The following is a 115,343-nucleotide window of genomic DNA, read 5'->3' as shown; positions in this document are numbered from 1 at the left end:
GGAAGGCATGGACGGCCCCGCTCCCGCCCACGCCATCGACTGGCAGGGCAATGACTGGACCCCGGACTGCGGCCGCAAGTGCGCTCACCCGAACGCCCGCTTCACCGCTCCCGCCGCCCAGTGCCCGACGATCGACCCCGAATGGCAGAACCCGGAAGGCGTTTCCCTCTCCGCGATCCTGTTCGGCGGCCGCCGCGCCACCACCATGCCCCTCGTCTTCCAGTCCCGCGACTGGACGCACGGCGTTTACGTCGGCGCTACGATGGGTTCCGAAATGACCGCCGCCGCATTCGGCAACATCGGCCAGGTCCGCCGCGACCCGATGGCCATGCTTCCCTTCATCGGTTACAACGTAGGCGACTACTGGCAGCACTGGCTGGACATGGGCAAGACCGTTGCCAATCCTCCGCTGATCTTCAACGTGAACTGGTTCCGCAAGGACAAGGACGGCAACTTCATCTGGCCGGGCTTCGGCGACAACATGCGCGTCCTCGACTGGATCCTCCGCCGCGCCAAGGGCAAGGCTGAAGGCCAGAAGACCGTGCTGGGCGTCTCCCCGACCTACGACGAACTGGACAAGACCGGCATCGACTACAGCGAAGAACAGTTCAACGCCAACATGGCTCTCAACCCGAGCGAATGGAAGGCTGAACTGGAAAGCCAGACCGAACTGTTCGACAAGGTGGGCAAAAAGCTCCCGGCCGAACTGGAAGAACAGCGCCAGATCCTCATCAAGAGCTTCTCCTAAGCGGAACTCCTGACTGAGCGTCAACTCAACAGCAGAGGCTGTCCCATCCGCGGGACAGCCTCTTTTTTATTCCCCCGCATCTTCTCCAAACACGCTCATGGAGCGCCGCGCGCCCTTGCGGCAACCGAATAGTCACTCTTGCGGCATGGTCAAAAATCTCCAACAGCCATCGGATACCGATTAAAAGGTCGTGGAAATCCGTGTCCTTTCCATGTTATGGGTACGTGGAAAATGAAGGGCTTAAAGAGCTGTAATGATACTGCATGAATAGAAAAACAAAAATCGTTTTCTTCCTGAGTAAAATATTCAGCAATCTTGTGGGTTGCAGCTTTATTTTTACTTGAGCCGCTATTTTTATTCCGGGTTCTTCTGAAAGAAAGAAATCGAAAAACGGGTATAGTAAGAATATGTCCAACCGTGTGTTTTGATGGAATTTTATGGCCGCGGCATGTGTTGCTGGGTCATTCCCGGCATGATGCCGCGGCCACTTATCCCTCCGCATTCATCCGGGACGGCTTGCATAGTACCCGGTTCAATAGGGTCATGATATAAGGAAACGGCATTTCAAGGATGTTAAAGAGATGAAATTAAGCTTCATTATACTGAGCCTGGTCAGCGGACTGGCACTCTCCGCCCCTCCCCGCGAACTTTCCTTTTATGCCGTCAGCCCAGTTGAGGGAAAAGCGCCGGTGGTCGACGGCTGCCTGAACGAGGCAGCCTGGGAAAAAGCGGCCGTATTCCGTCATTATTATGTTTACAATTGCGCGGAGCCGACTCCGGGAAAACTCAAGACGGAATTCCGTATGCTGTATGATGAAAAAGGAATCTACCTGGGCATCATCAATTTCGAGGAGCATCCGGAAAAATTGAGGAAGATCATTACCGACTTTGACAACGCCGCCATTTGGACCGACGACTGCGCCGAAATCTTTTTCGATGCCAGGGCCAATGGAATAAGCTACCATTGTTTCAAGGTCAATTGCATCGGAACGCGCGCCGATTTCCGCCGCCGGGACGCCGCCGTTTATCAGAATGACTGGAGCGGCACCGACTGGACCGCCCGGACCTCCATCGGCAAGGACCGCTGGACGATTGAAGCGTTTTTCCCCTGGAGCGACCTGCCCGCCAAAGCGGAAACGTCCGATATCTGGATGTTCTGCCACGTCCGTTATGCCTACTCCGGCGGAAATTTTGCCGGAGCCGCCAGTTCGATATTGGGCGGATATTCAAGCCCGCGCAATTTCGGCTATATTTACTTCAAGGGAGCAAATGACACTGTTTCGCCGGAAAAGATATCCACCCTGCTGTCGCGTTCCGCGGAAGAGCCATGGTGCGCCATGGCTGGCGACACCCTGATCCTGCGAGATAAAGGTAAAAGTGTCCTTACGGAACCCGGCCAGGTGAAGAACAATGAATTCGCGGAAATTGAAAAGCTATCAGCCGAACTGGCACGGGCCTGCGGGAAATCCGCTTTTAAAAAGTACCGGGAAGAACTGGATGCGATCAACCGTGAATGCCGTGTTCTGGAGAAAGAAAAAACCACGGTCAGCGGATTAAGGCGCCTTTACGTCCTGAAAGAGCGCTGCCGGGCGCTCAAATGGAAAATTGCCCTGGAAGAAAGCCTGAATTAACTCAAAAAAGAAAGACCATCCATTGATGAAACCATTCCCACTGTTGCTCTGCATCCTGCTGGCGGGCCTTGTTGCTCCCGTATTCGGCAAACTGGACGGCACTTACATGAATGAGGCCGGAATGACCCTGAAAACGCCCCATGCCGCATGGGATGAAAAAGGAGAGCTTCCCCATAAGAAAATACTTTTTATCATGCAGCAAACGGCCTCGCGAGAGATCATTGAGCTGGTCCAGCGCTTCCCGGGCTTTGAATATGAAGTGGTTCTCACAGCCAATGAACATAGCATCGGAGCGGATGATATTTACAGCAATCCGATCGCGGGGCTGAGCACCGCCGACAAACTTCAGGAACTGGATGCCAAACTGGCAAAGGATTATGATCTGGTGGTCATGGCAAACGTCGATTTTGCGGTCCTGCCGGATGAACAGAAATTCCGCCTGATGTCGATGGTGCGGAACGGAACCGGCCTGGTCCGGATTCAATCCGGCGAACCCTGGTCCGAACTTAAGAAACTGCCTTATAAAAAACCGTACGCCCAGCCGTTGCCCCGGCCGGAATGGGTTGCCGGAAGCAACAGCCTTCCCGGAACCAGGCCTAAAAACTTTGAATCGCGTATTTTCAACGCCTGGCAATTCGGCAATGGCCGGATCGTCGAAGTCGATTACGGCGCGGGCTACCGGCCAGGAGTGGGGCTGACGCCGTATTTCAACTACACCACGGACTGGTTCTTCCTCTATGAAACGTCCCAGGCTTTTCTGGCCCAGGTGCTCTATTACGCCAGCGGAATAGAACTGCCGGCATTCTCAGTACGGCAGGACAACGGCCAATTTGCCGTGACCTCTCCGGAAAAAACCGTTGCCGAGGGCCGTATCCGGCAGCCGGATAATTCCGTCATCCGGAACAGCCTTGATTTCACGAACCTTCCGGCGGGCAGATATGCCGCAGACGTATTGGTCCGCCGGGATGGCGCGCTGGTCAACTTCGGCGCCTTTCCCTTTACGGTGGAATCCTCTTTCGGGGCCGTATCAGTGGAAACGCCCAGGCTGGTGCAGGACCGCGGCCCCTTCTCCGTCACGTTGAAACTGGCTTCGCCCGCGCAGGACGGTTATTCCGCCAAAGTGGAGCTGATGGACGCACCCTACCGCAATGTATGGTTCAGCAAGACCCTTCCTTTGGAAGCCGGAAAAAAAGAGCTTTCATTCGGCCTTGAAAATTACCGGATGCCGACCATCGGCGGTTATCTGCGCTGTACCGTTTACGATGCCCGGGGACACGCGGCCCATGCGGAAAACCCGGTGATTTTCCCGGATTATTCCCTGGAAGATTATCTCCAGCTTACCTGGGGCCAGGTTGGCTGCACCTTCAACCCGGCCTTCGGGGAGCGGATCATCGACCGCCTCGGCTGGAACGTATCGCTGCAATTTTTCAGCAAGGGAGATATTGAAAACGCCCTGCGGAACGAAAAACTGTGCCCGTATATCTGCCGGATCGGGATGGAAGCCGGGCCGAACAATGAAACCAGAATATTGCGCAAGCTGTGGTCCGAACAGAAAGAAAATATGGAGCGGCTGGGTACGTTGAACGGCGACGAATCGTTCTACCACCCATTGGTCCGGAAGCTTTGGAGCGACGATCTGCGACGCCAGGCAGAGTACCTGAAAGACCTGAGCCCTGTGCTGTACAACCTGGGCGACGAAAATTTTTACACCTACGATGCCGGGTTCGGAGAGTCGGATAAACAGCCGTTCGCCGATTTCCTGCGGCAGAAGTACCAGACCATGGAAAACCTGAACCTTGAATACGGCGCCTCCTATGCCGGATTCGGTGAAGTGCCCCACCTCCGGCTGGACGCGGCCAAAAAAACGGGAAATCTGGTCGCTTACAATGACCACCGGGAATATATTGAAAAAATGTACGTGGACATGCATCATTTCCTGGCGGCGGAAATCAAAAAGGTTCATCCCGGAGCCCGGGTAGGCGCGGAAGGCTCCCCTCCCGGCAACCTTGAAGAAATGATTAAGGGGCTGGACTTCTGGGGCCCTTACAGCGGCATGCAGGAGAACGAGGCGCTGCGCGCATTCGGCGCGGACCGGGTCCGGACCATCTGGTGGGGCGGCTATTGCTCGGAGCGTTCATCCTATCCGTACAAACTTTGGGAACACCTGCTGCAGGGAGCGATCAACGGCCACGCCTGGTTCCTGATCAACCCCGCCCTGGGAGAAACCAGCCATTCCGGCGATCTCTCCGAGGCGGAATACCTGCGCCAGTACATGCCCTATCTTGATGACTTGAACTACGGCCTCGCACAGCTGCTGATCAAAACCCCGTTTCCGGATACCGGCATCCTCTTCTACTACAGCCACACCTCCAATTCCGCCGCCCAGGCGGACAGCCGCTGCGTCAAGCCGGACGCCAGCATGAATCCGCTGCTCCGGTATTGCTACCAGCGCGGGCTGGGCTTCAATTTCGTCTCGCCAAATACCCTGGAACGCCTGAAAAACGCACGGCTCCTCTTCCTCTGCGGAGCTTCCTCCCTGAGCGACAAAGAGTGCGCGGCCATTCTGGATTTCGTCAAATCCGGGGGCACCGTACTGGCTGACGCCAATATCGCGCTCCTGAATGAAAACCTGAAAAAACGTCCCCGGAACCCCTTGAGCGAACTTTTCGGGAACCTGACGTTCGACCAGGCGAAAGAGCTCGAAATCCAGCCTTATGAAAGCACAAGCGGAGCCCTGGCCCTGGCGGGAGAAAAGGCGCATGCGGTCCACGGCAATCCGGGCCTGCAACTCCGCAAGGCCGGCAAAGGAAACGCCATCCTGCTGAATGCCTCCCTCTCCGTTCTGGAAAATAATTCCCTGCCCGGCTCCTCCCTGAACACGTTCCTTGACCAGGTGGTGAAAAACGCCGGTATCCGTCCTCTGGCCGTCATCCCCGATTTCAGCGACACCCTGATGATCCGTCCGCGGCAGGCCGGAGAATTCGAACTGCTGGGCGCCCTCGGCCAGGAAAAGGACCTCGGCAAATCATTCACCGCCAAATTGCCGGAAGAAAAATACATCTATGAGTGCCGCAAAGGACTGGTGGGGAAATCAGACAAGCTTGTCTTTAAATTCTCCAATGCGCCGTTCCGCTGCTTTGCCCTGTTTGACCGGGAGCAGCAGCCGCCCGTGGTAACCGCTCCGGCCCAGGTGGCCAAAGGCGCCCGGGCCCTGCTTAAGATTTCCGGACCGGCCAATCCCCGGGAACGCGCGTACCGGATTACGGTAACGGCCCCGGACGGCAGGGAAATTCTGCACCGCAGCAAAACCATTTACGGCAAGACGGAATACCCGCTGGATTTCGCCTTTAACGATCTTCCCGGCGCATACCGCATCACCATTGAAGACGCGGCTACAGGCTTGAATACCCAACACGAAATAGAGGTAAAATAATCATGCAGAAACTCACCCTGACCGTACTGCCCGGATTGTGCACCACACTGCTGTACGCCGCCCCTTCCATTGAAAAGAAAGAAGAGAAATTTGACCGCAAGGGAACTCCCGTCCTTGTGACCCGCCATACCGTCAACCTTGGCAACGGAAAAATCAATTACCACACCGTTACCAATCCCAATGACAACAAGCCGGTTCAGCAGGAATGGGGGGATTTCAGATTCGGCATCGAATATTGGAGGAACCCCAATACTCCCGGAAGCTGGAGCCCCGTCAATTTCCTTGCCGTGATCGGCAAGGACGGCAAAACACTGCTGGACCGGAAAGTCGCGGAAAAAATTGACACCGTAGAAAACGGCAAGATGGAAATGGCCGTATTCACGTTCCGCCCGGAAAACAGTGTTCTGGACGTCAGGATAGCGCAGTTCAAGGATCGCCCGGACTGGCTGTTCGTCAAGGTCAGTTATCCCGGACAACTGTATGAAGTCTGGGCGTCGCCGGTTCACGGTTACGGGAAGCCGGAACTGAAGTCGCAATTCGCCCTGAAAGAAGGGGACGGGGAAAAACCATGCGGAAAGCCGGACTGGGTTCTGACGAAAACAACCGGAGGAAACGGGGTAATGAACTTCAACCGCTATGCTTACAAGGAGTTCGGCACTTTCATCGTTTTTGAGAAAGAATCCCTCCGCCAGATCCGGATTCATGGAGATGATATCAAATTTGAGCTGAAGCCGGAGTCGGACAGCTTCAGTTTCGCCATAAGTTATTTCAAAGACCGGAACCCGGAGGAGGTGCGCCCGGAATTCTTCAACGTGACGGTTCCGGAAGTGGAAAGCTTCCTGAAGTCCATTGATTGGAACCCGGTCCCCGACCGGAAGACGTTTTCAGAGCTTGCGGATGAAACCCGGAAAAATATCTCCATCCTGAAAAGGGACGACGGCCATGCGGCGGACTATGAAAAGAAAGTAAAAGAACTGGAAACCGATTTTTCCGAAGCGCCGAGTTTTGAAACTCTGGCCGCCCTCCGCGAACTGAATAGGGAAGTCATCAAGAAGAACCTTGAAAACCTGTAGGAACACGGTATTCATCGACGCCGCTGGCAAGGCATCCTGTAGAAATTTCCTGGGCTCAGGACCCGGTATGTTCCAGCCGGCTTTGGTTCAGGGAAAACGGTCCCGGGAGCGGCCAAGGCTTGCGGCGTTCCTGGCGCATCAGGAAAATTCGGGGACTTCGGCAACGGCGATGACGGCGGCGGCGGCGCTCAGGCGGGAATGGGTCATGGTCAGGAACCAGCCCGTGACGCCCTGCTCCCGGGCCGTCACTCCGGCAGTGCCGTGCAGCAGGATGGAGGGAGCGCCCGCATCATTGCGCACCACCTCCACATCCGTAAAAGCGCATTTTTCCCCTATTCCCGTTCCCAGGGCCTTCGCCACGGCCTCCTTGGCCGCAAAACGGGCCGCCAGACGCGGCACGGGGTCCGCATGCTTCCGGCAGTAGGCCCATTCATCCGGGGTGCAGATGCGCAGGGCAAACGCCTCCCCGTTTTTCTGGAGGGCCTGGCGCACGCGGTCCAGGTCGATCAAATCCATTCCCAATCCTGCAATGCGGCTCATGTTCCTGCAACCGGGGGTTAAAGTTGAAACGGGAATATCAGCTCAGGCGGTCAATCGCCTGGCGCATTTCCCTCACGGCCTGCTCCATCCCCACAAAGAGGGCGCGGGCTACGATCGTATGGCCTATGTTCAGCTCATGCAGGTAAGGCACGCCGTCCATCAGCTGTTCCAGATTCTGGTAGTTGATGCCATGGCCTGCATTCACCTGGATGCCCAGGGAGTGGGCCAGCTCCGCGGCGCGTTTCAAACGGGCCAGCTCCGCCGTGCGTTCCTTCCCTGCGTGGTTGGCAAAGCATCCGGTATGAAGCTCCACCATGGGCGCTCCCAGACGGGCGGCGGCGTCCACCTGAGCCAGCTCCGGATCAATGAACAGGCTCACCTGAATGCCGTTGTCAGCCATTCTTGCCATGGTGGGGGCCAGTTCCTTTTCATGAAAGACGGCGTCCAGGCCGCCTTCCGTAGTAATTTCCTCACGCTTTTCCGGGACCATGCAGACATAGTCCGGTTTCAGCCGAAGGGCAAAGTCCACCATCTCCGGGGTATTCCCCATTTCCAGGTTCAGGGGAAGGGCCACGCTCTCACGGACGCTCAGGGCGTCCGCATCCTGCATGTGGCGGCGGTCCCCCCGGACATGGAGGGTGATGGAATCCGCCCCGCCCCTTTGCGCCGCATAAGCGGCGTCCAAAACACTCGGCTCCACGTTGAAGGAATCAAGCATGGTCGCATAGCGGGCCTGCCTCAGCGTGGCGATGTGGTCTATATTTACACCTAGCAACATATCGGTTTTAAGACAAGGGGACGGGGCCGATCATTCAAATTAATGGAGGAAATGGCGGTGGCCCGTGAACACCATGGCGATGCCCGCGGCGTCCGCGGCGGCGATCACTTCCTCGTCCCGGATGGAACCGCCGGGCTGGATGCAGGCGGTGGCTCCGGCGTCAATGGCTACCTGGAGGCCGTCCGCGAACGGGAACATGGCGTCTGACGCCACCACGCTGCCCTTCAGGTCCAGGCCGGCCTGTCCGGCCTTCCAGACGGCAATGCGGGCGGAATCCACCCGGCTCATCTGCCCGGCGCCGATGCCGAGCGTGCGGTCCGTGCCGCCGAAGACGATGGCGTTGGAGTGCACCTGCTTCACGACGCGCCAGTTGAAGCGCATGGCGGTCAGTTCTTCCTCGGTCGGGGGGCGCTTGGTCACCACCTTGGCTTCCAGATTGTCCAGGCCCATCACGTCCGTATCCCGCTTCATGGTCATGAAGCCGCCGGGAGCGGAGCGGATGATGGGTTCGCGGCGCGCCTTCATCCAGGCTTCCGTGTTCATGCGGATGATGCGGCAGTTTTTCTTCTTCTGGAGAAGGGCGCGGGCTTCCGCATCGTATTCCGGGGCGATGATGACGTCCGTGAAAATGGCGCTCAGCACGCGGGCCAGGCCTTCCGTCATCGGACGGTTGACCACGATCACGCCGCCGAAGGGGGCCTGCGTGTCCGTTTCAAAGGCTTTCTGCCAGGCGTTGCGCAGGTCTTCGTCATCCTGGCCCACGCCGCAGGGGTTCGTGTGCTTCAGGATGCCCACCGTCGGGCGGCGGAACTGGGTGATCAGCTCGGCGGCGCCTTCGATGTCCAGCACGTTCGTGTAGGAAAGCTCCTTGCCCTGGAGCTGGTTGAAAATGTCCCCGAAGCTGCCGTACAGGCTGGCTTCCTGGTGGGGGTTGTCCCCGTAGCGCAGTTCCTGGTACAGGGGCGCGCAGATGCAGAAGCTGCCCTTGGTGCTTTCCGCGCTCTGGTGGCCCAGGTAGTTGGTGATGGCGTTGTCGTAATTGGAGGTGCGCATGAACACCTTCACTGCCAGGTTTTCGCGGGTTTTCAGGGTCGTGTCTCCCTTGTGGGTCTGCATTTCATCCAGAATGCGCGCGTAGTCCGCGGGATCGGACACGACGGTGACGGAGGCGTAGTTCTTGGCGGCGGAACGGAGCATGGACGGGCCGCCGATGTCGATCTTTTCAATCGCTTCCTCCAGCGTGACGTCCGGCTTGGCGACGGTTTCCTCAAAGGGGTACAGGTTCACGCAGACCAGGTCAATGGGCTTGATGCCGTTTTCCTTCGCCTGGCGCACATGCTCTTCATTGTCGCGGCGGTGCAGCAGGCCCCCGTGCACCATGGGGTGAAGCGTCTTCAGGCGTCCTTCAAACAATTCCGGTTCCCCGGTATAGTCGGAAATTTCAATCACCGGAAGGCCCAGGCCTTTCAGGAAAGCGGCGGTGCCGCCGGTGGAAATAAGCTCTACTCCAAACTCGTGCAGGCCCTTGGCAAACTCCTCCAGGCCGGTCTTGTCGGAAACGGATATCAATGCGCGCTGAATAGCCATAAGATCAAATATCTGTAATGTACCCGCGGGCGAACCCTCCTCTCCGGGAGCGAACGCGACAAATGCGGTTCCTTTCCCTACATACTACCGCCCCGTGAAGCAAGCGCAATGTCACCTATCATGACAGCCGGGGGGATTTTTTCCTCCCAAAACATAAAAAAACGCCCTTTTTATCGCTCTTGTCTTGACATTCGGGCGAATACTTACTACTTCAACCGCTCACAAATAACCATTTCTTTTTAGCCATGGCAACGATGGAAGTAATTCTCGCAACAAAAATTGAAGGACTCGGCGCGGAAGCCGACCTGGTGACCGTTAAGGCTGGCTATGGCCGCAACTACCTCATCCCCCAAGGTCTCGCCCACGAAGCAACGGCCTCCAACCGCCGTTTCATCGCCAATCTTCAGGCCGCCCGCGCCAAGCGTGAAGCGGAAGAACTCAGCGCCGCCCAGGAAGTGGCCGCCAAAATCAACGGATTGACCGTAGACCTTACCCTTGAAGTGGGTCAGGGCGGCAAGGCGTTCGGCGCCATCACCAACCAGAACATTCACGATGCCCTGACCGCTCAGGGAGTGGAAGTGGACCGCCGCGCGATTGAGCTTGAAAAGCCGATCAAGAGCGAAGGCGAACACGAAGTCGCCATCAAGGTGCATCCCCAGGTGGAAGCCACGCTCAAGGTGGTCGTCAAGGAAAACGCCTAAGCGGCGCGCATCCCTTTCTTTTTTCCGGCAGGCCCGGTTCCCACCTTGGGAACCGGGCCTCTTTTTGTCACCCTTTTTACTTCCCTTCCCTGTACAAACAAGGCATCATGCCCGCGTTGGGTGTCACTCGACATCATGCACGGCATCGTTCCATCCCCCCACCGAAATCAACGGCATGATTCGACTCTATCGTCAAACCCCGGAAGGCATTGAGCGCACCACCCAGGTGGATGCGGCTGAACAGAACTTGGACTCCGTCTTCTGGATTGACCTCCTTACCCCTGAACCGGCGGAAATCAAGTTTGTGGAACGCCTCTGCGGGCTGGAGATGCCCACCTACGACGAGATGAGGGAAATTGAGGCCACCAGCCGCCTGTACACGGAAGACGGCGCCCGCTTCATGACCACCACGGTCCTCAGCCGCGTGGATACGGAATCCCCCTCCCTGTCGGAAATCACCTTCGTCCTCATGGGGGCCAAGATCATCACCATCCGCCATTCGGACTCCTATTCCTTCCGCGTCTTCTCCCACCAGCTCCTGCGCCAGAAGCAGATCAGCCGGGACCAGGTTTTCACCGGACTGCTGGAAACCATCGTGGACCGCCAGGCGGACGTCCTGGAACGCTTCGGCGCGGAACTGGACCGCCTTTCCAAAAACATCTTCCGCAGGGACGAGCCGGAAGGCAAGGCCAGCAAGCGCGTGCCCGTCTCCAGCGCCCTGCGCCTCACGCTCCAGGACCTGGGCCGCGTGGGGGACCTGCTCACCCGCCAGCGGGACTGCCTGGTCAACCTTCTGCGCCTGCTCACGTACGCCAGCAATGAAGAGGCCCTGGACGACACCAACTCCACCCTGTACATCAAGCTGCGCCCCCTGAGCCGCGACGTCACGTCCCTCTCGGAATACGCCAACTTTCTTTCCAGCAACGTGAACTTCATGCTGGACGCCGTTCTGGGCCTCATCAACATCGAGCAGAACGAAATCGTCAAAATCTTCACCGTGGCGGCCGTGGTCTTCATGCCCCCCACCCTCATCGCCAGCATCTACGGAATGAACTTCTCCCACATGCCCGGCCTGGAAAACGAATACGGCTATTACATCTCCCTGGTCGTCATGCTCGTTTCCATCATTCTTCCCCTGGTTTATTTCAGGAGCAGGCGCCTGCTTTGAACGGCCCCTGCCACGGACTCCCTCCCTCTCTTTTTGTCAACCACTCCTACCGTTTCATGATTGATATGGACTCCAAAATCACCCGCCTGATTGAACAGGCCTCCGTCATTGTCGGCGCCCTCCCCTACCTCCAGGCCTACCGGGACAAGACATTCCTCATCAAATTCGGCGGCAGCGCCATGGACGACGCCCGCCTGGTCAAGAAGCTCATGCGCGACATCGTTCTGCTGGAAGTCCTGGGCTTCAACCCCGTGATCGTCCACGGCGGCGGCAAGGCCATCTCCAAGGCCATGGCGGAAGCCGGGCTGGAGGCCCGCTTCATCAACGGTCTGCGCGTCACGACGCCGGAAGCCATTTCCATCGTGGAACGCACCCTCTCCGGAACCATCAATCCCGGCCTCGTCCAGATGTTCCGCGACTACGGAGGCAAGGGCGTAGGCATTCCCGGCACGGAAATCTTCGTGGGGGAACGCATCCAGGAGAAGGACGAACAGGGCAACCCCGTGGACATCGGGGAAGTGGGCAACGTCATCGGCTGCCTGACGGACCGCATCACGGAAGCGCTGGAACTCCAGATCACCCCCATCGTCTCCCCCCTGGCGAAAGAGCTGGGCACCCACAAGCCGCTCAACGTGAACGCGGACTTGGCGGCGGCGGCCCTTGCCAAGGAGCTCAAGCCGGTCAAGCTTATCTACATTTCCGACGTTCCCGGCATCATGAAGGACCCCGCGGACCCGTCCACCCTCATCAAATCCGTCACGCGCACGGAAGCCCTGGACCTCATTGAAGACGGCACCGTTTCCGGCGGCATGATTCCCAAAATCCACTCCGCCATTGACGCCCTGAACGCGGGCGTGCGCAAGGTGCACTTCATTGACGGACGCCTGCCCCACACCCTGCTGCTGGAAATCTTCACTCCGGACGGCATCGGTACGGAAGTCATCAGGGAACAGCGCTGACCACCCGCCGCCATGCGCCTTTTCCTCCTTCTTCCGGCCCTCTCACTGGCGGCGGCCTCCTGCTCCATGCAGCCCACTCCGTCCAGCCTTTCCGGCTCCTGGACCCAGCCCGTCCCCGGACAGCCGGGGCACGTGCAGGGAATGCAGCTCCTGCCGGACGGCAGGGCGAGATCCATCAACATGCGCACGCTTCTCTACCGGAGCTGGCAACTGGACGGCAAGCGCCTGACCCTGACGGGGAAAAGCATAGGCAACGGGAACTCCTCCCTCTTCACCACAACCTCCACCATTGACAGACTCAGCAGAACTACGCTGATTCTAAACAGGGACGGAAACCGGGAGGCCTACACCCGCACGCCGGTCGCGGCCGGAAGGTAAGCATCCCGCCGCCTTCCGCTATTCATCCTCCAGAAGGGACTTGTTGGCCGCTTTCGCCAGCTCGCAATTCGGGCATTTGTCAATCAGGCGGTCCATCAGGGCCTCAATGCGGGCGTCCTTCGCCATCAACTGCTCATCCTTCTTCTTGAGCAGGTTCAGCGTATAATTCACGGCAATCGTCAGAACGCCCAGGCCGCCGATGGCTCCAGCGGAAGATACGGCCGTATCTGCGGAAATATTGCCCAGGATCGTCGTGCACCCGCCTATGGAAAACAAGCACTTAGCTATGGAAAAATTCATCATGGGTTCCGTCTAGCAAACCGCTTCCCCGTCTGCATCACGCCCAATCCGTCCACATCCGCCGCGCGGCACGCCTGGGCGGCACGGCGCGGCAGCCAAATTCCCGCCGAATACACTCGGAGAAAACGCGCTCCCCCTCCCCCGGAAAGGCGCTATTGCCGGGGAACACGGTCCACCGGACCCGCGCAGGGAGCAAGGCCGCGCGGCGCGGGAAAAATACTTATACCCGTTGCCGCATTTCCTTCTTCGGCTTTGCGGTGTTTGTGCTAAAGTGGCGCCAATCTGCCCGGTCCGGGGCTCTTACCAATACTTCACTTCATCCAATAGAAAGACACAAACATCATGCATATGGCGGACGGCTTCATTTCACCGGCGGTAGGCTGCACCATGTGGGCGGCTTCCGCCGCGATCACGGCGCTCTGCGCGCGCAAGGTCAGGCAGGAAAAGGAAGTGCGGCTCGTCCCGCTCATGGGCGTTCTGGGAGCCTTCATCTTCGCCTGCCAGATGCTGAACTTCACCATTCCGGGCACCGGGTCCAGCGGCCATCTGGGCGGCGGCCTCATCCTGGCGGTCCTGCTGGGGCCGTATGCGGGCTTCCTGGTCATGGCGGCCATCCTGGCGGTGCAGGCGCTTTTCTTTGCGGACGGAGGGCTGCTGGCCCTGGGCTGCAACATCTTCAACATGGGCTTCTTCTCCTGCCTGGTAGCCTACCCCTTCATTTACAGGCCCCTGGCCGGGAAAAACCCCGGCACGGGCCGAATCACGCTGGCCAGCATCACCGCCGCCGTCATCGGGCTCCAGCTGGGGGCCTTCTCCGTCGTGCTGGAAACGACGGCCTCCGGCATCTCCGCGCTGCCCTTCGCCCAGTTCGTGGAACTGATGCTTCCCATCCATCTGGCCATCGGCGTGGTGGAAGGACTCGCCACGGCGGCCATCGTCATCTTTATCAGTCGGGCCCAGCCCTCCCTGCTGCGCCCGGCTGATCTGGAAACCGGCCCCGTCAAAAAAGCCTCCTTCACCGTTCTGGGCATCTTTGCGGTAACGGCCCTGCTCTGCGGGGCGGCCCTTTCCTGGTTCGCCTCCGCCTACCCGGACGGCCTGGAATGGTCCGTGGCCGGCGTCACCGGGTCGGAAGAAACCAGCCTGGCGGAGCCTTCCTCCCTCCACCGCAGCCTGGAATCCGTACAGGCATCCACCGCCATCATGCCGGACTACGCCCTCCCCGCCGCGGAGGAAACAGCCTCCTCCGGAGAGACGGAGGGAGCCTCCTCCATCGTCAACCCTGAAACCAGCCTGGCCGGCGTGCTGGGGAGCGTCATCATTGCCGCCCTGGTCTTTGCGGCCGGCTACCTGTTCGGCAGAAAACCGCACAGCCACTGCCCCCGCTGACCCCCCATGCCCCTGTTCACGGACGCCGCGCGGCAATTCCGCCAGATGGACCGGTTTTCCTGCGGAAACACCGGATTCCACCGTCTGGACGCCCGTATTAAAATAGGGGCCTTCCTCGTCTTTCAAATCTGCGTGCTCTCCTGGCCGCCGCAGGAAATCACGGGGCTGCTGCCCTTCTTCCTGTTCCCGGTCTGCGTCATCCGCATGGCGGGGCTCCCCCTGGGCTACCTGCTGAAGCGCACCCTGTGGCTGCTGCCCGTCGCCGTCATGATCGGCATCTTCAATCCGCTGGTGGACAGGACGCCGGCGGGAGAATGGTTCGGCATTCCCGTCACACAGGGCATCATCTCCTTCATCTCCATCATCCTGCGGTGCATGCTCACCATCCTGGGAGCCTTCACGCTGCTGGCCTCCACGGGCTTCGCTCCGCTCTGCCGGGGCCTGAGGCAGCTCGGCGCGCCGCGCATCCTGATCACGCTCCTGGCCTTCCTGTACCGGTACGCCTTCATCCTGATGGATGAATTCCAGAACATGCTGATGGCGTTCCGCTCCCGGCGGGGAGGCTCCGGGTCCGTCCCCCTTTCCACCTGGGGGGCCATGACCGGCCAGCTCCTGCTGCGCACCTTCGGGCGCGCGGAACGCATTTACCAGGCCGTCCTGTGCCGGGGAGGGGAAGACCCTGAATTCGTCAGCGCCCCCGGCGTCATCACCATGCGCGGCGTGGCGGGCGGCATTCTCTTCTGCGCCCTCGTCATCCTGTTCCGCTGCTTTAACGTCACCATGCTGGCGGGCCAGTGCGCCCGCAGCCTCCTCTCATGAGCCACCACCTTGTAGAAACCATCGACCTGTGCTTCAGCTACCCGGATTCTCCTCCGGCGCTGAACCGCGTCTCCCTGCGCATCACCCACGGGGAATCCGTTGCCGTCGTGGGCGGGAACGGAGCGGGAAAATCCACCCTGCTCCTGCACCTCAACGGCCTGCTGGAGCCCTCCTCCGGACAGGTGCGGGTAGGGGACATCCCCGTCACGCCCAAAACCGTCGCCCGCGTCCGGGAAAGCGTGGGAATGGTATTCCAGCAGGCGGACGACCAGCTTTTCATGCCTACTGTCCGGGAGGACGTGGCCTTCGGCCCGCTCAACATGGGCCTCCCTCCGGAAGAAGTCAGCCGCCGCGTGCGGCAGGCTCTGCGGGACGTCCATGCGGAAACCCTGGCGGACAAGATGACCCACCACCTTTCCGGCGGGGAAAAACGCGCCGTCTCCATCGCCACTGTCCTCTCCATGACCCCGGACATCCTGGTTCTGGACGAACCCAGCGCGAACCTGGACCCGGCCTCCCGCCGCACCCTCATCAGCCTCCTGCTCCAATTCTCCCATACCAAAATCATCGCCACCCATGACCTGGACATGGTCATGGACCTGTGCACCCGCTGCATCGTGATGAAGGATGGCTCCATTCTGGCGGACGCGCCCGTTCCGGACATTTTCGCCGACTGCGCTTTGCTGGAAGAAGCGCGCCTGGAACAACCCCTCAGCTACCGCCTGATGCAGTACGGCAGGGAGAGGGAGAACTCCGGCCAATTTTAAGGAGGAAAAACTCCTTACACAAACTCCAGACGGGCATCCGGCAGGGACTTGATGAACCGCGCCCCGTACCTCTTGGTGGCTACGCGGGGGTCCAGAATCACCACCATGCCGGAATCGCTCCTGGTGCGGATCAGCCGCCCCACCCCCTGCCGCAGCTTCAGAATGGCTACGGGCACGGAATACTCGTAAAACGGGTTTCCCCCGCGCGCCCTGATGCTCTCAAAGCGGGACTCCACCAGCGGGTGGTCCGGCACCTCAAACGGCAGGCGCGTCACGATCACGTTGGAAAGGGCCTCCCCGGGCACGTCCACCCCGGTCCAGAAACTGTCCGTGCCGAAGAGCACGCTGTTCACATCCTTCCGGAACGCCTCCAGCATGGCATGCCGCTGCATGTCCTGCCCCTGCACGTACAAGGTCCATCCCTGTTCCTCACAGAACGGGCGCACCTTTTCCGCCACCTGCACCATCAGCCGGTAGCTGGTGAACAGCACGAAGGCCCTGCCGCGGGATTCCGCCAGATACCTTTTAATCCACTCCGGCAGCACTTCCGCATACTCCGGCTGGTCCGGCTCCGGCATGGAGCGGGCCACGATCAGCCTCATCTGCTCCCGGTAATTGAACGGACTGCCTATCTGGAGCTTCCGGACGCTTTCCGCACCCACGCGCCCCGCAAAGTAGCCCATGTCCGCATCCCCCGTCCCCAGCGTAGCGGAGGTCAGAATGGCGGAACGCCCGGCGGAAAACAGGCGCTCCCTCAGGATATCGCCCACCTCCACGGGGGCGGAGCACACGCTCATGTTCCTTCCCTCCGGACCGGACCGCTCCGCCCAGTACACGTGCCCCTCCTCCGTCATGTCCATCAGCACCTTCAGGGAGGCCTGCGCCTCCTCCATGCGGGCGGCCATGTCCGCCAGCTCGTCCTTCACGGCCACGTTTTCCTCCTGCTTCGCGCCCTCCCTCTTCAATTCTCCGATCAATTCCGCCAGAGGCAGGGAAAGAATGTCCTGGGACCATTCCGGCTGGAAAATGCGGACAATCTTGCCGGAGCCCGCAAATCCCAGGTCATCCCGCGCATTCTGGAAAAACAGGCCTGAAGCGTCAATCACGTCCTGCACCCGCTGGAACAGGGCCGGATTGTTCAGCGGTTTCAGCAGGCCCTTGTGCGTGCGCGGATTGAACATCCGCAGCAGTTCATAATTGAGATGCGGTTCCGAGAGCTGCACGCCCAGCTGCCGGGCGGCGATGTTCTCAATCATGTGGGCCTCGTCCAGAACCACGAAATCCCCGGGAAAAACGAACCCCGCCTCCTCGGAATCCTCCGCCTGGGCCATCAGGCCGAAAAACAGGGTATGGTTCAGCACCACCACCTTGGCCTCCAGCACCCTCTTGCGGGCCACTTGGTACGGACAGGAGGGGCCGCAATGGCGCATGCTGCACGCATGCGGTTCACTGCACACCATGGCCCATACCTTGGGAGACGGACGGAACGCCATGTCGCTCAGGGTGCCGTCCTGCGTTCTCAGCGCCCAGTCCTGAATCCGCGTCAGCTCCGCGGCTTCCCCCTGCGTAAACAGGGAATCCATCTGGGCCAGCGCGCGCCGCAGGCGGGTATGGCACAGGTAATTCTGCCTGCCTTTCAGCAGGGCGGCGGAAAAATCAATCCCCAGGGCGGCGCGCAGCAGCGGAATATCCTTGTTGAACAACTGCTCCTGCAAATTGATGGTATGCGTGGAAATGACCGCTTTCCGGTCAAAATCCAGAGCAAACTTCACGGCCGGCAGCAGATAGCCCAGGGACTTGCCTACGCCCGTTCCGGCCTCCACCAGCAGCGGGGCGTCCACCTGGAGAGCCCTCGCTACGGCCAGGGCCATATTCTGCTGCTCCGCCCGGTATTCAAAATCCCTGGCGCGGGAGAACAACCCGTCCGGGGCAAATGCCCGGTGGACATAAGCCTCAAAGGCGCTAACGCCTTCCACGTCATCTGCCCCGGCGCCATTCATACGGGAACGCTCCCCTACTGGCCCACGGGAAGCTGGCGGGAGGAAACCGGCGGCAGATTCACCTTTTCCGGCAGGTCATAGAACATGGAGCGCAGGGCATTCGCATTCATCTTGGAAGCATCAATGAACGTCCAGGGCCCCTTGTCCTTCAAATCCTTCACCAGCACCAGAACGCCTGTATTCTCTATCTTTACAGGCATCCCGTCCGGACGCTTCATGGAAATGACCATCCGCGTGGGGAGCACCACCAGCACCTCGTCTCCATTCTTCACCAGATGTTCCGCCGTAGGCTGGCCTATTTCATACGTCTCCACCACCATGCCGCGCTCTTTCATCACGGCGGCGGCTCCCTGCATCTTTTCCCTCATGGTCTTCATGAAGGCGGCCTCCCCTCCCGGGAAGGAAGAAACAAGCTGCTTCTTCATGGGAGCGTACATCTTCTCAATCATCCACATCATGTCCCCCGTTTTCACCGCTCCGGAAAGCTCCCGGGCGGCCTGGACGGCGCTGTCTCCGTATTCACCGGCCTGGACGGCGCACACAGCCGCCACCATCACACCTGCAAACAAACTTTTAATCATGGACGGAGTGTAACGGCATGCATCCCCCGCCGTCAAGGCAAGGCCTCCTGCACAACCATGTTTTTACCGGGCGCCCTCCCGCATCACAAGCCCGGACCACATCCACAGCGTGGGGTCCAGTTCCCGCGCGGCGTCCTCCATCAACTTGCGGGCCGCTTCTTCATCCTCCGCCACGGCGAACATGGTGGAGCCGGAGCCGGACATCATGGCGCCGCGCACGCCGGGCCTCTCCAGCAGCCATCGCTTCATCTCCGCCAGGAACAAATGCTTCTCAAACACGGGCCTTTCCAGATCGTTGACCAGCACATGGCCGTCCACCCGCTGCTCCCCGTACGGTATGCCCGGCAATTCCCCTGAACCGGACCAGCGGCGGTAGGCGTCCGGCGTGGAAACGCCGAACGACGGCTTCAGCAGAACGATCCGGGGGCGCCATTCCCTCCATTCCGGCAGGGGCTCCACCTTTTCCCCGCGTCCGGTGCAGCGGCACGCCATTCCATAAATGAAAAATCCCACATCGGAACCGATCTCCCCGGCCAGCTCCGCCAGACGCCTCCGGGACAGGCCGCCGTGTTCCAGCTCATTCAGGGCGGACAGCACGCACGCGGCGTCGCTGCTGCCGCCGCCCAGCCCCGCGCCATGGGGCACGTTCTTGACCAGGCGCACATGCCACGGCATGGGCCGTCCCAGCTCCCGCTCCATCAGCCGGCCCGCCTTCATGACCAGGTTGCTTTCATCCAGCGGAACTCCCGGGGCGTCGCAGCTCATTTCCAGGCCGTCCGCCGGGAAAAACTCCAGCACGTCGCACAATTCCAGGGGAACCATCACGGTATCCACTTCATGGAAACCGTCCGCCCTCTTACCCAGAACGCGGAGGGAAACGTTCACTTTGCACGGAGCCTTGCAACTGATCATACGCCATGGATTCCACCAAGGGACGGCCTCCGGGTCAAGCCCCCATTGGGCGCAAATGGACGGGCACGCATTTTTTCTTCGCAAATTCCGGGGGCTCCGCTATAATAGGCGTGACCCCGCTGCACATGGCCTACGACGAAAACAGCATTAAAACCCTGGACTGGAGGGAGCATATCCGCATGCGTCCGGGGATGTACATCGGCAAACTGGGCGACGGAACCTCTCCGGATGACGGCATTTACGTCCTGCTGAAGGAAGTCATTGACAACTCGATTGACGAATTCGTCATGGGCTTCGGCAAAAAAATCACCATTGACGTGACTCCGGACGGCCTGTGCGAGGTGCGCGACTTCGGACGCGGCATTCCGCTGGGCAAACTGCTGGACTGCGCCGCGAAAATCAATACCGGAGCCAAGTACGACAGCGACGCCTTCAAGAAATCCGTAGGGCTTAACGGCGTAGGCATCAAGGCGGTGAACGCCCTTTCCGACTTTTTTGAAATCCAGGCCTACCGCGACGGGGAAACGCGCTCCTACCAGTTCTGCCGCGGGAAGGAACTCCCCAAAGGACGGAAGGACGGCGCCACGGAGGAGCCCAACGGCACCCGCACGGCGTTCCACGCAGACCCGGACATTTTCCCCGTAACCACGCAGTTCCGTCCGGAATACATTGAAAAAATGTGCCGGTACTACTCCTACCTCAACAAGGGGCTGGCCCTGCACTTCAACGGACGCCGCTACGTCTCCAAAAACGGCCTGCTGGACCTGCTTACGGAGGCAATGAGCGAGGAACCGCTATACCCCATCATCCATCTGGAAGGGCACGACATCGAGGTGGCCTTCACCCATGGCGGCCAGTATGGGGAGGAGCACTACTCCTTCGTCAACGGGCAGCACACCACGCAGGGGGGCACCCACCAGGCGGCCTTCCGGGAGGCCATCGTCAAAACCCTGAGGGACTTTTTCAAGAAAAACTATGAGGCTGGGGACATCCGTTCCTCCCTCGTGGCCGCCATCTCCATCAAGGTAAAGGAACCCGTCTTCGAATCCCAGACCAAGACCAAGCTGGGATCCAATACCATCAGCCCGGAAGGGGAAACCATCCGCACCTTCGTAGGCAACTTCATCGCCAGGGAGCTGGACAACTACCTGCACAAAAACCCGGAGACGGCCAAAGCCCTGGAAGCCAAGATCAAAGACTCCGAGCGGGACCGCAAGGAACTCTCCGGCATCCAGAAGCTGGCGAAGGAAAACGCCCGCAAGGCCAAAATCCACAACAAGAACCTCCGGGACTGCCGCGTGCACTACAACTCCAAGCACGCCCGCGCGGGGGAAACCACCCTGTTCATCACGGAAGGCATCTCCGCCTCCGGCTCCATCACCACGGCGCGGGATGCGGAAATCCAGGCGGTCTTCTCCCTGCGCGGCAAGCCGCTGAACTCCTTCGGCATGAGCCGCAAGGTCGTCTATGAAAACGAAGAATTCAACTTCCTCCAGCACGCCCTGAACATTGAAAACGGGCTGGAAGACCTGCGCTACGACAAGGTGGTCATCGCCACGGACGCCGATGATGACGGCATGCACATCCGCATCCTGCTGATGACCTTCTTCATCCAGTTCTTCCCGGAGCTGATCCGGGAGGGCCACCTCTTCATCCTCCAAACTCCCCTCTTCCGCGTGCGCAACAAGCAGCAGACCATTTACTGCTACTCGGACGCGGAGCGGGAAGCGGCCATCGCCCTGCTGGGCAAAAACCCGGAAATAACGCGGTTCAAGGGCCTGGGCGAAATCTCCCCCCAGGAATTCAAGGCCTTCATCGGGGAAGGAATGCGCCTGGACCGCGTTCGCCTGGAAGACTCACACAAGGTGAAGGACCTGCTCTCCTTCTACATGGGCAAAAACACGAGGGAAAGACAGGAATACATCCTGAAAAACTTGCGTGTTGAACTGGACCCGGTCATGGACTAGAGTAGCGGAGCCACATCTATCTATGCTTACCATTCCCAAGGAAAAACTGCCGGTTCATATTGCCTGCATCATGGACGGCAACGGCCGCTGGGCGCACAGCCGCCATCTGCCGCGCCAGGCCGGCCACCGGGCGGGAGCGGATACGGTGGAGCGCTGTGTGGACTTCTGCATTGACCATGATATTCCCTGGCTCACGCTTTACGCCTTCTCCTCGGAAAACTGGAACCGCCCCAAGACGGAGGTGCACGCGCTGATGCTGCTGCTGCACGAATTCCTGAAAAAACGCCTCAGCCAGATGCAGGAAAAAGGCGTGCGCCTTCACGCCATAGGCGACCTTTCACGCCTTCCCAAGCGAACCCAGAAACTGCTGCAATCCAGCCTGGAAGCCACGGCGGGAAATACCAGGCTCAACCTGGTTCTGGCCCTCTCCTACGGCAGCAGGGCGGAAATTGCCGCCGCCGCCAGAAAAATCGCGGAGAAAGCCTCCCGCGGGGAACTCCACCCGGACGCCGTCACGGAAGACCTCTTCAACCAGCATCTGGACACTGCCGGCATGCCGGAACCGGACCTGCTCATCCGCACCTCCGGGGAAATGCGCGTCTCCAACTTCCTGCTGTGGCAGATCAGCTATGCGGAACTCTATGTAACGGAAACGCTGTGGCCGGACTTCAGCAACCGTGACATGGAAGCGGCGCTGCTGGACTACTCCCGCAGAAAACGCCGCTTCGGCGCACTTTGACCCCTTTTTTAAACCACATTCCTACGGAATCGCCATGAACCAATACGCTCTCATTCTGGCCGGCGGCAGCGGCACCCGTTTCTGGCCCCTCTCCCGCGACCACCGTCCCAAGCAGCTCCTGAACATGTTCGGGGAAGGCACCCTCCTCCGCCAGGCCATCGACAGGCTGGACGGCCTGGTGCCCCGGCAGAACATCTTCATCCTGACCAACCACCTGCAGGAGGCGGAAGTGCGCCGCCAGGCCCACGACATCCCCGTGGACAACATCATCTCCGAACCCGTGCGCCGGGACACGGCGCCCGCCATCGCCCTGGGCATAGGCCTCATCAAGGCGGCGGACCCGCACGGGGTCATGCTTGTCATCCCTTCCGACCAGCTCATCCAGGACCAGGCGTCCTTCCGCTCCCTGATGAAAGCCGCCATGGACACGGCGGCGCGGGAAAAGGCGCTCGTCACCGTGGGCATCAAGCCCACCTGGCCCTGCCCCTCCTACGGCTACATTGAACGCGGGAAGGAAATCGCCTCCGCACCGGGCTGCTCCTGCCGCGAAGTCATCCAATTCCGCGAAAAGCCTGACACGGCCACGGCCGCCGCCTACCTGAGCCAGGGCAACTTCTGCTGGAACGCTGGCATGTTCGTCTGGAGCATTCCAACCGTGTGCGAACAGCTTGACAAGCACTGCCCGGAGCTGGCCTCCTTCGTGGAGCACATCGCGGAATCCCCGGACCCGCAGGAAACCATCCGGGAGGAATTCCCGGCGCTCACGCCCATCTCCATCGACTTCGCGCTGATGGAAAACGCGGACCGGGTGCTGAACATTGAAGCCACCTTTGACTGGGACGACGTAGGCTCCTGGATATCCGTAGCCAACTATCTGGAAACCCACAACAAAAACACCACCAATACGGACATCACCGTGCAGGACGCCTCCGGCAACATCGTCTTCTCCCAGCGGGGGGACAAGCACGTGGCCCTGCTGGGCGTGGAAAACCTGATCGTGGTGGAAACGGCGGACGCCATCCTGATTGCGGATAAAAACAAGGCGGACGAAATTAAAAAAATCGTCAACCAGCTTCCGGACGAACTCAGATGACCAGCCAGCATCCGGCCCTGGGCATTGACTACGGAGAAGCCCGAATCGGCATCGCCGCCACGGACCCCGTGGGCATCATGGCGCACCCTGTGGAAACCATCCACAGGCACAAAACGGACGGCGTCACCCGCATCGTCCAGCTCGTCCAGGAGCGGGGGATACGCACCCTGGTGCTGGGCATCCCTGTCCGCATGGACGGCACGGAAGGAACCGCCGCCGCCAGGGTGCGCGCGTTCGGCAGGGAACTGGCCGCCGCCCTTCCCGGCCTTCCCATGGTATTCATGGATGAATGCCTCACCACCGTCATCGCCCAGGAAAAACTGCACGCCGCCGGCAAAAAGGAGAAAAGCTTCCGCCCCATCATCGACCAGGTGGCCGCCGTGGAAATCCTCAACACGTGGCTTGATTCCACGCTGGGCTGAAACGGCAAACGGCGCCGTGCCGCGGCGCAATCCCTGCTTTACGCGCCTACGGAACTCCGCACTTCCCTCTTCCTCAGCAGGACCGTTCCGCCGGCAAGCAGAAACGCCATCAGCCACAGGGCCCGGCGCGTTTCCGGCCACCAGATGAAGCTATCCGCCACACGGGCGTCTTCCGGGCGTTCCGGCGGGTAGCAGACCGTCACCCGGTCCCCCCTGGAATAGGAAGACCAGAAAAGAAAAGCGGGGGACTGGAATACCACTTCCCCCTCCCCGGTCTGCGGCAGGAACCGCACTTCCGGCGCCCAGACGTCCAGAGAGGGACCGGACGTCCCCATGACCCGCGAACGGCTCCACAACTTCACCGTATCCTCCGTGATGTTCCGCACCGTCCCTTCCGTACACAGGCCCTCCCGGGCAAAACGGCTCTTTTCCAGAAAAAAATCACCGGCCTGCCATATGGAATAAAGGCTCAGCCCCGCCATCACCCAGGCCAGCAGCCAATACCAACCGAACCACGGAACGCTGAAAAAATCCCTCCAGCGCTCCGCAGCCCGGGAAAACGAAAACTCTCTCCCCCCATGCATCAGGCACGCTCCATGCTCAGCACCACCTTGCCGCTGCGGAACTCTTCCTGGGCCTTCTCCACGGCCCGGCGCACGTCGCTCAACGGATAAACGGTATCCACGGCCTGCTTCAGCCTGCCGTCCGCCATCAGGCGCGCCAGCTTGTCATAAGCGGCCTCAATCTCCGGAACGGGGGCATTCTTGAGCCACTGCGTCACCCACAGGCCTTCCAATTTAATGCCCTTGAAAATCAGGAAACCGTTCGGCACCTTGATGCTCTTCCTGCTCATGGCGCCGTACGTCACCATGCTTCCGCCGGGAGCCAGCATGTCCATCAGGCGCAGGGCGCTTTCCCCGCCCACGGCGTTGGAGGCCAGCACGGGCCTCTTTCCGTCCAGCCGGGCCAGGGTATTCTTCACCACATCCTCGTCATCCTCTCCCACTACCAGGTCGGCGCCCAGCGCGGTCAATTCATCCCTCAATTCATCCGGCCTTCTTACAAAATTCACCGTCTTCACGCCCATCTCCCGGGCCAGTTGAATAATGCACCTTCCCACGCCGGAATTGGAGGCGTTCTGCACCACCCAGTCCCCCGGAGTCAGGGAAACGAACCCTTCCAGCATGCGCAGGGCGGTCAGGGGGTTCACCTTCAGCATGGCCGCCTGCACGGGATCCACCTTCACGGGGAGCTTCATCACGTTCACGGCAGGAACCGCCACATACTCGCTCCAGGAACCCACGCCGCGCAGCAGAATCACTTCATCGTCCTTGCGGAAGCCTTCTGCGCGGGACTCCTGCACCACGCCGCAGCCTTCCAGTCCGGCGCGTGAATGGGGCAGCACGGGCTTCACGCCGTAAACGCCCTGCACAAAATTGATGTCCGCCGGATTGATCGGGGCCGCCTTCATCCGGATCAGCACCTCCCCCTCCTCCGGAACCGGCATGGGACCGGAAACATACTCCAGCACGTCCTGGGGTTTCATGCTGCATTCGGAAAACTCTGCATAATGATTCTCACTCATGCTTTCAATCTCTCACGCCGCCTCCCTCCGTGCAAGCGCCGGATACGTTTTACACGGGCAAACAAGCCATCCGGCCGCGCGCGCCTTTCCCCGGCGCCTGCCCCCCGGCCATGAACGGAGGGAACCAGACCGCAGGAAAGCCCGGCAGCGCTGCCGCCGGGCCGGCACAAATTCCGAGTCTTTTGTTCGGTTGTTCTTGACCTTAGGCGAAAATACGCTAGACTATCTCTCTCGCATTAACAAATAACTTCGATTGCCATGTCCCGAATTTGCATCATCAGAGGTACCATGCCTCACAAAGGTCGTCGTATCCATCGCTCCGGTCTTGCCAAGAAAAAGGGCGGTATTGGTCGTCACGTCACTAAGACTGTCAATCGTACCGTTTTCCCCAACCTTCAGGAAAAGCGCATCTGGGTTCCCGAACTCGGTCAATTCGTGAAAATGAAGATTTCCGCCAAGGCCCTGCGTACGATCAACAAGAACGGTGCTTACAACACTCTTAAAAAGGTAGGTCTCCTGTAAAAAAGATTCTTTTTTTTGAACGTTGTTACACCACTTGAACTCTAAGGCTTCAACGAGGTGAGCAACTGGCAGAAAAAGATGTCCAAAAAGACAAGGGATCATCTGCTTAAGTGAGGCGCCTCCAAGTTGAAGGTTTTATTGAAACATTAATATACCAACGGACGTAAATAAGACGTCCCCTACTGGAAAAAGATCACACAGATGAAAGCCCAAACCAAAATCGCTCTTAGAATTAATGATGACAACCCCAACCATCACCTGTGGAACAACAGGGGAGTTTGGTGGTGCCACGTCACGGTTCACAAGCCTGACTCCACGGCGGAACGCCTGAGATTCTCTCTGAAGACCCGTGACATCGAAAAAGCCCGCGCCCGCCGCGACAAGATTTTCGCCTCCATCCAGCAGCACTTCGGCATCGCCGCTTAAGGAAGCTGTACGGAGAGATTAAGGCAAGTCACATCAATCTCTTTATAAGAACCGTTCCGGTTAACCGGAACGGTTCTTTTTTATGGAAAAAATAAAGACTTTCACTCGGAAAGGGCGGCAGCGGATTTGCCGCAACACAAGCCCCCTGCAAACAAGGCTGAAACAGCCCGTTTCTTAAAGCCGCCGCCCCGCCAGGCTATTCTTGCAAAGCCGGCTATCCATTTCACCCTTTATTCCTATAATAATGGACAGGCGGTGAAACGCGGCATTCACGGACCCGCTGGCCGGCAAAAAAAGATGCCGTCCTTGAAAGCATCCATTCCTGCCCCTGCCGTCAATTCTTTTTGCTGAACCGGAACATGGCCGCTCCATGGCTGTTCAACTCCACGGCCATATCTCCCTTCACCGTTCCCTGGTCGGCGCGTTTCCAGAGGTCCCTGGCTTCATACGCGCCGGAGAGCCCCAGCTCCCTCAGGTTCACCTTCACTACGCCCTTCTCTTTCCCGGTATTGAAAAACCCCGCCGCTACGGAACCGTCGGACAGCTCCTTCGTCCAGACCTGGAAATCCCCCCGGTGCCACGCCTTGCGGGCGGGACGGGCGGCAGGGTCCTGGTCCACGGCAATCACCTCGTCGTTGGTCAGGAGCCCCATCGTGAATGAATCGATATGCTCCAGGTCACAGGAAATGATGAGCGGGGCGGACAGGAGGCACCACAAGGTCACATGGGTGTACTGTTCATCCGGCGTCAGCTGCGTCTGGACAAACGTGGTATTGGGCTGGTTGGGCTTGCCCAGCTTCCCGATCTGGAGAATGTCCGGATCATTCCAGTGGCCCGGGCGCATGTGCTTCTGCCAGCGTTCCTGGGAAAAGCCGATGCCGCTGACGCTGCCCCAGTGGTCCTGGATATCCCCCGTCGTCCTCCACAAATTGGCCAGCTTCCCCAGCTCTTCCACCTGTTTATACGGGGCGGCATTGGATATGCTGAGCACAATATCCCGCCCGGAATCGTCCAGAGCCTGGCGGATGCGTTCCGTCGTCGGCACGTCATTGGGGTTCCAGTCCACCTTCACGTAATCGAACCCCCAGTCCGCCCATTGCCTGGCGTCACGGTCAAACAGCCAGACGGCGCCTACACGGTCCGCCTTCCTGCGATGCACGCCGGGGTAACTCCCGAAAATTTGATTCTTCTGCTTGCGGTCCTTCTCCGGAATGGCCATTTCCCCGTAATCCGCCTTCGCATTGGGCGAGCTTCCTCCGATGAACCCGGCATACGTCCCCATCCAGGGCGTGGAATAAATGCCCGCCTTCATCCCCATGGCATGAATGGAATCGCACATGGCCTTCATGTCCGGAAAGCGCTTGTTAGGCTGGATGGAGAAATTCCGTCCGCCTCGCTCGCCCTGCCAGCAATCGTCAATATTGATATAGGTCCAGCCATGGTTGACAAGCCCCCGCTCCACAAAAAGCCGGGCCGTCTTCAGCACATTCTCCTGCCCCACGGCCTCACTGTAGGAATACCAGCTGCTCCAACCCATGGGCGGGGTCAGGCACAACTCATCCCCCACCTTCAGAATCCACTCCTTCGCATCTTTTCCATGCCTGTTGGAAGCCTGGATCTTCACCTTGTATTCCCCCTTCTTCGCCGGGGCGGTACCCGTCACCAGCCCGCGCGAATCCATCCTCAGGCCGGAGGGAAGCCCAGCCGCCTGAATCTTCATGGGACGCTCCCCGGAAACGGGAACCTGGAACAGCACCCGCGCGCCGGGAGTGGCGCCAACAATGCGGGCGCCGTTGACGGAGGGGGAAAGCGGGGTTTCAGGAGTCAGGCGCACGCCGGGAGGGGGAGCCGGATAAGGATTCGGGAACTCCGTGCCAAATGATGAGGATACGGCGGCGCCAAGCACGGCAGGCAGGAAAAAACGGTACAATTTCATAAATGGTCTATGGAGGTGTACCTTAAAAAACGCGTCCGCTCCCCCGTTTCTTTCATCATGCTGTCTATCTCGGCCTCCGTGCGCCATCCTGTTCCTGCGTTCCTTCCGCAAAACGTGAGGAACTCCGGAAAAAAGCCGGGACGGACACTCCCGGCAACCGTGCCGCCAGGGAGCGGAAATCCTCTTCACGCATCACGTTCCCCGCCGTCGCCAGGGCATCCGCCAGCGCCGCGGAAGGCGCCTGCACGCTCACCTGCCTGCCCTCCGTCATGCCCAGCCCCGTGCGGGGGTCCAGCACATGGGAATACTCCGCACCGCCGATCTTCGCCATCTGGCGGGCGCTCCCGGAGGTGGAGACGGCGGCATGGCTCAACAGCAGCACCGTATTCTTCCCATTACCTTCATCCACCAGCAGCCGCCATCCCCGCTCCCCCGGTGGGGGGGCGCCGGCCATAACGTCGCTGGTGCTGTCAATAAAGAAGGAACGGATTCCTCTTTTTCTCAAAATCTCCGCCATCCGGTCCACGGCAAACCCCTTGCCCATGCCTCCCAGGTCCACCCTCATTCCGGGAACCGTTTTGACCGCGGCCCCCTTGCCAACGTACAGCTTTTCCCATCCGGACGCCCGGCGCGCACGTTCCAGTTCCCCGCCGGACGGGAGAACGCCGTGGCGGCGGCTCTTCTTCCACAGGCGGATACAGGGACCGAGCGTGGGGTCAAAGGCGCCCTTTGTCAGCCGGGCATAATCCAGGGCCAGCAGAAGAGCCTTTTCCAGCTCCAGGGAAACGGGGACGGAAACGCCGTTTTCCGCGGCATTCAACCGGGCCAGACCGCTCCCCGCATCCATGGCGGACATCACCTTCTCCCAGCGGACGGCGCAGGCAAGAGACTCCATGCAGGCCTTCTCCGTCTGCGCCGCATCCATCCCGTGCCCGGGATAGGCGCGCACCGTAAACACCGTTCCCATGGCCGTACCCCGCACCGTTACCCTTCCATCCGGAGCATGAACGCAGGAAAGCGGCTCCGGCGGGGCGGAAGCCGTTTCCCTCTCCTGCCCCCGGCTTGTCCCCGCAGCAGCCAGCAGGCAGGAACAGCACGCAGAAACAACGGCCAGCCGGAAAAAAGAACTCATGCGCACCTGCGGGATCATGTTCCAAAACCTACTCCGCACAAACAAACAGGAGCAAGGACCGAGTGCGCCATGGAGACGCCGTCATCCCATCCGCTGACAAAACCGGGATGACGTTATTTCATTTGAAGCTGGCGCACGCCCCCCTTTTCATGATAAATGGAACGGTTCCACGTTCTTGCAAATTTTCCCCTCTTCATCGTCATGACCAGATTCCTGCTCTCCCTGTGGCTTCTTTTAACGCTTCCCGTTTCCGCCAGCTGGTACGGTGACGAAGTAAAAGCCGGTTCCGACATCATCATGGTGGACCTGCTCTACCCCTACTGGCCGGAATCCACCTACTTTTCCTGCTGGAACCTGGACATGTTCCCCAAGGGCGGCTACTTCTATGCCGGCGTGGCGGCCAACGCCAACGACAACACGAACCTGGAAACCTACCGCCCCTCCACCGTATGGTCCTTCTGGCCCGCTCCCGTTTACGAAGGGCGGCAGGTGCGCAACGTGTACGTCAATCCGCACGTCTACGCCCAGCAATACGTGGGTGAAGGAGCTTCCGGAAAGGCCGGGGGGCGCGACGTCCCGTGGATCAAGACCAAGCAGTGGTACACCATGCTCATGCGGACCTGGGGCGCGGACGAAGCCAGGAAGGAATGCTACGCCGGCTGGTGGATGAAAGACCAGGCCGGCAACCGGTGGCACCACATCGCCACCTTCCGCATTCCCTATGCGGCCACCGGCTTCAAGGGGAACGGCGGCTTTCTGGAGGACTTCGGGCACGGGGGCCGCAAGCAGAGGGAACTGTGGCGCGGCAAGGGCTTCTACAGGCACAACGGCGCGTGGGAAAAATGTGATACCGTTTCCATCAACGTTCCCAAGGAAGGAGGCATGAAATACAGCGGCTGGACGGTCCACCAGACGGAAAACGACTCCATCCTGACCATGTCCTATACGGAAAACAGGCAATTTCCCAGAAACCTGGAGCCGGGCCGCAAGCACACGTTCAAGCTGAACCAGCCGGACAAGCCCGTGATGGACGCCATCGCGGCGGAAGGCAACGCGCGCCACGACGGCAGCCAGGTGATCGTGGACTGGACGCTGGCGGAAACGTCCTCCCCGCAGTTCGGGTACAAGATAGAGGTCTTTGACAATCCGCAATACTCCGGAACTCCCATTTACACGGTGGAGGAACAAATCCCGCACGTACGCACCAAAGCTGTCGCGCTCCCCCGGGACATCCCCCAATGCTTCGTCAGGCTCACCATCACGGACATCTTTGACCAGCAGAAAACCCTGAAACTCGCCAAGGCCGCTGCGGAAACTCCCCTCAAAAGGCTGCCCGGCAAAAAAGACCTGTCCAGCGGACTGGAATACAAATACCTGGAAAACAAGGACGGATGGTCCAAACTGGCGGAACTGGACTTCTCCAAGCCGTTGCGGACCGGCGTCTCCCATGGATTTGACACGGCCCTGCGCGGAGCCAGGGAAGGACGATTCGCCTTTGAATATGAAGGCTTCCTGGTCGTCCCCCAGACGGGGGCCTACACCTTCGCCCTCCAAACCTGTGACGGAAGCCGCCTGGACGTCGGCGGAAAAACCGTTATTGACAACGACGGACTGCACAGCACGTCGGAAAGGCGCGCCTCCGTCTTTCTGGAAAAAGGCGTCACTCCCATCAAGCTGACCTACTTCAAGAAAAAGCCGGAACACGAATTCACCGTGGCGTGGGTGGGCTGGCAGTATGGCAACCGCCCCATGGAGGAAATACCGCTCGCCAGCCTCATGCGCCCCAAACGGGCGGACATACCGGAAGCCAGGCTGGAAGTGGGCGGCAAGGGACCGGAACGCGTGCTGAAAACAGCCATCTCCTCCGGACGGGTGAACAAGGTGGAATACTACAACGGCGCCAAGCTGGCCGCCGCCGCGGACGCAGCCCCCTTCACCGCTCCCCTCATGCTCTTTGACGGAGAAAACAAACTGTGGGCGCGCGTCTTCTACAACGGTTCCCATACGGTGGACACCCCCGTCGTCCCCGTCCATTCCCAGAGCCGCATCACCCCCGGCTGGGAAGCCATGCTGCGCGGGGAACCGGGGCTGCCCCACTCCATCAGCGGCGCGGGAAACGCCTTTCGCTTCGTGGGGGAAGGGGAATACCTGGTCAGCAAAAAAATCAAGGGTGACTTCATGCTGACGGCCCACATCAGCTCCATCAGCGACAAGGCGCTGGACACCGGGGACGACTGCTGGGCCGGCATCATGGTGCGCAAGGACACGGGAGCCACCAACTACGACGATGAAATCGCCGTCTTCCGGACTGTGGGCCGCGGCCTCCGGTGCAGCGCGGACTTCAGCGACTACGGAACGGGGCGCCAATCCACCTTCACCCTGAACAAGGACCACTCCTGGGTGCGCATCATGCGGCGCGGCAATGAATTCACCTGCTTCACCTCCCCGGACATGAAAAAATGGGAAATGGGCATGCAGCGCATCATCCCGATGAAGGAGGAAGCCATCGCCGGCATCACGTTCAGGACCATTCCGGGCAAGGGCAAGGGCATCTTCTCCGCCGCCATGGACGGAATCTCCATCAAACCCGTCAAACTCCAGCCGCACAAGATAACCGCCGCCATGCCTGCCGGAAAAATCATCGGCTACTCCCTGCTCTCCCCGGATCTGGCGGTGGTGCGCTACCGTTCCGGAGCGGACCTGCTGGAACGCAAAAACGGAACCTACGCCCGCAAGCCCCTCACACTGCCCAGGGGCGTCAAAACCGTCCGTTCCATGGCGCTTGCCGGGGACAAAATGTTCCTGCTGGCCCCCACCTCCCAGGGAGGAGCCCTGTTCAGCAGCAAGGATATGGGTAAAACGTGGACCGTCGCCAACCCGGATGTAAAAGTGGACCCGTCCCCCATCTCCTTCATTGCCGGGGAGCTCATCTCCGTCAATCCCCGGAATCCGCGGGAAATCATCGTCGGTTCGGACCGCGCCGGACTCTTCATGAGCACGGACGGCGGAGACACCTGGAACAACGTGGGCCTGGTGGGGGAACCCGTCACCAACGTCGGCTTCCATACGACCGCCCAGGCCAGGATTGGAGCCGTGACGGCGGACCGCAAGGCCAACACCAGCAAAATCTTCATCTCCACCAACAACGGGAAGAAATGGAACCAGAAAAACGAAGTGCAGGGAGCGGGATTCCTGAGACTGGTGTACGACACCCGCGCCGCAGACCAGCTCTACGTCTTCTCCACCCAGGGCGTTTACACCTCCTTCAATGACTGCCGCACCATGAACCGTGTGCTCCAGGGGCTGCCCGTCACACAGCCCACGCTGGCGATCGACAGGCGCCGCCTGGACGATACCTTCATGCTCGCCGTCCCGCTGGACGGCAAGGGCGTGTACTCCAGCGAACGCAACGCCAGAAACTGGCAGAAGCGTTCCGACAAGGAAGACTGGGGAGCCGCCTTCAACCTGCTGATTGACACCGCGAACAACAGGCACATTACCCTGTACGCGGAAAAAGGCATCTATGAAAGCACGGACGAAGGCAAAACCTGGAAACAGGTCTATCCGGGCCATTGAACCAGAATGCTCTCCTTCTTCTCCCATGAACACAGGCACTCCGGCGCGGGGCGTTCCCTGCAACGCCAGAGGAGCTCATGCAGTTCTCTCATTTTCTCCGCCCTGGCGAGCGTTTCCGCCGACCTTAACAAGCTCCGCTTCCGGGCGCCGGGCGGCTTTCCTCTGAAACCGGACGGATTACGCCATCCTAGGCAGGAACAGCCTCCATGCGGCTTTCCCCATCACAATCATGCGCGCAGCCGCAGTGCTTCCCGCACTGCGGCCTGACAAAATCTGCCCGGGAACGCCTCCTTATCTGGCAAACAGGGCATGGATGCGGCGGCAGACCTCATCCACGTTCTCCCGTGAATTGAATGCGGAAATGCGGAAGAACCCTTCCCCCCTGGAACCAAAGCCGGAACCGGGCGTAATGACCACATTAGCCTCATACAGCATCTTGTCAAACATCTGCCAGCTATCCAGGCCGTCCGGACACTGCACCCAGACATACGGGGCGTTTTCCCCTCCCCACACGCGCATGCCCGCCTGGCGGCAGGCATTCAGCAGCAGCGCGGCATTCCCCAGGTAATGGCTGATCAGCACGGCGGTCTGCGCCATGCCTTCCAGCGTAAACAGGGCCGCGGCTCCCCGCTGGACGATGTAGGAAGCTCCGTTGAACTTCGTGCTGGTGCGGCGGCTCCACAGCTGGCTGATGAGAACCTTGTTCCCCCCGGAATCATGGCCGTGCAGCTCCTTGGGAATCACCACGTAGCCGCAGCGCACCCCCGTGAAGCCCCCCTGCTTGGAAAAGGAGCGGAACTCAATGGCGCAATCCCGCGCGCCGGGAATTTCAAAAATGGACTTGGGAACGGCGGAATCCTGTATAAATGCCTCATACGCGGAATCGTACAAAATAATGGCGTGGTTCGCCCGGGCATACTCCACCCATTTCAGCAATTCATTCCGGGAAGCCACGGCCCCGGTAGGGTTGTTCGGGAAGCACAGGTAAATCAAATCCACATGCTCATCCGGCAATTGCGGCACAAAATTGTTCTCCGGCGTGCAGGGGAGGTACACCAGTCCCTCATACGAACCGTCCGCGCTGGAATCCCCGGTATTCCCGGCCATCACATTGGTATCCACATACACGGGATAAACCGGGTCCGGCACGGCGATCCTGTTGCCCGGCCCGAAAATGTCCAGAATGTTGCCCGTATCGCACTTGGCGCCGTCAGACACGTAAATCTCATCCACTTCCACATGCACGCCGTGGACCTGGTAGGCCTTTTTGGCGATAGCCTCCCTCAGCCAGAAATAGCCCTGCTCCGGACCGTAGCCGTGAAAGCGCTCATGGGTGGACAAATCGTCCACCGCCTCGTGCATGGCTTCAATGGCCGCCATGGGCAGAGGTTCCGTCACGTCTCCGATGCCGCAGCGGATCAGCCTTTTGGCCGCCTCCGGATGGGACTCGGCAAACGCATTCACGCGGCGCCCTATTTCCGGGAACAAATATCCCGCCTGCAGCTTGAGGAAGTTATCGTTAATATTAGGCATGGTTTTAATAGTAAGTGTCTCATTCCATACCCTCCACGGGAAGGAATCAAGGCCCCGTTCCGGCATGGCTCCCCTCCCTGCGTCACTATCTCCGCACACCCCTTTTCCTGCGGTTCCCTCCGCGCGGACATGGAGCCGCTGCCTATTTGCGTTTCATGCTCCGCATCAAACTCTTGTCTTCCCGGCTAACACGCAGGGATTCAATAATTTTTTGCAAAGCCCTGTTGTAAGTGAAATCGGACAGGGACGAATTCCTCAAATACTCCAGCGTCAATGCTGGGAACTTCACATAACAGACGGAAACCGCCCAGGCCACCGCCATGCCCACGTAATAATCCTCATGCCGCACGCCATCCAGCAGGGCCAGCACCTGCTCCACGTAATCCTCCGTAATGAAATGGGCCAGCATCATCACCACGGCAAAGCGGACATCATAGACCCGTGCGGACGTTAAATACGGCTGGATGAACTCCCAGACCAGTGCAGGATGCTTTTTACAAAACTTCAGGCTGGTGCAGAAAGTATCGCAGACAGCCCAGTTATCCATGCGGGGCACGAAGCGCGCGGCCTGTTCCAGGCGCTCTTCCGGCTCCATGCGCGCCAGCGCTATCAGCATGCCGTCCAGCATCACTTCCTCCGCATACGGGTCAACGGCTGGATTTTCCAGCAGCTCCCGCCAATTCCCCCCCGCCACCTCGCGGGCAAGGTTCCGGAGAACGGGGAGACGAACGCCCAGCAGACGGTTGACGCCGGGAATCAGGGAAGCGGAGAACTTCTGAAACTCCGGTTCCGCCAACGCCTCAATCCTTTCCCTCAACTGCCGCCTGCTCTCAATCATGGGCGCCATCCTACATGGAGGCTATGCGCCGCACAAGGGGGAATTCCCGTATGAGAGGCGGCGGAACCCATGCGGAATCCCCCTTGGAAGGCCCTTCCGGAGACGCGCCTAAAAAGGAATTGGCGGCTTCCCGTCTTCTGTGGTAGCCTGCGGACAGGCAGCAAGCCGTCCCCTATGCCCTCCAGCCTTCAACAATTCAAATGTCCCGGATGCGGCACTCCCTTTTCCGCGGCGGATGTGGACAACCGCCGGGACACGGTCACCTGCAGCAGCTGCGGACTTTCCACCCCCTGGACGTCCCTGGTCCGGGAGCATGAATTCCATGATGTGCCTGCGGCCCCTTCCAGGCATCTGACGGTAACATCCGCCCATGGAAAAGTCACGCTCACCTACAGGCATTCCTTTGCCAAAATACTTCTTTACACGGGACTGGCCGTGGTTTGGGGCATCATCACCCTGGTGCTCGTCCTCCTGTCCTTCGGGCCGGGGAAAACGGACTTCGCGCTGCCCGTCTTCACCACCTTCTTTGCCGTCACGGAAGCCTTCATCATCTTCCTCTGCGTTGACATGATGCTGGGAAAAGCCGTTCTCCGGGTGGAACCGGGTAAAGCGTCCCTTTTCCGGGGCATTGGTCCGGTGGGGAGCACATGGGCTTTTCTCCTTCCCGCGCAGGCCCCGATCATGATGGAGCGCAAGGGAGGGGAAAAGACGGACTATTGCCGCATCTCCGTGCCCCAGCCTTCCGGAAGGCCGTTTTACTTTTCCGGCGGCATTTCAGACCCGGAGACTCTTGAATACATCGCCGCCGTTCTGCGTCAGTTTCGCGCCTGAACCCGGAATTTTCACGGTCATGACGTGGTTCCCTGGAACGAAAAAAGCCGTTCCATGGTCCAAAAAAGACAATAAAAAATCTTATGATCATGAACGAACTGGAAATCATCGACGTCCGCGGCCGCGAAATTATCGATTCGCGGGGCAATCCCACCGTGGAAGTGGACGTGGCCCTGGCCGGCGGAGCCATCGGACGCGCGTCCGTCCCCAGCGGAGCCTCCACCGGGGAGCATGAAGCCTGGGAGCTCAGGGACGGGGACGCCAAGCGCTACGGCGGCAAGGGCGTTCTCAAGGCCGTGGAAAACATCAACAAGATCATCGCGCCGGAAGTCTCCGGGCACGATGCCACCCTCCAGCCGGCCATTGACAAAATCATGCTCGACCTGGACGGCACGCCCAACAAGTCCCGCCTGGGGGCCAACGCCATCCTGGGTGTTTCCCTGGCCGTGGCGAAGGCCGCCGCCATCCAGCTCAATCTTCCCCTCTTCAAATACCTGGGCGGCCCGAACGCCAAGGTGCTTCCCGTCCCGATGATGAACATCATCAACGGAGGCGCTCATTCGGACTCCCCCATTGACTTCCAGGAATTCATGATCATGCCCAAAGGCGCGCCCACCTTCCGGGAAGCCCTGCGCTACGGCGCGGAAGTCTTCCATGCGCTCAAGGACGTGCTGCACGACCGCGGCCTGTCCACCGCCGTGGGGGATGAAGGCGGCTTTGCCCCTTCCCTGAAATCCGCTGATGACGCCCTGGAATGCATCGCCCAGGCCGTGAAACGCGCCGGCTACACGCTGGGCACGGACATCTTCATTGCCCTGGACGTGGCTTCCTCCGAATTCTACGACCCTTCCCAGAACCTGTACGTCTTCAAGAAATCGGACGGCCGCGGCAGAACGGCGGAGGAACTGACGGCCTACTACCAGGAGCTCCAGAAAAAATACCCCATCATCTCCATTGAGGACGGCTGCGCGGAAAACGACTGGCTGGGCTGGGAACAGCTCACCAAAGCCATGGGCCACAATACCCAATTGGTGGGGGACGACCTCTTCGTAACGAACGTGGAATTCCTGAACCAGGGCATTTCCCGCCATGTGGCGAACGCCGTGCTGGTGAAGGTCAACCAGATCGGCTCTCTGACGGAAACGCTGGACACGGTGGAACTGGCCAAGGACAACAAATACTCCGCCATCATCTCCCACCGCTCCGGGGAAACGGAAGACGCCACCATTGCGGACATTGCCGTAGCGACCAATGCCGGGCAAATCAAAACCGGCTCCCTGAGCCGTTCCGACCGCATGGCCAAATACAACCAGCTCCTTAGAATTGAAGAGGAACTGGGAGATGACGCAGTTTATGGTGGCAAAATCCACATTTTATGATCAAAAATGTTTTGTTTAACTGCAAAGAATGCTCTGGAGACGCCGCTATTACCATCGTTTTACCTTGGCGGAGCTTGAAATCCGCCGGGAGAAACGTGCCCTGATCGTCCAGAGGGCTCTCCGCCTCTTTGCCATCGTCCTGGCCTTGTGCCTGACCATGCTGCTTTCCCTGGTGTGTTTCAAGCCATGGAAGGACCTGCGCTCCCTGGAGCATGAGCGTTCCTTCCTCCAGGCGCATCTGGAAAAATCCAGGGAGCAGATGGAACAGGCTAAAAACGAATTCATCTGGATTTCCCAGGACCCCCATTATTTTGAAATGATCGCTCGGGACAAGGGCAACCTGGCCCTTCCCGGTGAACATATCCTCCGCATCGCGGAACCCAAGCGCCTGAAATAAGGCGCTTTTTTAACGAAAAAACGGGACCATGAAAACCATGTCCCGTACCGGTCAACGGAACGTTCCAGTCCAAACCAGGGCGTTTGATCCCACCCGGCCTCCATCCAGCCCGGTTATCCGCAGCGGGATAGGGGCAGCCACGGGAATGGCAACCATGCCGCGCGGCGGAAAGGGACGGTTCCGCATCCCCGCTACCCTGCCGGCAGGCGCCGCTGCGTATTGACCGCAGCGCAGGGCCCCTGGCGAGACCCAATGCGGCCTCATTCAGGCTGTTTGTCCGGCGTGGCCTTGTCGTACTCCCTCATCAGCTTGGCGGACCAGCTGATGCTGTCCGGGAAACGGCACGCGGGCGTCGTGGTCAGGTACGTTCCCAGCTTCCTGGCCAGGGAATCCGCATCCTGGTGCCTGGAAAAATATAAATCCTTCTGCTCCTGGGGGTCATCCGTAACGCTGTAAAACTGCGGAGCGCGGTCCGGCACCAGCAGGTACTTCATATCCCCGTCCAGCACGGCGGACGTATAATCCGTGCACCAGAACAACGTGCGCGGAACAGGCGTTCCCCTGTTCGCCACCAGCTCCAGAATATCCATGCCGTCCAGTTTCTTGGGGATTTGACGTCCGTTTGCCTTCAGCAGGGCCGGAAGCAGGTCCACGGTGGAAACGGGCTGCTTGCAGACGCTTCCGGGAATCAGCCGCTTGTCCGCCGGATACCTGATGATGAAAGGCACGCGCACGCCCCCCTCAAAATGCTGCCTCTTGGCACCCCGGAAAGGAGCGTTGCAGGAAGACGCTTCCGGAGCGCCGCCGTTGTCCGACAGGAACACGACAATCGTGTCCTTTTCCAGACCGTCCTTCTTCAAGGCATCCAGAATGCGGCCTATTCCCTTGTCCATCGCATACACCATGGCGCAATAAATCCGGCGTTCCTTGTCCTGCACGTTCTTGAATTTGGCGATGTCCTCCGGTTTGGCTTCGTTGGGCCAATGGGGAGCATTGTAGGAAACGAACATGAAAAACGGCTTTTTATCCTTGTTGGACTCCTGGAGGAACTCAACCGCCCTGTCCGTAATATCGTCCGTCAGGTAGGTAATATCCGTCTTATCCGTAAAATTGGACACAATCATGGAGGGATTCAGGCCTTCAGCCTCCTTCTTCACGGGAAAATAAGACCGGGAACCTCCCAGGAACCCCCACCAGCGCGTGAAGCCGCGTTCCGGCGGCGTATACCCCTGCGTGTGGCCCAGATGCCACTTGCCGAACACCGCGCTCCGGTACCCGCAAGGCTTCAAATACTCCGGAATCAGCTTCTCCGTCTGGGGCAGCCCGTAATGGGACTCCGGAAGGTAATCCACCTGGATATTGGGATTCGTAGTAATGCCGTAGCGCTTCGGAAAACGGCCCGTCAGCAGCCCCATGCGGGAAGGGGAGCACATCGGCGCCGTTACATACGCCCGGGAGCAGAACACGCCCTCCTTCGCCAGCCGGTCAAGGGAAGGCGTTTTAATCTGCCTGGACCCCGTGCAGCCCAAATCCCCGTACCCCAGGTCGTCCGCCAGAATGACCACCATATTCGGCGGAGTGGCCGGGCGGCTCTGCGCCCCCGCCGCCCCGCAAAGCAAACTGCACAGAATCAACAATAGATGCGCTTTCTTCATCATACGTTAATTTACGCGGCTTGCCTGCCATATCAATCAAAATATTAATTCTGAAATTTCCGGGGCAATCCTGCAAGCGGCATCCATGACTCTTTAACAACGAATTTGCTAAAAACAGGACGATTTGCCCATCCAATTATTTCCCGGAAATGGATACGAAGCCTTTCCTTCCGCGCCGCTCCCACGGACAGACGCCCTCCTGCTGCCGGAGAAACAGCTCCATCAAGGCGTTTCCAATCCGGCGGCAATAAAGGCCGGCTCCCCCTGTCATTCCTTCACCTTCCCTGGAATGCCGGAACAGCAGCCCTACCCTCTCATCTGCCGCAGAAGGGCCGCCACATACTGCTGGGCTTCCTTCTCCGCAATACCTGTACCGAACTCGAACGGCTTGCCGTCCGGTTGTTCCACTACAATCTTGTTCAGCACCTTATTATTCTGCTGTATATTACTCGCCTCAATGGAAATGCGGGAATCCTTCGCCAGAAGAAACTGCTGGCGGCGGCCCAGGCTCCCAACCCCGCGGAACAGCTCTCCCGTTCCGGGCGACAGGGTCAGCGTCATACGGCCGAACAACACATAAACGGCACCCAAAAACGTACCGAACCCGACCAGAACGAAAGGAATCAGGAACAATTGCCCGAATAAACTCTCATGGGCCATTTTCCCCATCATCACAAATATGGCGGCGTATGTAATAGCATTCCAAATCAGTGCAAACAGCAACAGGAAAAATCCGGCTCCCTTGGGCTTCCTGTACGTTACTTCCAATCCCCGTGCCGTTTTTGTCACGCTCATGCGCCGGGGAATGGAATCAAGGATTTCCTCATCCCTTTCCTCCTGAACAAGCTCTGAAAACCTGCTTATCTTGTTGCAGGCGCGGCATAAAGCCATATCCGTGGCCATATTCACATCTTCCATCGCCAGCAACGCGCCGCACATCGGACACTTCAATTCAACAGGGGTAGTCATGCCCGGAATTCTAACAAACTTTTATGTTCAGAAAAGCATAAAAATCACAGCGTTACCGGCCTCTCCATCCTTCACAAAAATACCGTTTTTCCGGGAACAAGGGATAGACGGCTTTAAGTTGTCCGGAAAGGAAATTCCGTCTGCCTTGGGAAACTGCTGTCCTTAAGCGTTTGTCCTGCTTCACGGCTTTACCTTCTGCGCATCCTTAGGCATTCCCTTGTACAAAAATTCCGTGGCCGGAGTACGCCCCACCGTCCGGTTGATCAAGTCCGGGATTTCCTTGTCCGCATAGCCCGCCATCCGGAGGTAGTTCTTTACCGCCCCGCTCTGGCCCGGAAACAGGTTCACCAGCATTTCCACAAAATACTTCATTCTGGGAACGGAAATATAATTTTTTAACCTTTTATTCCTGATATTGTTTACTGCCAGCTTGTTGAGAAAGACGTAATACTGGGGATTGACATTGCAAACGATATCACGTTTCTTGAGTTCTTCTTCCAAATACTTCCGGTTTAACGGAACGAACGATTTTTTCAGAGCCTCGTGCTTCTCCTCCAAATCCGGATCGTAACGGTTCCGGAACTGCGCATAGATGGAAGCCGCATAAGTGGCCAGCAAGTCGGACAGCGTCTTGCCCCGGAGATGGAGGCGGCGCGCCATCGGAGAGGCGTCACGGCTCATCACGTAGAGGAAGGAAAACATGTCATGTTTGACGGCATGATCATTATTGTCAAAAATGCTCTCCGGCGTCGCCTTGTCGTAGTCGGCGGGATAAAGGGGAGTTTCCGCGATATAATAGAACAGCCAGAGCTGCAACGCCAGCTCCTCCCGCGTGATCTGCTTATTGCTAACAGAAGCGCATTGGCCCAGCACGGAGCGTGCCTCTGTATAAAACTCCCCCAGCCGCCCTTGCGCCAGCTTCTCCCGCAAGCCGGACAGCTCCGCAGGGGGAGATTTAAACGGGTCCAGGCACACCGGGGAAGGCAGGGCATGTCCCAGCCCTACCATACAGCATAGCATGGCGAGAAAGGTAAACACTTTCATTGGATTATTTCCAAACATATTCATAATTCATTAGATGATAGCATAAATCATAGGATATGGCGCGACCGAATTTCCTGATGGCAATTTGGACTTCTTCAAATTCTCCTTCCATTCCTTCGAATTTCACATACTCAACCTTGAACCTCTGCTCCACGGTTTCCACTTTGAGGATATCGTCACTGGTCGACTCTTTGCCGCCTTTCCCATCATGGACTTTCCAATCGCAAGTCCAAAACCATTCCTGCGGCAACTTAGCTCCATGTATGGCGTTATAATTTGCCATATATATCACCCGGTCAATGAATGAATTATTTTGTTCAATGCTCCTGGGGTCATCGCATCCATGCTCCGTATGCGGGACGCCCAATTTTATTTCATGTTTTTGCGGATCGGGAGGAGGGGTCGGCATGACATAGGTCAATCCTCCATCGCGTTCAATCAGTTGGATATTTCCAAAATTCACCTCCGTAGGTTCCACCGTCAATTTAACATCAGCAGCCACAATAATGATATTGTGATCACTGGGAAGATCGGCCTTGACGGGAACAACTGCCGTCAGCTTTGTCGGTACAAGAATCTCAAAGGCAATGGTTTTTTCCAGGCCTTCACTCGTGGTGACGGTGACTTCCACCTCTCCCTTCTTTTGTATTCTCTTATTCACCGTCAATGTAACCTCTTCGAGCCCCTCGGTTTTTTCGGGAAGAGAGGCAAGAGCTTCTCCTTTGGTAATCTTCCACTGCAACTGAGAAACATCCCCCTTGGGCTTTCCGGTCAAAGTCAACAAAACATCTTCCCCCATGCCGAGTTTTTTGCGCTCCTTGTCCGTCTTCTCATCCACATCCTTTCCCTGCTCTTTGGCAATATAGAAATCGGCAGAACACAACGTCGTTTCCGATTTTATTTCCAGTGCCTGTACTTCATCAGGAACATCTTCTCCGGCCTGGGCAAAAGCGCCAAACCAGTGGCCCATCAATATCAGGCCGATAGAACGTATTTGAAATAGAGACAACATGGCAAGGAGGGGAAGTTGGCATATCGTTGCCTTATCCGGGTAATTTATTTATTTGAAGATGTAAAGAAAAAGTTGAAAATACTAATCGTACTCCATGAATTACCAAGCTATTTCCCCTATTTTTCCCGGAACGCCATTCTCTTTTCCGCAAAAAACGGCGGCTTCCGCCATGCGGAGGACGCCGGAACGTTCCGGTTACCGGACAAACTGCCGGTTCAAGCATCCCAACACCCGAATATCAGGCGCTGAATTGGCCGCCTATGCTGACCGTATCAAACTCCACGATCTTCACAATAATGTTTTCCGCCGTGTCCGCCTCCCGCTGCCGGATGGCATCCAGCAGGTCGTCATGCAGCTTCATGGCCCCGGCGTCATACTGCTTCTCCTGCAGCAGGCCTTCCAGATTCTCCTGCACATGGCGGATCACCACGTTGTACAATTCCGCAAGCACCGGGTTATGCGTGGCACGGGCCACGGCAGCGTGAAACAGCATGTCGTCCTCAATGCCCGGCCTTACCCTGGCATGGCAGTCCTTCAGGGCGCTTTCCAGCTCCTTCAAATCCTCCTCCGTCCTTTTAACGGCGGCCAGCCGCGCAATCTCCTTTTCCAAAGCCAGCCGCGCTTCCAGAATCTGGGGCAGTTCGGATTCCTTGAGGCGGTTGCTCACCGCAACGGCAAAGCGGTCTGATGCCATCACATACGTGCCGTCGCCGGGCCGGGCCTCCAGCATCCCCATGTGAATCAGGGATTGAAGGGCCTCGCGGATGGTGTTGTGGCTGACGGAAAAAGCCCGGGCCAGTTCCGCCTCCGCGGGAATGCGGTCCCCCACCTTCCACTTGCCGGACCGTATCATGGATTCCATGGCGGTGAGCACCTGGCGGGACAGGGACACTCTTACAGGCTTCTTCAACTCCATTGTCTTGGATTTCTTCATGAAAAGTTAGCGAATAACAGTCCAGAGGCGTCCCTTCTCCGTCTTGATCAACTGGATATCCAGTTCAAAGGCGTCCTTTAGATTTTCCTCCGTCAACACCTCGTCCCGGCTTCCGTGGGCCACGATCTCACCGGACTTTAAAATCATGCCGCGGTTGAATACGGGGAGGATGTCTTCAATACGCTGGGTAATGAACACGATGGTCAGGTCAGGCCGCGTCTCCGCCAGTTCCTCAATGGTTTTCAGTAAAAATTCGCGTCCCGCCAGGTCCAGGTAAACGCTGGGTTCGTCCAGGATCATCAGCTCCGGGTTCGTCATCAGCGCCCGTGCAATGAGCACCTTGACCTGTTCTCCGGAAGACATGGCCACCACGGGCCTGTCCATCAAATGCTGCGCCTTCAGGGATTTCATGATCCCGGCGGCTTTCTCTTCCTCTTCCGGCGTCGGCTCCCGCAGAAGGCCAATAGTGCCGTCAGGGCCGGAAAGCACCATGTCGCGCCCGTTCCAGGCGCCGTCCTCCAGCCATTTGTGCATGAACGGGCTCACCCACGCGATGGACTTGCGCAGTTCCAGCAGATTAACGTGCCCGAAGGTCTTGCCCAGCACCTGTACTCTGGCGCCGAAAAGAGGCCATGCAAACCCCATCAGCACCTTGACCAGCGTCGTCTTTCCGGCACCGTTCGCGCCCAGGATGAAGCAGCGTTCTCCGCGCTGCACCTGCCAGGAAATATTGTGCAGGATTTCGTGGCCGCCCAGGTATACCCTGGCATTCTCCACATTGACGGCCGGCAAGGAATTGTCCATAAACTGAAAAAATAGCGGGCTTCCGCGGAAAGCCCGGGAGTGTCCGGGCCGTTCCTCCGGGATACGGCGGAACGGCCCGTGATCAACGTAAAAGAAACCTTAGTTTCTTTCAAACAAGCTGCGAATCTTGGCGCCCACGATTTCCACCGGGTGCTGGCCCAGGGCTTCACGCTTGGCCTTGAGGCTGGGAGCGCCCTTGGCGGCTTCTTCCAGCCAGTCCTTGGCGAACTTGCCGGATTCAATGCGCTTGAGAGATTCCTTCATGCGTTCCTTCACGTCGGCGGGCAGAATCTGCGGGCCGTTGTAGTACTCGCCGAATTCAGCGGTGTTGGAAATCACGGAGTTCATCTTCTGGATGCCGCCGTTGTAAATCAGGTCCACGATGAGCTTGGCTTCATGCACGCATTCAAAGTAGGCCATTTCCGGCGGATAACCGGCTTCCGTCAGGGTTTCAAAGCCGTACTTCATCAGGTCCACCAGGCCGCCGCACAGCACGTTCTGTTCGCCGAACAGGTCTTCGTACGTTTCCTGGGCCATGGTGCATTCCAGCACGCCGCCGCGGGTCAGACCCTCAGCCTTGGCCATGGCGAGAGCCACGTCGCGGGCCTTGCCGGAGGGATTCTGGTGCACGGCGATGAGGCCGGGGCAGCCGAAGCCTTCTTCAAACACGCGGCGCACTTCCGTGCCCGGTCCCTTGGGAGCCACCATGATCACGTCCACGTCCGCGGGGGGGACGATGGTGTTGAACACGTAGGCAAAGCCGTGGGAGCAGCAAAGCGTCTTGCCGGCCTTCAGGTGGGGCTTGATTTCAGCTTCATACACGGAGCCGTGGCTTTCATCCGGCAGCAGAATGTGGATGATGTCCGCCTTGTCCGCGGCTTCCGCTACGGTCATCACCTGGAACCCGTCCTGGGTGGCGGCGTCAAAAGACTTGCCGGGGCGAACGCCGATAATCACGTTCACACCGGAGTCACGCATGCAAAGTGCCTGGGCGCGGCCCTGGGCGCCATATCCGATCACGGCAACGGTCTTGCCGTTCAATGCGCTGAGATCAGCGGCGTTGTCATGAATAATATCCATTGTTACTCCTTCTTTAAGTAATTCATCCAAACATCCAATGTTTGGATGAATGAGAACATAGCCATCCGCCGCCCGATTGCAAGCGCTTTTCAACGAATGGCTGCGTTTTTTAAATTATGTGCATGGAGACGGGCCCGCTGGAGGGAAGAGCTTGAAAGCAGGAGAATGAAGAAAGGAAGGAGCCCATGGGGGCGCTTACGGGATATTCCTGACAAGGGCCATGAAACCGCTTTGCGGCCGGGCAGCCTTCATGGATGAACCTGTTCCGGAATACAGCGGAGGCATTTTTACAAGGGCCGGAAGGCCCTTGTTCCTGGCGGATGCCCAGCGGGAAACACGGAGAAAATACGCCTTCCCCCGAACTGGGTGAAAACATCCCTGGCAGTAAAGGCGTTTTTCCACAAAGGAGCTTGGCTCTTCCATAAAGCCGTTATCCCTACCCCGCACTCCCATTTCAAGAACGGTATCCCTCACAGATCCCGCCCAATGCCATTATCCGTGGAAGCCAGGGAATTGGAGTAAATCAGCTGGGAGGTATCATACCCCAGTTCCTCCGCGCAATGGAGCATCGGCTGAAGCTCTTCATCCCTCAACTGCGGCGTCCGGGCCAGCAGCCACAGGTAATTCAGGGAACCGCCGGAAACCACGGCGCGGCTGTAATCCTCATCCAGAAAGGCCACTTCATACCGGCCGTACACCAGCGGCACGAAGTACACTTTCAAATGATTGGGGGCGTCTCCCACCACAGCCTTCGCATGAGCCTCCTTCCGTTCCCCGGTACGGACGTCATAACCGCTGTTGGTAACGGAAATGGTACCGTTCTCTCCATGGTCATACCGGGCAAGCACCTTGCGAAGCCCGCGCTCAAACCAATTTTCCAGGCGCGCGATTTCGTGCCATTCCCCCAGATAACGTTCCAGATTGAAATCCGGCATGGGGTCGGTTTTGACGGAATGGCCGTGAAACAGGGAAGTAACGATGGTCTGTATGATACTCATGATTTGACAGGGAATGCTTTGTTAAAAAAGGTGCGGATATCCGGATATTGAAACTCAAATCCCTCCCGCATCAGCGTCTCCGGAATGGCGCACTGCCCGTTGGTAATCACCTGGGAGGCTTCCCCCATCAGCAGGCGCAGGACGGCGTCCGGAACATGGATGGACAGGCGGGTGTGGAAATGTTCTGCGGCAGCCTTGTAAAATTCCCGGTTGGTGGTGCGTTCCGGAGCCGTTACATTGACCGGGCCGGAAATGTCCTCCTTCCCCATGATGAAAATCAGGGCATCCACCAGGTCCTCCAGCGCCACCCAGGAAAAGGGATGGTCCGGGTTCCCTACCGCCGCCGTGATGCCGAACCGGGCCGGGCGCACCATTCTGGGGAGTGCTCCTCCATCCGGGGAAAGGACTACGCCAAACCGGGTGCGGACCAGCCGCACGGAGTCGTTCACCAGTTCCGCCTCCTTTTCCCAGGCCACGCACAATTCCGCCAGAAAGGAATCCGCCGCCGGATCGTCCTGTTCGCCATGGCAGCCGCCGGCCGGGCTGTAATACCCGACGGCGGAAGTGGAAATCATCACTTCCGGAGGTTCGTGCAGGCGATTGACCGCTTCCACCAGCTTGCGGGTGGTCATAATGCGGCTCTCCACCAGTTCCTGCTTGTAAGCGTCCGTCCACCGCCGGTCGATGGGCGCCCCGGCCAGATTGATGACAGCGTGGCATCCCGCCAGAGCCTCCGCCAGGCAATCCACGCTGTCCTGCGTGAACAGATAGCGCCACAAAGGCGTCACCTGATGCCCGAACACCGCAAGACGGCTGGACAAGTGGCTGCCTATAAATCCGCTGGAACCCGTAATGGCTACATTCATGACTGTAAATCAGATGGCGGCCCGTCTCCGCGGAGGGCGCTCCGGAACACTGCTGGAAATATCCCGCACGGGAACGGACAACCTTTACCGGATAAGACATTTCCACCTCTCTCCTCCGTTCAGCGGAGGACATACTTTGCCGCCTTCCTTTTCCTGAAACGCGCTCTTCACCGGAATTTCCCCTGCGGCCGGACGGAAAAAGAGAACTTGATTTTCACCGGGTGCCTTTTATGTTGGAAACCGTCACAACCACTACTCTCTCATGAATAAAACTCCCAGAACTTTCCTTTCCCTGCTCATTCCCGCCATTGTCATCATTGCTGCGGGTGCGGCGGCCTTCTCCTTTTACAATTTCAGCAACAAGCGCGTGCTGTCCGGTTTTGCCGGCTACGTCTATTCCAAGCCCATTTTCGGCCAGAACAAGTTTGAGGGCATCCTGATCGGGCCATCCTCCACGGGATGGGTATGGCGGAGGGAAGTCAGCAAGGTTTCCATCACGCCGGATACCACGGTGGAGGAATTCGATGCCCGCAACGGCGGCGCCATCCTGGGCAAGGACAAACTGCCCATCTCCTGCAAGGCCTCCCTGGTTTACCGCCTGGACCCGTCCCGAGTGAAGGAATTCATGGAGGATTACGGCGGCATCGCGCAGAGCTCCGGCCGCAATGACGACGAAGTGGCGGACGAGATCATGCTCTTTGCCTACAAGAATTTCATCCAGCAGCCCTTCCGCACCGCCGTACGGGCGGAATTGAGCCAGTACAACGCCCTGGACGCCTCCGGCAGCCTGCAAAAGATTTCCGACAACGTTTACACGCAGTTGAGCAAGCGACTGGACGGCACCCCCTTCATCGTGGATTCCGTAGCCGTGGGAGAAACCAATCCTCCGCAGGCCATCATTGAATCCGTCGTGAAGAAAGTGCAGACCACCCAGGAAAATGAACGGAAGGAGACGGAGCTGCAAATCGCCCGGAAGGACATCGCCATCCAGCGCGCACGCGGGGAGGCGGAAGGAGCCATGAAAATGGAAATAGCGCGCCAGGAAGCGAACGCTAATCTGGCACGCGGCGAGGCGGAAGCCAAAGTCATCGTCATGCAGGGGAAAGCGCGCGCGGAAGCTTCCCTGGAAGCCGCCAGGGCGGAAGCGGCGGGGCTGGCGCTGAAGGAAAAGGCCATGGGGCCGAACGTGCTCCGCGCCAAGGCCTTTGAAAACATGCTGAACAATGCCAAGGTCTATCTTCCCTCCGGCAAGGATGCGGAAGGGAACATGTCCGTGCTGGGCATCCTCAATCTGGACAGGGAGTCCGCCAAATAAGCCTCACTTTCCCCGGCGCTGCCGGAACGGCGACAGTCATGAAGCGGCGGAACCGGAGATGGAAAAACCGCCATCCTCCTCTTCCCCGGCAAATTCATGCTTGAGCATGAACAAGCCGCACATGTTCATCAGCACGCAGGCGACATACAGCTTCACGGGCGCCATGGCAAAATCCATCAGAAACCCGGAAGGAAGGCTCAGAATCACCCATCCCCCCGCGCAGATGGCGCCGAGCAGCCCGGCATAGGGAAGAGGCGCCTTTCTGACAAGCCCCCACCAGCCCGCGGGAGAAAGCCCGGAAAAACTTTCCAGCACGGAAGTCCTCATGAAAACGCCCGGGAAATAAGCTGCACCCGCCGCAATGAACAGCCAGATAAGGGGGCTGTCCATGTCCCAGTCCATCACTCCCAGATAAATGACCAGAGGCAGGAAGGAGACTGCCATGCACATTACCAGCCGGATGTAAGGCATCATCAGATCGTCCAGCCATTCCTCCAACTCCGGAAAGAGGCAGATTTCCTCCTCCCCCATGGCGGACCGCTGCACCATCTTCATGAAAAAGGCGCACATGAACGGTTGCAGGAAACAAAAAATGGCAATCCAGCCGATGAGGGGCGCCCAGGCCGCCAGGAACATGGCCCATACAATGAGGACGGCAAAGGCAAAAACCATGGGCCTTCCACGGAAAGGATAGCCCAGAGAAGAGAGATAGTCGGACATTCAAAAATGTTAGAGCAGTCCGTTCACACCGTCAACGCCTTATTGCCGCTCTAACAAAATAGTTCCTCCTTGTTTCAGGAATAAAAATTCTCCACGGTCCGGACGACGCGCTCCATGTCCTGCGGCCCGCAGCGCTGGTCCACGGGAAGCGGCAGAAGATGCAGCGCCAGCTTCCGTTCCAGGCTGCCCTCCGGGGCCTGTTCCAGCACCTCCGGCCACAGCAGGGGAACCAGGATGCGTTCATCAATCAGCACATTCCTCAGCTCGGGAAAAGCCGTCCAAAACGGATAGCAAAATGGAGCGGACAAGGAATCCGGCTCCACGGAAAGGCGGTTCAGATGTCCCAGCCTTTCGTGCAGAAACAGGAAATTGTCCATGCGGCGCAATCGCGCCTGCTCGTAATCAATTCCGCGCATTAACCGCTCCGTCAGACGGGACATCTTACGCAGGGGGGCGTTTTCCAGCCTCCGTTCGTTCCGTCCGCAGGCGGCGGAAGCCCTTTCCGGCCCACGTTCCAGGCATCCCAGCAGAAAGGCGGCATCCGGCAGGGACTCATCCCGTTCCTCCGGTTCCGGCAGCGGCTGGTCTGCATCCATGACGGCGATTCCCCCGTCCGGAAGGCCGGAAAACTTGCGCGGACTGTACAGGGACGCCACGCCGGGACGGGCGGGAGAATACAAGGCCAGCGCATTGTCCACAACCAGCCTGCCGCCATACCGGGAGGCCAGCCGGTCCACGTACTTCTCCTTGATGCCGAAGTAGTTTGTATACAGCAGGAATTCTCCTTCCTCCAGCTCCGGCAATTCTTCCGGTTCCAGATGCCCGTCAATGCGGTAAGGAATAACGGGAATGTGAAGCCGTTCCATCGGTTCCAGCACCGTTCCACATGTATAAAGGGGCACGTGGACACGGCGCACGTCCCCCAGGCGGCGCAGGATATACTCCAAAGCGCGCCTGCCGGAATTCACGGCCACGCTCCGGCCGTGATGCCACTGAGGGAAATTGCCGTATTCCGGCAATTCCAGGCCGAAAAAGCCGCCGATGTCCGTCCGCCCTTCCATACGTCACGCAATACTACATCTCCCTTACAAAGGAAAGAGCCATCTGGAACGGCACCCTTTCCCGTACCAGGGAACCAACCGAACACGACTGGAAGGAAAAAATCAACAAGGAATGAATCTGGAGCATCCGGGAGAAAGCCGCCGGACAGCCCGGCAGCAAGCCCTTCCACACAATCTCCTGATCCCTTCCCCTCATTTTGAACGAACAACACTGAAATAAAATCCTGACCTTATGCCTTCATCATTTACACTCCACAGCAAGGACCTGGGCGGCGTTGCCACGCCTGTCCACCGGCACACCAGCATAGGCGGCGGCAATCAGTCCCCCGAGCTCTTCTGGACCAATCCGCCGGAAGGAACAAAAAGCTTTGCCGTTACCATCCATGACCGGGACGCGCCTACCGGAAGCGGATTCTGGCACTGGCTGGCCGTCAACATTCCCGCCTCCGTCAGGGAACTGCACGCGGATGCCGGAAATCCGGCCACCCGCCTGATGCCGGAGCAGGCGGTCCAAATTCGCAATGACGCCGGATTCACGGGCTACAGCGGCAGCTTCCCTCCCCCGGGCCACGGGTGGCACCTGTACCTGGTCACCGTTTATGCGCTGGATACGGCATCCCTGCCCGTGGCTCCGGATACCCCGGCCGCCCAGGTAGGCTTCCAGCTCTGGCAGCACACGCTGGAAAAAGCATCCCTCGTCTTTTACGACCAGGTACCGGCAAAATAACCTGTACCGGAGAAAATCACCGTTTCTACCGGGCTTCCGGCTTGGCCGCCTTTCCGGCGCCCATCCAGGTTGCCCGGTGCCACAGCCCTTCCAGCACCCCGTAACGGTGCCGCTCCAGCCACCAGCGGCAGAACCATATCTGCCCGGCCATGGCGGCGCAGCCGATTGCAAAGCTGGCCAGATACCCGCAATAAGGAGCCAGCCCCAGCGCGTACGGGAAGAAAATCAGGGAGCCTATCAGGGACTGGGAGACATAGTTGGTCAGGCTCATGCGTCCATAAGTCAGCAGAGGAACCGTCACTTTCCTGAAATATTCCAGCCGGTACAACAGGACGAACCCGGCTACCCACACGCCGGTAAAGCAGACATTGTGCCACATGGTGAACACGGTGTGCACCGGGGCAGGCAAATCCGGCAGGGACATCACCACATAAAACGCCACGGCTCCGGCCAGGGAAAGAAGCATCCCCCGGGTCCAGAACATGGCATTCCGGTCATTCTGCAAAAAGAAATCCTGCCGCCCCAGCACGAACCCCAGCAGAAACAGTCCCGGAGCCTGCATCAGGCGCCCCGCCTCAATGCCCCAGGCCAGGCTTGCCCACTGCCCCACCGTCAGGTTCTCCCACGCCATCAGCCAGAAATTGCCCGTATCCACAGCCGTTTTCAGGGCAGCGTACGATTCCGCAACAGCCAGGGAGGGAGGCGCCCAGCCCGGATTCACCCACTGCGCTGCCGCATACGCCCATTCCAGGGGCTGGGCCAGGAAGAACAGGGATAATACCACCAGAGTGGAAGTCTTCAGCTGGCGGCACGGCACCAGGAGCAGCCCTGCGATGGCGAAGGTCAGCAGCACGTCTCCGCCCGGAAAAAACACCGCATTCATGCAGGCGAACACCGCCAGCAGGCACATGCGCCAGACAAACCTGCCCGCAAAGTCACGGCCCTTCCGGGCCTGGTTGCGGTACTGGATGGCAAAGGTGAACCCGAACAACAGGGCGAAAATGGTGTAGGACTTTCCGGCAAACAGGAAGAAAAAAGCGTCCTTGAACTGCTGGTTGGCCGCCTCCATCACCGGGGAGGAAGCCACGGGATAGGAATTGTAGATGAAATGTTCCAGGAAATGCAGCAGCATGATTGCCATCACGGCAAAACCGCGCAGGGCGTCCACCACATAAATGCGTTTGCTGTCGGGAGAGAGTAAGGGTTCCATGGCTATGATAATACGGCGTACGGAACGCCTCTGTTTCAACAGAAGTCACCTATACACCATGAAAAAGCCTTTTACAGCCAAAATCGCAGCCGGAGCATCCTTCCGGAAAATTTATTCCATGCCGGGCGGCGGACGCGTCCCCCCGGCCATGGTTGCTGCGCGGTCAAGGACATATCCGTGCCATCCCCGCCCTTCCGCATTCCGGAAAGCTCAATACCGCTTCCCAGAGATGAGCCGGAGAACGCTCTTCCCCCTGCCCCGGCAGACAATGAAACCCGGTGCAGGTACCCCGGCGCTCTCTGGAAACGGGAACACCTCAGCACAAACGGCCGATATCTGCCATCAACTCCCGCACGTCTTCCTCCCGCGTGGCCCAGCTCGTGCAGAAACGCACGGTACTGTGGGAGGGATCCTCCCGGCGCAGGTAGGCAAAGCCGTACTTCTTCCCCAACTCATCCAGGACGGAATCGGGCATCGTGACGAACTGCTGGTTCGTCCCGCTGGCAACGGGGAGCGCCAGTCCCCTGGCGCGGCAGAAATCCCGGAGCATCACGGCCAGACGGTCCGCGTGGGCCCCCAGGCGGAAATAAAGGCCGTCACGGAACAGCTCCAGAAACTGGATGCCCAGAAGCCTCCCTTTCGCGAGCCGGCCGCCCTTCTGCTTGGCAATGTAGCGGAAATCCTCCTTCAGGGCATCATGGCGCAGCACCAGGGCTTCCCCGAACAGGGCGCCGACCTTCGTGCCGCCGATGTAAAAGGCGTCGCAGAGGGAGGCAATTGCCGGCAGATCCAGATCATTGCCTTCATCGCACAAGCCGTAGCCGAGGCGCGCGCCGTCCATATACAGGTACAGCCCCCGGCGGCGGCAGACTTCGGAAATCTCCTGAAGTTCCCTCCGGGAATAAATGGTCCCCAGCTCCGTCGGCTGGGAAATATAAACCATCCGGGGCTGAGGCATGTGTTCATGGGTTTCGTCGTCCCAATGGGCGTGCCACGCATCCTCAATCTGCCGGGCCGTCAGCTTCCCGTCCAGGGATGGAATGGCGGAAACCTTGTGGCCGCACGCCTCCACCGCTCCCGACTCATGGACGTTGATATGGCCTGCATCCGCGCACAGCACGCATTGATGGGGGCGCAAGGCCGCCGCAATCACCGTGAAATTGGTCTGGGTTCCTCCAATGAGGAAATGAATGTCCAGGTCCGTTCTGCCGCACAAATTAGCGATCAGCTCCCGGGCCCGGTCGCAATAGGGGTCCTCCCCATACCCGGCTGTCTGTTCCATATTCGTTTCCGCCAGCCTGCGGAGAATATCCGCATGGGCGCCTTCACTGTAGTCACAGTTGAAAAGAATCATTGCCTTCCTGAAAAACGCGGGGACTGTAGCCCGGGGCGCCTGTCATGTAAAGGAAGATGAAGAATACCTCCGGAACAGGGGCAAGCCACGTCGCGGTTCCGGCGGAGGGCGGCAGGGCGCAAGCGGTTTCACGGCACAGATGCCGGAGGCTCAGCCATCCTCCGCTCCGCCCAGGCCGCTTATTCCGGCAGCTTCACCCTTTTCAGCGTAAACTCCATCTTGGAAATATCCCCGCTGGCTTCCTGAATGCGGGAATTGGTGAAATACAGGTACCCGTCATGAATGCTGAACGTGTCCGGCCAGCTGATTCCGTCCCCGGAAGCCAGAACCTTGATCTCCTTGCGGTCCGGAGTGAGATAGACAATGCGGTTCTCTTCCAGGTCCCCCATGTAAAGGTTGCCCCGGTCGTCCATGATCATGCCGTCCGGGGAAGGCGTTTTCATGGAAAAAATCCTGCTTTCATCCACCTTCCGGTCAATCAGTTGGCGGGTGGGTATTCCATACAGGGTTTTACCCGTCAGGGCGTGGAAATACAGGATGCCGTTCTTCCGGTCCAGGGCAATCCCGTCGGCATGGACTTTTCCGTCATGCCTCTTCCCCTCAACGGTGACATGGTCCTGTTCCGCCGTCGTATAGGGGTGATGGTCCAGCATTCGATAATTCTCTCCGCTCTTCATGTCCAGGACGATCAACCCCGGATCGTTGGAATCCGTAAAATAAATTTTGCCATGCTCACGGTCCACGCGCAGGTCATTAACATAGGAATCCGGGCTGGTGGATTCCGCCAGGGGATACTTCCTGACAAGCTTGTCCGTATTGAGGTCATACACGTACAATGCAGGAACGGCGACAGTCTTGCCGATCATGGGATTCTTCGTATCAATCACATAAAGCCTGTCTCCGTCCGCAACCACGGACTGCACGCACACAAACGCATCTCCGTCTCCGGGCATTCCCTTCTCCCACCGGTTGGTTTTCTCATCCGGATAAGGGGTATAGCTGCCGTCCTTGCGGACCTCCGCCACGGAGCACGGAATCTGCTCCTGCCAGCGGGGAAAATTGACAAAAATCCTGCCCTTGTCCGACACCGTCACTCCGGTCACCTGCGCCCCCTTGAACGAGGCGACGTCCTCAATCTTCGCCTCCGCACGCCCGGCCGGAGCAAACGCGCACATGAGGAATAAAACAACGGAAGCGGAAAAGAAAAAACATTTAACGGGGAACATGGGATTTTAATCTCTCTATTGACTGCAAGACAATACTGAGGCGCTCCGCGTTCATTCCCCGCGGGCGCAGCTTTCCTCGCAGCACCACTCCCGTCATTTGCAAAAAAATGCCCCGTTTTCCCGCACCTGATGCCATTTTGAATGGAAACCGTTATCCCCAAGAAACCAGTAAGGCCGTGCAAGCAGTTAACTTGCACGGCCTTGTTTGGTGCGCCCGAAAGGACTCGAACCTTCACGGGGGAACCCCCACTAGAACCTGAATCTAGCGCGTCTACCAATTCCGCCACGAGCGCACATGGTTTGGTAAGAACGGGGGTTATTATGCACAGCGGCGGCGGATTGGCAACTATTTTCCTGCACATGAAAGAAAATATTTTCCAGGGCCTCTTTCCCCCCCCGGCAACCGGGACGGCATGGAAACGATATAAGGGCTTCTCAAATCCTTCCGTATGCAGTAGTCTCCCCTCAGCATCAGAGGCACCACCATTTCAGGCTTGTGAATGAGACGAGGGAAAAACCGCTATTGAACCGTTTTGAGGTCATGGAAATGGGGTTCGGCCTGTGTACGCTGGCTGCCCTGATGTGGCTGCTGTGGTGGAACGGCTTCGGCGAGATTCATGAGGACCAGCTTTCCCTGCGTTATTTCCGGGAAATCCTGTCCCTGCTGGTGCTCGGCCAGCTTACCGGAGTTCTCGGCATCCTGCGGGAGAAGTGGCTTGCCAGGTCCATCCGGAACCCGCGGTGGATGGAGCTGGGGCTGGGCCTCCTTATCCTGGTCATGCTGGCCGGGAATTTTTTCAATTCCACCTTTATTTCCAGAATAGAGCTTCAGAATATTTTCCGCGCCCTCTGCCTCTGCTACGGAGCGGCTCCCCTGCTGAACCTGAAGGAGTATTTTTTCCGCCTGGCCCGCCGGAACCGGGGGTTCCACCTGCCGCGCATCCGCCCGGCCCTGCTTTTCCTGCTCACGCTGATTGCCTTCATTACGCTGGGGGGAACCCTCCTCATGTCGCCCGGCGCTACCAAGGACGGCATCATTCTTTCCCCTACGGACGCTTATTTCATCAGCACCAGCGCCGTCTGCGTCACGGGGCTGGTGCCCCTGAACGTCCATGAGCATTTCACCAATTACGGGCAGACCATTTTGCTGGTGCTTTTCCAGGTAGGCGCTTTCGGCATCATGACGTTCACTTATTTCGTCTCCCTGATGGTGGGCCAGGGCCTGAGCCTGCGTTCCAAGGTGACCATCAGCAACCTGCTGGATGAAGAGGGCATCGCCCAGGTGGACCGGTTCATCAAGAACATCATTGCCGTCACGTTCGGGGTGGAGGCGCTGGGAGCCATAGCCCTTTATTTTTCCTGGAGGAACGTACCGGGGCTGGAGGGGGACACGCTCTGGTGGTACGCCGTGTTCCATTCCGTTTCCGGCTTCTGCAACGCAGGGTTCAGCCTGTTTGCGGACAACCTGGCTACGCCGGATGTGGCCTACAATATGGGCGGCCAGATTACCATCATGGTGATGGTGCTCTGCGGCAGTCTGGGGTTTGCGATGTACCTAGAGATCGTCCGCCGCGCCAGGGTGGCCCTGGGCTGGGACAGCCGGAACACTATCAGCCGCCACTGGTCCACGTACAGCTGGCTGGTCGTGCGCATGACCGCCGCGCTGGTGCTGGGCGGCGGATTGATCCTGTTCCTGATCAAGGCGATTGACGGCAGCCTGTTCACTTCTGCCGATCCCTGGTACTGGATTCTGTGGGAAAGCCTGTTCAACGCCACGGCGCGCACCGCCGGGTTCAATATTTCAGACATGGCGCTCAACAGCGTCCCGTACGCCCTGTTCCTGGGGGCGCTCATGTTCATCGGCGGCAATCCCGGTTCCACGACGGGGGGCGTCCATACCACCGCGTTCGCCGTTTCCTGCGGGGAGGTGGCGCGCATCTTGCAGGGCAAGCAGGACGTGGTGATGCACAAGCGCCGGATTGCCCGCAGCGTGGTGGAGCGCGCCGTCATCACCGTTATCCTGGCCGGGGCCTGGGTAGGCATGATGACCACGGTCATGTGTTTTGCGGAACCGGGACTGAGCCTGGAACGCCTGTTTTTCGAGGTGGTCAGCTCCTTCGCCACGGTAGGTTTTTCCTGGAATGTCACGCCGGAACTCAGCGATGCGGGCAAATGGATTATCGTGTTTAACATGATCGTGGGCCGCGTGGGCATGGTGGCATTCGTGCTGGCGTTCATGAAACAGCCCAGCAAGTCTCCGCTGCGGTATCCGGAAACCAGGCTTCCCCTCAGCTGACCCGCGGTTTTTCTCCGTTTTTCATGACATACATGGAGACAAACGCATTTCTTTCTTGCATGAAAACGGTTTGAGCCAAGAATGCCGGACCTTTAGCGCCTGCTCCCGGCAGATCATGCCCGCGGAACGCCCTTGTTATGAATAATCCCTCCTTTATTTCCTATCAAAAGATATGGCTCATGTCGTATCCCCTCATGATCAGCCTGATCATTGAGCACATGATCGGCCTGACGGACGCCATTTTCCTGGGCCGCGTGGGGGATGTGGCGCTGGGAGCGTGCGCCCTGGGCGGCGTGTATTACATGGCCATGTTCATGCTGGCTTTCGGCTTCGGCTTCGGGGCGCAGATCATCATTGCGCGCCGCAACGGGGAACGCCGTTACAACCGCATTGGACCCACCATGATCCAGGGCTGTTATTTCATGCTGGCCCTGGCGGTGGTTCTGTTCACCGCCTCCCAATATTTTTCCCCCATCATCCTGCGGGATATCATCGAGTCCCCGCAGGTTTACGACGCCACGGCGGATTACCTGCACTGGCGCACCTACGGCATCTTTTTCTCCTTCCTCTGCGTGATGTTCCGCGCCTATTACGTGGGGATTACCCAAACGAAGATTCTGACGATCAACTCCGTCGTGATGCTCCTGAGCAACGTGGTGCTGAATTACTGCCTCATTTTCGGGAAAGGCGGCTTTCCCGTCATGGGCATCGCCGGGGCGGCCATTGCCTCCAGCGTGTCGGAGGCCGTTTCCCTCCTCTTTTTCATCATTTACACGGGCACGACGGCAGACAAGCGGAAGTACGGCTTCCGCCGGGCGTTCACGTTCCGTCCCCATCTGCTGAAAGGCATGCTGTCCATTTCCGGCTGGACCATGGTGCAATCCTTCATTTCCGTCTCCATCTGGTTCATCTTTTTCCTGGCGATTGAACATCTGGGGGAACGCCCCCTGGCCGTGACCAACATCGTGCGCAATATTTCCGCGCTGCTCATCATGGTGATCAGCGCCTTCGCCACCACGGCGGGAGCCCTCATCAGCAACCAGATCGGCGCGGGGGAACAGCGCTATCTGTTCAGAACCTGCGGGATGACGCTTAACCTGACGTATGCCATCCTGGTTCCGCTGCTTGTCATCCTGTGCCTGTTCCCGGAACCCGTTCTCAGAGTTTTCACGGATAATCCGTCCCTGATTGCCGCCAGCATTAATTCCGTTTATGTGATGTCCACCTCCACCCTGATCATGGCTCCGGCATTCATCCTGTTTAATGCCGTATCCGGCACGGGCAACACGAAGGCGGGCTTCATCATGGAGATGATTTCCCTGACTGTTTACACCGCCGCCGTTTATTACATCGTCATCAGGCTCAAGCCTGACGTGGCTCTCTGCTGGTTCTCCGAACACGTTTACGGCATTGCCCTGATAGCACTGGCGTGGTGGTACCTGAAGAGCGGAAAATGGCGCGGCAAGAAGGTATAAACAGGAATACGGCAAAAACGCAACCCTTCCCTGCTTTTTTCCACCGTAAAAGGCGGCGGCATCCATCCATGCCCATGACGTTCCTTGATGAGAGCGGCATGGATGGAGGAGTGTCCATTCCGCCCCAGTCAAGCCAACCGGGTTCAACCCGTTTCCCTCATCCATGTCCCGGATAAAAAAGTCCGGCCATTCACAGACGCCGGAAGAATAGATCGATTCGCTCCCATTCAGGAAGAACCTTTAAGCGTGAAACAGGGGTTTTCCATTCTGCAAATCAGGGGAAAACGACGCCAGCGCATTTCCGGAACGGCCTTTCCTAGGAGAGCACCGCCACCTTTCAGAGGTCTTTCCCAAGGGCATAAAAAAGCCCCGCGGCACAAGCCGCAGGGCAAAAACGGAACAGGCCGGGATTATTCTTCGCCGGAATCCTCTTCGGAATCACGGTCTTCCTCCGGAGAGGAAGCTTTTTCCTGCTGCTGGGGGGCGGCCTTCTGGGCGTGCTTGCGGCGGGATTCTTCCATCATGAAGAATTCCGCGCAACGGAAGGCACGGCGCGCGGCTTCACGCGCCGTCTGGTCGTCCATCAGGGCAAGCCCTTCTTCAGACACTTCCGCCAGGAACATTTTCCAGGCGCGGGAGGCCACTTTCTTGCCATCCAGCTGCTTGAAGGAAGCGGAGTCCTGCATGGGCTGGCGGTCTTCTGAGCCGTTGCCCTTTTTATTGCGGCGGCGACGCTTGCGCTTGTTGAAGGAACCTTCAGAAGCTCCGCCCACGGTTTCCGGCTGGGCAAAGGAGTCTCCGCCATGCTGTTCATGGCGTTCCTGCTGTTCCGGGTTGCGGTTGGGGCGGAAGGATTCGCGCTTGACCTTGACCGGAGCGGCAGCCTGGGGCCTTTGGGAAGCCTCGGGAGCGGTATTTTTTTCAACGGGAGCGGCGGGAGCCGGAGTCACGGAAGGAGCCGGCGCTTCAGCGGCGGGGGCCTTCTTGTCAGCCGCCTTTTTGGCGGGTTTCACGGTTTTTGCCTTGGCCGCGGTTTTCGGGGCGGACTTGACCGTTTTGATTTTGGTTTTGGGCGCTTCTACGGAAGCGGCGTCAGCAGCGGGCTTCTTTTCAGCCGCGGCGGCCTTCTTGGTCGTAGAGGCCGTCTTTTTGGCAGCCGTTTTGCGGGCAGCCATTTTTTTGGCTGCGGACGCTTCCGGAGCACCTGTTTCTAATGGTTTTTTTGCCATAAAATTTCAAGTGAAAGAAAGGATTATGAATCAATTCCGGAGATTGTCGAGATTTATCACGGAGCCTCATCCGGAAGGGCCGGCAAATCTTTCAAAAGCGCCTTGTACTTTCCCGAATCAAAGGGGCGGCCGCCCACCACCATCTCATTAATGGTGATGGCAAGGGCCTGCGCCATCAGTTCCAGGGCTTCCTGCTCTTCCAGTTTTTCCCGGCCTGTCAGGCGCTCCAGGCAGGCCTTGACATAGGCAGTGTCCGGCGCTTCCAGCTGCTCCCGCACGGCAGGCACCAGCGTTTCAATCATTTCATCCGGTATTTCCATAAGATTTTCCTTCTGCTGTTTGGATTACCCTAACGAAGTTCAGGAGAATTTTCCCCTGTCCGCCCCTGAATTGCGCTGCCAGGATGCCGGCTCCGTAAAGGTAATATTAATTTTTTCAATAATTTGATTCCAATGATCAATCCTCGATTTTTGCCTTTAATTCTTCTTTCAATTCAGAGGGAATGTCATTCCAGTGCAAGTTCAGCAACGCCCCTTCCAGAGAATACAGGTAATAACATACAGGCACCGTCTTGTCAGGATAGTTACCGCATATTTTTTTAAATGCCTCAACGGAAGTCATTTTCTCAAGATCAGCCAAGGTGAACACACCGATTTCATTAAGGCATTCTTTTATAGCCGCCCCGATGTTTTTTGCCTGCCTTAAATCGCTTGTTATCTTGAATTTCATTTTTATTGCGGCTTATTTACCGTCATCTCACTTTCGATTCCCTCCCGGTTTTTTTATCGCAACATGGCTGATGTTCCGGGTTGCTGCTCCGTTCCATTTCCACAGGGATGCCTGCTGTTTTCCCTACATGGCGCCCATGCGGCTGCGGATGACGGATTGCAGCTCCGTTTCAAATTCCCTCAGGTCATCCGCCGTGGGTTCCCCGAGCGTGGCGTCCCAGTTGATGCGGCCCGTGCGGTCGATGTCCCACACGCCCTGGGCTCCGCTCCTGAACAGAATCTTGCCGGCCATCAGGGCATGGGGAGGCGTTATCTCATCCACGGTTACCTGGGTTTTACCCAGCAGAGAGGCGGGGGGAGCCGCCGCTCCGGAAAGCTCCGCCGGCTGCTCGGCCTGGGGTTCCGGTTCCGGCTGCCTGATTTGAATATCCAGGTCCTGAAGCAGGAACCTGGTATCCATGAATGTCAGCTTGATGCCCAGGTCTTCATGCAGCCTCTTCTGGATGGCGTTTAAATCCAGCCCTTCTTCCGCCCAGTCCCGGATGGACCGGACCTGCTCCGGAGATAATTGATCAGGGTTAATCATGATATGTATTTGAGTTAGAATGATGCCTTTTTGTTCGCGGCCAGCCATGCATTCCAGCACGGAATGAACGCGGGGGAGAAGTCCTGCGGGCGGCGCTCCACCCATGCCTGGATTTGTTCCGGCGTAAACCACTGCACGCTATCCACTTCCGCCGCGGGAAAACGAACTTTCCCGGAGTACCGCCCTTCATAGAGCGCGATGAATTCCCAGCCGTTGTTTTCACCTGCGTCAAAGTCCGCAATTTTCCGCAGCTCGCAGCCGGAGATGCCCAGTTCCTCCTTCAGCTCCCGCGCCGCGGCCTCCCCATAGCTTTCCCCGGCATCCAGATGCCCGGCAGCGGAGGAATCCCACTTGCCCGGCTGCCTGTCCTTCCACAGCGATCTTTTCTGGAGGAGCACAGCCCCATGCTTGTTGACCAGGAACATGTGCACGGCGCGGTGGAGAAGGTTCCCTTCATGGATTTCCCGGCGCGTGCCCTGCCCCGTCATCTGGTTGAGTTCGTCCACCACGTCAAACAATTCGTCCCCGCTCTGCGCCACGTCCTTGAGGGGGTTGGCGTCGTAAGCCCGCGCCAGCTCCACCCACTGGGCCAAATTCAGTTCCTCGGCCCTGGCGGAAGGGGAAAGTCCCAGGGAGGCGGCTACTTCCTCCCACGGAGGGGACGCCGGAAGCTGTTTTTTCAACTGCTTGCGCCTCTGGGAGAAAGCCTTGCGCATCAGCTCGTCCATCAGCCGGTCGTCATACGGGGGCAGGTCGCGGACGGGGCGCGGCGTGAGCAGCATCACGGTGGAATCAATCCGGGGCCGGGGATGGAACGCTTCCGGGGGAATAGTTTTCAGGGCGCGGGGAATCCAGTTTTTCTGGATGCGCAGGGACAACAGCCCGAAGGCGTCGTCATCCGGAGTCGCCAGAATGCGGTCGATGAATTCCTTCTGGAGCATCACCACGGCCCGTTCCACGGCGCTGGGCCTGGACAGGAAGTTCTGGAGAATGGCGCCTCCCGCGGAATAGGGAAGGTTGCCCAGGAACTTGACGGGAGCTTCCGCAAACAATCCCCGCGGGTCCCAGGACGCGCCGTCCGCATGGTGAACCTCCACATGGGGGTCTCCGGCCCAGCGCTCTTTCTGGTATTCCGCCAGGCGGGAGTCGAATTCCACCAGAATCAATTTGCGGCAAAGAGGGGCGGCGTGCTCCGTCAGGGCTCCGGTTCCGGGCCCTACTTCCACCACGCAGTCCTGTGGCTGAATTTCAAGCTGGCCCACAATCCAGCGCGCCACATTTTCATCCGTCAGGAAGTTCTGTCCCAGGGATTTGCTGGGGCGCACTTCGTGATCTTCCAGAACATTCCTGATCTCGGACGGTTTCATAATAAGGGGATGTTCTCAAAAATGCACATCAGGAGCCAGTAAAAAGCGGGGCAGTTTCCGGCATGAAAACGGAGGGCGGCCCGCACGCCGCCAGAGGAAAGCGCCCGGACCATGCAAAGGAGCCTTGCCCCTTGCGCACCGGAACGGGAGCGTTGCCGCCCCATGCGTCCGGCATCCTGCGCATGAGCGGCGGCAGACGTATCACAAATTGACAAAAAGGGGAAAACATGTCACTTTTACAGGTGTCCAGAACAGTGACGCAGCCTGCCGCAAACCGGAAGTTTCCGCAGGTTCCGGCGCGTACGGACACCCTTGCCGGAGAAAAGGTTGAACCGGCCCAACAGCAATTTGATAAGATCATGAAAGTACTTGTAACCGGCGGCGCCGGATATATTGGTTCCCACACGGTGCGCCAGCTCGTCAAAATCGGCGCTGACGTGACTGTGCTGGACAACATGGTGTACGGCCACATCGGAGCCCTCGTGGACCCGGAGGTGAAACTGGTCAAGGGCGACCTGGGAGACGCCTCCGTCGTGTATCCCCTCCTGATGAAGGGCGGCTTTGACGCCGTGATTCACTTTGCCGCCTTCATCAACGTAGGCGAGTCCGTCCAGGACCCCCTCAAGTACTACATGAACAACATCGCCCGTCCCCTCGTCCTCCTGGGAGCCATGCAGGCCGCCGGCGTCAAGCGCTTCGTCTTCTCCTCCACCTGCGCCACGTACGGCGTCCCCACCCAGATTCCGATCCCGGAAACGGAAAAGCAGGATCCCATCAATCCTTACGGCAGCTCCAAGTACATGCTGGAAAAAGTCTGCAAGGATTGCGACCGCGCCTGGGGCCTCAAAAGCGTTTTCCTGCGCTATTTCAATGCCTCCGGCTGCAGCGAGGACGGCCTGATCGGTGAAGACCACGACCCGGAAACCCACCTCATCCCCAACATCCTGCTCACGCTGACCGGGGAAAAGGAATACATCGAAGTCTTCGGCACGGATTACGATACGCCGGACGGCACCTGCATCCGCGACTACATCCACGTCAACGACTTGGCGGACGCCCACCTGAGAGCGGTGGACTACCTGATGAAGGGTGGCTCCACGGAATGCTTCAATCTGGGAACCGGCCTGGGGCTTTCCGTCCGGGAAATCCTGGAAACGGCTGAAAAAGTCACCGGCAGGAAAATCCCCGTCCGCTACGGTCCGCGCCGCGAAGGAGACCCGCCCCGCCTGATTGCCAATCCCAAGAAGGCCAGGGAAATCCTCGGCTGGGAAGCCCGGTGCAAGGACGCCGGAGCCATCGTGGAAACAGCCTGGAAGTGGATGACCGGTCCGCGCCACGGCCACTATTGATTCCCTTTCCTGCCTTAAAGGATCATTCCCTTTCCGCCCTGCCATGCAGCCCATGGCAGGGCTTTTTTCGCAAAACGAACGGCATCCGGCTTTTTCCATGGTCAGCCTGTGCAGGGAAAACACGCGCCTGAACATGCGGGACATTCCTTCCGTATTCCCCAGCCTTCTTCATCCGCACCCGGGACAGCCCATGCTCCGGCCCGCAAACAAAACCAGGAAACGCTCCTCCCCAGCCCGGACGACTCCCATAAAACTCGTAAACCGCTCACCATAAAACACCGTTTTATTCATATCTGGTCATCATGCAGACCAGAGGAATATTAACATCTTTGCACTCGCCCCAACGGAAAAAACGTTATATTATTCTCAGGAACCTCCCTTACTGCATGAGTCTGCACATTGAAAGTACCGAAGACGCCCTTGCGGAATTGAAGAAACAGCGCGTCAAGACGCTGACCGCCGCCATTTCCGTCTCCTTCCTCGGCGTCGCCCTCATGGGCCTTCTCCTTTATTTGGTGCATATCATCGTCGCCATTCCGGAAGATCCCCCCATGGTGGCCTACGCCACCCAGGAAGGCGACAATCCGGATATCGACACCCCGGAAGTCACCCAGACCACCCAGCGCCCCAGCAGCTCCTCCACTGCCGCGCAGGTGAAAGTGATTGCCGCCGTAGCCACGGCGGACGTCGCGGTGGTCAACCCGGACATTGAAGTGGACGTCCCCTCGGAAGAGCTTTCCATGGGCATCGACATCGGCGACGGCTTCGGGACCGGCACGGGCGACGGGGACGGGGGCGGCATTCCCGGCATCATCTCCAAGCGCTGCGACCTGAACGACCGCATGAAGCGCATCACGGAAAACGGGGGCACTCCCCAGTGCGAGGAAGCCGTGGTCAAATCCCTCAAGTGGCTCCAGAAGCAGCAGAACAAGGACGGCTCCTGGGGCGGGACTCCCCAGAATTACAAGTGCGCCATGACGGGCCTGGCCCTGCTCTCCTACCTGGCCCACTGCGAGACCCCTCTTTCGGAAGACTTCGGGGAGACCGTCCTGAAGGGCATCTCCTTCCTCGTGGACCAGGGCGTGAAGAATCCCGTCATTTCCCTGGTGCCCCAGAGAAACGAGGTCAGCTATGACCACGCCGTAGCCACCTACGCCCTGTGCGAGGCCTACACCTTCTGCAAGCAGATGGACATTCCCTCCATCGCCAACCTGGAAAAAGTCGTCATCAAGGCCGTGGACAAGATTCTGGACAACCAGAACGTCGATGGCGGCTGGGCCTACAATTACAACACGAAGGCAGGCGCCCACACGGACCTTTCCGTCACCGGCTGGAACGTGCAGGCCCTGAAGGCCGCGGAGCACGGCGGCATCCGCCCCACCAAGGGGGAAATACGCACGGCCCTGCGCAAGGCGGCCTCCTATTGCCGCAAGTGCGGCAAGCCCGACGGCCTCTTCACCTATATGCAGGAAGGCCGGGAAGACGCTACGGCCCGCCCCTCCCTGGTGGGCGTGGGCGTGCTTTCCCTGCAAATGTGCGGCAACGGCTCGGACAGCACGGCGCGCAAGGGGCTGGACTGGATGCTCAAGAATACCAACCAGCCGTTCAACTGGAAGGCCAACAACACTTCCTCCAACCTCTACCAGCATTACTACGGGGTGCAGGCGGCCATGAACCGCGGCGGCGACGTCTGGAAGGCTTACAACAGGGCCTTCCGTGACTCCACCCTCGGCGCCCAGGCCTCCGACGGGAGCTTTGCCCCGAACGGCTTCCCCGGGCCGGGGGGCCTCGTGAACACCAACGGGGGCAGCATCAACGACAAGATTTACCGCCAGTGCCTCGCCACGCTGATGCTGGAGGTGTATTACCGCTTTCTCCCCGGGACGGGAGAAGGCACCAAGAATTCCTAATCTGATTGACAGACCGGCGCGTCTGGTTTTAGTATGCTGCCAGCCTCGTAAACAGGCAGGCCAGCAGCATCTACCTGCAACCGGGCAATTCTCCCCATTTTTCAAGGATGCGGGAGCTTTTGCCGTTGCACCAACCAGACACGTCCCTCTATGAGTCTCCACATTGAAAGTACCGAAGACGCCCTTGCGGAATTGAAGAAACAGCGCGTCAAGACGCTGACCGCCGCCATTTCCGTCTCCTTCCTCGGCGTCGCCCTCATGGGCCTTCTCCTTTATTTGGTGCATATCATCGTCGCCATTCCGGAAGATCCCCCCATGGTGGCCTACGCCACCCAGGAAGGCGACAATCCGGATATCGACACCCCGGAAGTCACCCAGACCACCCAGCGCCCCAGCAGCTCCTCCACTGCCGCGCAGGTGAAAGTGATTGCCGCCGTAGCCACGGCGGACGTCGCGGTGGTCAACCCGGACATTGAAGTGGACGTCCCCTCGGAAGAGCTTTCCATGGGCATCGACATCGGCGACGGCTTCGGGACCGGCACGGGCGACGGGGACGGGGGCGGCATTCCCGGCATTCTTTCCAAGCGCTGCGACTTGAACGACCGCATGAAGCGCATCGCGGAAAACGGCGGCACCCCGCAGTGCGAGGAAGCCGTGGTCAAGTCCCTCCGCTGGCTTAAAAAACAGCAGAACGGCAACGGCTCCTGGGGTGAAGGCCAGTTCCGCGCCTCCATGACCGGCATCTCCCTGCTGGCCTACCTGGCCCACTGCGAGACCCCCCTTTCCGAGGAATTCGGGGAAAACGTCCTGAAGGGCATCTCCTTCCTGGTAGACCTGGGAATGAAAAATCCCGTCATCTCGGAACAGCCCGCCTTGAAGGAAATCTGCTATGACCACGCCGTAGCCACCTACGCCCTGTGCGAGGCCTACACCTTCTGCAAGCAGATGGACATTCCCTCCATCGCCAATCTGGAAAAAGTCGTCATCAAGGCCGTGGACAGGATCATTGACGCCCAGTGCCCCAACGGAGGCTGGGCCTACAGCTACAACAATAAGATCAATCCGGACATCGACCTTTCCGTCACCGGCTGGAACGTGCAGGCCCTGAAGGCCGCGGAGCACGGCGGCATCAAGCCCACCAAGGGGGATATCCGCTCCACGCTGCGCAAGGCCTCAAGCTACGTGCGCAAGAATGTGATGCCGGACGGCAAGTTCGCCTACAAGGAAAACGGCAACATGCCCCGCTCCTCCCTGGTAGGCGTGGGCGTGCTTTCCCTGCAAATGACGGGCAACGGTTCTGACAGCGCCGCCCGCAAGGGGCTGGACTGGATCAAGAACAACGTCAAGACCCTCCAGTGGGGCCAGGGCAGCGGCACGGAAAACGTCAAGAGCAACCTTTACATGCACTACTACTGCGTGCAGGCGGCCATGAACCGCGGCGGAGACGTCTGGACCTCCTACAACAAAGCGTTCCGGGACGCCGTGCTCAGCGGCCAGAATGCGGACGGCAGCTTCCGGAAGAACGATGTGGGTTACGTTTCCGGCATGACCGGCAAGTCTGAAAACATCTACCGCCAGTGCCTGGCTACGCTGATGCTGGAAACCTATTACCGCTTCCTGCCCGGTACGGGTGAAGGCACCAAGAATTCCTGACGAAATTCACCGGCTTTTTCGCAGCCCTCTTTCCTTCCCGGGAAAGGGGGCTTTTCATATCCCTCGCGCGGAACGGGAGGCCGCTTTTCTTCCGCCAAGGGTATTTCCAAGCCTTCTTAAGTAACATTTTAATAACAACATGCTAAATATAAGTATATTATAAATTTTAAACTTGTACCTGCGCACTCTTGGGGAGATGGTGGAATCCTAATCAAACCCCATTCCTTCCATGAGCCTGCATATTGAAAGTACAGAAGAAGCCCTTGCGGCACTGAAACAACAGCGCGTTAAAAACCTGGCCGCGGCGGTCTCCGTCTCCGCCCTCGGCGTCGCCATGACGGGCCTCCTGCTCTACCTGGCAAATATCATCACGTTCCTTCCGGAACCGCCTTCCATCATTACCTATCCATTGGAAAACCAGGGACCGGAGGAACCCGACACACCCGAACTCGTCAGGAAAGCCACACGCCCTTCCAATTCACCTGCCGGCCAGCAGGTGAAAGTCATTGCCTCCAGCACCCCCCTGCATATTGCCGTGCCCATTCCGGATTTGGAACAGGATGCTCCCACGGAAGAGTTTTTCACAGGTATTGAAATCGGAGACGGAATCGCGTTCGACGACGGAGAAGGCCCGGGATGGGACAAACCGGATACAGACGTCCTTTCCAAGCGCTGCGACCTGAACGACCGCATGAAGCGCATCACGGAAAACGGAGGCACCCCGCAGTGCGAGGAAGCCGTGGTCAAATCCCTCAAGTGGCTCCAGAAGCAGCAGAACAGGGACGGCTCCTGGGGGGACGGCCCCCAGAATTACAAGTGCGCCATGACCGGGCTCTCCCTGCTCTCCTATCTGGCCCACTGCGAAACACCTCTTTCCGAGGACTTCGGCGATACTGTCCTGAAGGGCATCTCCTTCCTGGTGGACCAGGGAATGAAATCCCCCGTCATCTCCCTGGTGCCGCAAATGAACGAGGTCAGCTATGACCACGCCATCGCCACCTATGCCCTGTGCGAGGCCTACACCTTCTGCAAGCAAATGGACATTCCCTCCATCGCCAACCTGGAGCAAGTCGTCACCAAGGCCGTGGACCAGATTATGAAGGGGCAGAATGCCAACGGCGGCTGGGCCTACAATTACAACACCCAGCCCGGAGCCCACACGGACCTTTCCGTCACCGGCTGGAACGTGCAGGCCCTGAAGGCAGCCGAACACGGCGGCATCAAACCTTCCAGGGGAGAGATACGCGCGGCCCTGCGGAAGGCGGCCATGTACTGCCGCAAAACCGCCCTTCCGGACGGCCTCTTTTCCTACCAGGAAAACGGCCGGGAACCACGGGCCTCCCTGGTGGGCGTGGGCGTGCTTTCCCTGCAAATGTGCGGCAGCGGCTCGGACAGCACGGCACGCAAGGGGCTGGACTGGATGCTCAAGAATACCAACCAGCCGTTCAACTGGAAGGCCAACAACACTTCCTCCAATCTCTACCAGCATTACTACGGGGTGCAGGCGGCCATGAACCGCGGCGGTGACGTCTGGAAGGCTTACAACAGGGCCTTCCGTGATTCCACCCTCGGCGCCCAGGCCTCCGACGGGAGCTTTATGCCCAACGGCTTCGGAGGTCCCGGCGGAGTGGTGCAGACCAGCCAGAACCGGCATGCCAACGATAGAATTTACCGCCAGTGCCTGGCTACGCTGATGCTGGAGGTGTATTACCGCTTCCTCCCCGGCACGGGGGAAGGCGCCAGGAATTTCTGAACCGCACGGCGCTCCCTCCACACAACGGGAAGAGAGCCGCCGGAGGCAGGCCCCGCACACGGGGGATACGCCTTCTTCCGGCGGCGCGCATGTTAAATCCTGACTTGACCGCGGCGTCTTCTCTTGTTATTCATACGGTTTCCATTTTCCAACGACGTGAATAACAATTCTTCCATCCTTTTCGGCCTTTTTGACGAATTTCTTTGGATCCGGTGCTCCGGACGCGGAAGTTTCGCCAACAGCCCGACCGTCAAATCCCTGGGGGATGATTACATCGCTTCCGGAGGACGCCTGATCGTCATTGACCTGGAAACCTGCTCCGGCATTGACTCCACCTTCATGGGCACTCTTGCGGGACTGTCGCGCCGGCTGCTGCCCATCGGCGGCTCCGTCCAGATCGCCTCCCCCAGCGAACGCTGCCTGAGCGCGCTGGAAAGCCTGGGACTGGACGCCCTGCTCAGCATTGAACCGCCTACAGCCCCCTGGAGGGGGAAAGTGGACCAGATACGCGCCAGCCTGGGCTCGGAGAACGCTCCCACCGTTCATCTGGATGCCAAGGACCAGACTCTGCACGTTCTCAACTCCCATCTGACCCTGAGCGAATTGAGCGAAGAGAACGAAGAAAAATTCCGCAACGTGACCGACTGCCTGAAGGAAGAACTGGAACGGCAGAAGGATAAATAACCTTCCCCCATCCAACATGGACATGCGCTCCATGGCCTCCCTGTACGGAGACGCCCGTTCCGCAGCAATGGAGGAAGGGGAAGGCGCCGTCAGGGAATCCGACTTTTCCCTCCCTGCCGGGCTTCCGGACGAGAGAACGCTCCAGCTTCTCCTGCTGGAAGGCGCATTTGGAACCTCCTTTACGGATGACCTGGGCAGGGAGGTCCGCATTCTGGACTTCGGTGACTGGAACAAATCCGCCGGACCGGATTTTCTAAACGCCAGGATCCGCATCAACGGCGTTCCGCAGGCGGGAGACATTGAACTGGACCCCGCTCCGGAAGACTGGGAACGCCACGGGCACGGCTCCAACCCGGCATTCAGCGGCGTCATCCTGCATCTCGCCTGCGCGCCCAGCCGCAGGGAATGGTTCACCCGCAACGCCAGGCACAAGCGCATCCCCCTGGCCGTCATTCCTCCCGCTGCGCTGGCGCGGGCAAAAACGGCCCCTTCCGGCAATGCCCCGGTGCGCCACTGCCGCCACGCCGACCTGTTAACCTCCATGCCTCCGGAGCTTCTGGAAACCCTCCTTGAGTCGGCAGCGGCCTACCGGTTCCGGAACAAGCACCGCCGCCATGCGGAACGCGCCAAATACGCAGGAGAAGAGCAAACCCTTTTTGAAAGCCTGGCGGAAACGCTGGGCTACCATGCCAACAAGGACGCCATGCTGCACCTGGCTTTGCGCGCCCCCCTGCGCGCCATCCGGGAATGCCCGGAGGCCCTCCTCTTCGGCACGGCGGGATTCCTGCTCCCCGTCCTGCCGGATTCCTGCACGGCGGAAGCCGTGGCTCATCATAAAAAACTCTGGACCCAATGGTGGCCCCTGCGGGAACAGTTTGAACTGGCGCCGGAGCGCTCCTTCCCCTGGACGTTCTCCGGCAGCAGGCCGGCCAACCATCCGCAGAGGCGCGCGGGGGCGCTGGCCGTCATCGCAGCGGATTTTGCCACGTTCAAGCGTCTTTGCCATTCCGGCCCTGCGGAAGAACTGGCGGACTATCTTTCCTCCCTCAGGCACCCCTACTGGAGCACCCATGTGACGCTGCCTTCCGCACCGTCCCCCCGCCCCATGGCCCTGATGGGCCGGGACAGAATTCTGGACTTTACCGTCAACCACCTTTTCCCGGCGAAAGGAGACGAACATGCGTGGCTGCATTACCTCTCCCTCCGGGCCGGACAGGCGGGAACAAAAGTGCTCTCCGTCCACCAATCCCTGCTGGGCGGCAGGCCGGACGCGAAAGCCTTTCTTGCGAAGGCGTGGCACCACCAGGCCCTGCTTCAAATTCACGAGGACCTGTGCTCCCTCCATTCCTGCACCGTCTGCTCGCTGATCGGGCGCATGGGAAAGAAATGAGCGTCTTGCGCCTCTTTCCATAAGCAGGCACGCCAATTTCTCCGGATATTCCCCGGAATGTCTCCCGCCGTCTTTCCGTTAAGAGAAAAAATCCTTTCTCCGGGCAGTACTCATTTCCGTGCCTTTCCGCTCTTTTTTGAACCAAACGCCGGTTTCTTCCCGCAGTGAAGCCGGAAAAATAAAAAACTTCCAGCCCCCATAAAGAGGGAGCTGGAAGCCATGGTCATTTTCCTGCCGGAGTTGAAACCGGGTACGGAATCGCCTCCTTTTACCTGGCAGCAGCCTGCGGAGCTTCCGCACCGGGTTTCAGCGGCAGGGTTTTCATGCGGGTCATCTTTCCGTTGACGCGCACGGGCAGCACCTTGGGCTGGTCGGAATACAGCTTCACGTTGCTCACCTTGCCGTTCTTCCAGGAGAAGTCCACCGTGACGTTGCCGCGGGCTTTTAGTCCCTTCACGGAGCCTTCAGGCCACGCCTCCACAGGGGAGGGCATGATGTCCAGGCCGCCGGCATGGGATTGCACCAGCATTTCACAAATGCCGCCCACAATCCCGAAGTTGCCGTCCATCTGCATGGGCGGGTGTGTGGTCAGCATGTTCGGCAGGGTGTTGAATTTCAGAAGTCCCTGCACCATTTCATGAGCCTTGTTCCCGTCGCCCAGGCGGGCCCACAGGGCGGTGCGCCACGGCCACGTCCAGGAACGGCGGCTGTCTCCGGTCGTGCCGCGCCATTCCAGGGAGAGGCGGGCGGCTTCCGCCAGCTTGGGCGTCTTGAGCTTGCTGATCTGGTTGCCGGGGAAAACGGCAAAGAGGTGGGACGTGTGGCGGTGGTCCGTCTTGGGGATGCGGTCAATCATCCATTCCTGAAGGTTCCCTTCCTTGCCTATCTTGTTGCCGGCCAGCCTCTTCAGCTTGCCTTCCAGGCTCTTGGCCCAGGAGGCGTCCTTGCCCAGGATGCGGGCGGCCTTGATGGTGTTGGTGAAGAGTTCCGCGATGAGCTGCTGGTCGTGCATCACGCCGTCTTCACGCGGGCCGTGCTCGGGAGACCAGCCGTTGGGGGCCACCAGGGTGCCGGCCTTTACGTCAGCCAGGTCCTTCTTCTCCTCTTCGTTCGGATCCTTGCCGTTCGTCTTGAAGCCTTCGCCCCTGGCGCCCAGCTCCTTCAAATGGTCTTCCCAGAAATGGCAGATTTCCTTCATGAGGGGATAGGCCTGCTTTTCCAGATATTTCCTGTCCCCGGTGAACGCGTAATGTTCCCAGACATGCAGCGCATACCACGCCGCGCCGGGAATGTTCCACTGCCAGCCGTTGCCGCCGAAGATGTTCTGGGAGGTACGCACCGTCCAGCCGCGCACGGGCTTGCCGTCCTTGGTATTGAAACCCTTGTTGGCCTGGGAGACGTCCCGGCAGCCGGGCGCCATCGCTTCCACGTAATTGATCAGCGCCTCATGGCATTCGGAAAGATTGGCGGGTTCCGCACCCCAGTACGCCATCTGCACGTTGATGTTGTTATGGTAGTCACAGGCCCAGGGCGGATTGAGATAAACATTCCAGAGCCCCTGGAGGTTGGCCGGAAGCGTGCCGGGCCGGGAGCTGGACAGGAGCAGGTAACGGCCATACTGGAACATGGTTTCTTCCAGATCGGGATCAACCGGATTCTTCTTATAGGCTTCCAGCCGCTTTGGAATAGGCAGTTTGGCTACATCCGCCTCCGTCTTGCCGAAGTTGACCTTTACCCGGTCAAACATGGACTTGTACTGGGCGATGTGCGCCTGTTTCAGGGCGGCATAATCCGCAGAGGCCGCCTTGGCCGCATAACGGTCCAGCTTTTTGGCGGGGGCCTCTCCCTTCCAGTCCTTCTTATAGTCCATCAGGTAATCCGTCTCCATGGCGATGACGACCATGCAGGAATCCGCGTTCTTCACGGAAATCTTATCGTCCGCAGTGGAAAGCGTACCGCCTTTGGGACGGATCAGGACGCGGCCTTCATAATTCATGCCGTTTTTCAGGGTTCCCTTCCAGGTGATGACGGGGCCCTTGGCGGAAATAGCCGATTCAAGCTGGCTGTTGATGGAAAAATCCGCGCTGAACTGGCCGGGCTTGCTGGCCTTGTACTCCAGCACCAGCACATTGGCGGGCGTGCTGGCGAACGCTTCGCGGTCATACGTCACGCCATCCGCCTTGTAATTCACCTTGTGGATGCCGTCCCGCAAATCCAGGGCGCGCGTAAAATCCTCCACGGAAACGGAGGCTGGCTGGTCCCCCTTTTTAAAGTCTACGAACAAATCGCCGAAAGGCAGGTAGTTGCCGAACTGGTTCGTCCCGGCATTGAGCCCGTAACCATACCCACCGCCGGGATTGGGGCCGCCGGACCACAGGCTGATTTCATTCAGGGCGAACCGCTCGCGGTTGGGCGCGCTGAAAATCATGGCCCCCACGCGTCCGTTGCCGATGGGATACCCTTCCGCTTCCCAAACGGCGGAAGGCTTCTTGTATTTGCCGAAATTACCGTCGGGGTTCTTGTCCTCCTGCGGATAAACAACTACGGCCGGTTCATCAGACCAGATCAGGTTGGAGGCGGAAGGCTTGTCCAGGGCCCCCCAACCCAGAGAAACGGAGCTCACCGCAACGGCAGATAGAAATAGAGATTGGAGATGCATGCTTTAATGAGGATGTCATATATTTACTGCCGCCGCAATCTCTATCTTTCAGCCTTTTCAACTTACCCTCACGGCATGACGCACCCCTTTCCGCCGTTCTTCCTCCTGACCCGGCGCCTGTTCCGCAAATGGTAGCGCGGACAGTAAATTTCCTTGTCTTTGAGGGGCGCACGCCTACCGTAGGCAAGCATGTTTAAACGACTTCTCTCCGCATTTTTTTCCTTCGCCCTTCTCGGGACGGCTTCCGGAATATCTTTTGCCGGGGTCACCGTTCCGGACGTTCTGAAAGACCGGATTGCCCTGAAAAAAACGGCCCAGCAGCTCAACGTCGTTTACTTTCTGGGCAGTGACACGGAACCCGTTCCGGATTACGAACGGCGCCTCAGCGAACTGCTGCTTTACCTCCAGCAGTTTTACGGCAGGGAAATGCAGCGGCACGGCTACGGCGCGCGCTCCTTCGGCCTGGACATCAAATCCCCCGGCCGCGTGAACATCATTGAATACAAGGCCAAGAACCCGGCGGCGCACTATCCGTATGAAAACGGCGGCGGCTGGAAGGCCGCGCAGGAGCTTGAAGAATTTTTCAAGGCCAATCCGGACAGGAAAAAAAGCCAGCACACCCTGGTCATCATGCCTACCTGGAACGATGAAAAGAACGGCCCCGACAATCCCGGCGGCGTTCCCTTCTACGGCATGGGCCGCAATTGCTTTGCCCTGGATTATCCGGCCTTTGACATCAAGCACCTGGGCCAGAAAACCAGGGAAGGGCAGCTGCTGACCAAATGGTACGGCGGCCTGGCCCACGAGCTGGGCCACGGCCTCAACCTGCCCCATAACCACCAGACCGCCTCGGACGGCAAAAAGTACGGCACGGCCCTGATGGGCGCGGGAAACTACACGTTCGGCACCAGTCCCACCTTCCTGACCCCCGCCAGCTGCGCCCTGCTGGACGCCTGTGAAGTGTTCTCCGTCACTCCGGCACAGAAATTCTATGAAGGCAGGCCGGAAGTGGAAATCAAGGACACGGCCATTTCCTTCAAGGGAGACCAGATTCTCATCTCCGGAAGCTACAAGAGCCCCCAGACCGTCAAGGCGCTGAACGTCTACGTCCAGGACCCGCCCTATGCGGTCAACCAGGACTATGACGCCGTTTCCTTCTCCCAGCGCCTGGGGAAAAAGAGCGGCAAGTTTTCCATGAAGATTGACAAGAAGGAACTGGACGGGCTGACCAACAACGAATTCCGCATTTCCCTCATGTTCATCCTCGCCAACGGGCTGCACATGCAGAAGCATTTCACGTTCCACTGGGACGCCCTCCAGGATTACAGGGACGAACCCAAATCCTGAACCGGTTCCCCTCCCTTGGCGGATTGCCGCGGAGACGGCGGCATCCGCATCACGGGAAAGGGCTTATTCCTTCAAACTGGTGCGCCAGCCGGAAGCGTGCTGATAATAATAAACCGCCTCCTTTTCCAGCTCCTTCATCCGGGCATCCGGCTTCACAGGCTCCCCGTCACGGAAAAACTCCGCGCCGCGCTGTGGTTTAAGCACCACCATGTCCCTTCCCTTCAAGTAGCCGATGTACTGGTAATTGCTCACGAAATACCGGGACTGGTAGGAGGGTTTCAAGGCGTCCTTTCCATAAAACGCCGCATCATACGGCCATTTCAGCAGGCCGAGCAGGGTGGGCAGCACGTCAATCTGGCTGACAGGCGTCTCAATCCGTTCCGGCTTCAGCAGGGCCGGAGCGTAGAAAATGGAGAAAATGCGGTGCGTTTCCGGATTAAGCGTCTGTTTCCCGGCGCTGCCCGCGCCATGGTCCGCCACAAACACGAACAGCGTATTCTCAAACCACGGTTTGCTCCTGGCCTCCTCCACAAAGGCCCCCACGGCATAATCCGCGTACTTGACGGCGCCCATGCGCCCGGTATGGGAAGGAATGTCTATGCGCCCTTCCGGATAGGTATAGGGGCGGTGGTTGGACGTGGTGAACACCACCTGTAAAAAAGGAGAGCCGCTTTTGAAGGACTCATCCGCCTCACGCACGGCGCGGCGGAACAGGTCTTCATCACAGACGCCCCAGATGGTGGAATGGGTCACCTCTGAATCATCCATGGAATTGCGGTCCAGAACCTGGAAGCCGTTGTTCCCGAAGAAGTAATTCATGTTGTCAAAATACCCGTAGCCGCCGTAGATCCACTTGAGGTCATACCCCTTGTCCCTGAATATGGACCCGATGGTCTGCAAATGCTCATTCCCCTCCTGGCGGAGGATGGACATGCCGGGCAGAGGCGGTATGGACGTGCTGACCGCCTCCAGCCCGCGCACGGAGCGGGTGCCCGTGGCATAGGTATTCGGGAAGAAAATGCCCTCTTTGCCCAGACGGCTCAGGCACGGCGTGACATTCGCGCCGTCCTCCCGGCACTCGTTTAAAAACTCCGCCCCCATGCTCTCCATGACCACAACCACGACGTTGGGCCGGATGGCTTCCCCGGAGGGGCGCACCCGCCTCTTCACGCTGCCTGATGCGGCGTCAGGCACGGACGTGTCATCCGCCGTGAATTCCCGGGCCAGAAACACCGCCGCATCCGCGTCCGGCAGCGTCTTGTAATAATCGCGGTAGTCCAGTTCATTCTTGAGAAAGGCGCTGAACAGGCTGTAAAGGCCGTCCTTGGCCATTTCCGAGTTATAGCGGTTGTTCACGGCATCCGCATCCTTGATGTCCACCAGCCAATACCCTCCCGTTATGCACGCCAGCAGGAACAGCACCACGCAGCCCCGCTTCCACCCCGCGGGAGCTTCCCCATGGCGGGGAACCAGAAAACGCTTCATCCCCCAGACGGCCAGGACGGATACAGCCAGAATGGCGATAAGAATCGGGATGATGGGGTAGGATTCATAAATATTCCCGATCACCTCCTTGGTATAAATCAGGTAATCCACCGCAATGAAATTGAAGCTGGCTTCAAACTCATTCCAGAAGAAGGCTTCCGCCACGTCCTCAAACAGGTTGGCGAGCACAAACAGGAAAAACCATGCGCAGGTGATCCACCGGTCCGCCTTTCCCCCCGCCCTACCGCGCGGCAGAATCCACAAATAAACGGCATAAGGGATGAGCCAGTAGCACATGGTGATGGAAAACTCCGTCACGAAAATGTATGCCGTCTTCAGAAGGGGAATGACCCCGAAATCCATGTTGCGGTATTCAAAAAACACCGTAAACAGGTTTTCCACCGCCTCAATACCGAACGCGAGCAGGAGGAACGGCCAAAACCTCCCCCAATAATAACGAATCATCGTCCCCGGAAATATGACAGACGGGGCATGCCGTCAATGCTCCATCACAGCATCACGCAAGTATGGCTGTCATTCCGCAGAGCGGCCGCCGGGCATCCGGACTCCCTTTACACCACATCCAGCGCGGCGTCCCAGTCCTTCCAGACAGGCTCCAGGCCCGCATTCCGGATGGCGCCGACCACCTGTTCCGGAGTGCGCTGGTCGGAAATCTCAAACTGCTCCGTTGCCTTGCAGCGCCCTTTCCGGTCCTCGGGAAGGTCCACCTGGTTTCCCCGCACCGTCAAATGGGCGGTGGCCGTTCCCACCCCCGTGTAGCCCCCCGGTTCCGTACGGGCAATGGCGGACATGTGGGTCATGCCCAGATGCATCAGGGCATCCCTCATCGGCGCGGGTTCACGGGTGCTGACGGACATGCCTATCCTGGGGAAGCAGATGCGCAGGGCGGCCATAAGCTGGACAAAATGGCGGTCGTCCAGCATCAGTTCCGGATCGGGTTCATACTCGTAATTCCCGGCGTAGGGACGCATGCGCGGGAACGCCACGGAAAGCGCGGACTTCCAGCAATGCTTCTGCAAATAGTCCAGATGGGCGGCGAGCGCCATGGCCTCCCGCCGCCAGGGGGACAGGCCGAACAGGGCGCCTATCTGAATGCGGCGGAAGCCGCCCTGGTAGGCGCGTTCCGGGCAATCCAGCCGCCAGTTGAAATTCTTCTTCATGCCCGCCGTATGCAGGGTTTCATACACCTCCCGGTTGTAGGTCTCCTGGTACACGGCCAGTTGTTCCGCCCCATGGTGGACGATTTCCGCATAGCGGTCGTCCGGAAGCGGTCCTATTTCCAGCCCCAGCGAGGGGATAAAGGAATGCAGCGCGTCCAGGCATTCCTGCATGTACCCGTCTGAAACGAACTTGGGATGCTCCCCGGCCACCAGCAGGATGCTGCGCAGGCCCAGCCCGTGCAGGTAGCGGGCCTCCTGCACCACTTCATCCACCGTAAGGGTGGTGCGGATGATGGGGTTGTCCCGGGAAAAACCGCAGTACTTGCAATTATTGATGCATTCGTTGGACAGGTAAATGGGGGCAAAGAGACGGATGGTCCGGCCGAAATGCAGGCGCGTCAGGCGGCGGCTCTCCTGCGCCATCGCCTCCAGGCGGGCGTCGTCCACCGGTTCCAGCAATGCCATGAAGCGGCGCACCAGGGAAGAGGGATGGTCCATCAGACCGTTTAATTCTTCAGAAAAGGACATAGGAAGATTAAATAAAATTTGAGAGAGCCGGCTGCCCAAGGCCATTTCCACGCCTGAACCGGAGAAGCCCAATTTGCCTCTTCCCTCACAAAGGATTCCATCTTTTACCGTGTCATTTCCCGGAGCGGAGCGCTCCATGAGGAAAGAAGGGCCCCTGCAAATCGTCGTGACAGACGGCCTCTCATGGACTAATCTGGCCTTATCCTCCCATGACCGCCACGCCGAACAGCCTTTTCCGCCATTATCTCGATTCCCTGATCCAGCAGGGAACAACGCGCACGAGCCTGACGGATGAAGCCAGAAACGTTCTCAGGACGTGGTACGTGACCGCCAAACAGGGAAGCCGCCCCGCCGCTGCCGTTCCCGCAGCTCCACCCTCTCCCCCCGTTTCTCCTGAACCGCCGCCCCAGGCGGAACCTGCCCCGGCCTCCGTATCTTCCGGGGCACCGGAACCGCCGGAGCTCTTTCCGGAGAGCCGGGAACCGGCCTCCACCGTCGCTCTCCCGGAAGGGACGATGGAAGACAAGCTGCAATACCTGCGGGATCTGGCGCAGAACTGGCAGCCGGCGCGGGAGCTCAATTCCCTGCGGGACACCATGGTCTTTGCCACGGGCAATCCCCATACGGAGCTCATGCTCATCGGGGAAGCGCCGGGCTATTATGAAGAAGTGCAGCAGGAGCCCTTTGTGGGCCGCGCCGGGGAAAAACTCAACCAGATATTGAAGGCCATGGGACTCTCCCGAGACATGGTCTACATCTCCAACATCGTCAAATTCCGTCCTGCGCTGCCTAACCAGCGGACCAACAACCGCGCCCCCACGCCGGAAGAAATTGAAGCCTGCCTGCCCATCATCATGAATGAAATCCAGGTCATCCAGCCGAAGATGATCGTAGCCCTGGGCGGGACAGCCGCCGTGGGGCTGCTGGGGATACAGGGTTCCGTCAGCTCCATGCGCGGCAGGTTCCACGACCTCAATGGCATTCCCGTGCGCGTTACCTACCATCCCAGCTACCTGTTGAGATCAGACAGCCCGCGGGAAAAACGCAAGGTCTGGGAAGACATGCTGGCCGTCATGGAACGCCTAGGCATGCCCATCTCGGAAAAACAGCGCGGCTACTTCCTGCCCAGGGAATAAAACCGGGAATTCCTGCATGCCGCCCTTCTCCCGCCACGGTAGCTGAACGGCTGTTTTTTCATGGAAAACCTGCGGAACGGTCCGTTCCCTTTTCAGCAATGCACGATCCGCTTTTTCCTTCCGTGTTCCGGCACTTCCCAGAACAGGCGTGCCCTGTCGCGGCTCACTCCCTCCATGTTCAGGTACCGCGCCCGCAGCAGGGAGGAGGAGCGGTGCCCCATCTCCATCTGAAGCAGGGGAAAATCCCGGAACCACTTGGCATGATAGGAAGCATAGGTATGCCTCAGAGCATCCGCGCTCCATTCCCCGAAGCGGTGATGCACGCCCCACCCGGCCTTTTTCCGGAGCAGCCTCCAGCGCACCGGCCAGTTGGGAGGGCATAGCAAGCCATCCCGCTCCCCTGCCCCGTATTCCGCCAGAAGCCGCCGGAGCACGGCATGAATGGTGACGTGCCGGGCTCCCCCCGTCTTACTGGCTACGGACCTTACGGAAATGACCCGTTCTTCCATATCCACGTCATTCCAGCGGAGACGCATCACTTCCCCCGGCCTGATGCCGGCATACAGCATGACCCAGACCGCCGGAGCGCAGTCACGGAATTCAGGAATTTCCACCACATCCCGGAGGCTTTTTATTTCTTCCGGGACCAGAACGGCGATGGTCCGTTCACGGAACGCAGGAGGTTCCACCCGGACAATGGGATTTTCCCCGCACCAGCCGCGCCGCAGGGAAAGGGACAGCACGCCGCTCATCACTGCACGGCCCTTGTAACGCTGTCTGCGGGAGGAAAACGCAGTTTCCAAAAAACGCGCGCAATGCTCCGGCGTCAGTTTCCGGACCGGAAAATCCTTCAATTCCGGACACCTCCGCATCAAGGCTCCGGTGAAATACCTGATATCACGCAGCGTTGTGGGACGAAGCCCGCGCTTCGCCCTCAGCGTCTCCTCCACGGCGGCGGAAAAGGAAACCGTCTTTTCCCCTTTCCTCAATTCCTCCGCTCCCAGGAAAATTGCCTTTCTGGCCCGGCGCATGCTGCGGCGCCCCCCGCACAGGCTCAGCAATTCCACGGCCAGACTGGCTGCATCCAGCATATTCAAACCGCTTCCTTTCAACAACATTTCCGCCGCCAAATATTTATTCCGGTTTTCTCCATGTTTCGCCATTCCGAACACCATGTTTTTGATATTAATGCATGATACATCACAGGATTGTTAATCCTGTTAGCAAGAAAAAAATTACAATATTTTCATCTATTAATCCCTTTTAACGGCCAATTTCTTATGTACAAATAAAAATCTATTTGTTAGATAAGCCGTGGATTCAATCTTCCGCCGCACAACGCGCCGTTCATGCGCCGGAGGCGGGAAAACGGACGGAATATATTCAGACGCACAGGATTAACAATCCTGTACATAGAAATTCAGCAGGGAAAAGGCACCCATTTCCACTTTTCCTTAAATTAATCTGAATATAACAAATCATGAATCTTCGTTTACCCCTCCCGCTGCGCCGGGCTCTGCTGGCAGCCATGTGCGTCCTTGGAAGCCAGGCCTTCGCCGCCGAATATACAGCTTCCACCCTGGAAGAATTCCAGGCCGCCTGGAACCAGATGGCCAATGGAGACACGCTGAACATTACCGGCTCCATCGATTTTGAAGGAATAGAATTGAGCGCATTGCCCGCAGACGCTGCCATCGTCCTCAAATCAGACGGGCATGGAAAAATCTCCAACTTCAACTACAAGGACATGTCCGCCGTGGAGATGCAGGATCTAAATGTGGACGGTGAAGGAACCGTCCGCGTGGGCAGCATGACGGAAGGAATGCTCAGCGGGCGGAGCGACGCCGGAAACACCCTTTCCATAGAAGACGGCTCCACCCTGGACGGCACATGGCTTGTCCTGGAAAACAACAAGCTGGTGGCGGGAGACGGAGCCATTCTCAACCGGAACGACGTCGTCACCAGCCACGCCACCTCCATAGAAACCAGACTGGACCCAGAAACAGGGGCCTTTATCTCCACGGTGGTCACTATCACACCGGGAGAAATTGCCATGGAGCTGGGAAAAGACGTCCAAATCAATGAAATGGATTTATCCATGAATGACGGAGTCCGCGGCCAAATTGTCTCCCATGGAGATATTGCCCTGGCTGATTCCACCCTCGTCTCCACAGGCGCCGTCAACACCACGTCCGTTTACGAAAACGAAGAGTCCGGCACTCTGATCGGCCAGTCGGAATCCGTGGGCGCCCGCGGAGGAATTGACTTCAGCGCGGGAGCCGTGACGATGACGGATACCGATCTGAGCACCGCAGGCGATGGAGACCGGTTCACGGGCGGCGAAATACTGCTGGGAAACAACAGCATCCTGAAAGCCACGGACCGGGCGGAAATTACGACGGGAGCCCTCGTCCTTTCCCATGGCATTACCAGAAAAGATGAAGACGGGGCCTACCTGCCGGGAACCAGCACGGAAGAATCCATGGGGCTGTATGGCGACATCGCCATCGGCAGCGGCAGCTCCATTGAAAATTATGACATGGACGCGAAAGGCTCCATCTTCATCGGAGAAGGGGCAAAGCTGGCATCCGTCACGCTGGATGCCGTATCCGTGGAACTGAATTCCTTCTCCATGGCTGAAGGGGAAGACGGAACCCGTACCGTCCGCATAACCACCGCAGTAGGAGACCAGGCCACCGTTTCCATCGGGGCCAATTCCACGCTGGACGACGTGGATATCTATGCGGAAGGCGGAGACATCTACATCGGCAGCAATACTGAAATCACCGGGGACAACGACCTTTCCGGCAGCCAGATGGCCGATATCTGGGCCGGGGATACGGTGGGAGCCATTGACGACGAAGGCGCCTCCTCCCGCGGAACCATCTCCTTTGAAGGAACGCTCAAGCAGAACGCGGACGGCGACTATGTGCTGGCCTCCGGCGAATACACGGAAGGAACTTATGGCGGGAACGTAGTCATTGGCGACAACGCTACGCTGACCATGGCCACCGTAGCCGCGGAAAACACCATCATACTAGGGGACAACGTGACCTATCAGGGAACGGAAGAAGCGTCCGTCTACCACATGAGCGCCTTCAGCGATGCGGATAACAGCCTCGTCCACGCCAGCATCATTGACACGGATGAAAACGGAGACATCCTCAACGGAACCGTTACCGTTACGGAACGTGAAAACAAAATCACCACGGGCCGCAGCAACACGTTCATGAACAGCAAGGCCCCGGGCAGGTCCGCCACCATGGATATTTCCAGAGGGGGCGCCCTCTACGCGCACGGAGACATTCTCATTGGAGAAAACAACCGCTTCATCGGCAATACGGCCGCCGGGTCCGGCGGAGCCGTCTTCGCCCAGAACAACATTGCCGAGGCCATCACCTATGAAAACGGGGAACGCACCTCCAAACTGACCACGGAAGTGCTGGATATCACGGTAGGGAACGGTTCCGTCTTCTCCGGCAACACGGCCGGGGCCAACGGCGGAGCCATCGCCTCCGAGCTGACGACCAATCTTGCAATGCAGGAGGGCGATAATGTGGACGACTTATTTGAAAATGAAGGCGCCAATATCTGGATAGGCAAAAATGTCACCTTCACGGACAACACCGCCGCCGGACTGGGAGGGGCCATCCATCTGATGGAAGACCGTCTTCTTCTGATTGGCTCCGGAGCCTTCTTTGACGGCAATATGGCCGGGGAAGAAGCCAACGACATTTTTGCCGAAGACGGCTCCGTCATCCTGGTGGACTCCGCCGCGGACGATGTCACCATCATCAACAGCGGGATTTCCGACGCGGACTACTACTCCCTTGACGACGGTCCGTGGACGCGCGGTTCCGCCACGCTGGTGCAAACGGGCAGCGGCGGCCTGCTCTACGGCGGCCGGGACACGGAAGACAACGGATTCGGAGGAACATTCATCCAGGATTCCGGAGCCGGTTCCCTGATCGTGGGCCATCTGGCTGAAGTGGATGGCACCCTGGTCATGGAAGGCGCGCAACTGGGCGTTGAAGGCCTGACGGACTATGAAATCAACGGAGGAGGAGTTATTCTGACGGAAGATTCCACCCTGGCCGGCGACACGCTGGAACTCAACGGAAACGCCGTGATTGAAATGGGCGAGGGCTCTTCCCTCCTCCTCAATGGCATCACGTTCAACGGCCATTCCTCCATCAAGCTCTGGAATGCCGGTGAAACGGGCAACGGAAGGGACCTCACCCACACCGCAGCCGGAACTTCTTCCGTGGGCAACATCACCATCACCGGAGCCGATGTCAGCGAACTGCCCCTGTTCAACTCCGCCTTTGTCTCCACTAACGCCGCACTTCATGAAGACGGAACCATCCGGTTGACGCAGAACATGCACGGAGTAGCCGCCCCCATGCAGGGATATTCCGGAAACGTCTCCGGCGCGGCAGCCGGCATGGAACAGGCCCGGACGGGAGTCCGGGACGGTTCAGCCGCACACAGGTTCTTTGAAACCCTCCTGGGAACCTCCAGCGCGGACGCGGCGGCAGCCATGATTCAATCCGTCAGCGGTGAAACCGTGGTCAACGCGGCGTGGGCCTCCAATGACGCCCTCAAGGGCTTTGCCGCCCTGGGCAGGACGCAGGGAGCCATTTCCGCCGCACAGGGGCTGAACGCTCCGGCGGCGAAGCCGATCCAGTCCGCAGACGCGAAGGGCTCCCCCATCGCCATGGCGCCGGTGGCCTCAGGCCGCGGCTCCGTATGGGTGGGCGGACTGGGTTCCTGGACGAACCAGAGCGCACGGAGCGGCATCGACGGCTACAAATACGACGCAGGCGGCTATGCCGTGGGCGCGGACTGCAAGCTCTCCTCCTCCGCCCTGGCTGGGGTAGCCATCGGCCAGTCCTACGGAACCTTCCAGGACAAGGGAGGGTTGTCCAGCTATGACGCGGACTCCTTCATGGCCATGCTTTACGGCCGCTACACGCCCGCAGGGGCTTCCAAGCTGGCCCTGGACGGTTATGCCGCCTTCGGCACCACGTCCTTTGACGGAAAGGCCCGCATGGCGGACACCTCCGCCAGCGGGAAATTTGATTCCGACTCCTTCGGAGCCGCCGTCTATGCCACTTGGACGGAACAGCTCCGCAGCAAACTGGTCATCGCGCCGTTTGCCGGGCTGGAATTCATGACCGGGAAGACGGACAGCTTCTCCGAACACGGAGACCTGGCCCGGACCTTCAGCGGAGCACGCGCCCAGAACTGGACGCTGCCCGTAGGCGTCACTCTCTCCCGCACCTATGCGGCAGGCGCCAAAACCACGCTGACGCCCAGCGTGACGGTTGCCGTGGCGCAGGACCTCAGCCGCCTCAACCCCAAGGGAACCGTCAGCAGTGAGCTGGGAACCTGGACGGCGCGCGGCGTTAACGTAGGCCGCACCGCCCTGCGCGTCAACGCAGGGGTAAGCGCCGCCTTCGGCAGCAGATGGGGAGCCCGCATCGGGTACTCCCTGGAAAGCAGGGCCGGGCTGACGGCCCAGGGAATCAACGGCTCCGTCAGTTACTCATTCTAACGGGCGTTCCTATTCCAGTCTCCCCGGTTCCCCACGGGACCGGGGAGGCAATCCTCAACCCTTCTCTTCATGCCTTCTTCAACAATAATCCGCCCCATCCTGACGCTGGGCTGTGCGGTCCTGCTGGCCTCCTGCGGCGGCAGCTCCGGCAAATCGGACTCCTCCGGAGTCCAGCCCCCGCAAACACTGGAAACAGGCTCCGTCATCAGCATGACGGACGGCCATGGAGTCTCCTACAAAATCATCTCCCCCACTACGCTGGAAACGGGGAACGGCCGCTTTTCCGGAACGTACTCCTATGCGCCGGGTCCGGCTTCCGCCCGGTTCTCCATGACGCTGACTGACGGAGGGGAACATCCCTCCACCATCACCAGCTCCGGAGAAATGACCTTTACTTCCGCAACGGAGGGCTACTACTCGGCAACCAAATATGAATCCACCGTTCTCTCCCCGGAAGGAATGGGCGGCCCCTTCAAAATCTCCAAATAGAAAAATTTCCCGGGAAAGTATGAATTGTTGATTAGGAACCGCTTCCTGTTGAGGGAAGCGGTTCCGCTTTAACCGGACAGACCTTTTATGGCGGTCGCCTCCGGCATGAATGTACCGGCGTCCGCTCATTCCTGCCGGGCAGGCTAATCCGGCCATACCGCTTGCCAGCCGTCTGTGAACCGGAGGCAGGCATAAAAAAACCGCTTTCCCACCAGGGAAAGCGGCTGCCATTTAAAAGGGAGCCATTATTCCCCGCGCCGGAGAACGGCGCCATTGCTGGCATTCGTGGCGAGGTGGCGGTAACGGCTCAGCCAGGAGGAGGAAACCTTGTTGTACGTGGGCTGCCACTCCGCACGGCGGCGTGCAATCTCATCCTCGCTCAAATGGGCGTTCAGCGTACGGTCCGGAATGGAATACTCAATAATATCCCCGTTCCGCAACAGGCCGATCAGGCCGCCTTCCGCCGCTTCCGGGGAAATATGGCCGATGCAGGCTCCGTGGGTGGCTCCGGAAAAACGGCCGTCCGTGATAAGCGCCACTTCCGCGCCAAGGCCCTGCCCCATGATATAGGACGTGGGGGCCAGCATCTCCTGCATGCCGGGGCCGCCCTTGGGTCCCTCATTGCGGATGACGACCACATCGCCGGACTTCACCTTCCCGGCAAGGATGCCTTCGCAGGCTTCCTCCTGGGACTCGAAAATCACGGCGGGTCCGCGGAAGCTCATCATGTCCGGATGCACGCCGGCCTTCTTCACTACGGCGCCTTCCTGGGCCAGGTTGCCGAACAGGATCGCCAGGCCGCCGTCACGGGAATAAGCCTTTTCCAGCGGATGGATTACCGTTTCATCCGTAATGCCGCATCCTTCAACCGTTTCACCCAGCGTCTTTCCGCTCACGGTCATGGAATCCAGGTGGAGAGCCCCGGGAATCCTGGCGATCTCATGAATGATGGCGCTCACGCCGCCGGCGCGCAGGACATCCTGCATGTGGAAGCGGGAAGAGGGGGCCACCTTGCAGATATTCGGGGTGCGTTTGGAAATGTCATTGATGCGCTGGAGGTCATACTCCACGCCGGCTTCCCGGGCGATAGCCAGCGTATGAAGCACGGTATTGGAGCTGCCGCCCATCGCCATATCGATCGCAAAGGCATTGTCGATGGCGTCACGGTTCACGATGTCGCGCGGCAGGGGACCGTCCGCCTTCGCCATCTCCACGGCGCGGCGCGCGGTCTGCTTCCAGAACTCCTTGCGTTCCTCGGAAGTAGCCAGCAGGGAACCGTTGCCGGGAAGGGCCAGGCCGATTACCTCGCTCAGGCAATTCATGGAATTGGCCGTAAACATGCCGGAACAGGAACCGGCGCCGGGGCAGGCGCGGCATTCCAGGGAATGGAGTTCCTCCGCATTGATTTTGCCTGCCTTGAAGCGGGCGACGGCCTCAAACACGCTGTTCAGGTCCAGTACGGTGCCGTCCTCCGCCATGCCGGCGGCCATCGGGCCGCCGCTGCAGAAAATAGTGGGAATATTGCAGCGCAGGGCGCCCATGATCATGCCGGGAACAATCTTGTCGCAATTCGGAATGCAGATCATGGCGTCAAACGCGTGGGCGCTCAGCATCGTCTCCACGCTGTCCGCGATCAACTCACGGCTGGCCAGGGAAAACTTCATGCCGCCGTGGCCCATGGCAATGCCGTCACAAACGCCGGGCAGGTTGAACTCCACGGGAGTTCCTCCGGCCTTGCGCACTTCCTCCTTGATGAGGGCGGCTACCTTGTTCAGGTGGACATGGCCCGGAATCACCTCATTAAAGGAATTGCAAATGGCAATGAAGGGACGGCTTAAATCCTCATCCGTCATCCCCGTGGCACGCATCAGACTGCGGTGCGGCGCACGCTCGAACCCTGCTTTAACTCTATCGCTTCGCATAACAATACAACTGTTGCAGTGCAAGTGTATCACATGACGCAGGGAAGAGAAGTTGAATCTAGGCCAGTCTTGCAAAACGGAAACGCCTCCGTTACAGTCTGTTTGCATAAGGAAAGACTTTAGCTGTCCGGAACACCCTTCCGGACGGGGAAATGTGAACGAATCGTCACATCTAATATCGGGACACCGCCCCTTCCTTCATCGTAAAAAACAGCCATGGCAACCATTCTTATCGCTGAAGACGATCACGCCATCTCAGACCTCGTGGCCTACAACCTGGAACGCGCAGGCCACACGCCCCTGGCGGCCTATGACGGCCTGACCGCGCTGGAAGTGGCGCGCAGGGACAGGCCGGAACTGATTCTGCTGGACCAGATGATGCCGGGCATGGACGGCCACGGCGTACTGAGAGAGCTGCGCCGGGACAGCCGCACGCAGAACATTCCCGTCATCTTCCTGACCGCCAAGGCCCAGGCGGAAGACCGCATCCAGGGACTGGAGCTGGGAGCGGACGACTATGTGACCAAGCCATTCAGCCCCAAGGAACTCGTGCTGCGCGTAGGCAGCGTGCTGAAACGGTGCGAACACACGCCGGGCAGCGTCATCGCGGAATACGGGCCCTTCACGTTTGACAAAAACGCCCTCAAATTCTACATCGACAAGGAGGAAGTGGACCTGACGGCCACGGAATTCAAGCTCATGATCTACATGATTGAACGGGAAGGCCAGACCCTGAACCGCAACGACCTGCTCAGCTGCGTGTGGGGATACAGCCACCAGGCCCAGAGCCGCACGCTGGACACGCACATGAAACGGCTGCGCCAGAAACTGGCACCCTATGCGGACTGCATTGAAACCGTCCGCAGCATCGGCTACCGCTTTACCCTGCCGGGGCGGCGTCCCCCGGAGGAAGAGGTCTAACGCTCCGGTTCCATGTCGGCCATCGACTACATCCTCATCATCCTTGTTCTGGCCTCCCTGTACCTGAACTGGCACCTGGTCCAGGTATGTCGGTCCGCCATGAAAGCCCGGAAAAAGGCCTTGCGGGACGCCCAACGCCTGCTGAAACGCGGAGAGGAAGCCCAGGAACAGGCCATCGTGGACAAACGGCGCTTTCTGGAAGCTCTGGGTGAGGCCTTCCTGCTCATCGGTCCCGCCGGGCACATCGTGCTGGCCAATACGCTGGCCAAAGAGCTCTTTCAGGAAGAAAGGCTGGAAGGACGCAAAGTGGGAGCCCTGGTGTGCAACCAGGAACTGCTGGGGCATGTTCAGGAAGCCTTTGACACGGATGGCCCCGTCACCAAGGAATTTACGCTGAGCGCCGCCAACTCCCCCGGCGGAGTGCAAAACGGCATCACGGCGTGGCACTTGGACAGCGCCATCACGGACACCCCGATCAAGGAAAAACGCATCCTGCTGCGCAACGTCACGCAAAACTACCTCACCAACCAGATGCGCCGGGACTTCGTGGCGAACGCCTCCCACGAGCTGCGCACCCCGCTCACCATCATCGTGGGATATCTGGAAAACCTGATGGAAGACAATCTGATGGAGGAAAGCCCCGGACTGGCGCGCAAATTCATCGGCGTCATGCACCAGAACAGCCAGCGGCTCATGAACATCATTGAAGACATGCTCATGATCTCCAAGCTGGAATCAGGCCACAAGGCCATCCTGAAGGAACAATGGTTCCACCTCACCTCCTGCGTAGATGATGTCTTCTCCCGCCTGGACTCCATCCGGGAGAAAAAACAGGCCGCCCTGCACATGGACATTCCGCCGGACTGGGAACTCTACGGGGATCCCTTCTACTGGACGCAGGTTCTGTTCAACCTGGTGGAAAACGCCCTCAAGCAAAACACGGAACCGGGCCTTTCCGTCACTGTGGCCGCAGCCAGAACACCGGAAGCCTGCGTGATCACCGTCACGGACACGGGCGTAGGCATCCCCGCGGAAAGCCTTCCCTTCCTCTTTAACCGCTTCTACCGGGTGGAAACCCACCACTCCTCGGAAATCAAGGGAACGGGCCTGGGCCTTTCCATCGTGAAACGCGCCGTGGAGGCTCACGACGGCGCCATCACCGTCTCCAGCACCCCCCACCGGGAAACCGTCTTCACCATCACCATTCCTCTGAAACGGTTCCGGGAAGAAGCAAAGGTATAATAAAAGCACAGTCAAAAATATTTGACTTCAAATTCGGAAGACAAGTTAATAATTACAAAATCTTTGACCCATTTCCTAGTCTAAGAGAAATAGACTATCGTTTCCCAATTTCTCTATTTAATGCTCAGCATGAGCCTCCGCGTAACGTTCCAGCGATTTTTTATTTCCCAGCTGGGCGGCCACTTTCAGACCTATTTCCGCCATCTTCTTGCGTACTGAAGCCTTGTCCGCCTCTTTCAGCCATGCAGTCAGGCAAGCATCAGCCCGCGCAGACAGCTGTTTGTCTTTCCACAAGTCAAGCACCTGACCATAAAATCCGAGAAATTGGAGGGCCGTTTTTTCATGGCTCAATAACGGAGGAAGCGCCTTTTCCAATACGGCGCAGGTCTGCACCCTCACCTTCCGGTCCACCTTATTCTGCTGGTAAAACTTTAACCAGTTTTTGAAAAAGATTCTCTTGGTTTTCACCCCATAAGGCAACTTTCCAGCCATATCCGGAATATCTTTCCGGGCTAAAGCGCAGAAATTGCGCATATACGCGTCTACAGAATCCCATGATTCATTTTGCGCCAGCAATCTTGGATAAACGGCATAGCCATTCGCCTTTTTCCAATCAAGCCCCAGTTCATTCTTCATGAAATACTCCCACAGAGTGGGATTTCCGGGAAAAGCCTCCTTGAATTGTTCCAGCAAAGCCAATTTATCTTTCTCCGCCAGGCGGACATTCCTTCTCATCAAGGCCTGCCATGCGGGATAATTGGAGGCATTCCGTCTTAATGCCTCTTTCAGCAGTGCTTCCGCCTTCTGTGGATCGGCAGCCAGCAGGGATAAATAATAACAGAGATTGGATGCAGCGGCATCCTTCCCCTTCCAAAAACGGGGGAGCTCTGTAATCGTGGAAACGGAACCTTTCCACGGTCCTCCGGACCCGCCTTCCGACCATATCCAGCCATAAATGTTATTTCCTATCTTCCATTCTCCGTCTGCCCCCTTCCACACAAAGGCGCAATGCCCTGGCTGGCCGATCGTGTAGGAAGGAATCCCCTTCGTCTTCACAAACCCGGCCGCCCCTTTGGAAACGGCGCCGCACACACCCCCATACTCCACGTAAATTTGCAAAGAAATAGGTTTATGATCGTAGAACGCTCCACCGGCATGCACGCTGATTCCCTGCTTATTCTTCATCCGGTAGGGGATCAGACCGCAACAGGCATACCCTGCGTTCCCCGCCTTGATCTTCTTTTTGCCAGCCAGGTAATCCTGTGCCCAGGCAAGCTCCTCAATACTTTCCCTGCCCCGGAAAAGAATGCCGAATTCCCACGGTTCCAGCGTAATGAACTGCGGAAACAGTTTTTTCTCCGCAAAAGACTTTTTGTAAAAATCATACCGGGCTTCGCATGCCTCCGGCTCCCGGGACGTAGAAACCAACGCCGCACCCAATGCCATGTTGAGACCAACTCCGGAAAGCTCTTTCCCTTCCTTCACCCAGATATTCCGCAATACAGCCAGCGTATTCTTTCCCGAGGCCTTGGCAAACGCCAGTTTTTCAAACACCTCCGGGTGATTCAGCAACCATTGCACAAATTCCTTGTCCTTCAATTCATGAAGGATGTAAGTCCTTTCCTTCCCCACCAACGCAAAAAAATGGGCCATGTAGCAAGCCTGCGCCACCTCCCGGTCCTTCAACAGAGATTCCACGGAAAACGTTTTTTCCGCCTCCAATTTCTTTTGAACATATTGCCGGCACAGCCCGGCAATATTCCGCACATCCCCTCCTTCCACCTGCCATGCCAGGCGCTGATGGGACAAATCTCCAGCAACAACCGCTGGCAAGAAGAACAAATAGAGGAATAAGAGTTTAAACATAAATAGGCTAAATAAGAAAACTATCTATGAGGATATTTTTTACCAATTATTTTCTGCGCTTGGGAAAACCCTTGTACAAGTAGGAAGCTTGAGGAACTCGTCCAATTGTTCTATCCAATAAATCAGGAATTTCATCATCACCATATCCCGCCAATTTAAGATATCTTTTCACCTGTACAGCTTTAGTCGGATAAAATTGGACTAACATTCCTACAAAATCCTCTTCCATATTATTGATGATTGAATTCAATTTTCTTTGTCTCCCAATTCTAACATTCATGTAATTACAATATTTTGTAAATCTATCTCTATCCTGCCTAAGATCCATGTTATATAAATATAAAAATCTATTATATTTATATGTATAAAGAAAAAGAGGATTCAATTCTTGTCGAAATTGATTCAATATCATGGATGAATATAACAGAAACAATTCTCTCATCACAAGTGCCTCGTCATGAAGTTTTGTTCCGTTAGATTTTCTAATTTCTTTCGGAAAAAATGATAAAATCATTTTTTCCTTCACTTCATAATCAAGATCAGAATTTTCGCATAGCCATTCTCCGTTACCTTCTACAGTGTCATCAATAAAGGGAACTGCGGCAACCAAATAAAAAAGCCACATCCCTTTTTGCAAATCATTTTTTATATCAGGCAGTATTTTATTAGCTTGTTCATAAAATTTAAAAATATCCCCCTGCAGGGCTGATTTTTCAGCGTTTGATAGTAGGAGATATAATTTTTCATTAGTTTCATGAAGGAGAGGTTTTTTTAAAGAACTATCAAATATTTTGGCCTCGCTTACAGTCGAAAAAACTAAAATAAAACATGATAATATATATATTACTTTCATAACAGATTGTTTGACTAACTGAATTATTATACTTACAGATCAATCATCTCTCGTTCCTGTATCTATATGAATGGCGTCCCCTCCTGTACTTCTTTCAACAGAACATCCAAATTTACAAATTTTAACTTTGAAATTTTTCAACCCATCTATACGATTCCCATCATAACTTTCATCAAATGTTTGAATATACACTACATCACCGATTAAACAACAATCTTTCCCATTGACAACAGTGTAAAACCCGCAACGCCAAAAATAAAATAATGGCAATGGAAGATTTTGGAATAATAATATTGAATTTTCCCGATGTTCCTTCGGTGGATATACTCCAATTAAATCACTCATATGTCCATTATACTCATCAATTCGTTGTGGATTTGGATTAGGCATATGAGGAGCCAATCCGTCAGTAAGATCCTCAGGTTTATCCAATGATCTTTCTATAAAGTTTATATTTGAAAAGCTCACCGTCCGCGGCTGAAAGACTAAAGCTAAATGAGTGGAAGCCCCAACTTCATTCACTTTCCCATCACGGGGACCATCAGGACTCCGTTCAGAAAGATTTATCCCTTCTATTTTGTTTGGTACCAGAACATTAAATTTTTTTGGCTTGGGCTTATCGTCCAAATTAGTTTTAACTTCCACACTTACCTCTCCTTTGATAACAGGATCCTTTTTAGCCGTTAAAACAGCTTTAAATTTATCCTTTTCATTAATTGTTAGTATTGCCCATTTTTCACTTTGTTCGGAAAGTTTCCATTCTATCTCATCCTTATTAACAAGAGAAAGTAATTTTCCCTCCAACTCTAAATCCGCTTCTTCTCCAATTCCAATATCTTCTCGTTTTTGATCTTCCTCTCTATCCAGATCAAAGATCATACATTCAGCAGAATACTTGCGTGTCTTCGAACTGATATATAAATCCCTCCCTTCGTCCTCTAAATCTCCATCTTCTGCAAACCCTAAAGAAAATGCTCCAATTGCCATGAAGAAAAAATTTCCCCACATGAATAACTGTCCTGACCGTTTCATAGAAGTATAGGTTGTAATACGTATACAAAAAAATCAGAATTCAGGCAAAAAGTCAATGATTTTAGAATAAAATTGAGACAATATTGGATTCGCCAGGAATATGGGGACGAGAAAAAGGAGATTACCTTAGGCTGAAGAATATGATGCCCACATTAAGCAATCCGCAAAACCCCATCTCAATCCGCTTGATTACGATATTGATAAGCTCAATTCTAAATAAATTGACAGCATGACAGAGAGCGTTTGGCAGTTCATTGAATCTCTCCTATATTTCTCCAACAAAGCATTACAATTTCTTTTCCTAAAATGATTTGCTACGTTTAAACTCCTAAATTAGACTAGATAACTCTATTTTCATTTGTTTAAAGAAAAAGAAAAGATTTGTTCTTTACTGAACTCTATTACTTTCTTTAGATGTTTGCGTTTATGTTAGGAGTTGCTCAAAGTGAACTAGACTTTCTCCGAATTTCCCATGCTCAGTTCCACATCTAATCTTTCACTTCGGAACGATATAATCTGACAGCAATCGTGCGAAGGGGAATGGAGTGCGGGGGATGAGCGGAAAACCTTCTTTTACGGATTGGGAGGGAGACGACACCAGCATCGCTTCATCATCTTGACCTGTCCTTTTATTCCCTTATGCAGAGCACCATCAACCCGCATCACAAAACAATGGAATAAAGACACATGCTGTCTTTTTCTCTTCACTAAAGATATTGTTTTTGTGTTGGAAAGTTTCCTTTTAGCCAACGCTGATTCCATTGAAAAGAAAAACGGCGTCCTTCCGCTGGACGGAGGACGCCGGGATTTTCCGGAAATCGGATAGACTGCCAGTTTGAGCAGCGAAGCGCACAAACCTTAGGACTTGTAACGCAAACGCTTCTTGTGACGGTTCTGACGCATGCGCTTGCTGCGCTTATGCTTGTTGATTTTTGCTTTACGGCGTTTTTTGAGCGATCCCATGATTGTGGTTCGTTTGTTGTTTTACTGTGGTGAGAAAAAAGTTAATAGACCAGCTTGTTGAGCGGGTATTCAATGATGCCTTCCGCGCCGAGGGCCTTGAGCTGCGGAATGATATCCCGGACGACGGATTCGTCAATGACCGTTTCCACGGCCAGCCAGCCTTCTTCCGCCAGGTGGGAGATGGTGGGGCGGCGCAGGGACGGCAGGGCTTCCACGAGACCATTGAGGGAAGCGGCGGGGAGGTTCATTTTCAGACCCACTTTCCGGCGGGCTTCCAGAGCGCCCCTGAGCATCATGACCAAGCTTTCCAGCTTCTGCTTTTTCCATTCGTCCTGCATCGTTTCCCGGTTCGCGATGAACTGGGGATAGGAGGTCATCAAGGTGTCCACGATGCGGAGCTTGTTGGCCTTGATGGAGCTGCCCGTTTCCGTGATGTCCACAATGGCGTCCACCAGCTCCGGCACTTTCACTTCCGTAGCGCCCCAGGAGAATTCCACATGGGCCTTGATGCCCTTTTCCTGAAGCCAGCGTTCCGTGATGCCCACGCCTTCCGTGGCGATGCGCTTGCCCTGCAGGTCTTCCGCGCAGGTGATAGGGGAGTTTTCCGGAACCACCAGCACCCAGCGGGTGGGCTTGGAGGTGGCCTTGGAGTATTGAAGGTCCGTCAGCACTTCCACGTCCGCGCGGTTTTCATAAATCCAGTCGCGTCCGGTGATGCCGCAGTCGATGAAACCGTCATTGACGTAACGGCCGATTTCCTGGGCGCGGATCAGGAAGAGTTCCAGATCGTCGTCGTCACAGGTCGGGCGGTACCCGCGGCTGGACACGTATACATTGTAGCCGGCCTTGCGGAACAATTCCACGGTGGAGTCCTGCAAACTGCCTTTGGGAAGTGCTATTTTGAGTTTCTTCGACATGATGGGACGGGAATGAAAACCCACGCGGGCCTCATTGTCAAGTTTAGAACCGAATCCGGCCCATTTTACCGGGCCATGAGCCGTTCAATGTCATCAGGCAGCAGCGGCACGTCCCCCAACAGGTCAATGTTTTCCTTTTCCCCGATCAGGATGTCGTTTTCCAGGCGGATGCCGATGCCTTCCTCCGCTATGTAGATGCCCGGCTCAATGGTGAAGACCATGCCCGGCAGCACGACGGGGTTGGTTTCCCCCACGTCGTGCACGTCCAGCCCCAGGAAGTGGGAGCAGCCGTGCATGTAGTATTTCCGCACGATGGGAGGATCGGACGGTTTTTCCGCCACCTGCGCGGGCGTGACAAGCCCCAGCTTGACGAGTTCTCCGGCAGCGAAGACGCGCACCAGGCGCTCATATTCCGATTTCAAGATGCCGGGCCTCAGGACGCTTTTGGCATAGGTCATCATGTTCAGCACGCTTTCATACACGGCGCGCTGGCGTGGGGTGAATTTTCCGTTCACGGGAACGGTGCGGGTCATGTCGGAGTTGTAGTTTCCGTATTCCGTGCCTATGTCCATGAGTACCAGGCCGCCGTCTTCGCACCTCTTGTCGTTCTGGATGTAGTGCAGCACGCAGGTGTCCTTTCCGGAGGCAATGATAGGAAGGAAGGAGAATTTGCGCGGCCCCCGGCTGATGAATTCGTTAGCCAGAAAGCCCTCGATCTGCCATTCCCCCACCCCCGGCCTGATGAACCGGAGCAGCGCCCGGAAGCCTTCATTGGTAATGTCACAAGCCTTCCTGAGCGCCTTGATTTCCTCCGGCTTTTTGATCTGGCGCATCTCCGCCATGATTTCATAAACGTTTTTCAGAACCGCATCCGGGAATTTTTCCTTCAGTTCCTTGGTCATGCGGGCATTGCGCGTTTCCACCGGGCAGGTGCAGCGCGGATGCTGGTTGGCTTCCACAAAGACCATGGTGGCGGCCGGAACCAGGGTATCCAGCAGCGTATCATATTCATTGGTCCAACGCACGTCCCGGATGCCGCTCAATTCCCTCGCCTGATCCTGCGTGAGACGGGCTCCTTCCCAGATGGCGATCTGTTCATTCGTTTCACGCAACAGCAGGATTTCATCCCAGCCGTCCTCCCGGATGGTCATGATGAGGACGGTTTCCTCCTGGTCAATCCCGGTGAGGTAAAAAAGGTTGGCATTCTGGTGCAGGGCGAAGGTGCCGTCCGCATTCGTGGGGAACACGTCGTTGGCATGCAGGATCAGCATACTGCCGGCGGGCAGGCGGGAAGCCAGTTCCGCACGATTGCCGGCAAAAAAGGAGGAAGGTAGCGGCTCGTATCTCATACCGACAGCATGCTCCGCTTTTCCAGCTTGTCAATCATGCATCCGGACACGAAACGGCCTTCCTGCGGTTCATATTAAGTTCTTGCGGCCCGGCATTCTTTTGTTCATTCTGGGCTTTATGCTTTTCCGTGCTGTTTTTTCCGCCGCAGCTATTCTTTTCACGGGCGTTTCCTGCTCCTCCGGTCCTTACCGGCCCGTTTCCCCGCTCATTACTCATGCTGCGGAGCTGAAGGAGGCGCGCGGCAACCTCGGCGGCGTCTGGTGCCATCCCTCCGCCGGGCAATTCCTCTGGAAACAGCAAAGGCGGCAGTACGTTTACATTACTCCCGTGGAAATCAGCTCCATCCGGCAGCAGTTCCCGGAGGCTTCCCCCTACCTGGCGCGCGAATTCCGGGATTCCCTGCAAAAGGAGGTTCGCCTCTTGATTGACCGCAATAATGAGAAGCCCGGCAATCATGTCCGCTGGGTGCTGAGCGACCGCCCGCGCACGCCCGGCGTGAAGGTTTCCCTGGCGATCGTCCAATTAAAGCCCACGGACGTTGGGGGAAAAGTCGTGGCCCTGGGCGTGGGAATCGTCTCGCCGATTCCGGGCGTTTCCTTCATTATCAATCATTTCGCCTCTGGAGCGGTAGGGATTGAAGGCAACATCGTTTCCCTGGACAACGGGACGATCTTGAAGGAATTTTACGGGCGCAACAGGGATCCCATCAATATTTTTTCCTGCAACAGTTTTGAGGAGTTCGCCTGCGACAAGTACAACCTGGACCGTTTTGCCCGGCAGATTGCGGAAATTCTGGAGGAGGACCCTTCCCATTCCTGATTTCCCCCCGGCGGGGAAAACTCTTGATGACAATCGGGTCATGACTCGAACACCGGACATGCGGGCGCCGTCTTATCCTGCATGTACGGTGCTATTTCACGGCTCCTGCTGGCGCTGGGAACGGGATTGGTTTTTTCCTGTTCCAGTTCCCAGCACATGCCCGTTTCCCCCTTGATTACCCATCCTCTTCATGCGGATTCCAAACAGAGCTGCTTCCAGGGCGTCTGGTACAACCCCACAGAGCAGGCCATCTGGAATTCCCCGCGCCTGAAGGTGTATGTGGCCCCCATCAATATTGATTATATCAAGGCCAGATTCCCGAAGGAGGCCCCGGCCCTGGCGGAACAGTTCAGGACGGAGCTTCAGAAAGATATCCGCAGGGTGCTGGAGAATAAATCCAAACAGACCGGAGGAAGGATCAAGTGGCAGCTGGTTGACCGCCCCGCACCGGGCGGCGTGACTCTTTACATCGCCATGGTCAAGCTGAAGCCTACGGACGTAGGCGGCAATATCATGTCCGACCTGGTTTCCCTGGCGTCCCCCCTTCCGGGCACTTCCCTGATCCTCGGCAATTTCATGAGCGGGGACGTAGGCATTGAAGGGCGCCTGTCAGACATGCGCACGGGCACCAGCATCATGGAGTTCAAGGCCTACAATACGGACCCCATCACGCTGTTTTCCGTGAAGGAGTTCGAGCGCTTCGCCTTTGACCAGCAGAATTTGCAGCTTTTCGCCAGCGGAATTTCCGCCATTTTCAAGGGCGGACCTTCCAGTTATATTCCCAAGACGGGGGAAGTTGACCTGGACCCGTTTTAAGCGGCTTTTCCGGCTGATTCCTCCTTGTTCTTTTTTTCAGGATCATAGAAGGTGCATTCCTGCACCGTCTGCCTGGTTTTAAAGGCATAGACGAAGAAGGCGACGCCCACCAGCACGAGGAAGACGGAGAGGAACTGCCCGCGGGTCAATCCCATGGAGAAGGGGGAGTCCGGTTCCCGGTATTCCTCGCAAACGATTCTCCCGACAGCATAGAGAATGGCAAAGATGCCGCAGAACACGCCATTCCAGGCACGCGGGAATTTCACCCGGATGAACCACAGAACGGCAAAGAGAAGCACTCCTTCCGCAAATGCTTCATACAACTGGGAAGGATAGCGCGCATGGTCCTGCATCATCTGCCCCACGATTTCCTTGATGGCGGGCGTATCCCTCACCCGGTCGGTCACCCAGGCGGCAGTCATGCGGTCCGGCACGGTTATTCCGGAGAGGGAAAGCTTGTCCAGCAATCCGGGCGTTTCATAGATGCGGGAGGCCACGCGGACGAACAAGTCCGGGTCCTGGGACAGTTCCGCCGGAAAGATCATTCCCTGGGCGGATCCGGGCGATACAATGCGCCCGTACAGTTCCCCATTGATGAAGTTGGCCATGCGCCCGAAGAAGAGCCCTACGGGGGCCACAATGGCCAGCCCGTCCAGCAGGGCCACCCACTTGACGCGGTGCTTCCACGCGTAGTAGAACGTGTACAGCCCCACGCCGATCATTCCTCCGTGGCTGGCCATGCCCCCTTCCCATACCCGCAGGGCCATGAGCGGGTCCGCCAGGAACTGGGACCAGCCGTGGTTGGGTATCTGGTAAAAGAGCACGTATCCCAGCCGTCCGCCGATCAGGACGCCGAAGATCGCCACATAGGTGACAAAGTCCGCCAGCCTGTCCTGCGGAATGGGATACAGCTTCCGGCGGGACAGCCAGGAGAGCAGAAAGTATCCGCCGATGAAACCCATCAGGTAGGCCACGCCATACCAGCGCAGGGCAATGGAGTCCGTCACCTGCCAGATGACGGGGTCCAGGTCGTGTACGTAAGCGGTCAAATTCATGGGCGTTCCTTTCAGGGCAGATAATGGGTAAGGGCTTCCACGGCTTCACGGTCCAGGGCGCGCACCAGCGCCACCGTCAGTTCCACCGCCGCGCGGTAGTCCCGCAGGTCCAGCACGCCGTTATGGGCATGAATGTACCGGGTGGGTATTCCCAGCACGATCGTGGGAACTCCCCTGCCGGAGAGATGAAGGGCCGCCGCATCCGTTCCACCGGAACGGCGCACCGTCAGCTGGAAGGGGATGCCTGCATCCGCCGCCGTTTTCTCGGCCAGGGCGGCCAGACGGGGATTGGTGATGGCCGTAGGGTCAAACAACCTGATCTGCACGCCGCCGCCCAGGGCACCCTGGGAATCCGCCACGGTAAAACCGGGGGTATCGTCCGCGGGGGGGCCTTCCAGCACGATCACGCAATCCGGGCGCATGGCGACTCCGGCCGTCTTCGCGCCACGCGTCCCCACTTCCTCCTGCACCGTGGCGGCGGCAATCAGTGTATTGGGGTGTCCTTCCCGGCACAATGTCTTGAAGGCCTCTATCATCACGGAAAGGCCGGCACGGTTGTCAAAGGCCTTGCCCATGACCCGGAACGGATTTTCCAGAGGCGAGAATGCCGCGTCCGGCACCACGGGATCACCCAGATGAATGCCGAATTCATTTTTCACCTGTTCCGCGCTTTCAGCGCCCACGTCCACAAACAGGGCTTCCATGCTCATGACGCTGTTGCGCTGGCCTTCCGGCAGAAAATGGGGAGGCTTGGAACCGATCACCCCCTGAACGCTGCGGCCTGAACGCGTTTTCACCAGAACACGCTGGCTCAACAGGGTATGCGGCCACCAGCCGCCTATCCCCACCAGTTGAAGAAAGCCGTTTGCCGTGATGTTCTGTACCAGGAACCCGATTTCATCCATGTGGGCGGCCAGCATCACGCGGGGGCCTGAATCGCCATTGGTGCAGAACAGGCTTCCCGAACCGTCGGAGGAAAATTCCCCGCATCCTTCAAGTTCCTGCGCCACAAGGTTCCGTACTTCATCCTCATGCCCTGAAATACCGTGGGCTTCTGAAAACTTTTTCAGCAGATCCGAATCAATCGCCATGGGCCGAGCATGTGAAAACACCCCTTCCAGGTCAAGCCCGCAGCCATGCCGCATGATTTTTTCTTGACCGCACGGGGGGAACCTCCGGATTGAGCCTCATCCTGCGCAACACCCGTTACATGGAAAGAAACAAGAGATTTTTGCTAGCCACAGTTCGGTTTTTGGTGTAACTAATCAGGGAATCGAATTGTGCTATGAAATCCATCCTTAACACTATCACGGCCATGCTGGCTGCGGTGCTTTTCATTCCTGCGGCATCGGCGCAAACCACCAGCAATCCCAGAATGCAGGTGAAGGTCACGTTGGAAAAGCTGTCCCTGTACATGCGCCAGTCCCCCAATGTCATGACCCAGGACGACCCCCGGCCGCTCCCGAAGCCGAAGAGATGGGCGGATTTTGAAATGCCCTTCAAGGTGGAAGCCGCTCCCGTGCCCAAGTCCGGCTACATTGATTCCCTGACGTTCAAATTCTATATTGCCGTAGTCAACCCGGACCGTGCCCGCCAGTACCTGAAACTGTACAAGGAAGTAAAATACGTCAATGTTCCGGTAGGGGAAGCCACGTATGCCTCCGTCTATCTCTCCCCTTCTTCCGTCAAGCGCATCACCGGTTCGGAAGGCGGCAGGGGCAAGTGGGTGAAGTACCAGGGCGTGGTGGTGGAATACAATGGCAAAATCGTCGCCACTTATTCCTCCGAACGCGGCAAGATGGAAAAATGGTGGACCATCCAGTCCCCCAGCATCGTGGAAACCTCCTATTATCCCCTCCTGAACAAGGATGAAACGCCCTTCTCCGTGTACTGGTATGACCGTTATCCGGAAATCATGAGGCCCAACAGCCAGCAGGCGGCTCCCAGCCCGGCCCCGTTCGGCACGCCCACGGAAGCTCCGGCTGCGGACGGCGAATAAAGCCCCATCAACATTTTTCTCATCTCATTTTTTATTTAACAGAAATCACCCATGGCTAATTCACGACAAATCGTCGCATTAAACGTAGGTTCCCAGAGAGTTTCAATGGGCGTCTTTTCCAAGACCTCCAAAGACGCCCTTATCCTGGACCGCTATGCTACGCGCCTCGTAGTGCTGGACCCGTCGGCGGAAGGCTTGCGCCTGACGAAAATAGGGGAGGCAATCGCCGACCTCGTCCAGGAACTCAATGTCAAAGGCAGCGTTGCCAACTATTCCGTTTCCGGGCAATCCGTTTTCATCCGCTTCGTCAAGCTTCCGGCCCTGGACGATACCGATGTGGAACAGCTCATCCGCTTTGAAGCCCAGCAGCACGTCCCCTTCCCGCTGGATGAAGTGGTGTGGGACTACCACCTCCTCCCCGCCAAGGGCCTGGAACGGGAAGCCGTCCTTGTAGCCATCAAGGCGGAAGATCTGGATTCCCTTAATGACGAAATCGTCTCCCACAACCTTTCCACCGGCAAGGTGGACTGCGCGCTGACCTCCCTGTACAACGCGTATGTGGACAGCTACCCGGATGAAAAAGAGCCGGTGATGCTCATCGACATCGGCGCCAAGTCCACGGACCTGATTTACAGCGAACAGGGCCGCTTCTTCACCCGCAGCATTTCCGCGGGCGGCATCTTCGTCACTTCCGCCATCGCCCGGGAATTCAACGTTCCCTTCATGGAGGCGGAACGCCTGAAGACCACCAGCGGCCTCGTTTCCATGAGCAACGGACAGACGGAGGGGCTGGATCCCGCCACGGCCAACCTGGCTACCGTCATCCGCACGGCCATGACCAGGCTGGCTTCCGAAATCCAGCGCACCACCAACCATTACCGCGCCCAGATGAACGGAAGCGCTCCCGTGAAGGCCTACCTGTGCGGCGGCGGCGCGTCCCTGCCCTACACCAAGGAATTCCTGGAAGACAAGCTGGGCATTCCGATTTCCTTCTTCAACCCCATGCACAACGTGGGCGTGGGTTCCGGCGTGGACGTGAACACCATCTCCCGTGAAGCCTTTATCCTGGGCGGCCTGATCGGCACCGCCGTCAACGCCATCGGCAGGGCTTCCCTCAACATTGACCTGGAACCCACGGCAATTGCCAAAAAGCGCGCCAACCAGAAGAAGATGCCCGCCATCATCGCCGGAGCCGCCATCGCCGTTCTCGGCGCCGCAGCCTATGCCGTCACCGGATATATGGGCGTGCAGAAGGCGGAGGAAACCCTCGCCGGCGTGCACCCCACCGTCACCTCCATCAAGTCGGAGCAATCCGCCCTGCGCCAGAAGGAACAGGAGCTGAAAAAACTGGACGCCACCCTGGCCTCCTACCAACAGCTCACACTACAGCGCTACGGATATGCGGACATCATCAAGCACCTGCTGGAACAGTCGGAACACAAGGATTATCCCTACTGGTTCACGGACTTCGAACCGCTGGCCCACTTCAATCCGGAGGATACCACCCAGATCACAGGCTACTCCGTTATCAAGGATTCCTTCACGTCGGATAAAAACACGTCCCTGGTGGACGACATCAGGATGGAATCCTCCGCGAACACCTCCAGTGAAGATGAACCGTCCGTTTACAGCGTTAACGCCGTGCGCCTGACCGGGTTTGTCCGGCGCAGTCTGGGCGGCCAGAGAATCATCCAGGACCTTCAGGCAAAAATAGACGGGAACAAGGAATCCCTGTTCACCTTCAAGCCCGGAGACGTAAAGCTGGAAGCCCGCCAGATCATGGAGCTGGGAGCCAAGGACGCCAAGGTAGACGCAGCGGCAGGGGCCTTTGTCCCCTTCAAGCTGGTGCTTCCGTTAAAAACTCCCATTCCCGTGAACTTTAACAAATAAGATTACCCAACCCGAACAAGACATATTTTATGAGCAATTGGATTACAGACAACAAGCCCGCCGCCATGGTGGCGGGCGTGGGGCTTCTCTTATTCCTGGGGTTATCCGTAACTGGGTACATCGTCAATTCCAAACGCAGCGAGCTGGACAAGAAAATCAGCGTCGCCTCCAAGGAGATCAAATCCGCCAACGCCGCTGAAATCACGCCGAGCCGCGCATCCAATGAGGAGCTGGAAAAGGAACTGAACCGCTATGCTAAGGCGGTCACCAGCCTGGAAACGGCATACAAGCCCTTCCTTGCTTCCTCCGCGCTGGTTCCCACCACGCCCACGGCATTCCAGAATGAACTGAAAACGTTCAGGGACGCCCTGATCGCCTCCTGCAAGAAAAAGAACATCCTGATCACGGACACTTCCTCCTGGCTTGGCTTCCAGGTTTACAGCACCCAGGCTCCGTCCGTGCAGGCGGCCTCCACGCTGGGCTTTGAATTGAAAGCCGTCAACAGCCTCGTCAACAAGCTGACGGACTGCGGACTGTCCAAATTCATCAAGGTGTACCGTCCCCAGCTCCCCATTGAAAATCCGGCGAACAATCCGGAAGAGGACGCTGACGAGCCCAACCAGGCACCCTGGACTCCCATGCCCCTGGAAATCGCCTTCCAGGGCAACCGGGAAAGCGTGCTGAAAGCCATGAACGCTATTACGGACTCCCAGGATTACCTGTTCACGGTTAATTCCATCCGGATCCGCAACGAGCGTATGATGCCTCCCCCCATCGCCAATCCGGCAGCGGCCAAACCTGCCGCCGCCCAGCCCGCTGCGGGAGCGGCATCCCTGACGCCGGCTGATGAAGCGGCTGCGCCCGCAGCACCGGCCATCCAGCAACTCATCAAACCTTACATGGGCAAGGAGCAAATCTTTGTCCAGGTCTCCCTCAACCTGGTCCACTTCAACCAGCCCAAGGCACAGGAACCGTCTGAAGATTAATTACGGCAACCAACCGCAGCAAATACTTTCAACATGTCTGAAAAACAAAACTACGACAAAATCCTGCTGGCCTCCGGCATCGTCCTGGGCCTGGGGGTAGCCGTCTATGGTACGGTGACCCTTCTGGGACTGAATGACAAGTACAAGTTCACCACGCAGGTTTCGGAAAAGGCGATTGAACCTCCTCCCGGCATCAAGAAAGCCGCGGAAGTCAATCAGGAGCTTTCCGCCTCCCATGAGCTCAAGCCCATTGCGCAGGAAACGCAGCAGTACGTGGGCTTCGTAGCTCCCAATCTCTGGATCAAGGAAGGGGGAATGGAACCCTTTGACATTATTTCAGGACCTCCCATCCACGGCAACATCCCGAACAAATGGTTCCTGGACAACGGTCTGGAAAATGAGTTCGTTTACTCGGACGTCCTCACCCGGGACCCTGACAACGACGGATTCACCGTACAGGAGGAATATGAGGCTAAAACGCATCCCAATGATCCGAACAGCCACCCACCCCTCGTCAACAAGCTCTTTGTGGACGAAATCAAGCAGTTCGGCTTTTACCTGGCCTTCACGCAGTCGGACGGCAATGACTTCACCTTCAAGGGCATGAACCGCGCCAGGCAGGAGCTTTGGAGAAACATTGTCCAGCCCAACGGCAAGTTCGGCACCCGCAAGAACACGAAAGACGAACCCAGGTTCGAGCTTGTCAGCGTCGCCAGCAAGGAATTCAAGAACCCCAGCCTGGACATGGTGGAAACGGACGAGGAAGCCGTCGTCAAGGATTTAAAGCCGACCAAAAACGGCCAAACCTACACCATCAGGCGCGGCACAAAATACGTCATTCCAATCATTGATAAGAAAGTAAACCTTACTATCGCCGCCGGCCCCGAACGAGATACCAGCTTTGAAGTGGAGGAAGGCGCCGACTTCCAGATCCCGGGAGACACCAAACAGACCTATACGCTGAAAACCGTTGATAATGCTACGCAGACCGTAACCATTGCCAACAAAACCACTGGAGAACAAACAACACTGAGCAAGAAAAAATAGACCCGGATTTAAACTTTTCTGAAAAAAAAGCTTCACAAATCCGAAAAACATGTAAAAAGAAGAACCTAACTATGGACCACGCACCACTTTATCAACCGAAGCGTTCCCTGATCGCGCTGATGGCCATTGCTGCCTCCTGCCCGTTTGCGCAGGCTGGTGATGGCGGCGCCGTCGGAACCTCCAGTGCCTTGGGATCGTCCTACGCCGGACCGGGCAGTTACTACCAGTCCGATGCAGCGCGCATAGCCATGGCCCGCCGCGAAGCGCAGACCCAGGAAGCCATGCAGCTCCTTGCAGAAGGCCGCAACCTGTACCGCGAAGGCAAGTACAAGGAAGCCCTGGACAAATACAATGCCGCTTACAACATGCTGCCCTCCGCGCCGATCAACGACCAGCGCAAGGAAGCCATCGCCAACCACATTGGCGACGCCAGCATCGCCGTTGCTCAGGAATACATCAAAGTGGGCCGCTATGACGAAGCCGACAAGCTTCTCCAGGACGCCATCAAGCTCAATCCCCGGAGCGCCAAGCTTGCCAAGCAGACGCTCGAATACATGAAGGACCCGATTCGCACGAATCCGGCGCTTACACCCGAACACGTCAAGAACGTGGAAAAGGTGAACACCCTCCTTCACATGGCCTATGGTTACTATGACCTCGGCGACTACGACAAAGCCATCGCCGAATTCAACAAGGTTCTTTCCATTGACCCGTACAACGTGGCAGCCCGCCGCGGACAGGAAACGGTCAACCGCCGCAGAATGGCCTATTATGCGGCCGCCTACGACGAGACCCGCAGCACCATGCTTGCGGAAGTAGACAAAATGTGGGAACGCCCCATTCCGATGGAAGTCCCGACGGGAGCCGACGGAGCGGACAACGCCCCGATCACGGATGTCAACGGCGCCACGGCCAACCTGATGAAGCTCAAGAGCATCATCATCCCCTCCGTCTCCTTTGAAGACACCACCGTGGAAGACGCCATCGACTACCTGCGCAAGAAGTCCATCGAACTGGACCGTACGGTAGGCCCGAACGGCGAACGCGGCATCAACTTTGTTATCAACGACTCCCAGCCCGCAGCCGTTACTCCGACAGCTCCCGCAGCTGACGACGGCGGCTTCGGCGAGGAATCAACGGACGTCACGGAAGTCGCTCCGGTTGCCGCTCCGCAGGAAAGCATCCGCACCCGCAAGATCGGCCAGCTCAAGCTGACCAACGTTCCCATGCTGGAAGTGCTCCGCTTCATCTGCAGCAACGCCGGCCTGCGCCAGAAGGTGGAAGACTATGCCGTCACCATCCTTCCTGCCGGCGGCAATGACGTGGATCTCTACCAGCGCACCTTCTCCGTGCCTCCGGGCTTCCAGTCCGCTCTCCGCACCACCGTCGGCGACGGCGGCGGCGACGTCAGCGAAGACCCCTTCGGCGGCGGCGGTGAAAGCTCCTCCGGCCTCAAGCCCATGCCCTCCATCCGCAGCCTGCTGCAAAAGAGCGGCATCAGCTTCCCGGAAGGCGCCACGGCATTCCTTGTCAACGGCAACTCCTCCCTGGTCGTCCGCAATACCTCCGGCAACCTGGACCTGATCGAACAGCTCATTGAAAACACCCGCGGCGAATCCCAGCAGGTGCGCATCATGACCAAGTTCGTGGAAGTGACCCAGGAAAACACGGAAGAACTCGGCTTTGACTGGATCGTTACGCCGTTCTCCGTCAGCAACGACCGCAGCACCTTCCTGGGCGGCGGCACGAACTACGGCACCGGCCTCGTTCCTGATGACTTCACCCAGTCCCCTGGCGGCGTAAGCGGCTGGCCCGTGAACAACAACAGCACCAATACGGACGGCAACGGCCTGATCAACGGCCTCGCCACCGGCGGCAACCGCACGGGCGACTACGCCATTGCCAAGAACTCCGTGGACAACCTGCTGAACAGCACCAGCCGCACTGAAGCCACCAAGAAGAATCCGGCTCCCGGCATCATGTCCCTGACGGGCATCTATGACGAAGGCGCCTTCCAGATGCTGATGCGCGGCCTGTCCCAGAAGAAGGGTTCCGACGTTCTCACCGCTCCCAGCGTGACCGCCAAGTCCGGTGAAACCGCCAAGATTGAAATCATCCGCGAATTCTGGTACCCCACCGAATACGAACCCCCGGAACTTCCCAACAACGTGAGCAGCTGGGGCGGCGGCAACTACAATAACCGGAACAACGTTCTGGATGACCTTGTAGGCACCGAAAACCAGGCCCAGGTCACCAGCTTCCCCGTCACTCCCGCCACTCCCGGCGTGTTTGAAATGAAGCCCGTCGGCGTGACCCTGGAAGTTGTGCCCACCATTGGTGACAACAAGTACATCATTGACCTCAACTTCAAGCCCAGCATCGTGGAATTTGAAGGCTTCGTGAACTACGGCAGCCCGATCCAGTCCACCGGCGTTGGTTCCAACGGCAAGCCGATGTCCCTGACTCTGACGGAAAACCGCATTGAGCAGCCCATCTTCTCCAAGCGTTCCGTTGAAACGTCCCTGTTCATCTACGACGGCCACACCGTGGCAATCGGTGGTTTGATCACGGAAAACGTGCAGACGGTGGAAGACAAGGTGCCGATCTTCGGTGACCTGCCTCTCATCGGACGCTTCTTCCGCAGCAACTCCGACAACCACATCAAGAAGAATCTGATGATCTTCGTGACGGGACAGATCATTGACGCCACGGGCCAGCCCGTACGCGGCAACGCCCTTCCCACCGCGGCCGCTCCGGAAAGCGCACTGCCTGCTTCCGAAGGCCTGCTGCCTCCCATGTAGGCGGCGTGCATAACGTCCATATTGGAGCGGGTGAAAGGGTGAACCTTTCACCCGCTCTTTATGTCCCATACATACCCGGTTTTTCCCTTCCCTCATGAAGACGCTGATCGTGACCGGCGGAATCGCCACCGGAAAGTCCACCGCCATCCGCCTGCTGATGGAGGAGGGGGGGCCGCGCCTGCGCCTTTTTGACTGTGATGCGGAGGCAGGCAGGCTGCTGGACGGCGGCAGGCTCAGGGAGAGGCTCTCCCGCGCCTTCGGACCCGCCAGCGTGGATGAAGACGGCCGCGCGGACAGGAACTTCCTGCGGGAGCTTGTCTTCCGGAATCCGGAAAGCCGCAGGACGCTGGAAGGAATCATTCACCCCCTGCTGCACCAAGAATGTCTTGCGCAAATGCGGGCGGCGCGTCAGAATGCGGCGGTAGCCGGGTTTGTCATTGACGTGCCCCTGTTTTTTGAAACATCGGCGCGCTACCACCAGGATGCCGTGTGCGTGGTGGCCGTTTCCCGGGAAACGCAGAAGACCCGCCTGGCTCTCAGGAACGGATTCCGTGAGGACATGATTGAAGCCATTCTGGCGGCCCAGCGTCCTATCATGGAAAAAGTGGCCGCGGCCGATTTCGTCCTCTGGAACGAAGGACCGCCGGACCTGCTCCGCCAGCAAATCCAAAGACTCTACCAACATTTTTTTCATGACTGAAGAACTCGACAACAAGCCCCTCCCCTCCGGAGAGGATCCGCAGGCGGCTCCCCCCAAGCCCCTTCCCGCACCGGAAGGGATTTCTGAGGAACATCCGGCTGCCGCTCCGGAGGAAAACGCAGGGGATACGGCCTGCGCTCCGGCAGTCCCGGCCCGGGCGGAGGAAGCCGCCGCTCCCGTTCCGGAACAGATTGACATCAATGAACTGCGGGAACGCCCCCTGAACGATCTTCAGGAGATGGCGGAAAGCCTCCCTATCCGGAACGCGGCCTCCCTCACCAAGTCCCAACTGATTTTTGAGCTGGGAAAGCAGCTTCTGGCAAAGGGCCATGAAGTAGTCGTCTCCGGAGTCATGGAACAGGCCAAGGACAATTACGCCATGCTGAGGGATCCGGTCAAAAGCTTCCGCACCTCTCCGGATGATATTTACCTGGGCGGCAACCTCATCAAGCCCCTGCACCTCCGCGTAGGCCAGCAGATCAAGGTCAGGCTGCGCAAGCTGCGTCCCCATGACAAGTACCTTTCCGCCTCTTCCGTCATCAGCGTGGAAGGCATCCCCGCAGAAGAGTACCGGGCGCGCAGTGACTTTGAACGCCTCACCCCCCTCTTCCCGAAGGAACGCCTCCTTCTGGAAAACAAGGAGGTCAATTCCGCCGCCATGCGCGTGCTGGACCTCATGACCCCCTTCGGCAAAGGCCAGCGCGGCCTGATCGTGGCGCCCCCGCGCGGCGGCAAAACCGTTCTTCTGAAAACAATCGCCCGTTCCATCAGGGCCAATTATCCGGAAGTGGAATTGATCGTGCTGCTGCTGGACGAACGCCCGGAGGAAGTAACGGATTTTGAAGAAACCGTGGATGCTCCGGTGTACGCCTCCACCTTTGACGAGCCTTCCCGCCGCCACGCCCAGGTTTCCGACCTGGTCATTGAGAGAGCCAAGCGGCTGGTGGAAATGGGCAAGGACGTCGTCATCCTGCTGGACTCCCTTACCCGGCTGGCCCGCGGCTACAACGCCAACCAGACGGGAGGACGCATCATGTCCGGCGGCCTGGGTTCCAATGCGCTGGAAAAACCGCGCAAGTTCTTTTCCGCCGCGCGCAACGTGGAGGAAGGCGGCAGCCTGACCATCATCGCCACGTGCCTGGTGGATACGGAGTCCAGAATGGATGAAGTGATTTTTGAAGAATTCAAGGGAACGGGCAATTTGGAAATCCGGCTGGACCGGGAGCTTTCCGAACGGCGCATTTATCCGGCCATCTCCCTTTCCCAGAGCGGCACCCGCAATGACGACAGGCTGTACAACGAACAGGAGTTCGTCAAGATCATGCAGCTTCGCCGCCAGCTCGCCATGAAGCCGGGCTGGGAAGGCCTCCAGGCCCTCCTGCAAAATATCTCCAAGACACAGAACAATGCGGAACTCCTGCTGACAGGGTTGCGTTAAGGTTCACCTCCCTTTTTCCGTCTTTACCGCCTCCGTTCCCTCACCGGGACGGAGGTTTTTTATGGAGATGTTCCCCGTCATTTCCGGGTTCCGCGGCAATATCATGGACATCATGGACATCATGGACATCATGGACATCATGGACATCATGGACATCATGGACATCATGGACATCATGGACATCATGGATAGCATGGATAGCATGTTTGCCGGGAGCCGCTCCGCCCGGAACAAGGGGGTGGAGTGAACGGATTCTCCTCCGTCACGCGTCCAGTTTTACCCGGAAAATACGCATGGAGTTGCCCACCGCAAGCAGGCAGACGCCTACATCCGCCATGACGGCGGCCCACATACCGGCCAGCCCCAGAATACCCAGCACCATCACCAGCAGTTTGACGCCCAGGATGAGAACAATGTTCTGCACGATAATGCGCTCCGTCGCCCGTGACAGAACCATCCCCTGCGGAACGGCAACGGGATCTCCTTTCATCACCACCACGTCCGCAGCCTGGAGAGCCGTATCAGACCCTACGCCGCCCATGGCTATGCCAATGTCCGCGGCAGCCAGGGAAGGAGCGTCATTCATGCCGTCCCCCACAAAGGCGAGCAGGCCTTCTTCCGGCTTCAGCCGTCGCACGTGCTCCAGCTTGCCGGCCGGCATCAGCCCGCTGAACACCTCGTCCAGCCCCAGCTTGCGCCCCACCTCCGCACCGGCGGAGGAGGAATCCCCCGTCAGCATCACCAGGTTGGAAACGCCCAGCGCCCTCAATTCCCGCACCGCCTGTTCCGCCCCCGGCTTGATCCGGTCAGACAGGCGCAAGCGCCCCAGCGGAACGCCGTCCAGAGCCACGTAAATGGTTACGCCGCGATCCTCTTCCTCCCCTGCCTCTACCCCCGCCTCCTGAAGAAAAGCCTTTTTCCCCACCAGCACGGCCTTCCCTTCCACACGGGCGGAAACGCCGCCCCCCGTTACTTCCACCAGCTCCGCCACACGGTCCGGGAACAGGCTGCCTTCATACGCCTTTACGATGGAACGCCCCAGCGGGTGGGAGGCGGAGCTTTCCGCGTGCGCCGCCCAGTACAGCAGTTCCTCCGGCGTTACTCCGTCACGTGGAAGCACTTCATCCACGGAAAAGACGCCCTCCGTCAAGGTTCCGGTCTTGTCAAACACCACCGTCTTCACTTTCCGCAGGGCATCCAGGTAGTTGCTCCCTTTCAGCAGAATTCCCTGCCTCGCCGCCCGCCCTATCCCGGCAAAGAAGCCCAGCGGGATGGACAGCACCAGCGCACAGGGGCAGGAGATCACCAGCAGCACCAGCGCGCGGAACAGGCCGTCCGTCCAGCTTCCGCCCGTGACGAAGGGATAAAGCAGGAACACCAGAACGGCAATGGAGATCACCAGAGGCGTATAAATGCGTGAAAACGTGGACAGCCTTCCTTCCAGGGGGGATTTATGGCCGGAAGCGGCTTCCACCAGTTCCTGGACCCTCGCCAGGGCGGAATGCCGCCAGTCCCGGTCCGTGCGCACCTCCAGCACGCCCTGTCCGTTGATGTACCCGGCCAGCACGGTGCTTCCGGCCCCGGCCTCCACCGGAAGGGATTCACCGGTCATGGCGGAGGTATCCAGGACGGAATTCCCTTCCGTCACCGTGCCGTCCAGCGGGACACGCTCTCCGGGGCGCACTTCAATCACGGAACCGGGCCGGACCTCCGCGGGAGGAACGTCACGGACAGTGCCGCCCTCCCTCACATGGACGGATTCAGGCCTCAGGTTCATCAGTTCGCTCACGGACCGGCGGGAACTGCCCACCGCGCGCTCCTGGAGATATTCTCCCACGCGGTAGAAAAGCATCACCCCGACGGCTTCGGAATAATCCCCCAGGAACATCGCTCCCAGGGAGGCAATGCTCATCAGGAAATTTTCATCCATGGCACGCCCGTGCCTCAACCCCAAAAAAGCCGCCTTCAATACATCCCAGCCTATCAGCAGGTAGGCCGCCGCATATGCAGCCATGCCGCTCCAGGAATCGCTTCCCATCACCAGGGCGGCGACAAACAGGGCGATGCCCAGCACGGCGGGCACGGGCCTGATGGCGTCTCCAGAGCCGCAGCAGCTTCCTGAACAGCACCCTCCGGCGCAGCAGGAAGCTCCTTGTGAAAAATGTTCGTGGGAATGTTCCATACTCATGACCTGTTCCGCTTGTACGCCTGCGTCTACGCTATGGCAAGCCCTATGTTAGTTCAATCTAACAAAGAGCTTTTGCTACTTCTTCTTTCTTAAAACGTTCCAGAACTCCCTGCCCCAGGAATTCGTCCATCGCCATGGCGCCGGCGCCCAGCAGCCCCGCTTCCGCGCCAAATCTGGCGGGCAGGATTTTTAGCTCCTCCATGTGCATGGGGAACAATTGCTCCCTGAGGTTCTTCAGCAGGGGCTTCATGAGCAGGTCTCCGGCCTTGGCAACCCCCCCGCCAATGATGAAGGCGTCCGGCACCAGCGTGTACATCAGGTTCATGATGAGACAGGCCAGCATTTCCGCCGTGTCCTCCCATAGCTGAAGGGCGATGGGACAGCCCGCGCGGGCGGCTTCGTCCAGGTCCCTGGGCGTGCATTCGTTCACGGTTTTGACGATTCCCGCCCCGGCATACCGTTTGACCGCCTCCGCCGCCAGTTCGTTGTTGCCGATATATTCTTCAATGGCTCCCCGGTTGCCGAACGGGCCGGGCTTGCCCTGGTAATGGATGCTCGTCTGGCCCAGCTCCCCGGTGGAAAGCCGTTTCCCCCGGAGGATGCGGTCATTCACCACAATGCCGCCGCCAATGCCCGTCCCCATGGTCAGGCACACCAGGCTGGACATGCCGCGCCCGGCGCCCAGCTTCCATTCCGCATACGCCATGCAGTTGGCGTCATTGTCCAGCACGACGGGGAGGCCCAGCGCCTGCTCCATCAGCTCCTTCACCGGAACTTCATGGTCCCATACCCGGACATTGGTAAGCTGGTAAAGAGTCCCCCTGTAGTAATCGCACCATCCCGGCATCCCCATGCCCATCACGCAGGCGGACGGGAATTGCCCGCGCAGGTTCAGGGCCGCCGCAATCATGGCCTCAATAATCGCCTGGGGACTTTCAAACATGGCGGTGGGGATGCGGTCCGCCGTCGCCAGAATACGGTCCCCCGCCGTCACGCCCATTTTGATGCTCGTACCGCCGAAGTCCACGGCCAATGCGCAGGGTTCTGAAAAGCTCATGGTTCATACTTATGCCACGCACCCCCTGGAATCAACGCAAAAACGCATTCACACCCATCCCTTTCCGCGGCATGCCGAACTTCTTGTATAAAATACAATAAATATCCTCCAGAAAGGGCTTGCCAGGGATGCGCCGTCCAGTCCATGATAGGCGCCGTGATGATGGAAATGCCCGGTTCGGACGAATGGTTCATGCGCCAAGCCATGAAAGAATCCAGAAAAGCCCTGGTGAAGGGGGAGGTGCCCATCGGGGCCATCGTGGTGAAAGACGGCCGCGTGATCGGCCGTGGCTGGAACCAGGTGGAGGCCCTCAAGGACGCCACGGCCCATGCGGAGATGATCGCCCTGACGGCAGCCCAGGAGGCGCTGGGCGACTGGCGGCTGGAAGGCTGCACCTTATACGTCACCAAGGAACCGTGCCCCATGTGCGCGGGGGCCATCGTCCACTGCCGCCCGGACAGGGTGGTCTTCGGCTGTCCGGACGCCAGGACCGGAGCCGCGGGAGGCTGGATCAACCTGCTGGATTCCAACCCTCCCCTCAACCACAAGTGCGAGGTGCGTCCCGGCGTTCTGGGGGACGAATGCCTGCACCACCTCCAGGAATTTTTCCGTGCGGCGCGGCTGGCGGCCAAAGAACGGAAGAAGCTGGCTGCGGACTCCCCCGCAATTCCGGATGAAAACGGGGAAGACGGCCCCGAATAAAGCACTTTGCATTTGCCAAAGCAGCGGACTCACGGCAAGCTAGCGGGGCTATGGAACACCGGAACGACAACGAGACTGCGGAAGGGACGGAACGCAAGCCGTCCTGGATCAAGGTGCGCCTGCCCAACGGCCGGGAATTCTGGGACGTCAAGCAGCTTGTGGAAGGCAAGCACCTGTTCACCGTCTGTGAAGAAGCCCACTGCCCCAACCGCTACGAATGCTGGAACCAGGGCACGGCCACTTTCATGATCGCCGGGGAGCGGTGCACGCGCGCCTGCGCCTATTGCGCCGTAAAAACCGCCAAGCCCTTTCCGCTGGACCCGGAGGAGCCGCAGCACGTGGCGGACGCCGTCGTGCACATGAAGCTGCGCCACGCCGTCATTACCATGGTCACCCGGGACGACCTTCCGGACGGAGCCGCCGCCCACTTCGCCCAAGTAATCCGGGCCGTCAGAAAAGCCAGTCCCTCCACCATCATTGAGGTGCTGGCCTCGGACCTGAATGAGAAGCCCTCCTCCATCCGGACGCTGATGGCGGCACGTCCCCACATCTTCGGCCACAATCTGGAAACGGTGGAACGCCTGACGCCCATCGTGCGCTTCCGCGCCCAGTACCAGCGCTCCCTGCGCGTCCTCCGGATGGCGCTGGACTGCGTGGACGGCAAGGTTTCCACCAAAAGCGGCATCATGCTGGGCCTGGGAGAGACGGAAGACGAGCTTTTCCGGTCCATGGACGACCTGCTGGAACACGGCGTCACGGTGCTGACGCTGGGGCAGTACCTGCGCCCCTCCCGCAACCACCTGCCGGTGGTCAAATACATCCATCCGGACGACTTCGTCCGTTATGAGGAGGTCGCGCGAGC

Annotated in this window: 97 protein-coding genes and 1 tRNA gene (2 of these 98 only partly in view); 50 read left to right on the top strand and 48 right to left on the bottom strand. The window is 58.2% G+C overall.

Annotated elements, in window-relative coordinates; genetic code table 11:
• The 4 genes from J5W70_RS06710 to J5W70_RS06695 form a co-directional block, all read left to right on the top strand.
• On the top strand, nt 1-748 hold the end of the coding sequence (locus tag J5W70_RS06710; RefSeq protein WP_022398111.1) for a phosphoenolpyruvate carboxykinase (GTP). Its footprint begins 1,079 nt before the window's first position; only the last 748 of its 1,827 coding nucleotides appear in the window; its start codon lies off the left edge, out of view; it ends in the stop codon at nt 746-748.
• 581 nt (nt 749-1,329) lie between these two features.
• The gene (locus J5W70_RS06705; protein WP_022398112.1) at nt 1,330-2,379 is read left to right on the top strand and encodes a carbohydrate-binding family 9-like protein; all 1,050 of its coding nucleotides are present in this window, start codon (nt 1,330-1,332) and stop codon (nt 2,377-2,379) included.
• Between the two features lie 25 nt (nt 2,380-2,404).
• Nucleotides 2,405-5,812: a type 1 glutamine amidotransferase family protein gene (locus J5W70_RS06700; protein ID WP_022398113.1), complete on the top strand. Its 3,408-nt coding sequence runs from the start codon at nt 2,405-2,407 to the stop codon at nt 5,810-5,812.
• Between the two features lie 2 nt (nt 5,813-5,814).
• Nucleotides 5,815-6,885, top strand: coding sequence for a hypothetical protein (locus J5W70_RS06695; RefSeq protein ID WP_022398114.1), 1,071 nt, complete (start codon nt 5,815-5,817; stop codon nt 6,883-6,885).
• Between the two features lie 138 nt (nt 6,886-7,023).
• Here J5W70_RS06695 and acpS read toward each other — a convergent pair whose 3' ends face one another.
• From acpS to purH, 3 genes are read right to left on the bottom strand one after another with little or no spacing between them, the layout of a single operon-like run.
• Nucleotides 7,024-7,425: a holo-ACP synthase gene (gene acpS / locus J5W70_RS06690; protein WP_022398115.1), complete on the bottom strand. Its 402-nt coding sequence runs from the start codon at nt 7,423-7,425 to the stop codon at nt 7,024-7,026.
• A gap of 37 nt (nt 7,426-7,462) precedes the next feature.
• The gene (locus J5W70_RS06685) at nt 7,463-8,203 is read right to left on the bottom strand and encodes a pyridoxine 5'-phosphate synthase (protein WP_022398116.1); all 741 of its coding nucleotides are present in this window, start codon (nt 8,201-8,203) and stop codon (nt 7,463-7,465) included.
• Between the two features lie 39 nt (nt 8,204-8,242).
• Complete coding sequence (purH, locus tag J5W70_RS06680; RefSeq protein WP_022398117.1) at nt 8,243-9,790, bottom strand: bifunctional phosphoribosylaminoimidazolecarboxamide formyltransferase/IMP cyclohydrolase; 1,548 nt, start codon at nt 9,788-9,790, stop codon at nt 8,243-8,245.
• Nucleotides 9,791-10,035: 245 nt separating this feature from the next.
• Between purH and rplI the strand changes: the two genes are divergently transcribed.
• From rplI to J5W70_RS06660, 4 genes are all read left to right on the top strand, one after another.
• Nucleotides 10,036-10,491, top strand: coding sequence for a 50S ribosomal protein L9 (rplI, locus tag J5W70_RS06675; protein ID WP_022398118.1), 456 nt, complete (start codon nt 10,036-10,038; stop codon nt 10,489-10,491).
• 175 nt (nt 10,492-10,666) lie between these two features.
• Complete coding sequence (locus tag J5W70_RS06670) at nt 10,667-11,659, top strand: magnesium transporter CorA family protein (protein WP_022398119.1); 993 nt, start codon at nt 10,667-10,669, stop codon at nt 11,657-11,659.
• 56 nt (nt 11,660-11,715) lie between these two features.
• Nucleotides 11,716-12,618: an acetylglutamate kinase gene (gene argB, locus J5W70_RS06665; protein WP_022398120.1), complete on the top strand. Its 903-nt coding sequence runs from the start codon at nt 11,716-11,718 to the stop codon at nt 12,616-12,618.
• Between the two features lie 12 nt (nt 12,619-12,630).
• The gene (locus J5W70_RS06660) at nt 12,631-12,996 is read left to right on the top strand and encodes a lipocalin-like domain-containing protein (RefSeq protein ID WP_022398121.1); all 366 of its coding nucleotides are present in this window, start codon (nt 12,631-12,633) and stop codon (nt 12,994-12,996) included.
• An 18-nt stretch (nt 12,997-13,014) separates the two neighbouring features.
• Here the strand turns inward: J5W70_RS06660 and J5W70_RS06655 are convergent, their stop codons facing one another.
• On the bottom strand, nt 13,015-13,299 hold the full coding sequence (locus J5W70_RS06655) for a hypothetical protein (protein ID WP_022398122.1): 285 nt from the start codon (nt 13,297-13,299) through the stop codon (nt 13,015-13,017).
• A 339-nt stretch (nt 13,300-13,638) separates the two neighbouring features.
• Here J5W70_RS06655 and J5W70_RS06650 point away from each other — a divergent pair, with 339 nt between their 5' ends.
• The 3 genes from J5W70_RS06650 to J5W70_RS06640 are packed head-to-tail and all read left to right on the top strand — an operon-like array spanning nt 13,639 to nt 16,271.
• On the top strand, nt 13,639-14,685 hold the full coding sequence (locus tag J5W70_RS06650) for an energy-coupling factor ABC transporter permease (protein ID WP_022398123.1): 1,047 nt from the start codon (nt 13,639-13,641) through the stop codon (nt 14,683-14,685).
• A gap of 6 nt (nt 14,686-14,691) precedes the next feature.
• A complete protein-coding gene (gene cbiQ, locus J5W70_RS06645; RefSeq protein ID WP_022398124.1) occupies nt 14,692-15,504 on the top strand; it encodes a cobalt ECF transporter T component CbiQ in 813 nt (270 codons plus the stop codon).
• Entirely contained in the window at nt 15,501-16,271 is a 771-nt protein-coding gene (locus J5W70_RS06640) for an energy-coupling factor ABC transporter ATP-binding protein (protein WP_022398125.1), read from the top strand. Before cbiQ ends, J5W70_RS06640 begins: the two co-directional genes overlap by 4 nt.
• A 14-nt stretch (nt 16,272-16,285) precedes the next feature.
• Here J5W70_RS06640 and J5W70_RS06635 read toward each other — a convergent pair whose 3' ends face one another.
• The 3 genes from J5W70_RS06635 to ispE all read right to left on the bottom strand — a co-directional run bounded on the left by J5W70_RS06635 (nt 16,286) and on the right by ispE (nt 19,764).
• Complete coding sequence (locus tag J5W70_RS06635; protein ID WP_022398126.1) at nt 16,286-18,271, bottom strand: ATP-dependent DNA helicase; 1,986 nt, start codon at nt 18,269-18,271, stop codon at nt 16,286-16,288.
• A gap of 14 nt (nt 18,272-18,285) precedes the next feature.
• Nucleotides 18,286-18,852: a hypothetical protein gene (locus J5W70_RS06630; protein WP_146020121.1), complete on the bottom strand. Its 567-nt coding sequence runs from the start codon at nt 18,850-18,852 to the stop codon at nt 18,286-18,288.
• A 63-nt stretch (nt 18,853-18,915) separates the two neighbouring features.
• On the bottom strand, nt 18,916-19,764 hold the full coding sequence (gene ispE, locus J5W70_RS06625) for a 4-(cytidine 5'-diphospho)-2-C-methyl-D-erythritol kinase (protein WP_022398128.1): 849 nt from the start codon (nt 19,762-19,764) through the stop codon (nt 18,916-18,918).
• Between the two features lie 125 nt (nt 19,765-19,889).
• Here ispE and J5W70_RS06620 point away from each other — a divergent pair, with 125 nt between their 5' ends.
• Genes J5W70_RS06620 through ruvX form a run of 4 tightly spaced genes read left to right on the top strand, consistent with a single transcriptional unit; the run spans nt 19,890 to nt 23,985 of the window.
• Complete coding sequence (locus tag J5W70_RS06620; RefSeq protein ID WP_102721328.1) at nt 19,890-21,731, top strand: DNA topoisomerase IV subunit B; 1,842 nt, start codon at nt 19,890-19,892, stop codon at nt 21,729-21,731.
• Nucleotides 21,732-21,753: 22 nt separating this feature from the next.
• On the top strand, nt 21,754-22,470 hold the full coding sequence (gene uppS / locus J5W70_RS06615; protein WP_022398130.1) for an undecaprenyl pyrophosphate synthase: 717 nt from the start codon (nt 21,754-21,756) through the stop codon (nt 22,468-22,470).
• A gap of 34 nt (nt 22,471-22,504) precedes the next feature.
• Complete coding sequence (locus tag J5W70_RS06610; RefSeq protein ID WP_022398131.1) at nt 22,505-23,563, top strand: mannose-1-phosphate guanylyltransferase; 1,059 nt, start codon at nt 22,505-22,507, stop codon at nt 23,561-23,563.
• A complete protein-coding gene (gene ruvX / locus J5W70_RS06605) occupies nt 23,560-23,985 on the top strand; it encodes a Holliday junction resolvase RuvX (protein ID WP_022398132.1) in 426 nt (141 codons plus the stop codon). The genes J5W70_RS06610 and ruvX overlap by 4 nt, the downstream gene beginning before the upstream one ends.
• A gap of 38 nt (nt 23,986-24,023) precedes the next feature.
• On the opposite strand, the gene J5W70_RS06600 is transcribed toward ruvX, so the two are convergent.
• A complete protein-coding gene (locus J5W70_RS06600; RefSeq protein ID WP_022398133.1) occupies nt 24,024-24,569 on the bottom strand; it encodes a DUF3592 domain-containing protein in 546 nt (181 codons plus the stop codon).
• Nucleotides 24,569-25,570: an MDR family NADPH-dependent oxidoreductase gene (locus J5W70_RS06595; RefSeq protein ID WP_215832669.1), complete on the bottom strand. Its 1,002-nt coding sequence runs from the start codon at nt 25,568-25,570 to the stop codon at nt 24,569-24,571. Before J5W70_RS06595 ends, J5W70_RS06600 begins: the two co-directional genes overlap by 1 nt.
• A gap of 258 nt (nt 25,571-25,828) precedes the next feature.
• Between J5W70_RS06595 and rpmB the strand changes: the two genes are divergently transcribed.
• Nucleotides 25,829-26,092, top strand: coding sequence for a 50S ribosomal protein L28 (gene rpmB, locus J5W70_RS06590; protein ID WP_012420229.1), 264 nt, complete (start codon nt 25,829-25,831; stop codon nt 26,090-26,092).
• Nucleotides 26,093-26,293: 201 nt separating this feature from the next.
• On the top strand, nt 26,294-26,518 hold the full coding sequence (locus J5W70_RS06585; protein ID WP_012420228.1) for a hypothetical protein: 225 nt from the start codon (nt 26,294-26,296) through the stop codon (nt 26,516-26,518).
• 334 nt (nt 26,519-26,852) lie between these two features.
• Here J5W70_RS06585 and J5W70_RS06580 read toward each other — a convergent pair whose 3' ends face one another.
• On the bottom strand, nt 26,853-28,454 hold the full coding sequence (locus tag J5W70_RS06580; protein ID WP_022398135.1) for a glycoside hydrolase family 27 protein: 1,602 nt from the start codon (nt 28,452-28,454) through the stop codon (nt 26,853-26,855).
• A gap of 64 nt (nt 28,455-28,518) precedes the next feature.
• A complete protein-coding gene (locus J5W70_RS06575) occupies nt 28,519-29,586 on the bottom strand; it encodes an FAD:protein FMN transferase (protein WP_180973643.1) in 1,068 nt (355 codons plus the stop codon).
• Between the two features lie 201 nt (nt 29,587-29,787).
• Here J5W70_RS06575 and J5W70_RS06570 point away from each other — a divergent pair, with 201 nt between their 5' ends.
• Nucleotides 29,788-33,162, top strand: coding sequence for a DUF3472 domain-containing protein (locus J5W70_RS06570; RefSeq protein WP_022398137.1), 3,375 nt, complete (start codon nt 29,788-29,790; stop codon nt 33,160-33,162).
• A 291-nt stretch (nt 33,163-33,453) separates the two neighbouring features.
• Here J5W70_RS06570 and J5W70_RS06565 read toward each other — a convergent pair whose 3' ends face one another.
• Together J5W70_RS06565 and J5W70_RS06560 are read right to left on the bottom strand one after the other, a co-directional pair.
• Nucleotides 33,454-34,695 carry an LL-diaminopimelate aminotransferase gene (locus tag J5W70_RS06565; protein WP_022398138.1) on the bottom strand — a complete coding sequence of 414 codons (1,242 nt, stop codon included), beginning with the start codon at nt 34,693-34,695 and terminating at the stop codon, nt 33,454-33,456.
• A 142-nt stretch (nt 34,696-34,837) separates the two neighbouring features.
• Complete coding sequence (locus J5W70_RS06560; RefSeq protein ID WP_102731601.1) at nt 34,838-35,533, bottom strand: DNA alkylation repair protein; 696 nt, start codon at nt 35,531-35,533, stop codon at nt 34,838-34,840.
• Nucleotides 35,534-35,707: 174 nt separating this feature from the next.
• Between J5W70_RS06560 and J5W70_RS06555 the strand changes: the two genes are divergently transcribed.
• The 3 genes from J5W70_RS06555 to J5W70_RS06545 all read left to right on the top strand — a co-directional run bounded on the left by J5W70_RS06555 (nt 35,708) and on the right by J5W70_RS06545 (nt 38,140).
• Nucleotides 35,708-36,364, top strand: coding sequence for a hypothetical protein (locus J5W70_RS06555; RefSeq protein WP_022398140.1), 657 nt, complete (start codon nt 35,708-35,710; stop codon nt 36,362-36,364).
• 98 nt (nt 36,365-36,462) lie between these two features.
• Nucleotides 36,463-37,743: a phosphopyruvate hydratase gene (gene eno / locus J5W70_RS06550; RefSeq protein WP_417194173.1), complete on the top strand. Its 1,281-nt coding sequence runs from the start codon at nt 36,463-36,465 to the stop codon at nt 37,741-37,743.
• A 28-nt stretch (nt 37,744-37,771) separates the two neighbouring features.
• Entirely contained in the window at nt 37,772-38,140 is a 369-nt protein-coding gene (locus J5W70_RS06545; RefSeq protein WP_022197005.1) for an FtsB family cell division protein, read from the top strand.
• 260 nt (nt 38,141-38,400) lie between these two features.
• Here the strand turns inward: J5W70_RS06545 and J5W70_RS06540 are convergent, their stop codons facing one another.
• From J5W70_RS06540 to J5W70_RS06500, 9 genes are all read right to left on the bottom strand, one after another.
• A complete protein-coding gene (locus J5W70_RS06540; RefSeq protein WP_022398142.1) occupies nt 38,401-39,798 on the bottom strand; it encodes a sulfatase-like hydrolase/transferase in 1,398 nt (465 codons plus the stop codon).
• 303 nt (nt 39,799-40,101) lie between these two features.
• On the bottom strand, nt 40,102-40,764 hold the full coding sequence (locus J5W70_RS06535; RefSeq protein ID WP_022398143.1) for a hypothetical protein: 663 nt from the start codon (nt 40,762-40,764) through the stop codon (nt 40,102-40,104).
• A 180-nt stretch (nt 40,765-40,944) separates the two neighbouring features.
• Nucleotides 40,945-41,808 (bottom strand): hypothetical protein, encoded by an 864-nt coding sequence (locus J5W70_RS06530; protein WP_022398144.1) that lies wholly within the window; start codon nt 41,806-41,808, stop codon nt 40,945-40,947.
• Nucleotides 41,809-41,812: 4 nt separating this feature from the next.
• On the bottom strand, nt 41,813-42,820 hold the full coding sequence (locus J5W70_RS06525; RefSeq protein WP_102731588.1) for a hypothetical protein: 1,008 nt from the start codon (nt 42,818-42,820) through the stop codon (nt 41,813-41,815).
• Nucleotides 42,821-43,058: 238 nt separating this feature from the next.
• A complete protein-coding gene (locus J5W70_RS06520) occupies nt 43,059-43,754 on the bottom strand; it encodes a FadR/GntR family transcriptional regulator (protein WP_022398146.1) in 696 nt (231 codons plus the stop codon).
• 6 nt (nt 43,755-43,760) lie between these two features.
• Entirely contained in the window at nt 43,761-44,558 is a 798-nt protein-coding gene (locus J5W70_RS06515; protein ID WP_022398147.1) for an ABC transporter ATP-binding protein, read from the bottom strand.
• A gap of 99 nt (nt 44,559-44,657) precedes the next feature.
• Nucleotides 44,658-45,638 carry a ketol-acid reductoisomerase gene (ilvC, locus tag J5W70_RS06510; RefSeq protein WP_022398148.1) on the bottom strand — a complete coding sequence of 327 codons (981 nt, stop codon included), beginning with the start codon at nt 45,636-45,638 and terminating at the stop codon, nt 44,658-44,660.
• A 470-nt stretch (nt 45,639-46,108) separates the two neighbouring features.
• Nucleotides 46,109-46,636 carry a lipocalin family protein gene (locus J5W70_RS06505; RefSeq protein ID WP_022398149.1) on the bottom strand — a complete coding sequence of 176 codons (528 nt, stop codon included), beginning with the start codon at nt 46,634-46,636 and terminating at the stop codon, nt 46,109-46,111.
• Nucleotides 46,633-47,502: a TIGR01777 family oxidoreductase gene (locus J5W70_RS06500; protein WP_022398150.1), complete on the bottom strand. Its 870-nt coding sequence runs from the start codon at nt 47,500-47,502 to the stop codon at nt 46,633-46,635. Before J5W70_RS06500 ends, J5W70_RS06505 begins: the two co-directional genes overlap by 4 nt.
• Nucleotides 47,503-47,764: 262 nt before the next feature.
• Here J5W70_RS06500 and J5W70_RS06495 point away from each other — a divergent pair, with 262 nt between their 5' ends.
• Entirely contained in the window at nt 47,765-48,817 is a 1,053-nt protein-coding gene (locus J5W70_RS06495; RefSeq protein ID WP_022398151.1) for an SPFH domain-containing protein, read from the top strand.
• Between the two features lie 36 nt (nt 48,818-48,853).
• Here the strand turns inward: J5W70_RS06495 and J5W70_RS06490 are convergent, their stop codons facing one another.
• Both J5W70_RS06490 and J5W70_RS06485 read right to left on the bottom strand, forming a co-directional pair.
• On the bottom strand, nt 48,854-49,537 hold the full coding sequence (locus J5W70_RS06490; RefSeq protein WP_215832667.1) for a hypothetical protein: 684 nt from the start codon (nt 49,535-49,537) through the stop codon (nt 48,854-48,856).
• A gap of 74 nt (nt 49,538-49,611) precedes the next feature.
• Nucleotides 49,612-50,598 carry a hypothetical protein gene (locus tag J5W70_RS06485; RefSeq protein ID WP_022398153.1) on the bottom strand — a complete coding sequence of 329 codons (987 nt, stop codon included), beginning with the start codon at nt 50,596-50,598 and terminating at the stop codon, nt 49,612-49,614.
• Between the two features lie 232 nt (nt 50,599-50,830).
• Between J5W70_RS06485 and J5W70_RS06480 the strand changes: the two genes are divergently transcribed.
• On the top strand, nt 50,831-51,325 hold the full coding sequence (locus J5W70_RS06480) for a YbhB/YbcL family Raf kinase inhibitor-like protein (protein ID WP_022398154.1): 495 nt from the start codon (nt 50,831-50,833) through the stop codon (nt 51,323-51,325).
• A gap of 25 nt (nt 51,326-51,350) precedes the next feature.
• On the opposite strand, the gene J5W70_RS06475 is transcribed toward J5W70_RS06480, so the two are convergent.
• The 4 genes from J5W70_RS06475 to J5W70_RS06460 all read right to left on the bottom strand — a co-directional run bounded on the left by J5W70_RS06475 (nt 51,351) and on the right by J5W70_RS06460 (nt 55,408).
• Nucleotides 51,351-52,535, bottom strand: a complete 1,185-nt coding sequence (locus tag J5W70_RS06475) for a DUF418 domain-containing protein (protein WP_022398155.1) — start codon at nt 52,533-52,535, stop codon at nt 51,351-51,353.
• Nucleotides 52,536-52,851: 316 nt separating this feature from the next.
• On the bottom strand, nt 52,852-53,889 hold the full coding sequence (locus J5W70_RS06470; RefSeq protein ID WP_022398156.1) for a threonine aldolase family protein: 1,038 nt from the start codon (nt 53,887-53,889) through the stop codon (nt 52,852-52,854).
• Nucleotides 53,890-54,068: 179 nt separating this feature from the next.
• A complete protein-coding gene (locus J5W70_RS06465) occupies nt 54,069-55,064 on the bottom strand; it encodes an L-dopachrome tautomerase-related protein (RefSeq protein ID WP_022398157.1) in 996 nt (331 codons plus the stop codon).
• 257 nt (nt 55,065-55,321) lie between these two features.
• A tRNA-Leu gene (locus tag J5W70_RS06460) sits at nt 55,322-55,408 on the bottom strand.
• A gap of 203 nt (nt 55,409-55,611) precedes the next feature.
• Here J5W70_RS06460 and J5W70_RS06455 point away from each other — a divergent pair.
• Together J5W70_RS06455 and J5W70_RS06450 are read left to right on the top strand one after the other, a co-directional pair.
• Nucleotides 55,612-57,411, top strand: coding sequence for a TrkH family potassium uptake protein (locus tag J5W70_RS06455; RefSeq protein ID WP_215832666.1), 1,800 nt, complete (start codon nt 55,612-55,614; stop codon nt 57,409-57,411).
• A 137-nt stretch (nt 57,412-57,548) separates the two neighbouring features.
• Complete coding sequence (locus tag J5W70_RS06450) at nt 57,549-58,886, top strand: MATE family efflux transporter (protein WP_022398159.1); 1,338 nt, start codon at nt 57,549-57,551, stop codon at nt 58,884-58,886.
• A gap of 410 nt (nt 58,887-59,296) precedes the next feature.
• On the opposite strand, the gene J5W70_RS12900 is transcribed toward J5W70_RS06450, so the two are convergent.
• From J5W70_RS12900 to rsmA, 5 genes are all read right to left on the bottom strand, one after another.
• The gene (locus J5W70_RS12900) at nt 59,297-60,061 is read right to left on the bottom strand and encodes a hypothetical protein (protein WP_215832665.1); all 765 of its coding nucleotides are present in this window, start codon (nt 60,059-60,061) and stop codon (nt 59,297-59,299) included.
• Between the two features lie 110 nt (nt 60,062-60,171).
• Complete coding sequence (locus tag J5W70_RS06440) at nt 60,172-60,435, bottom strand: hypothetical protein (RefSeq protein WP_022398161.1); 264 nt, start codon at nt 60,433-60,435, stop codon at nt 60,172-60,174.
• Nucleotides 60,436-60,571: 136 nt separating this feature from the next.
• Nucleotides 60,572-60,844, bottom strand: a complete 273-nt coding sequence (locus J5W70_RS06435; RefSeq protein ID WP_022398162.1) for a TfoX/Sxy family protein — start codon at nt 60,842-60,844, stop codon at nt 60,572-60,574.
• A 123-nt stretch (nt 60,845-60,967) separates the two neighbouring features.
• The gene (locus tag J5W70_RS06430; RefSeq protein ID WP_102728674.1) at nt 60,968-61,429 is read right to left on the bottom strand and encodes a hypothetical protein; all 462 of its coding nucleotides are present in this window, start codon (nt 61,427-61,429) and stop codon (nt 60,968-60,970) included.
• Between the two features lie 14 nt (nt 61,430-61,443).
• The gene (gene rsmA, locus J5W70_RS06425) at nt 61,444-62,796 is read right to left on the bottom strand and encodes a 16S rRNA (adenine(1518)-N(6)/adenine(1519)-N(6))-dimethyltransferase RsmA (RefSeq protein WP_022398163.1); all 1,353 of its coding nucleotides are present in this window, start codon (nt 62,794-62,796) and stop codon (nt 61,444-61,446) included.
• A 359-nt stretch (nt 62,797-63,155) separates the two neighbouring features.
• Between rsmA and galE the strand changes: the two genes are divergently transcribed.
• From galE to J5W70_RS06395, 6 genes are all read left to right on the top strand, one after another.
• Nucleotides 63,156-64,145, top strand: coding sequence for a UDP-glucose 4-epimerase GalE (gene galE, locus J5W70_RS06420; RefSeq protein ID WP_102721324.1), 990 nt, complete (start codon nt 63,156-63,158; stop codon nt 64,143-64,145).
• A 386-nt stretch (nt 64,146-64,531) separates the two neighbouring features.
• Entirely contained in the window at nt 64,532-66,055 is a 1,524-nt protein-coding gene (locus tag J5W70_RS06415) for a prenyltransferase/squalene oxidase repeat-containing protein (RefSeq protein ID WP_102730277.1), read from the top strand.
• 150 nt (nt 66,056-66,205) lie between these two features.
• Nucleotides 66,206-67,708: a prenyltransferase/squalene oxidase repeat-containing protein gene (locus tag J5W70_RS06410; protein ID WP_102726523.1), complete on the top strand. Its 1,503-nt coding sequence runs from the start codon at nt 66,206-66,208 to the stop codon at nt 67,706-67,708.
• A gap of 229 nt (nt 67,709-67,937) precedes the next feature.
• A complete protein-coding gene (locus J5W70_RS06405) occupies nt 67,938-69,461 on the top strand; it encodes a prenyltransferase/squalene oxidase repeat-containing protein (protein ID WP_102730278.1) in 1,524 nt (507 codons plus the stop codon).
• A 156-nt stretch (nt 69,462-69,617) separates the two neighbouring features.
• Entirely contained in the window at nt 69,618-70,145 is a 528-nt protein-coding gene (locus tag J5W70_RS06400) for an STAS domain-containing protein (RefSeq protein WP_022398168.1), read from the top strand.
• 16 nt (nt 70,146-70,161) lie between these two features.
• Nucleotides 70,162-71,535, top strand: coding sequence for a DUF2851 family protein (locus tag J5W70_RS06395; protein WP_022398169.1), 1,374 nt, complete (start codon nt 70,162-70,164; stop codon nt 71,533-71,535).
• A 268-nt stretch (nt 71,536-71,803) separates the two neighbouring features.
• On the opposite strand, the gene J5W70_RS06390 is transcribed toward J5W70_RS06395, so the two are convergent.
• Complete coding sequence (locus J5W70_RS06390; RefSeq protein WP_180971658.1) at nt 71,804-74,158, bottom strand: glycoside hydrolase family 95 protein; 2,355 nt, start codon at nt 74,156-74,158, stop codon at nt 71,804-71,806.
• 225 nt (nt 74,159-74,383) lie between these two features.
• Between J5W70_RS06390 and J5W70_RS06385 the strand changes: the two genes are divergently transcribed.
• A complete protein-coding gene (locus J5W70_RS06385; protein ID WP_022398171.1) occupies nt 74,384-75,541 on the top strand; it encodes a metallopeptidase domain-containing protein in 1,158 nt (385 codons plus the stop codon).
• A 63-nt stretch (nt 75,542-75,604) separates the two neighbouring features.
• Here the strand turns inward: J5W70_RS06385 and J5W70_RS06380 are convergent, their stop codons facing one another.
• Complete coding sequence (locus J5W70_RS06380) at nt 75,605-77,491, bottom strand: LTA synthase family protein (RefSeq protein WP_022398172.1); 1,887 nt, start codon at nt 77,489-77,491, stop codon at nt 75,605-75,607.
• A gap of 107 nt (nt 77,492-77,598) precedes the next feature.
• Nucleotides 77,599-78,735, bottom strand: a complete 1,137-nt coding sequence (gene thiH / locus J5W70_RS06375; protein WP_022398173.1) for a 2-iminoacetate synthase ThiH — start codon at nt 78,733-78,735, stop codon at nt 77,599-77,601.
• Between the two features lie 209 nt (nt 78,736-78,944).
• Between thiH and J5W70_RS06370 the strand changes: the two genes are divergently transcribed.
• Complete coding sequence (locus tag J5W70_RS06370) at nt 78,945-79,871, top strand: uracil-DNA glycosylase (RefSeq protein ID WP_022398174.1); 927 nt, start codon at nt 78,945-78,947, stop codon at nt 79,869-79,871.
• A 92-nt stretch (nt 79,872-79,963) separates the two neighbouring features.
• On the opposite strand, the gene J5W70_RS06365 is transcribed toward J5W70_RS06370, so the two are convergent.
• Nucleotides 79,964-80,962 carry a tyrosine-type recombinase/integrase gene (locus J5W70_RS06365; protein WP_249853094.1) on the bottom strand — a complete coding sequence of 333 codons (999 nt, stop codon included), beginning with the start codon at nt 80,960-80,962 and terminating at the stop codon, nt 79,964-79,966.
• Between the two features lie 389 nt (nt 80,963-81,351).
• On the opposite strand from J5W70_RS06365, the gene J5W70_RS06360 reads away from it, so the two are divergent.
• On the top strand, nt 81,352-85,428 hold the full coding sequence (locus J5W70_RS06360; RefSeq protein WP_215841900.1) for an autotransporter outer membrane beta-barrel domain-containing protein: 4,077 nt from the start codon (nt 81,352-81,354) through the stop codon (nt 85,426-85,428).
• A gap of 69 nt (nt 85,429-85,497) precedes the next feature.
• Entirely contained in the window at nt 85,498-85,917 is a 420-nt protein-coding gene (locus J5W70_RS06355; RefSeq protein ID WP_022398177.1) for a hypothetical protein, read from the top strand.
• A 245-nt stretch (nt 85,918-86,162) separates the two neighbouring features.
• Here J5W70_RS06355 and ilvD read toward each other — a convergent pair whose 3' ends face one another.
• A complete protein-coding gene (gene ilvD / locus J5W70_RS06350; protein WP_022398178.1) occupies nt 86,163-87,839 on the bottom strand; it encodes a dihydroxy-acid dehydratase in 1,677 nt (558 codons plus the stop codon).
• 216 nt (nt 87,840-88,055) lie between these two features.
• On the opposite strand from ilvD, the gene J5W70_RS06345 reads away from it, so the two are divergent.
• Entirely contained in the window at nt 88,056-88,760 is a 705-nt protein-coding gene (locus tag J5W70_RS06345; RefSeq protein ID WP_022398179.1) for a response regulator transcription factor, read from the top strand.
• A 12-nt stretch (nt 88,761-88,772) separates the two neighbouring features.
• On the top strand, nt 88,773-90,002 hold the full coding sequence (locus tag J5W70_RS06340; RefSeq protein WP_022398180.1) for a sensor histidine kinase: 1,230 nt from the start codon (nt 88,773-88,775) through the stop codon (nt 90,000-90,002).
• A 117-nt stretch (nt 90,003-90,119) separates the two neighbouring features.
• On the opposite strand, the gene J5W70_RS06335 is transcribed toward J5W70_RS06340, so the two are convergent.
• Nucleotides 90,120-91,187: a hypothetical protein gene (locus J5W70_RS06335; RefSeq protein ID WP_215841951.1), complete on the bottom strand. Its 1,068-nt coding sequence runs from the start codon at nt 91,185-91,187 to the stop codon at nt 90,120-90,122.
• On the opposite strand from J5W70_RS06335, the gene J5W70_RS06330 reads away from it, so the two are divergent.
• The gene (locus J5W70_RS06330; RefSeq protein ID WP_146021354.1) at nt 91,158-91,856 is read left to right on the top strand and encodes a hypothetical protein; all 699 of its coding nucleotides are present in this window, start codon (nt 91,158-91,160) and stop codon (nt 91,854-91,856) included. The genes J5W70_RS06335 and J5W70_RS06330 overlap by 30 nt on opposite strands.
• Before the next feature lie 58 nt (nt 91,857-91,914).
• Here the strand turns inward: J5W70_RS06330 and J5W70_RS06325 are convergent, their stop codons facing one another.
• The 5 genes from J5W70_RS06325 to J5W70_RS06310 form a co-directional block, all read right to left on the bottom strand.
• The gene (locus tag J5W70_RS06325; RefSeq protein ID WP_022398182.1) at nt 91,915-92,721 is read right to left on the bottom strand and encodes a hypothetical protein; all 807 of its coding nucleotides are present in this window, start codon (nt 92,719-92,721) and stop codon (nt 91,915-91,917) included.
• Nucleotides 92,722-92,760: 39 nt separating this feature from the next.
• Nucleotides 92,761-93,708, bottom strand: a complete 948-nt coding sequence (locus tag J5W70_RS06320) for a hypothetical protein (protein WP_146019182.1) — start codon at nt 93,706-93,708, stop codon at nt 92,761-92,763.
• A 903-nt stretch (nt 93,709-94,611) separates the two neighbouring features.
• Complete coding sequence (locus J5W70_RS12950; protein WP_012420149.1) at nt 94,612-94,716, bottom strand: hypothetical protein; 105 nt, start codon at nt 94,714-94,716, stop codon at nt 94,612-94,614.
• 41 nt (nt 94,717-94,757) lie between these two features.
• On the bottom strand, nt 94,758-95,633 hold the full coding sequence (gene hisG / locus J5W70_RS06315) for an ATP phosphoribosyltransferase (RefSeq protein WP_022398184.1): 876 nt from the start codon (nt 95,631-95,633) through the stop codon (nt 94,758-94,760).
• A 65-nt stretch (nt 95,634-95,698) separates the two neighbouring features.
• A complete protein-coding gene (locus tag J5W70_RS06310; protein ID WP_022398185.1) occupies nt 95,699-96,982 on the bottom strand; it encodes an aminopeptidase P N-terminal domain-containing protein in 1,284 nt (427 codons plus the stop codon).
• A 118-nt stretch (nt 96,983-97,100) separates the two neighbouring features.
• On the opposite strand from J5W70_RS06310, the gene J5W70_RS06305 reads away from it, so the two are divergent.
• A complete protein-coding gene (locus J5W70_RS06305) occupies nt 97,101-97,802 on the top strand; it encodes a DUF3313 domain-containing protein (protein WP_022398186.1) in 702 nt (233 codons plus the stop codon).
• An 81-nt stretch (nt 97,803-97,883) separates the two neighbouring features.
• Entirely contained in the window at nt 97,884-98,618 is a 735-nt protein-coding gene (locus tag J5W70_RS06300) for a DUF3313 domain-containing protein (protein ID WP_102726533.1), read from the top strand.
• Here J5W70_RS06300 and lgt read toward each other — a convergent pair.
• Together lgt and J5W70_RS06290 are read right to left on the bottom strand one after the other, a co-directional pair.
• Nucleotides 98,615-99,673: a prolipoprotein diacylglyceryl transferase gene (lgt, locus tag J5W70_RS06295; protein WP_022398188.1), complete on the bottom strand. Its 1,059-nt coding sequence runs from the start codon at nt 99,671-99,673 to the stop codon at nt 98,615-98,617. The two genes, J5W70_RS06300 and lgt, sit on opposite strands and share 4 nt — an antisense overlap.
• 11 nt (nt 99,674-99,684) lie before the next feature.
• Entirely contained in the window at nt 99,685-100,764 is a 1,080-nt protein-coding gene (locus J5W70_RS06290) for a M42 family metallopeptidase (RefSeq protein ID WP_022398189.1), read from the bottom strand.
• A gap of 194 nt (nt 100,765-100,958) precedes the next feature.
• Here J5W70_RS06290 and mul2A point away from each other — a divergent pair, with 194 nt between their 5' ends.
• The 8 genes from mul2A to J5W70_RS06250 all read left to right on the top strand — a co-directional run bounded on the left by mul2A (nt 100,959) and on the right by J5W70_RS06250 (nt 110,781).
• Complete coding sequence (gene mul2A / locus J5W70_RS06285) at nt 100,959-101,672, top strand: Amuc_1102 family pilus-like protein (RefSeq protein ID WP_022398190.1); 714 nt, start codon at nt 100,959-100,961, stop codon at nt 101,670-101,672.
• 51 nt (nt 101,673-101,723) lie between these two features.
• The gene (gene mul2B / locus J5W70_RS06280; protein ID WP_022398191.1) at nt 101,724-103,562 is read left to right on the top strand and encodes an Amuc_1101 family PilM-like pilus complex protein; all 1,839 of its coding nucleotides are present in this window, start codon (nt 101,724-101,726) and stop codon (nt 103,560-103,562) included.
• Nucleotides 103,563-103,591: 29 nt separating this feature from the next.
• The gene (locus J5W70_RS06275) at nt 103,592-104,548 is read left to right on the top strand and encodes an Amuc_1100 family pilus-like protein (RefSeq protein WP_022398192.1); all 957 of its coding nucleotides are present in this window, start codon (nt 103,592-103,594) and stop codon (nt 104,546-104,548) included.
• A 33-nt stretch (nt 104,549-104,581) separates the two neighbouring features.
• A complete protein-coding gene (locus tag J5W70_RS06270) occupies nt 104,582-105,595 on the top strand; it encodes an Amuc_1099 family pilus-like system protein (RefSeq protein ID WP_022398193.1) in 1,014 nt (337 codons plus the stop codon).
• Between the two features lie 71 nt (nt 105,596-105,666).
• Nucleotides 105,667-108,396, top strand: a complete 2,730-nt coding sequence (locus J5W70_RS06265; protein ID WP_022398194.1) for an Amuc_1098 family type IV pilus outer membrane protein — start codon at nt 105,667-105,669, stop codon at nt 108,394-108,396.
• A gap of 94 nt (nt 108,397-108,490) precedes the next feature.
• On the top strand, nt 108,491-109,096 hold the full coding sequence (gene coaE, locus J5W70_RS06260; protein ID WP_022398195.1) for a dephospho-CoA kinase: 606 nt from the start codon (nt 108,491-108,493) through the stop codon (nt 109,094-109,096).
• Complete coding sequence (gene rho / locus J5W70_RS06255; protein ID WP_022398196.1) at nt 109,089-110,534, top strand: transcription termination factor Rho; 1,446 nt, start codon at nt 109,089-109,091, stop codon at nt 110,532-110,534. Before coaE ends, rho begins: the two co-directional genes overlap by 8 nt.
• 103 nt (nt 110,535-110,637) lie before the next feature.
• The gene (locus J5W70_RS06250) at nt 110,638-110,781 is read left to right on the top strand and encodes a hypothetical protein (protein ID WP_215841950.1); all 144 of its coding nucleotides are present in this window, start codon (nt 110,638-110,640) and stop codon (nt 110,779-110,781) included.
• Nucleotides 110,782-110,796: 15 nt separating this feature from the next.
• Here J5W70_RS06250 and J5W70_RS06245 read toward each other — a convergent pair whose 3' ends face one another.
• Entirely contained in the window at nt 110,797-112,722 is a 1,926-nt protein-coding gene (locus J5W70_RS06245; protein ID WP_022398198.1) for a heavy metal translocating P-type ATPase, read from the bottom strand.
• A 58-nt stretch (nt 112,723-112,780) separates the two neighbouring features.
• A complete protein-coding gene (locus tag J5W70_RS06240) occupies nt 112,781-113,779 on the bottom strand; it encodes an ROK family protein (protein ID WP_022398199.1) in 999 nt (332 codons plus the stop codon).
• Nucleotides 113,780-113,923: 144 nt separating this feature from the next.
• On the opposite strand from J5W70_RS06240, the gene tadA reads away from it, so the two are divergent.
• Together tadA and lipA are read left to right on the top strand one after the other, a co-directional pair.
• Nucleotides 113,924-114,481, top strand: coding sequence for a tRNA adenosine(34) deaminase TadA (tadA, locus tag J5W70_RS06235; RefSeq protein ID WP_022398200.1), 558 nt, complete (start codon nt 113,924-113,926; stop codon nt 114,479-114,481).
• Nucleotides 114,478-115,343, top strand: partial view of a lipoyl synthase gene (lipA, locus tag J5W70_RS06230; protein ID WP_257228125.1) — the 5' portion only. The gene runs 127 nt beyond the window's last position; 866 of the gene's 993 nt are visible here — the first part of the coding sequence; it begins with the start codon at nt 114,478-114,480; its stop codon lies beyond the right edge, outside the window. The genes tadA and lipA overlap by 4 nt, the downstream gene beginning before the upstream one ends.

This window comes from Akkermansia massiliensis, from assembly GCF_018847375.1.
In the GTDB taxonomy this organism is placed as follows: domain Bacteria; phylum Verrucomicrobiota; class Verrucomicrobiia; order Verrucomicrobiales; family Akkermansiaceae; genus Akkermansia; species Akkermansia massiliensis.
This window is presented reverse-complemented; position numbering and strand designations above follow the sequence as displayed.

What these genes read in the sequence shown, in the direction of transcription:
- J5W70_RS06705 (WP_022398112.1), top strand. Translation starts at nt 1,330, where the DNA reads ATGAAATTAAGCTTCATTATACTGAGCCTGGTCAGCGGACTGGCACTC.
- J5W70_RS06700 (WP_022398113.1), top strand. Translation starts at nt 2,405, where the DNA reads ATGAAACCATTCCCACTGTTGCTCTGCATCCTGCTGGCGGGCCTTGTT.
- J5W70_RS06695 (WP_022398114.1), top strand. Translation starts at nt 5,815, where the DNA reads ATGCAGAAACTCACCCTGACCGTACTGCCCGGATTGTGCACCACACTG.
- acpS (WP_022398115.1), bottom strand. Translation starts at nt 7,425, where the DNA reads ATGAGCCGCATTGCAGGATTGGGAATGGATTTGATCGACCTGGACCGC.
- J5W70_RS06685 (WP_022398116.1), bottom strand. Translation starts at nt 8,203, where the DNA reads ATGTTGCTAGGTGTAAATATAGACCACATCGCCACGCTGAGGCAGGCC.
- purH (WP_022398117.1), bottom strand. Translation starts at nt 9,790, where the DNA reads ATGGCTATTCAGCGCGCATTGATATCCGTTTCCGACAAGACCGGCCTG.
- rplI (WP_022398118.1), top strand. Translation starts at nt 10,036, where the DNA reads ATGGCAACGATGGAAGTAATTCTCGCAACAAAAATTGAAGGACTCGGC.
- J5W70_RS06670 (WP_022398119.1), top strand. Translation starts at nt 10,667, where the DNA reads ATGATTCGACTCTATCGTCAAACCCCGGAAGGCATTGAGCGCACCACC.
- argB (WP_022398120.1), top strand. Translation starts at nt 11,716, where the DNA reads ATGATTGATATGGACTCCAAAATCACCCGCCTGATTGAACAGGCCTCC.
- J5W70_RS06660 (WP_022398121.1), top strand. Translation starts at nt 12,631, where the DNA reads ATGCGCCTTTTCCTCCTTCTTCCGGCCCTCTCACTGGCGGCGGCCTCC.
- J5W70_RS06655 (WP_022398122.1), bottom strand. Translation starts at nt 13,299, where the DNA reads ATGATGAATTTTTCCATAGCTAAGTGCTTGTTTTCCATAGGCGGGTGC.
- J5W70_RS06650 (WP_022398123.1), top strand. Translation starts at nt 13,639, where the DNA reads ATGCATATGGCGGACGGCTTCATTTCACCGGCGGTAGGCTGCACCATG.
- cbiQ (WP_022398124.1), top strand. Translation starts at nt 14,692, where the DNA reads ATGCCCCTGTTCACGGACGCCGCGCGGCAATTCCGCCAGATGGACCGG.
- J5W70_RS06640 (WP_022398125.1), top strand. Translation starts at nt 15,501, where the DNA reads ATGAGCCACCACCTTGTAGAAACCATCGACCTGTGCTTCAGCTACCCG.
- J5W70_RS06635 (WP_022398126.1), bottom strand. Translation starts at nt 18,271, where the DNA reads ATGAATGGCGCCGGGGCAGATGACGTGGAAGGCGTTAGCGCCTTTGAG.
- J5W70_RS06630 (WP_146020121.1), bottom strand. Translation starts at nt 18,852, where the DNA reads ATGATTAAAAGTTTGTTTGCAGGTGTGATGGTGGCGGCTGTGTGCGCC.
- ispE (WP_022398128.1), bottom strand. Translation starts at nt 19,764, where the DNA reads ATGATCAGTTGCAAGGCTCCGTGCAAAGTGAACGTTTCCCTCCGCGTT.
- J5W70_RS06620 (WP_102721328.1), top strand. Translation starts at nt 19,890, where the DNA reads ATGGCCTACGACGAAAACAGCATTAAAACCCTGGACTGGAGGGAGCAT.
- uppS (WP_022398130.1), top strand. Translation starts at nt 21,754, where the DNA reads ATGCTTACCATTCCCAAGGAAAAACTGCCGGTTCATATTGCCTGCATC.
- J5W70_RS06610 (WP_022398131.1), top strand. Translation starts at nt 22,505, where the DNA reads ATGAACCAATACGCTCTCATTCTGGCCGGCGGCAGCGGCACCCGTTTC.
- ruvX (WP_022398132.1), top strand. Translation starts at nt 23,560, where the DNA reads ATGACCAGCCAGCATCCGGCCCTGGGCATTGACTACGGAGAAGCCCGA.
- J5W70_RS06600 (WP_022398133.1), bottom strand. Translation starts at nt 24,569, where the DNA reads ATGCATGGGGGGAGAGAGTTTTCGTTTTCCCGGGCTGCGGAGCGCTGG.
- J5W70_RS06595 (WP_215832669.1), bottom strand. Translation starts at nt 25,570, where the DNA reads ATGAGTGAGAATCATTATGCAGAGTTTTCCGAATGCAGCATGAAACCC.
- rpmB (WP_012420229.1), top strand. Translation starts at nt 25,829, where the DNA reads ATGTCCCGAATTTGCATCATCAGAGGTACCATGCCTCACAAAGGTCGT.
- J5W70_RS06585 (WP_012420228.1), top strand. Translation starts at nt 26,294, where the DNA reads ATGAAAGCCCAAACCAAAATCGCTCTTAGAATTAATGATGACAACCCC.
- J5W70_RS06580 (WP_022398135.1), bottom strand. Translation starts at nt 28,454, where the DNA reads ATGAAATTGTACCGTTTTTTCCTGCCTGCCGTGCTTGGCGCCGCCGTA.
- J5W70_RS06575 (WP_180973643.1), bottom strand. Translation starts at nt 29,586, where the DNA reads ATGAGTTCTTTTTTCCGGCTGGCCGTTGTTTCTGCGTGCTGTTCCTGC.
- J5W70_RS06570 (WP_022398137.1), top strand. Translation starts at nt 29,788, where the DNA reads ATGACCAGATTCCTGCTCTCCCTGTGGCTTCTTTTAACGCTTCCCGTT.
- J5W70_RS06565 (WP_022398138.1), bottom strand. Translation starts at nt 34,695, where the DNA reads ATGCCTAATATTAACGATAACTTCCTCAAGCTGCAGGCGGGATATTTG.
- J5W70_RS06560 (WP_102731601.1), bottom strand. Translation starts at nt 35,533, where the DNA reads ATGATTGAGAGCAGGCGGCAGTTGAGGGAAAGGATTGAGGCGTTGGCG.
- J5W70_RS06555 (WP_022398140.1), top strand. Translation starts at nt 35,708, where the DNA reads ATGCCCTCCAGCCTTCAACAATTCAAATGTCCCGGATGCGGCACTCCC.
- J5W70_RS06545 (WP_022197005.1), top strand. Translation starts at nt 37,772, where the DNA reads ATGCTCTGGAGACGCCGCTATTACCATCGTTTTACCTTGGCGGAGCTT.
- J5W70_RS06540 (WP_022398142.1), bottom strand. Translation starts at nt 39,798, where the DNA reads ATGATGAAGAAAGCGCATCTATTGTTGATTCTGTGCAGTTTGCTTTGC.
- J5W70_RS06535 (WP_022398143.1), bottom strand. Translation starts at nt 40,764, where the DNA reads ATGACTACCCCTGTTGAATTGAAGTGTCCGATGTGCGGCGCGTTGCTG.
- J5W70_RS06530 (WP_022398144.1), bottom strand. Translation starts at nt 41,808, where the DNA reads ATGAAAGTGTTTACCTTTCTCGCCATGCTATGCTGTATGGTAGGGCTG.
- J5W70_RS06525 (WP_102731588.1), bottom strand. Translation starts at nt 42,820, where the DNA reads ATGTTGTCTCTATTTCAAATACGTTCTATCGGCCTGATATTGATGGGC.
- J5W70_RS06520 (WP_022398146.1), bottom strand. Translation starts at nt 43,754, where the DNA reads ATGAAGAAATCCAAGACAATGGAGTTGAAGAAGCCTGTAAGAGTGTCC.
- J5W70_RS06515 (WP_022398147.1), bottom strand. Translation starts at nt 44,558, where the DNA reads ATGGACAATTCCTTGCCGGCCGTCAATGTGGAGAATGCCAGGGTATAC.
- ilvC (WP_022398148.1), bottom strand. Translation starts at nt 45,638, where the DNA reads ATGGATATTATTCATGACAACGCCGCTGATCTCAGCGCATTGAACGGC.
- J5W70_RS06505 (WP_022398149.1), bottom strand. Translation starts at nt 46,636, where the DNA reads ATGAGTATCATACAGACCATCGTTACTTCCCTGTTTCACGGCCATTCC.
- J5W70_RS06500 (WP_022398150.1), bottom strand. Translation starts at nt 47,502, where the DNA reads ATGAATGTAGCCATTACGGGTTCCAGCGGATTTATAGGCAGCCACTTG.
- J5W70_RS06495 (WP_022398151.1), top strand. Translation starts at nt 47,765, where the DNA reads ATGAATAAAACTCCCAGAACTTTCCTTTCCCTGCTCATTCCCGCCATT.
- J5W70_RS06490 (WP_215832667.1), bottom strand. Translation starts at nt 49,537, where the DNA reads ATGTCCGACTATCTCTCTTCTCTGGGCTATCCTTTCCGTGGAAGGCCC.
- J5W70_RS06485 (WP_022398153.1), bottom strand. Translation starts at nt 50,598, where the DNA reads ATGGAAGGGCGGACGGACATCGGCGGCTTTTTCGGCCTGGAATTGCCG.
- J5W70_RS06480 (WP_022398154.1), top strand. Translation starts at nt 50,831, where the DNA reads ATGCCTTCATCATTTACACTCCACAGCAAGGACCTGGGCGGCGTTGCC.
- J5W70_RS06475 (WP_022398155.1), bottom strand. Translation starts at nt 52,535, where the DNA reads ATGGAACCCTTACTCTCTCCCGACAGCAAACGCATTTATGTGGTGGAC.
- J5W70_RS06470 (WP_022398156.1), bottom strand. Translation starts at nt 53,889, where the DNA reads ATGATTCTTTTCAACTGTGACTACAGTGAAGGCGCCCATGCGGATATT.
- J5W70_RS06465 (WP_022398157.1), bottom strand. Translation starts at nt 55,064, where the DNA reads ATGTGCGCGTTTGCTCCGGCCGGGCGTGCGGAGGCGAAGATTGAGGAC.
- J5W70_RS06450 (WP_022398159.1), top strand. Translation starts at nt 57,549, where the DNA reads ATGAATAATCCCTCCTTTATTTCCTATCAAAAGATATGGCTCATGTCG.
- J5W70_RS12900 (WP_215832665.1), bottom strand. Translation starts at nt 60,061, where the DNA reads ATGGCTGCCCGCAAAACGGCTGCCAAAAAGACGGCCTCTACGACCAAG.
- J5W70_RS06440 (WP_022398161.1), bottom strand. Translation starts at nt 60,435, where the DNA reads ATGGAAATACCGGATGAAATGATTGAAACGCTGGTGCCTGCCGTGCGG.
- J5W70_RS06435 (WP_022398162.1), bottom strand. Translation starts at nt 60,844, where the DNA reads ATGAAATTCAAGATAACAAGCGATTTAAGGCAGGCAAAAAACATCGGG.
- J5W70_RS06430 (WP_102728674.1), bottom strand. Translation starts at nt 61,429, where the DNA reads ATGATTAACCCTGATCAATTATCTCCGGAGCAGGTCCGGTCCATCCGG.
- rsmA (WP_022398163.1), bottom strand. Translation starts at nt 62,796, where the DNA reads ATGAAACCGTCCGAGATCAGGAATGTTCTGGAAGATCACGAAGTGCGC.
- galE (WP_102721324.1), top strand. Translation starts at nt 63,156, where the DNA reads ATGAAAGTACTTGTAACCGGCGGCGCCGGATATATTGGTTCCCACACG.
- J5W70_RS06415 (WP_102730277.1), top strand. Translation starts at nt 64,532, where the DNA reads ATGAGTCTGCACATTGAAAGTACCGAAGACGCCCTTGCGGAATTGAAG.
- J5W70_RS06410 (WP_102726523.1), top strand. Translation starts at nt 66,206, where the DNA reads ATGAGTCTCCACATTGAAAGTACCGAAGACGCCCTTGCGGAATTGAAG.
- J5W70_RS06405 (WP_102730278.1), top strand. Translation starts at nt 67,938, where the DNA reads ATGAGCCTGCATATTGAAAGTACAGAAGAAGCCCTTGCGGCACTGAAA.
- J5W70_RS06395 (WP_022398169.1), top strand. Translation starts at nt 70,162, where the DNA reads ATGGACATGCGCTCCATGGCCTCCCTGTACGGAGACGCCCGTTCCGCA.
- J5W70_RS06385 (WP_022398171.1), top strand. Translation starts at nt 74,384, where the DNA reads ATGTTTAAACGACTTCTCTCCGCATTTTTTTCCTTCGCCCTTCTCGGG.
- J5W70_RS06380 (WP_022398172.1), bottom strand. Translation starts at nt 77,491, where the DNA reads ATGATTCGTTATTATTGGGGGAGGTTTTGGCCGTTCCTCCTGCTCGCG.
- thiH (WP_022398173.1), bottom strand. Translation starts at nt 78,735, where the DNA reads ATGTCCTTTTCTGAAGAATTAAACGGTCTGATGGACCATCCCTCTTCC.
- J5W70_RS06370 (WP_022398174.1), top strand. Translation starts at nt 78,945, where the DNA reads ATGACCGCCACGCCGAACAGCCTTTTCCGCCATTATCTCGATTCCCTG.
- J5W70_RS06365 (WP_249853094.1), bottom strand. Translation starts at nt 80,962, where the DNA reads ATGCTGGATGCAGCCAGTCTGGCCGTGGAATTGCTGAGCCTGTGCGGG.
- J5W70_RS06360 (WP_215841900.1), top strand. Translation starts at nt 81,352, where the DNA reads ATGAATCTTCGTTTACCCCTCCCGCTGCGCCGGGCTCTGCTGGCAGCC.
- J5W70_RS06355 (WP_022398177.1), top strand. Translation starts at nt 85,498, where the DNA reads ATGCCTTCTTCAACAATAATCCGCCCCATCCTGACGCTGGGCTGTGCG.
- ilvD (WP_022398178.1), bottom strand. Translation starts at nt 87,839, where the DNA reads ATGCGAAGCGATAGAGTTAAAGCAGGGTTCGAGCGTGCGCCGCACCGC.
- J5W70_RS06345 (WP_022398179.1), top strand. Translation starts at nt 88,056, where the DNA reads ATGGCAACCATTCTTATCGCTGAAGACGATCACGCCATCTCAGACCTC.
- J5W70_RS06340 (WP_022398180.1), top strand. Translation starts at nt 88,773, where the DNA reads ATGTCGGCCATCGACTACATCCTCATCATCCTTGTTCTGGCCTCCCTG.
- J5W70_RS06330 (WP_146021354.1), top strand. Translation starts at nt 91,158, where the DNA reads ATGCACGCTGATTCCCTGCTTATTCTTCATCCGGTAGGGGATCAGACC.
- J5W70_RS06335 (WP_215841951.1), bottom strand. Translation starts at nt 91,187, where the DNA reads ATGAAGAATAAGCAGGGAATCAGCGTGCATGCCGGTGGAGCGTTCTAC.
- J5W70_RS06325 (WP_022398182.1), bottom strand. Translation starts at nt 92,721, where the DNA reads ATGAAAGTAATATATATATTATCATGTTTTATTTTAGTTTTTTCGACT.
- J5W70_RS06320 (WP_146019182.1), bottom strand. Translation starts at nt 93,708, where the DNA reads ATGGCAATTGGAGCATTTTCTTTAGGGTTTGCAGAAGATGGAGATTTA.
- J5W70_RS12950 (WP_012420149.1), bottom strand. Translation starts at nt 94,716, where the DNA reads ATGGGATCGCTCAAAAAACGCCGTAAAGCAAAAATCAACAAGCATAAG.
- hisG (WP_022398184.1), bottom strand. Translation starts at nt 95,633, where the DNA reads ATGTCGAAGAAACTCAAAATAGCACTTCCCAAAGGCAGTTTGCAGGAC.
- J5W70_RS06310 (WP_022398185.1), bottom strand. Translation starts at nt 96,982, where the DNA reads ATGAGATACGAGCCGCTACCTTCCTCCTTTTTTGCCGGCAATCGTGCG.
- J5W70_RS06305 (WP_022398186.1), top strand. Translation starts at nt 97,101, where the DNA reads ATGCTTTTCCGTGCTGTTTTTTCCGCCGCAGCTATTCTTTTCACGGGC.
- J5W70_RS06300 (WP_102726533.1), top strand. Translation starts at nt 97,884, where the DNA reads ATGTACGGTGCTATTTCACGGCTCCTGCTGGCGCTGGGAACGGGATTG.
- lgt (WP_022398188.1), bottom strand. Translation starts at nt 99,673, where the DNA reads ATGAATTTGACCGCTTACGTACACGACCTGGACCCCGTCATCTGGCAG.
- J5W70_RS06290 (WP_022398189.1), bottom strand. Translation starts at nt 100,764, where the DNA reads ATGGCGATTGATTCGGATCTGCTGAAAAAGTTTTCAGAAGCCCACGGT.
- mul2A (WP_022398190.1), top strand. Translation starts at nt 100,959, where the DNA reads ATGAAATCCATCCTTAACACTATCACGGCCATGCTGGCTGCGGTGCTT.
- mul2B (WP_022398191.1), top strand. Translation starts at nt 101,724, where the DNA reads ATGGCTAATTCACGACAAATCGTCGCATTAAACGTAGGTTCCCAGAGA.
- J5W70_RS06275 (WP_022398192.1), top strand. Translation starts at nt 103,592, where the DNA reads ATGAGCAATTGGATTACAGACAACAAGCCCGCCGCCATGGTGGCGGGC.
- J5W70_RS06270 (WP_022398193.1), top strand. Translation starts at nt 104,582, where the DNA reads ATGTCTGAAAAACAAAACTACGACAAAATCCTGCTGGCCTCCGGCATC.
- J5W70_RS06265 (WP_022398194.1), top strand. Translation starts at nt 105,667, where the DNA reads ATGGACCACGCACCACTTTATCAACCGAAGCGTTCCCTGATCGCGCTG.
- coaE (WP_022398195.1), top strand. Translation starts at nt 108,491, where the DNA reads ATGAAGACGCTGATCGTGACCGGCGGAATCGCCACCGGAAAGTCCACC.
- rho (WP_022398196.1), top strand. Translation starts at nt 109,089, where the DNA reads ATGACTGAAGAACTCGACAACAAGCCCCTCCCCTCCGGAGAGGATCCG.
- J5W70_RS06250 (WP_215841950.1), top strand. Translation starts at nt 110,638, where the DNA reads ATGGACATCATGGACATCATGGACATCATGGACATCATGGACATCATG.
- J5W70_RS06245 (WP_022398198.1), bottom strand. Translation starts at nt 112,722, where the DNA reads ATGAGTATGGAACATTCCCACGAACATTTTTCACAAGGAGCTTCCTGC.
- J5W70_RS06240 (WP_022398199.1), bottom strand. Translation starts at nt 113,779, where the DNA reads ATGAGCTTTTCAGAACCCTGCGCATTGGCCGTGGACTTCGGCGGTACG.
- tadA (WP_022398200.1), top strand. Translation starts at nt 113,924, where the DNA reads ATGATAGGCGCCGTGATGATGGAAATGCCCGGTTCGGACGAATGGTTC.